The organism is Streptosporangium vulgare, from assembly GCF_042428775.1.
In the GTDB taxonomy this organism is placed as follows: Bacteria; Actinomycetota; Actinomycetes; order Streptosporangiales; family Streptosporangiaceae; genus Streptosporangium; species Streptosporangium vulgare.
Genome location: NZ_JBHMBS010000004.1, coordinates 113752 through 224679, shown reverse-complemented (window position 1 = coordinate 224679; position 110928 = coordinate 113752). Strand labels below are relative to the sequence as shown.

Below are 110928 nucleotides of genomic sequence, written 5' to 3'. Positions count from 1 at the left end.
CTACGAGCTGGCCCTTGAGGCCACCCGCCGTCCCGAGCTGCGCAGGATCTACGACAGGGCCGGTGCGCGCTTCCGTGACCCCGCGGTCGCGATCCTCGCCGCCGCGGGCTCGTCCGACCCGGTACGGCACGGGCGCCAGCTCGTCGCCTTCGGCGAGGGGGCGATCTTCGACGCCGTCGTCGGCGCCGGAGCGGAACCGACCCTGGACGACCTCCGCCTGGGGATCAGGGAACTCCTGCGCGGCATGCTCGGCCGCGAAGGCGCATAGGCCGCGAAGGCGCCAAGTCCGCGGGTCGCGAGGTGGGTGCTTCGGCGAGGCGGTTCAGCGGAGCAGGTGGTTCGGCGAGGCGGGCGGTTCGGCGGAGCAGGTGGTTCGGCGGGGCGGGTGGTTCAGCGGGGCAGGCCGGTGAGGCGGGCGCGGTGGGCGGGCCACTCGTCGTCGAGGATGCTGAAATAGGCGGTGTCGCGCCAGGTGCCGTCGGCGCGTCGGCGCTGGCGGCGCAGGGTGCCCTCGGCGACGCCGCCGATGCGCCTGATCGCCTCCTGCGAGCGGGCGTTCAGGTTGTCGGTCTTGAGCTGGACCCGGTTCACGCCCAGCTTGTCGAAGGCGTGGTCGATCAGCAGGACCTTGCACTCGGTGTTCACCGCGGAGCGCCACACCGACCTGCCGTACCAGGTCCAGCCGATCTCGATGCTGTCGGCGTATCCAGGGGTGTCGATGTAGGTGGTCCAGCCGACCGCGCGGCCCGTCTCCCTCAGGATCACCGCGAACGGCACGTGGTCCGGCGTCTCGACCAGCCGTATCGCGATCTCCGCCAGCTCGGTCTCGGTGCGCGGGGTCGGGGCGGGCATCCAGCGCCACACCTCGTCGTCGCCGCCACCGGCCAGGAACAGGTCGGGGACGTGGCCGCCGGTCAGCGGCTCCAGCCGTACGGTCTCGCCTTCGAGAACGACGGGAGCGGGCATCTTCGCGGTCATGGGGACGAGCCTAGAGCCCGTGGTGGACCTGTCCGAAGGTCCACTCAGGGGGTGTTCCCGGGGACCACTCGGCGCTCGAACTGCGCGAGCCTGCGTTCCGCCGCGGAGTCCTCGATCAGCCGGGTGAGACGCTTCTCCCTCGTCTCGGGGCGTTTCGCGGTGGTCACCCAGTGCAGCGCGGTTCTGCGGTAGCCGGGCGGCTGGCTCTGGAACCACTCCCACGCCGCCGTCTCCGCCCGGAAACGGCGCTCCTGCCCCTCGTCCAGCGCGGCGTCCTCGGCCCGCTCGTGGGAGTAGATCACCGAGTTGTCCTCGGTCCGCTGCTCGAAGGCGAGCAGGCCCGCGGGACGCATCAGGCCGAGCTCGGTCAGTTCGGCGACCTTGGCGATGTTGACCGCGCTCCACGTGCTGCGCGCCTTGCGCGGGGTGAAGCGGACGCTGTAGCTCTCGGCGTCGATGGTCCTGCGGACGCCGTCGATCCAGCCGAAGCACAGGGCCTGCTCGACGGACTGGGGCCAGGTGATGCTCGGGCGGCCGGTGCCCTTCTTGAGGAACCCCACCAGCAGCTCCGTCTCGGTCTCGTGATGCGCCTCCAGCCAGGCGCGGAACTTCTCGGGGGTGGCGAAGAAGACGGGGTCCATGAGGTTGAGCATAGGGGGCGTGTCGACAGGCATACCGTCCGGTCGGTACCCTCACGGGAGACCGTGAGGAGGGCCCATGGATTTCGCGTTCGACGCCGAGACCGAGGAGCTGCGGGAACGGCTGCTCGGCTTCATGGACGAGTGTGTGTACCCGGCGGAGGAGGCTTTCGAGGCCCAGGCCGCCGAGAGCGGGTGGGCCACTCCACCGCTGATGGAGGATCTCAAGGAGGAGGCGCGCAGGCGAGGTCTGTGGAACCTCTTCCTGCCGGGCGAGCACGGCGCGGGCCTGACCAACCTGCGGTACGCGCCGCTGGCCGAGATCATGGGCCGCTCGCCCCGGATCGCCCCGACCGCGACCAACTGCGCCGCCCCCGACACCGGCAACATGGAGGTCCTCTCCATGTTCGGCAGCGAGTGGCAGCGCAAGGAGTGGCTGGAGCCGCTGCTGCGCGGCGAGATCCGGTCGGCGTTCGCGATGACCGAGCCCGACACCGCGTCCTCCGACGCCACGAACATCGCGCTCTCGATCGTCAGGGACGGCTCCGAGTACGTCGTCAACGGCCGCAAGTGGTTCGCCTCCGGCGCGATGAACCCCAACTGCAGGATCTTCATCGTGATGGGCAAGACCGACCCCGAGGCGTCCTCGCACCGGCAGCAGTCGATGATCCTGATACCGCGCGACACGCCCGGCATGCACGTCAAGCGGGGCATGCACGTCTTCGGTTACTCCGACTCCGACCACGGCGGCCACGCCGAGATCGTGTTCGAGGACGTCAGGGTGCCGGTCGACAACCTGATCGGCGAGGAGGGCGGCGGCTTCGCGATCGCCCAGGCCCGCCTCGGGCCCGGCCGCATCCACCACTGCATGCGGCTGATCGGGATGGCCGAGCGGGCCGTCGAGATGATGTGCGTCCGGACCCTGTCGCGGAACGCGTTCGGCAAGCCGATCGCCCAGCAGGGCGTCGTCCAGGACTGGATCGCCGAGTCGCGGGTGAGGATCGAGCAACTTCGCCTGCTCGTGCTGAAGACCGCCTGGCTGATGGACACCGTGGGAAACCGGGGCGCCCACGCCGAGATCCAGGCCATCAAGATCGCCACCCCGCGTGATGTGGAGTGGATCCTGGACAAGGCGATCCAGGCCCACGGCGCCGGAGGCGTCAGCCAGGACTTCCCGCTCGCCGGCCTCTGGGCGGGAGCGCGCTCGCTGCGGCTCGCCGACGGGCCCGACGAGGTCCACAAGCGCTCCCTGGCCTACCGGGAGCTCAAGAAACACATGTGACCCGGCGTCGCTCCCGCCTTCCCGTACACCCGGGGCGGCGGGGTGCCGGGGCGCCCCGAAGGCGAGTCACGGGGCGCGCGAACCGATGACGGCCGGCGAGGGTTGACGAAGGCCGACGAGGGGCGGCGAGAGCCGACACAGGTCGACGAGGGTCGATGGAGATCGACGAAGGGAGCGTTCGTGGCGCTGGACGAGAAGGCGGTCAAGGAGCGCGCTGCGGCGTTCCTGGCCGGGCACGACCCCGCCGGGGACCGGCTGGAGTTCCTGCGGGCCAGGTTCGACGCCGGGCTGGCCTGGGTGCACTTCCCCGAGGGGCTCGGCGGGCTCGGAGCGGCGCGCGAGCTGCAGAACGTCGTGGAGCGCGAGCTGGAGGGGACGCCGCAGATCAATCCCGGGCTGCAGACGATCGGGCTGGGGATGGCGGCGCCCACGATCCTGACGTTCGGCACCGACGAGCAGCGGAAGCGGTTCCTGCGCCCGCTGTGGACGGGCGAGGAGATCTGGTGCCAGCTCTTCAGCGAGCCCGGCGCCGGTTCCGACCTGGCCACGCTCGGCACCCGCGCGGTCAGGGACGGCGACGAGTGGGTGGTGGACGGGCAGAAGGTCTGGACCTCCGGCGCCCACCACTCCCGCTGGGCGATCCTGGTCGCCAGGACCGACGTGGACGTGCCCAAGCACCGGGGGCTCACCTACTTCGTGTGTGACATGCACGCCCCCGGGGTCGAGGTCAGGCCGCTGCGGCAGATCACCGGCGAGGCGGAGTTCAACGAGGTCTTCCTCACCGGCGTACGGCTCGGTGACGACCTGCGGCTGGGGGAGGTCGGCGACGGCTGGCGGGTCGCGCAGACCACGCTCATGAACGAGCGGGTCGCCATCGGCGGCGCGCCGGTCCGGCGGGGCGGCGGCGTGGTCGGCCTGGTCGCCGACACCTGGCGCTCCCGGCCCGAGGCGCGCACCCACGACCTGCACCAGCGCCTGCTGCGCCTGTGGGTGGAGGCGGAGGTGACCCGCCTGGCCGGTACGCGCCTGCGCGAGCAGCTCTCCGCCGGGCAGCCGGGACCGGAGGGTTCCGGCATGAAGCTCGCCTTCGCCGACCTCAACCAGGCCCTGTCGGGGCTGGACGTGGAACTGCGCGGGGAGGAGGGCCTGGTCTACGACGACTGGACCTTCCGCCGCTCCGACAGCGTCGACTTCTTCGGCCGGGGCCCCGGATACCGCTACCTCCGCGCCAAGGGCAACTCCATCGAGGGCGGCACCTCGGAGATCCTGCGCAACATCATCGCCGAGCGCGTGCTCGGCCTCCCCTCGGAACCCCGCGTCGACAAGGACGTGCCCTGGAAGGACCTTCCGCGATGACACGGAGCGAGCCCGACGCAGTGAGCGGAGTGGGTCGCGAGGGACGAGCGGGCCGCGTAGCGAATGAGGAGTGGTGAGCGACCGATGGCGGAGGGCGAGCCCGACGCAGTGAGCGGAGTGGGTCGCGAGGGACGAGCGGGCCGCGTAGCGAATGAGGAGTGGTGAGCGACCGATGACACTGCTTTATACCGAGGTGGAAGAGGAACTGCGTGCTTCCGTGCGGGATCTTCTCGCGGATCGCTGCGGGTCCGCCGCCGTGTTGAGGCGTGCCGAGTCCGAGGCGCCGTACGACATGGACCTGTGGAAGACGTTGTCCCGGGACATCGGGGTGGCGGGTCTGCTGGTGCCGGAGGAGTACGGCGGGGCGGGGGCGTCGGCGCGGGAGGTCGCGGTGGTGCTGGAGGAGCTGGGGCGGGCGGTGGCGCCGCTGCCGTTCCTCACCAGTTCGGTGCTCGCCACCAAGGCCCTGCTGCAGGTCGGTGAGGAGGACCTGATCCAGGAACTCGCCTCGGGGGAGACGACGGCGGCGCTCGTGGTGTCGCTGGCGGCCTCGCCGTACCGGCCGTTGCCGGAGACCGTCACCGTCACGGACGGGGTGCTGAACGGGGAGATCCGGGCGGTGGCCGGCGCGGACGTGGCGGACGTGCTGCTCGTGCCCGTCGGGACGGCGCTCTACCAGGTGGAGGCGGCGGACGTCCGGATCGACGTGGTGCCGTCGCTCGACCTGACGCGGCCGGTCGCCACCGTCACGTTCTCGGACACCCCGGGTGAGGCGATCGGCAGGCTCGACACGCGGAGGGTGCTGAACTTCGGCGCGGGCCTGCTCGCCTCCGAGCAGCTCGGGGTCGCCGAGTGGTGCCTGAGCACGACGCTCTCCTACATCAAGGAGCGCCACCAGTTCGCCCGGCCGGTCGGCTCCTTCCAGGCGATCAAGCACCGGATGGCCGACCTCTGGCTGGACGTGGTGCGGGCCCGTGCCGCCGCGAGGAACGCGGCCGACCTGCTGGCCACGGACCAGGGCGCGTCCGGCGAGGGGGAGGCGACCGGCGATCGGGAGCTGGCGGCGGCGGTGGCCGCGTCGTGGTGCTCGGAGGTGGCGGTGCACGTCGCGGAGGAGAGCGTCCAGCTCCACGGAGGGATCGGGATGACCTGGGAGCACCCAGTGCACCTGTATCTCAAGCGCGCCAAATCCACCGAGATCGCGTTCGGCACCCCCGGCGCCCACCGGGAGGCCGTGGCCGCCCTCGCGGACCTGCCCGCTCCGGCCTGACCACATGGCCGATGGCCGATGGCTGATGGCCGACGGCCGACGCGATGATCCCCGGCTCCGTGCCGGGAGTCGTCGCGTCGGCACGCCGGGGAGCGGGGGACGGTGGTCCGGGCGGGGAGAATACCGGGATCGCCGCGCGCCCGGCCGTGGCCGGAGCTATGTGATTCCCTGGTGGGGCGACTCCGTCTCGACGGCCTGGGCTATGTGATCCCCGGGCCGGGCGGCTCCGTCTCGACCCGGTTCCCGGCCAGGTCGCCGCGTGGGCTCGTCGCCCTGCCGAGGCGGAGGGTCAGGCGGGGGGTGCCGGCCGATCCGGTCGCAGCGAGGTGAGCAGCAGGTCGGCGAAGTGCGCCCCCAGCTCGGGGCCGGAGAGCGCGCCCTCCGCGCTGTACCAGGTGCCCAGGTGGTGGACGGAGCCGAAGAAGAAGTCGACGACGATGTCCGCGGGGACGTCGCTCCTGAAGGTGCCCTCGCGCTGCCCCTCGGTGACCAGGTCGCGGAAGCGCTCGTGGTAGTTGCGCCGCTCGGCGCGGACGACCTTGCGGGTGTCGGGCGCGAGCAGGTGCATCGAGCGGAAGAAGATCTTGGAGTCGTCCAGGTTCTCCACCGTGGTCGTCACGACGTCCGCGGCGGCGGAGTGCAGGCGCGTGGCCACCGGCCCCGGGCCGTCGGCGAAGTGGGTCAGCCGCTCCATCTGCAGCCGCAGCACGCGCCCGTAGATCTCGTGGAGCAGGTCGTCCTTGGAGTCGAAGTAGTGGTACATGGCGCCCTTGGTGACGCCGGCCGCCGAGACGACCTCCTGCACCGACGTGCTCTCGAAGCCTCGCTCGGCGAACAGGCGGGTGGCCTCACTGAGCAGGCGTTGTCGTACCGGCTCCTGGTCCTGAGTCATGCGTCCCCCATGGTGTGGTGAGGGAAAGCATACCGACTGGTCGGTTGCACCGCTGGTGGCTGGCGAATACGTGTTACTTGCGTCACCTTCGCGGCGTGGAGATAGCTGGGGCCCCCGATTGGGTATTTCATAGTCTAAGGATCTTCAGCGTGGCAGGTCCCCCCACCCTTCCTTGCCGACCGTTCTAGCCATGGGGGTTCCGCTATGCCGGGCGGATCTATCTACGTGACGCCAGTCGACCAGGTCCACGGCCTGTCCCCGCAGGTCATGTACGAGCAGTTCTGGATCAAGGAAGTCGCCCAGCGCAGGAAGATGCGCGCGGTCAAGGCGGCGGTCGGCCTGGCCGTGGGTGTCGCGCTCGCCTACCGCTTCGAGCTGTCCCCGCCGATCCTCGGACTGCTGTGCGGCCTGCTCGTCGCCGCCGGGGACGCGTTCCTGACGTGGCGGGAGTACGACGCCACCGCCGTCTGGCGCGGCAGGCGCCGGGGTGAGACCGTCACCGGCAAGCTGCTCCGCCGCAAGCTCCGCAAGGACGGCTACCACATCCTCGAAGGCCGGGCCGTTCCCGGCAAGGCGTCGGTCGACCACCTCGTCATCGGTCCCGGTGGCGTCTGGGTGGTCGACAACGAGGCGTGGGACCCCGACACCGAGATCGCCCGGTACGGCGACCGGTTGTTCCTGGGCGAGAAGTACGGCACGAAGGTGGCCAAGGCGCTCGTCGAGGTCTCCGAGTCGCTGGCCGAGGTGCTCTCCCGCGAGTCGGGCATCCCCGTCACCATCGAGCCCCTGATCGCCGTGCACGGCGGGGAGATCAGGCGGTCGGTCACCGCGGAGGGAATCACCCTTCTCAAGCCCCGCCTGGTCGCGCGCTGGATCCAGAAGGGCCCCCGGGCCGACTTCGACGACGCTCAGGTCGAGGTCCTCGCCAGGACCGCAGCCCGGGTGCTGCGCCGCATGAGCTGACCGCGCCCGCCGCCCGGCCTGGTCCCTCTCCTCAGACGAGTTCCTCGATGAAGGCCGCCAGCTGCGCGGCGTTCCGGCACTCGTACATCGGCACGATCCCGCCGTACGCCGTCGCGAGCGAGTCGCCGCTGTCCCACTGGGCGGTCGGCTCCGGGTTGAGCCAGTAGGCGTGCCGGGCGCCGGCGGCCAGGCGTTTCAGCGTCTCCAGCGCGGGCGGCTGGTAGTTGGAGCGGGCGTCGCCCAGGATGAGCAGGGACGTCTTCGGCCCGATCGCGTCGCCGTACCGCTCGACGAACCCCTCCAGCGCGTGGCCGTAGTCGGTCCGGCCGAAGCGCACCATGTCGGCCTCCTTCGTCAGCCGGGTCATCGCCTCCACCACGTCGGCGCCCGGCACGAAGAACCGGGTGATCTCGTCCACGGTGTCCACGAACCCGAACGCGCGGACCTTGGTGAACTGCTCGCGCAGCGCGTACGTCAGCAGCAGGGTGAAGTGCGCGAAGGAGGCGACCGAGTCGCTGGTGTCGCACAGGATGACCAGCTCGGGCTTGTGCGGGCGGCGCGGCCTGTTGAAGGTGGTGAGCGGCACCCCGCCGCTGGACAGCGAGGCCCGTACGGTCCTGCGGAAGTCGAGGCGGCCACGGTGGCCGAGCCGGTGCTTGACGGTGAGCCGGGCGGCGAGGCGGCGGGCGAGCGGGTGGACCTCCCGGCGGAGCCTGGCCAGGTCGGCCTTGGTGATCCGCAGGAAGTCGAGCTGTTCGAGCGGCGGGCGTACCGAGGAACGGGCGATCCGCTCGATCCCGGAGTCCTCGGCGATCCGGCGGCGCACGTCGCCGGAGACGGCGTCCTCGAAGCGCCTGGTGTTCTCGCCGATCCGCTGCCGGGCGACCTTCTCCGCCAGCCCGCCGCGCTCCCGGCCCGCGAGGACCTCGGCGAGCAGCCGCGCCATGAGCGTCTCGGGGGAGAGCGTCCGCATCACCGGGTAGGAGAACCAGTTCTGCCTGCCGGGGCCCGCGGGCTGGCGGCCGAAGCGCTCCACCATCGCCCGCGCGAACTCGTTCATCCCCTCGGCGCCCAGCAGCAGCTCGGCGAGCCGGTCGCGCAGCTCGGGGACCTCGGCGGTCCGCAGGTCGGGCAGGCCCGGCTCGGCCGGGCGCGGCGCCCCCAGGCCGGTCGTCGAGGCGGGGAACCACAGGTCGAACAGCGTGTCGAAGCCCGGCCGGTGCGAGGGTCGCTTGACCAGCGTCGCGGCGTACGCGGCCCGCAGCGACTCCCGCTCGGTCAGGTCGATCACCGCCAGCGCCCTGACCGCGTCCAGGCCCTCGGCCGGAGAGACCGGCAGCCCGGCCTCGCGCAACGCGTGCACGAACCCCACGTGCCGGTCGAGCAGGCTCACCTCCGGCCTCCCGTCCCGAGACCCGGGCCGTCCGGGACGCCGGTCGCGGTCCTCCCGGGCTCCGGGGGCGTGCGGACGGCGCCGTCTCCGGTGCCGTCCGCGCTGTCGCCCGCGGTGCTGTCCGCGGTGCCGTTCGCGGTGCCGTTCGCGGTGCCCTTCGTCGTGCCGACCAGGGGGCCGGTCACAGGGCGAGTTCCTTGCGGGCCCGCGTCTGGTCGGAGGCGTGCTTGAGGACGACGCCGAGGGTCACTCCGATCGCCTCCTCGTCGAGCTCGGTCCTGCCCAGCGCGAGCAGGGTGTTGGCCCAGTCGATCGTCTCGGCGATCGAGGGCGACTTCTTCAGCTCCAGGCCGCGCAGGGTGGCGACCGTGCGGGCGAGCTGCTCGGCCAGGCTCGCCTCGATCGCGGGCACCTGGGCCAGCACGATGTCGCGCTCGCGCTCCGGCGTCGGATACTCCAGGTGCAGGTAGAGGCAGCGCCGCTTCAGCGCCTCGGAGAGCTCGCGGGTCGCGTTGGAGGTCAGCACCACGTACGGCTTCCGCACGGCGGCGATGGTGCCGAGTTCGGGGATCGTGACCTGGTAGTCGGACAGGATCTCCAGCAGCAGCCCCTCCACCTCGACGTCGGCCTTGTCGATCTCGTCGATCAGCAGGACCACCGGCGTCTCCGACCGGATCGCCGCGAGCAGCGGCCGCTCCAGCAGGAACTCCTCGGTGAAGATGTCGTCATGCGTGGCGTCCCAGTCCTCGCCCTGCCCGGCCTGGATGCGCAGCAACTGCTTCTTGTAGTTCCACTCGTACAGCGCCCTGGCCTCGTCCAGTCCCTCGTAGCACTGCAACCTGACCAGCCGGGCCCCGGTCGTCGCCGCCACGGCCTTGGCGAGCTGGGTCTTGCCCACCCCCGCGGGGCCTTCGGCGAGGAGTGGTTTGCCGAGCGCTCCCGCCAGGAAGACCGAGGTCGAGACGGAGTCGTCGGGGAGGTAGTCGACGGCGTCGAGCCGCTCGCCGGCGTCGCTCGGTGAGGCGAACCACATGTGTGCTCCCAGTACAGGACCGAATGTTGTTCTAGCTTAGCCGGTGATCGTCTCCACCCACGGCCGCCCTCGACCGGTGGTCGCCGCTGAATTCGAGGCGCCGCCCGATGTGCGCTATCCTTCAAGGGCTTCAAGCGCCGCTAGCTCAGTTGGTTAGAGCAGCTGACTCTTAATCAGCGGGTCCGGGGTTCGAGTCCCTGGCGGCGCACAGTGCATCTACCAGCGCATCCCCTGATTACCAGGGGATGCGCTGGTGTCGTTTACGGGGTGCTTCGGCCCCCGCGTCAGCTCGTTGTTCGCTCGGATGTCGTGATCATGTCGGCGGGGTGCGGCGGATGCTGTCGCCGTAGGCGATCATGCTGATGCATCGTGCCTGTCCGGTGGCTGGAGGGCTGCCGCCTGCTCGACAAGGTGCGCCGTCATGAAGTACTTCGAGGAGACTGGTCATATTTGGAGGACCCTCGTCCCCAAGTTCGGCCAGGCCAGCACTGTCCAAGGCGAGTTGCTTTGCGCGGACGAGAAGCTTCGAGACGAGACCACTCGCAACGGCAACATCAACTGGGACGGCGGCCACGAGCGCCTGCCGAGGATGAGTGGCGGCTGACACCGCCATGCGTCAGCTCTGCTGGTAGTGGACTGCGGCTAGGCCGCATGGCGCGTGGACGTAGAGGTAGTAGGCGCCTTCGCCGTCCCACAGGTCGGCACCGTTGACCAGGCCGACGTAGTCCATGGCACGCCGGCATCCTGGGCAGGTCGGGTAGGTCGGATCCTGGATCCAGTCACCCCGTCCGCCGAGGGTCGACCCGCCGGAGTCCCAGGCGCCGGCCATGGCGTCGGTCGCCCGGCGCGCGCCGAGGACCATCCTGTTCTCCGGCGGTGGTTCGGGTTGGCCCACCTGCAGGTAGCTGGGCCGCACGGTGTGCGGCGACCACGCCGATCCGCCGTCGGACGTGACCGTCACATAGATCGTGTCGTAGCAGGTGCACAGGTGGCAGACGGAGATCCGCAGGCGCCCTTTCCAACCGGTGTGTGTGAGCGCTTGCTCCACTGCGGCGTCGGCGGTGTCCACGTCGAGCGCGGCCCAGAGGGAACTGCCGCACCACGGGCAGGTCTCCACAGCCGGTGTGGCACCGGGCTCGGGCACGAGCTGGAACGCCGAGGAGCCGCACAGCTCGCGAACCCCGTGTTCCTCAAGCTCCCAGCCCCCATCGCGCGCGAGGGCGTCCACGCCCCGTTCGTACGGGTCAATGCCTGGCGGCGGAGAGTCCCGCCATCGGATGAACGCGGCTGTCACGACCGGGCCGCGCATCTGAGTGAGCAGGAAGACCAACCTGGCAGGGAAGTCGGTTTCGCCGCTATCGATGCGGCGAATGAGTTCCTGCTGGAACTCCTCGTCGCCGCCGCGATACAAGACCTCGGCCCGCCACCGGGCATCGGCGTCCAGAAGCCGGAGCAGGTACGGGGCCACGCGGCCCGGATCGGCCGCCGCGATATCCGCGACCTGGTCGATCAGATCGTCTTCTCCGGCCTCGATGCGGCGCACCAGGTCTTCGATCATGACGGTGAGGGTACCGGAGTAGCGTGACCACACCTTGGCGGAACTCCACCCGCCGACCTTGCTCAGAACACCGTGTCCAGCGGGTAGGGGGAGAACCGCAGCGCGTCGTTCGCGGGACGGCCGGCGGGTGGCCGTTTCACGGTCGTGTCCTCGCGGGAATGGTCGCCGGGTGGCCGGACGACTCCCGGAACGCCGGCACCCCCGCGTGCCGCCGGGGCGGTGCGGGGGCGAGCGGGGGTCGGTCACCTGTTGCCCGCGCAGGGTGGTGCGGGGGCGGGCGGGGCGGTCACCCGTCGCCTGTACAGGGGTGCGGGGCGGTCACCGTCACTTGCACAGGGCGGTGTCGAGGGCCTTCTCCACGTTCTTGGCGCTCTTCAGGGTGACGGGCAGGGCGGTGACGGCGACGGCCGCGGCCCTGCCGTCCTTGGTCACCGCGTTGCGGGTGGTGTAGCCGGGGGCGTTCCCGCCGTGGGTCCAGGCGAAGCCGCCGCAGCTCAGCTTGAAGGTGGCCAGGCCCAGGCCGTAGCGGCCGCCGCCGACGGTGTCGGAGCCGGGCGCCGCGACGGTCTTCTTCATCTCCGCCAGCTGGGCCGGTTCGAGCAGTTCGCCGTCCAGCAGCGCGAGCAGGAAGCGGTTGAGGTCACCGGGGCTGCCGATCAGCTGGCCGGCGGCCCAGCCGGACGAGGGGTCGAACCTGGTGACGTCGACCCACGGCTCGGAGGGCTTGGCCGCGAAGTAGCCGTGCGGGTGGGGGCCGCGGATGCCCCTGTCGCGGGCCTTGGGCCAGTAGGTGTCGCGCAGCCCGAGGCGCTTGATGATCCGGTCGGTGATCTCGCGGCCGACCGGGCGGCCGGTGACCTTCTCCACGACCATGCCGGCCAGCACATAGTTGGTGTTGCTGTAGCCCCAGCCCTTGCCGGGCTCGAACAGCGCCTTCCGCTTCAGGGCGAGGTCCACCATCTCCCGCGGCTTCCAGTACTTCCGCAGGAAGAGGTCGAAGTCGGCGAAGAGGGCCTCGTCGTAATCGGGCAGACCGCTGGTGTGCTGGAGGAGCTGGCGGACCGTGATCTTACGGCCGTCGCCGGCCTTGCCGCGGACCAGCTTCGGCAGGTACCTCTCGATCGGCGCGTCCAGCTCGATCCTCCCCTCGCCGACGAGCTGCAGCACGACGGTTGCGGTGTACATCTTGGTGTTGCTGGCGATGCGGACCCGCCCGTCGACGGGAACCTCGCTCCTGGTCTTCAGGTCGCCGACGCCCGCGGTGTAGTAGCGCACGTCACCGTCGCTCTCGTGCACCGTCGCGAGCGCGCCGGGGAATCCGTCCTTCTTGACGAGGTCGTTCAGTGCCTTCTGCAGGGGCGGGACGCCGGCGGCGGCAGCGGTGGCGGTGGCGGTCCGGGCGGGGGTCGCGGCGGTCGCCGCCGGAGCGGTCAGGACGCCGGCGAGGGCCAGTCCGCTCAGGGCCGTCAGAGCCGTCAGGGTCTTCAGGGGGGTCGACGGGCGGTGGTGCTCGGTGAACGCGGGCATGGGAGTGCTCCTGGGGAGAGGGGTTCGGGCGGTAGGAGAAGCCGGGAAAGGCAGGGAAGAGGCCGGGGCGAGGGAGGGGCGAGGGAGGGGCGAGGCGGCCGGGGAAGCGCTACTCGGCGCCGCAGAGGATGTCGTCGGTGACCTTGATGGCCTTCAGTGCCCCGGCCTCGCTGCCGGGCAGGGCGGTCACCGCGAGCGCGGTCGCCCGGCCGTCGGTGGTGGCGGCGTTGCGGGTCTCGTAGCCGTCGATGTCGCCGCCGTGGCCCCACGCGGTGTCGCCGCAGCTCAGCTTCATCTTGACCACGCCGAGCCCGTAGCGCCATCCCTCGGGGAACCCGGGGGCCTTGACCGTCTTCTTCATCTCCGCCAGCTGCGCGGGCTTGAGCAGCTTGCCGTCCAAAAGAGCGAGGAAGAAGGTGTTGAGGTCGTTCGGGGTGCCGATGAGCTGGCCGGCCGCGCCGCCCCAGGACGGGTCCATCGTGGTGATGTCGACGAACTCGCCCTTGCGCTTGCCGACCGTGTAACCGCGGGGGTGCGGGCCCTTGATGGTCTGGTCGCCGACGCCCGGCCAGTAGGTGTCACGCAACCCGGCGCGGTCGATGACCCGCCTGGTGACCTCTTCGGCGATCGGCCGGCCGGTGACCTTCTGCACGACCAGGCCGAGCAGCAGGTAGCCGGTGTTGCTGTACTCCCAGCCCTTGCCCGGCCTGAACGACGCCTTGTGGCGCAGCGCCACGTCGATCATGTCCCTGGACTCGACATAGCGATGCTGGATCTTGGAAAAGTCCTCGTGCATGTAGCGGGTGTAGTTGGGCAGGCCGCTGGTGTGCTGGAGAAGCTGGCGGATCGTGATCTCGCGTCCGTCACCGGCCTTGCCACGGACCAGGCCGGGCAGATACTTCTCGACCGGCCCGTCCAGCTCGATCCTTCCCTCGCCGACGAGCTGCAGCACGACGGTGGCGACGAACGTCTTGGTGTTGCTGCCGATGCGCACCCGGCCGTCGGCCGGCACCTCCTCCCGCGTCTCCAGGTCGCCGACGCCCGCCGTGTACGTGGTGACGCGCCCTTCGGTGTCGCGTACCGAGGCGAGCGCGCCGGGGAACTCCTCGCCGATCAGCCCGTCGAGTGACCTCTGCACACCGTCGTCGGAACCGGCGGCCGTGGAAGCGGACGCCGCGGCCGACGCCGTGAGCGGCGCGGCGACGGCGCCGACGGCGATCATCGTGGCGAGCCCGCAGGCGAGGAGGCGGGAGCGGGGAGAGGAGGGCTTGTACACCGGAACTCCTTGTTCGAGGGTCACTTACCGACCCCTGAAGCATGTCGCGGGGGAGATCGTCGCTTCGATCCCGCGAGCTGGAGACTCCTGGTACAGCTGGTACCACCTCCACCCGCTCAGCCGATCGCATACGGCCTGGTCGTACCGCTGTTTTTTCCCGCGTCGCCCTCGCACAGCCACCGTCGGCGACTTCGCCTCTTTTGCACCACGGCGCTCCAAGCCTGTGCGATCTTTGGATCTTCAGGCGGATCGAAGGCCCAGATCCCGAGGTGGCTCCGCGTGGACCTGGGCCGCGCGGTGTCCGCCGGGTGCCTTGTCGAAGCGAAAGGCCGGCCCACGTCACTCCTCGATCCGGTTGACGCACCGTCGATGCTTGCACGGACGACCGCACGTTTGTGTCACCAGACCATCGCCTGGTCCGACCGTTCCCGTTACCCCGTGCCTTTGCATGCAGCGAGGCAGATGGACCTCGACCATCCCCAGTACCGGCGGTCTGCGCCCTCTGAGGAGCAGGAAGACGAAGCCACCGACGAGTAACCGCGAAATGCGCTGACTATGATGCCGGGAGTGGAGGGGATTGACACCGCTACTCTGCATCCTGCATGCGGTCCAGCAGATGTGTGGATGGGCACGAAGACGACGTTGGGGCCGGGACCCGCACGCAGGTCGTTGACTCTTAATAAATGGGTCCAGGGTTCGAGTCCTTGGCGGCGCGTTCTGATGTGAATTGACGATCTGGGCATTCCCGCCGTCGGCGGGAATGCCCAGTCGACCGGCCAGCAGGAGAACTGGCTCTCGCTGACCGCACCCGATTCGCTTCCGGGCCGTCGTCGCCGCTGAAGCAGCACACAGCCCCGGCTGCCGTCGTCCTGCGTTACACGGGACTTGGGTGGACGGGGCTCGGCGCGGAAAGCGTCGGCCTTATCCTCGTTCAAGGAGGGCCAGCCTGGTATGAACAGGCTGGGCCTCCCCTACGCGACAGCGACCCCCTGGCCCTCCTGCGCGGTCTCGATTTTGAGGGTGAGGTCGATGTCGGCCCATACGGTGTGGCCGAGCTGCGGGCTTCCGTGGACGCCGATGGTCAGGGCGAGTTCCTTTACGAGAAGGATCCCGAACCCGCCCTCCACGAGCTTCCCGCCCGCTGCGGAGGTGAGGACGGGTCGTCCGGCTCCGCCGAGATCGGTGACGGCCAGGTACGCGAGGTCGTCCAGGACGACTTCGACGCCGAACCAGCCGTCGTCATGTCCGGAGACGGTGTGGAGTACGGCGTTGTTGCACAACTCCGCCGCGATCGTTCCTGCATCGTCGCTACGCGGGGTTCCGGCGAAGAGCCCTTCGACAAAGTGGCGGGCCTCGGACACCTGCTGAGGGGTGCCGGGGAAGGTGCGTCGCCACACCATCGGTCCCGGCACCCGGAGCCATTCCTCGGGGCTGGCATAGCCCCACTTTCCTCGGTGCATCGCTGATCTATCTCCAGGATGGGTGTTCCGGCCACCGGTTGACGGCCGGTGATCACACGCGCGGTACGTGGCGGTATCGGGCACCAACTCGCCCATCAAGGTCAAGTTCAGTACACGGCTCCACCTCCCCGCGTGTTTGAGGCGTTCGGGCATGTCATACGGCCTTCCGACACGGATGCCGCACTCCGAAAGCGAGGCCGTCACCCCTGTTGATCCGACTTATCAACGCCGCCCCCGCTTGTTGCTCGGGTGGCGAGGAGATCGGACAGCCGCATGCGAAGGCGACGAAGGTCAACCCACCCATGCGCGCTGTAGTCCATCCCCGTTCGAGGTCGGCGATCGCCGTCAGGTAGCGGGGATACTGGGATGCTCGGTGGTCCGCGACAAGCCACCGGCGCACCGCGGCGAGTGCCTGGTCGCGGCTGACCGGTGGTGCGGTCCGCAGGTCCTGCGGGGGACCGGAGGCGTGCCACTGGGTCACGGACGGAAGGAGGGGGGCCATGTCAGCGGCTCCACGTCGGCTGGGCCAGGCATGGATTCCCCATAGCGAACGCCCTTTCCGGCGCGTGCGCGCGAGCGCCATTCTGCGATCTCGTTAAGACCGGTCGCTTTGAGGTCAGCGGCTGTCAGCCCGAGGTAGGGGTTCGGCTGGATCAGGATCGTGAGGACTCCGGTCGTGGTGCGGTCGCCGGCCCAGGTGTGATCGGCGGATGTGAAGTCGTCGTCGATCCAGACGAGCGGCTGGTCGGTGAAGAGCTGGGCGATGGTGTCGCGTTTCCAGAGGTAACCGTTGGGGTGGCTGGTGGTGAGCGGGAGGCGGGGCAGGTCGATGTGGTCCCAGGTGGGCAGGCCGAGAAGGCTGCCGACGAGGGGCGCGGCGTCTGCACGCCAACTGGTGCACCACACAGGGCTGAGGGCGTAGCGGTTGATCAGGTCGAGGACAAGGCGGCCGGTGGCGGGGTTGAGCCAGATCGCGACGGGCTCGCTGTAGCCGGTGGGGGTGACGTGGTGGGTGCGGAAGCCGTCGGGAATCTCTCCAGCGGGGCCGGGGAATGGGATATGGACGCCGTCGATGTCGCACAGAAGGTGCATTGGTCAGCTCCTGGTGTAGATGAGGACCAGGTCCGTGGTGTCGGTCGCGCGCAGGGTGAGGGCGAGTCGTCCGCCGTGGCGAAGGGCGCGGGTGGTCGCGGTCAGGAGCGGGCGTAGGTTGGCGCGTTCGACGAACGAGAAGGCACCGAAGATCGAGAGGCAGAGGTCGATGGACTCGGGTGGGTGGGATCGGAGGTAGGCGGCTGCGTCTGTCCGGATGAAGGCGAGGCGGGGAAGACCTGCGTAGAGGATCCGGGCACGCTGGATTTTGAGAGGGTCGTGGTCGATGCCGACCCCCTCGGCGCGGTGATGGATGGCGAGGTGGGCGAGGTTGTGTCCGCTGCCGCAGCCGAGTTCGACGACCCGCCTGCCTGTGAGATCGCCGAAGACCGTGGGTGGAGGGCCGATTCCTGCGGCTCGGGTCCACTCGAACCGGTCGCGGACGGTCAGGCTCGCAGGAGAAGTGCGGCTTCGGTGAGGTGACGGGAGATCGCGGAGATCCATGTGTCTTCGGCTCCTTCGGCCCACCCGATCGTGAGCTGGTGGGTGAACCAGTCGGCCACCCAGACGCGGTGCCAGCCGAGCGCCCAGCGGGCGGAACTCAACCCGCCCCTTGAGGCTGCCGCCTCCTCGGGGCCGCCGGCGGCGACGTAGGAGGTGATGAGCTCGTTGAGCTTGCCGGTGTCGGGAGCATCGATCGTGCCGTGCCAGGACGCCAGGTCGAGCAGCCCGGGACCGTGGAACGCCCGCGCGAAGTCCAGGAGGTGCGTCTCGGTCTTCGTGAGATGCACGGAGGTCGGATGCCATTCGGAGTGGCACAGCCCGAACGGCGGAAGATCGGTTCCGACGGAGCGGGCATCGGCGACCTTCGCCAGACCGCGAGCGGTCTCGGTGAGTGCGCCGAGGTCACATCCGGGGCCGTCGAGGTGAGCGAGACGCGCACGGATCTGCTCGGGCATCGCGGCCAGGCACCCCCCGTCCATGGTCGGCAGGTCTTTGGTGTCGCAGATGGCATGAACGCGAACAGCCAGAGCGGCACCTTCGGCGTCGGTTGCCTGCCGACCGGCCGGGCCGAGGTCGGTCAGCAGCATTCCGAGCAATCCAGGTGTTCGGTCGACCGCCAGGCGGGCCGGGACCGGCAACCCGCCCTCCTCGGCAACCGCCAAGGCGTGGTCTTCGGCTGCGAAGGGGCCTTCGGCGTACTTGAACACCACCGAGGTGCCGTCAGCCAGGTGAAGGCGTTCCACGCCCGAACGCGCCCAGACGCGGATCTCCTCGCGTTCGACCGGCCCTTGCACGACGTTGTCCAGCAGCCGGACGAGTAGAGCGTTCACCTCGATGGTGTCCAAGGTCTTGGGCCTTCCTTATCGATCGGTCGTCGGGATGCGGCAGGCTTCGACGGACGCGATCCAGCTGTCCTTCATCGTGGCCAGCTCGCTGCGGAACTTCTCCAGCGGAGCGCCGTAAGGGACGACCGCGCCGCCGGTCTGGTTCGGGACGGACTGGCATCCGTGGACGAGACGGCCGCCGAGAGCGGTGTGGGCGCGCACGAGCTCCAGACGGCGGGTCTCGTTGAACCAGCCGCCGTGGTAGACCTCGTCCAGCAGGTCACCCTCGGCGTCGGTGAGGTCGAACACCGCGCGGGTGGTGGAGTTGAAGAACCAGGCAGGCCCGATGTTGGAGATCTCGCCGGTCAGCTCGACCTTGTTGAGCGCCATGAACGTGCCCGCCTGCCGGAGCATCATCAGATGCTTCTCGGTGATCTCCGGCATACCGAGATCGGCCAGATGCTCGGCGCGGAACACGTACCGGTACACCTCCCACCCGATCTGCAGGACGGTCGTTGCGTCGCTGGTCGGCGTGGCGTTGGCGCGGATATAGTCCAGCGCGAGCTGCTCCAACGAGGTGTCCGGGGTCTCGTGGGCGTCGAGCATGTTGCGCCGCACCTGCTGCCAGGGGATGACGAGCCAGGTGTGGTTGGTGAACTTGAAGAAATACTCCTCGGGGTCGAGGGTGACGCGGTGGCCGTCCACTGTGATACCGGGGATACGGTTCCAGCGCGGATCGAACACCTCGGGCAGCTCGATGCTGATCTTGTCGTGGGTGGCAGTGGACACTTCGTTCTCCGTTCGAGAGGACAGGCAGCGGCACCCGTACGGGATCGCAGGAAAGAGGTTTTTTCACGCTCCGCGTTCGGGTTCCTACTAAGAGTGGCTCTCTGGGCGTGAGGCGGCTATGGTCAATGGCGTCGCAGAACGTTTAATCGGTTTATCCGTAGGGAGTTCCGATGGCGAGGTACTCCGGCCAGCGTTCCCCCAACGACCGGCTGCGGGAGATGATCGCGGCTTCGGGCTTGAGCTATGAGGGCGTGGCGCGCGCCGTTGTGCGCGTCGCTGCGGAGAACGGGGAAGTTCTGCGGACGAACAAGTCCGCCATCTCGCATTGGGTTGCGGGCGTTGAACCGAATGAACGGACTGCCTGCTACCTCGTCGAGGCTCTCTCGCGCCGCGCCGGACGTCCGGTGACGAAGCTGCAGCTCGGTTTCCAGACTGACGAGTCGCCGGTGCTGGAAGGCGCGCACCCTGTCGAAACCGCGACCATGCTCAGCCGGGCCGATATCGAGAACAGAAGCTTCCTCGCCACCGCCGTCTACACCACGGACCGGGTGAGTCTGCCTCTCGGCTACGACTCAGAGGCGGTGAGCAGGCTCCTGCGGGCACGGACCGGCAGCGCGCGAGTCGGTGCCAGAGAAGTGGCCGTCGTCCGGCAGATCACCAAAGCGTTCGGTGCGGCCGATGAGCGCCTCGGCGGGGGGCACGGCCTCACTACCGTTGCCGCCTACCTGGCCGACACCGTCGCCCCCATGCTGTCCGGCCGCTTCACCGACGAAGCGACACGTCGCGACGCGTTCGGTGCCACTGCCGAGCTCGCCTGGCTGCTCGGTTGGAAGCATCACGACCTCGGACATGAGGGCGCGGCCCAGCGGTACTACCTCACCGGCTTCCAACTCGCCGTCGAGGCCGACCCGGGCGCCCACGCCGCTTGGATGATGCGCGCGATCGCCCACCAAGCGCTCAGCCTGAAGGAACATCAGCACAGCCGGGACCTCATCGAAGCGGCCCTCAAACGCGCTAAAGGCCGCTGTGACGGTGCCACCGAAGCGCTTCTGCGCATCACGCACGCTCGTTCCCACGCCGCTCTCGGTGAGAAGGCCGGAGCAGCGAGAGCACTCCTCGCGGCCGAGGACGCTCTCTCCCGACCAGGCGATCCGCAACCCTCATACTCGCTCCTCATGGGACCCGCCTCCGGCACCGTCGACTCCCACACCGCCAGGACGCTCACTGAAATGGGCGACCATGTGGGCACCGAGGCCCGGCACCGGGCGGCCTTCACATCCTGGGACCCCGTCGCTTTTCCCCGCGTCCACCTGCTCACCCACATGGACCTCGGGGACTGCCTCGCCGCCCAGGTAAGAGCCGACGAGGCGATCGGAGCCTGGAACCAGGCACTCGACCTCGCCGAAGGAATGGCGTCAGGCCGGAGCAGAACCGCCCTGGCTAGCATCCGACCGACCCTCGCCGTATACAAGCGCAGAGGCGTCCCCGGCGCGGCCCTGCTGGAACAGCGCATCCGGCACGCGGCCACCGCCGCGTGAAAGGATCGTGTCCATGCCCACGCCCGGCACCGCCCTGCCCCCCGCGCTCGAAGCACACACCCTCCTCGTCGCCGCCGTCATCGTCCACGACCAGGCGCGGCAACGAGTCCTCCTCATACAACGAGCGGCCGGAGCGAAGTTCGCCCCCAACCACTGGGACCTTCCCGTCGGCAAGGCGAGCAAGGGCGAAGTGATCACGCAGACCGCGGTCCGCGAGCTGAAAGAGGAGACCGGACTGGTCGTAGACCCCGCCGACCTCCGAGTAGCCGGTCTCATCCACTGCTCCTGGGGTGTCGAGGCACCGAACGGCTTCGTTACCGTTGTCTTCGTCACCGACACCTGGAGCGGCACCCCGATCAACGCCGAACCTCGCAAACACGCACGCGTCGCCTGGCACCCGGCAGACGAGATACCCCAGGCATTCGTGTCCACCACTCGCGCCGCGCTGATCAACTACCTGACAGGCGGCCCCATGGTGACCACCGAGGGATTCTGACCCTGAGACCTGATGGTTGATTGGGTTCCGGTCGTCCTGAGGTCGACGCTGGACATAAACCAATCTAAAAGGTAGGAATAGTATGAAAAATCTCGCGCGTCTTGAGGAGCAGCCATGGCAGCCGAAGTGATCGACGTGGCCGCGTACGTCCAGGAATGGCAGGACTGGCACCACCGGCACGAGAGGGTGCTGGCCGATCCCCACGGGTTCCTCGCCGTCACCAACCTGCACTGGCTGACGTCTGAACCGCAGCGACTGCCGGATGCTCCAGGGGAGTGGTCGACCGGCGGCGAGGGCGTCGTGGTGACCCTCGGCGACGCGGAGGAACTGGTCGTGGACGGCACGCCTGTGCGCGGCCGGTACGTGTTCGGCCACATCCCCGAACGAGGCTCGATCAACACCACCTGGGGTGAAGCGGTGATCGAGGTGGCCAAGCGGGGCGGGCATGACATCGTCAGGCCCAGACACCCGGACCACCCGCTGCGTGTCGCGTTCGCGGGTACTCCGGTCTTCCCGCCGGACCCGCGATGGTCGGTCGTCGGCCGCTACCTGCCGTTCGACGAGCCCCGGCCGACGGAGGTCGGGGCGGCGGTGGAAGGGCTGAGGCACGTTTACGACGCGCCGGGGCGGGTCGAGTTCGAACTCGACGGGCGGACGCTGAGCCTGACGGTGTTCAACGGACACGAGCCGGGCAGCCTGATCGCCCTGTTCACCGACGCGACCTCCGGCGTGACCACCTACGCCGCCAACCGTGTCCTGCAACTCGGGGTGCCCGATGCCGACAACCAGGTGACCGTGGATTTCAACCGGGCCACGAACCTGCCGTGCGCCTACACCGACCTCGCCACCTGCCCGCTGCCGCCGGCGGAGAACCGGCTGCCGGTCGCGATCGAGGCGGGCGAGAAGATCCCCTACGAGCGCGGCTGACGTCCGGACGGGCGCGCCCGTGGCCCCGTGCGTGTCAGCCTCGCGGGCTTCGGGCGCCGCCGGCTCCGTTCCGGCTCCCCCTCCGAGGACGCGATCGTCACGTCGAGGGGGAACCGGCCCAAGACGCTCGCCCGTCCCTCGATGTGCCGCTCTTCCGGGCCGTCAGCCGATGGGAAGGTGGTCGAGGTAGCCCCGGATGTTGCGGCGGGTCTCGGACACCGAGTCCCCGGCGAACTTCTCGGCCACCGCGTCCGCCAGGACGAGCGCGACCATCGCCTCGGCCACGATCCCGGCCGCCGGGACCGCGCACACGTCCGACCGCTGGTGGTGGGCCCGCGCCGGGGCGCCGGTGGTGACGTCCACGGTGGCCAGGGCCCGGGGCACGGTCGCGATCGGCTTCATCGCCGCCCGCACCCGCAGCGGTTCGCCGGTGCTCAGGCCGCCCTCGGTCCCGCCGGAACGCCCCGAGGTCCGCCTGACGCCCTCGCCCGTCGGCACGATCTCGTCGTGCGCCCTCGATCCCGGCGTACGGGCCAGCCCGAAGCCCTCTCCGACCTCGACCCCCTTGATCGCCTGGATGCCCATCAGGGCGCACGCCAGCCGCGCGTCGAGGCGCCTGTCCCAGTGCACGTGGGAGCCGAGCCCCACGGGGACCCCGTAGGCGAGGACCTCGACCACGCCGCCGAGCGTGTCACCGTCCCGGTGGGCCCGGTCGATCTCGGCGACCATCGCCTTGCTCGCGTCCGCGTCCAGACAGCGCACCGGGTCGGCGTCCAGCCTCCCGGTGTCCTCGGGGGTGGGCAGGATCCCCTCGGGAGCCCTGGCCGAGGCCAGTTCCACGACGTGCGAGACGAGCTCGATCCCGGCCGTCTCCCGCAGGTAGGAGCGGGCCACCGCGCCCAGCGCGACCCGCGCCGCCGTCTCCCGCGCGCTGGCCCGCTCCAGGATCGGCCTGGCCTCGTCGAAACCGTACTTCTGCATGCCCGCCAGGTCCGCGTGGCCGGGCCGGGGCCGGGTCAGGGGGGCGTTGCGCGCCAGCCCCTCCAGCACCTCGGGGGCGACCGGGTCGGCCGCCATCACCTGCTCCCACCTGGCCCACTCGGTGTTGCCCACCACGATCGCGACCGGCGAGCCCAGGGTGAGCCCGTGCCGTACGCCGCCGAGGACGGTCACCTCGTCCCGCTCGAACCTCATCCGCGCGCCCCGGCCGTACCCCAGCCGCCGCCTGGCGAGCGCGTCCGCCAGCATCCCGGTGGTGACCGGCACGCCGGCGGGCAGCCCCTCCAGGGTCGCCACCAGGGCGGGCCCGTGGGACTCTCCCGCGGTCAGCCAGCGCAGCCTGCTCATCGGGCCGCCCCCGCGCCGACGCCGAGACCGCGGCTGAAGTCGCGGGCGCCGTGCAGCCAGGCCACCCTGTCGTGCAGGTCGTCCACGGTGAGGGAGGACAGCATCTCGTTCCGCGCCCGTGCCTCGGCGCCCGACGGATGGTAGAGCCGCGTCCCCATCTCGCGGGCCACCAGCTGGGTCCTCGCCGTGCGCTCGCGCCGTTCGGCGTTGTACTTCTCCAGGCGCCGCGGGATCGCGTCCTCGTCCCAGTCGAGCAGCCCGCCGATCACCACCGCGTCCTCAAGGGCCATGCACGCGCCCTGGGCGGCGTACTGCAGCATCGGGTGCGCGGCGTCGCCGAGCAGGGCGACCCGCCCGTCGGTCCAGCGCTCGACCGGGTCGCGGTCGCACAGGACCCAGGTCCTCCACTCCTCGCCCAGTTCCAGCAGGTCACGGGCGGTGTCGCTCAGGCCGGGGAACTCGCCCAGCACGTGGGACCTGTCCGCGGGCTCGCCGGTCACCTCCTCGCGGGCGTCGTCGTCCCGGGTGGCGGCCAGGTTCAGGAACCGGCCGCCGCCGATCGGGTAGTGGACGAAGTGCCATTTCGGGCCCGCCCAGAGGGTGACGGTGTTCCAGCGCAGCTCCTCGGGGACGTTCTCCATGGGGATGACCGAGCGGTAGATGGTGTGCCCGGAGATCCGGGGCCCGCCGTCACCGACGAGCTGCCCGCGGACGGCCGAGCGGATGCCGTCGGCCCCGATGAGGGCGGCGCCGGTGAACCGGTCTCCCGTGTCCGTGACGGCGGTGACACCGGCCGGGCCCTGCTCGTACCGGGTGACCGGCCGGCCGCCGAGCAGCTCGATGTCGCCGGACGCGCGGCAGGCGTCGAGCAGCGGCTGGTACAGGTCGCCCCGGTGGACCACCGCGTACGGGTTGCCGAACCGTCCCCGGTAGGCGCCGGTCAGCGGCATGCTCGCCACCCGCTCGCCCGTCGTGCCGTCCATGAGGCGCAGCTCGTCGATGAAGACCGCCCGGTCGCGTACGGCCTCGCCGACCCCGAGGCAGTCGAGCGCGTGGAAGGCGTTCGGCCCCAGCTGGATGCCCGCGCCCAGTTCGGCGAACGTGGCCTGGCGTTCCAGCACGACCACCCGGTGCCCCCGGCCGGCGATGCTCAGCGCGGCCGCGAGGCCGCCGATGCCGCCACCGGCGATGAGAATCTTCGCCATGTCCTCGTCATCCCTCCAGGGCCAGGCCACGGCCCGCCAGTTCGGCGATGTCGAAGATGCCCTCGGTGGTGGCCTCCACCTCGAAGACGGAGCGCTGGACGGGCGGGAATCCGATCAGTTCGGCGGCCCTGGCCGGCAGCGGGACCGCCGCGGCCTCCGCCGACTCCCAGAGCAACACGGCGCCCCAGCGGTCGCTCCTCCGGTCGGAGATCCAGAACTTCAGGCGCAGCCCGGGAATCGTGGCGAACCGGTCCACCGCCTCGTCGCGCAGGAACGCGCGGAGCGATTCGACGGTCTGGTCCGAATCGCGCAGATCCCACCAGACGACCGCGGCCTGCATACGCTTGACACCTCCGGCGTTCGATTCTTTGTTCCGTCGTCGCCGGTGACGTCGTCTCCGCGAATTCCACGGATTCCGCCTCCGGGTGAACGGCCATTCTTGTGGTTGCCTTCTTTTACGGTAGATCCCTGGTCAGCGCGGGACAACGAGCTGGCGATAAGACATTCTTCTCGGGATGCGAACAAAAAACAGCGACGACTGGAAAGGTGAATACGAGGGCCAATGCGCGGGCCAATGCGCGGGCGCCGGAAAACGGGCGGGCAAAGTGACGGAACCCGACGAAAAGGATCGGCCCCGGTGTAAACCGGGGCCGATCCTTTTCGTCGGACTCGTTTCACAAGAATCGGCGGTCAGCTCCTTCTCGCCTCCGCGACGGTGTGGGCCATCCGCTCGATGCTGGCGTCGTCGAACAGGTCGTCGATGTCGACGTCGACGTCGAAGACCTCGCGGATCCGCTCGGTCAGGCGGGCCGCGCGCAGGGAGTCCCCGCCCAGCTCGAAGAAGTTGTCGAGGATGCCGATGCCCTCGAGTTCCAGCGTCTTCGCCCAGATCCGCTGGAGGGACCGCTCGACGTCGTCGCGCGGCTCCTGGTAGGGGCTGCCGACCTCCGGGCGGGACCGGGGCGGCTCGGGGAGCGCGGTCCGGTCGATCTTGCCGTTCGTCGTCGTCGGGAGACCGCCGATGACGTACGCCGCCGGCACCATGAACGAGGGAAGCGTCTGCCGCAGCGCCGCCCGGACGTCCCGCACCTCGGGGACGGGGCCGGGGCCCGGCTCGATGTAGGCCACCAGCTGGACGTCTCCCTGGCCGTCCTTCTTGGCCAGGACCGCCGCCTGGCCGACGCCCGGCTGGTCGGCCAGGACGGCCTCGATCTCGCCGAGGTGCACCCGGTTGCCGCGGACCTTGATCTGGTTGTCGGTACGGCCGACGATCTCGATGCTCCCGTCGGTCCAGTAGCGCGCCACGTCGCCCGTCCGGTACAGCACCGGGTGACGGACCGGGTCCATCGGGTTGGCGAGCCACTTCTCCGCGGTGGCCTCGGGCCGGCCCAGGTATCCCTCCGACAGACTCTCACCGGCCACGAAGATCTCGCCGACGACTCCCGGCGGGAGGACTTCGAGGTTCTCGCCGAGCACGTACGCCTTGACGTTGGGCGTGGGCCGGCCGATCGGCGGCAGGCGGTGGGCGCGCCCCTCCTCGCCGAGGTCCACGCCGAGCTGGGTGATGTCGCACGTGGCCACCACCGTCGCCTCCGCGGAGCCGTACAGGTTGAACACGTGGAAGGGCAGGTCGGCGGAGGGCCACGACTGCACGCGCTCGCCGCAGATCCTGATGTTGACCAGCTCGGTCTCGGCGGGCCAGTGGAGCGTCCACAGCCGCTCGGCCATGGCCTTCATGAGCAGGGTGTGGGTGATCCGCTCCGAGACGAGCCAGTCGCGCAGCCACTCGGGCGACGTCACGACCGACGGCTCGGGGATGTGGACCGTGGCGCCCGCGGCCAGGACCGAGAAGCACTCGACCTCCACCATGCCGTAGCCGGGCGCCGCCAGCCACGTCCCGCGGGACTTCTCGGTGATGCCGCAGATCACCCGCATGCTGTAGATGAGGTTGCGGGCCGCGCCGTGCGGCACCATGACGGCCTTGGGCACCCCCGTGGAGCCGGACGTGTAGCAGATGTGGATGAGGTCCCCGGCCTCCACCCGCTCGCCGACCGGGGTGGCGGGCTCGTCGCGCCAGTCCGCGTCGTCGAGCGAGAGCACCGGGCAGATCCCGGACACCTTGGGCTCGTGGGCCTTCGTGGTGAGCACCACCACGGCCGAGGCGTCCTCGATCATGAAGCGGACGCGGTCGTCGGGGAACTCGGGGTCGAGCAGGATCGCCGCCGCCCCCGTCTTGAAGCAGGCGAGCTGCGCGATCAGGCTCTCGGCGCCGCGCGGGAAGCAGACCCCGACCCGGTCGCGGGGGCGGACCCCTGTCGAGGCGAGCCGGTGGGCGAGCCGGTTGGCCTGGTCGTCGAGCTCGCGGAAGGTCATCCGGCCACCGGGCCAGGCCACCGCGACCACGTCGGGCGTCCGGCGCGCGATGTCCGCGACGACCTCGTGGAAGAAGAGGTCGGGTACGGGCTCGTCGGTCTGGTTCCAGTCGACCAGGATGCGCCTCGACTCCTCCTCGGTGAGCAGGGGAATGTCCCGCAGCGCGACGGACCGGTCGGCCGCGAGGGCGTCGAGGACCCGCCCCAGGTGCAGCGCGTACTGCGCGGCGGCGTCCGCGTCGAACTCCGCCCGGGACATCACGAGCTCGAAGTCGCCCTCGTCCCGGGTGAGCACGGTCAGCGCGGCACGCGGCCCCGGCTCCCCGCCGTTCGCGGAGACACCGCTTGCGGAGACGCCGTCAGCGGGGGCGGCACTCGCGGGGACGTCTCCCGCGGAGATGCCAGGGACGACAGGGGTGCCGGGGACGCCCGGGACGTCTCCCGTGGAGACGACGGCGTGACAGGTCTCGCCGGTGGACGGCTCGGCCCGTGTGGCGGCGATCCCGGCCAGCAGGTCCGCGGCGGTCGTGTCCCCCGACACCCGCAGCCGGACGGTCTCGGCCGCCCCCTGCCCCGCCCGCCGTCCGATCAGCAGGTCGGTCTCCCCCGTGTAGCGGTGGAGCAGGCCGGCCAGGGCCGCCACCGCGAACGTCTCCCGGTGCTGGACGGCCTTCTCGGGTACGGAAACGGAGTGCCGGTGCGGTGCTCCGGTCCGGTCGTCACCGGCGGGACGGGCGAGGGGAAGCGACGAGTTGGTCGTTTCCATGAGAATCGTTCCTCTCGAAATAGCGTGGGACGGGGGCTCAGGCGAGGGCCGGCAGCGTGGCGGGGAGAGCGGCCTCGGCCAGCAGGGGGGTGTCCTCGGCACCGGCCCGCCGGAGGGAACGCCCGGCCTCGACGGCCTCGGCGAGCTCCTCGATCATCCGGGTGGTCTGCTCCCAGTCCACGCAGGCGTCGGTCACGCTCTGCCCGTACGCGAGGCGCTCCGTCCTTCCCAGGACCAGGTCCTGCCGGCCGGCGGCGAGGAAGCTCTCCAGCATGATCCCGGCGATGCCGATCTCTCCGCCGGCGATCCGCCGCGCGATGTCCGCGGCGACGTGGGGCTGCCGCTCGTGGTCCTTGCCGCTGTTGCCGTGGCTGGCGTCGATGAAGAGGCGCTGCGGCAGTCCCGCGCTCCCCAGCAGTTCGAGGGCGTTCGCCACGTCGGAGGGGCCGTAGTTCGGGGCCGTGCTGCCGCCGCGCAGGACGACGTGGCACTCGGGGTTCCCGCTGGTGGAGACGATCGAGGCGACGCCGTCGTCGTCGATGCCCGGGAACACGTGCCCCTTGGAGGCCGCGACGATGGCGTCGACCGCGTCCTCCACGTGGCCGCTCGTCGCGTTCTTGATGCCGACGGGCATGCTGAGCCCGCTGGTGAGCTGCCGGTGCACCTGGCTCTGGACGGTGCGGGCACCGATCGATCCCCAGGACACGGCGTCGGAGAAGTAGCGGGGGGTCAGCGGGTCGAGGAACTCGCAGCCGATCGGCAGGCCGGTCTCCAGGATGTCCACCATCAGGCTTCTCGCCACGCGCAGCCCGCTGTTGAGGTCGTTCGAGCCGTCGAGGTGGGGATCGCTGATGAGCCCCTTCCAGCCGAGGCGGGTCCTCGGTTTCTCCATGTAGACCCGCATGACGACCACGAGCGAGCCGGACACCCGCCGCGCGAGGTCGGACAGCCGCTCGGCGTAGGTCAGGGCGGCGCAGGGGTCGTGGATGGAGCACGGACCGGCGACCACGACGAGCCGGTCGTTCTGGCCGTTCAGCACCTGGGCGATCTCGTACCGGCCGTTGAGCACGGTCTCCCCGGCGGTGGGCGACATCGGGATCTCCTCCCGCAGCGCGGCGGGCGCGAGGAGCGGCTCGACGGGGGTGACGCGGGAGTCGAGGGAGGGAGTGGGAGACGCGTCGGGACTCTGGGTGACGGTCATGACGGGGTTCCTTCCTGTGGAGTCCTGTGGAGTGGTCAGGCGTCGCGCGCCTCGAGAACGGCCGCGGAGAATGTGAATCCCATGCCGGTGCCGATGAGGAGCACCCGGGCCCCCGGCTCCAGAAGGTCCTCCTTCAACAGGTGGTCCAGGCCGTAGAGCTGGTCGGCGGGGCCGAGATGGCCGATCGTCAGCCCGAGCTCGGCCAGGGTGTTGCCGGGGATGTCGTCCAGGGGCCGTACGAAGCTCTCCTTGAACAGGGCCCGTCCGACGAACGGCGTGACGAGCCAGTCGATCCCGTCCATGGACAGGCCGGCGTCGGACAGCGCCCGGGAGACGACATCGGCGGTCCCGGCCGCCGACCTGGCGCGGACGTCGCGCAGCGACAGCTCGCCGCCGGCCAGGAACTCCCGGGTCCTGCGCCGCATGTCGGGCCGCGGCTCGGGGGCCGTACGGAACGGCTCGTCGCCGCGCGAGAGACCTTCGAGGGCCGTGTCGGTCTCCGAGACGCAGGACAGCAGCCGCAGCCGGCCGCCGCCTCGGGTGACCACCGCCGACGCGGCACCGTCACCGAAGACCATGCCGGGGGAGAGGTACCAGCGGTCGGTGGGCGGGGCGAACCGGTCCGCGACCGTGATGAGGGCGGCGGGGAGCTCGGGGCGTCCCGACAGCATGCTCGCCGCGATCTCCAGGCAGGCCAGGGAGCCGTTCGACGCCGCCGAGACGGTCATCGGCATCCCGGCCATCCGGGTGCCCAGCAGCTCCCCGCCGATCCAGCAGGCCGCGGGCCACATGTCGATGCCCTGGAAGTGGCTGTGGCTGTGCAGGTAGAGCGTGTCGGGGCCGATCTCCGTCCCGAGGGCGGCGGCCTCCTTGAGCGCCTGCCGTCCCGCGGTCACGGCCATCTCCGGGGGAGCGTCGGCGGACTGGGAGACGGAGACCATCCCGGTGCTCTCCGCGACCTCGGCCGAGTACGAGCCGTCCTCGACGGCCCGGCCTATCGGCACCAGGTCGCCGAGCGTGCCGCCCGTGCCGGAGATCCAGATGTCATCGAATCGCATCGCTGAGTGTCCTTTCCGTGCCGGAAATGCCGGAGCTGCCGGGGACGTCGGAGCTGCCGGGGACGCCGTGGACGCCGGTGGCCTCGGGGACGTCCCACAGGTACTCACCGCCCGCGGTGACGTGGATCGGCCCGCAGATCCCGTCGAGGATCCGCCGGACGCTTCGCAGCAGCACCCGTCCGATGGCCGTGTCGATCGCGCCCGCCAGGTGCGGGACGCTCGTGGAGTAGTCCACCTGGTAGGTGACCTCGCAGCCCTCGGCGAGGTCCTCGGTCGTCCAGGAGCCCCTGAAGTCGTGGAAGTCGCCGGTGACCTGCTCGAACTCGATCCGGTAGGGCTGCGCGCCGACCAGGTCGCGGCTGTGCTGGACCCACTCGGCCGTGCCGCCGCGGAAGGCGAGGACCCACTGGCGGAGCCCGCCGCCGATGTCCTCGACGGAGAGGATGTCCGGGGCGCACGCCGGGAACGCCCGGTCGTCGCCGAGCTGCTCGATCAGGTCCTCGGCCGAGCACCACACCGTGGCCTTGAAAGTACGAGATGTCATGTCGTTCACTCCGTATCGGTCGCCGGGCGGACGATGCTGACGCCCTGCAGGTGCGAGGCGCGCAGCATGAGATAGTTCGCCTCCCCGAAGGCGCCGCCGGTCAGGCCGGTCCCGCCGTGGGTGGGCAGGAACGGCAGGAAGCCGGCGTGCGAGTCGTTGATCTTGAGCTGGCCGCCGCCGGTGGCCCCCTCCGCGAACCGGTCGATCACCGAGGGGTCGCCGGCCCAGAAGGAGTCGCGCAGGCCGTACGCGTTGCCGTTCACGAACGCGATGACCCGCTCCAGCAGGTCGTCGTCCGTGGCGCCGGCCTCGGGGACGATGACCGGCAGGAGGGGGAAGAACGTCTCGTCGCGCACCACCCACAGCGACCTGGAGTCGCGGAGCCCGTCGACCCGCAGGATCGTCGGCTCCAGGAAGAACCCGGTCTCCGACGGGGAGCCGTCCACCTCCAGGCGGCGGCCGCCGTGGACGAGCGTCGCGCCCTGCCCGAGCGCCTGGGCGACGCAGGCGTGGAACGCGTCGACCATCAGGACCGGGGTGAGCACGACGCCGCGCTCCTCGGGGTATCCGGGCTGGATCTTCTGCACGGCCACGGTCAGCCGTTCGAGGAGCTCGTCGGCGATCGCGGGGTGGGCGATCACCTGGTTGGGCACGTTGCAGATCTGGCCCGACTGCGTGAAGAACTGGGTGAGGCTCTCCACCGCGACGTCCAGGTCCGCGTCGCGCCAGACCACGAAGCAGTCGTTGCCCGCGAGCTCCAGGATGGGCTTCTTGCCGGCCGCGACGCAGTCGCGCTCCAGGGCCAGGCCCTTCTTGCTGCCGCCGATGTAGACGATGTCGTCGACGTGCTCGCTGGCCAGCCAGGCGTCGAGCATGGGCGGCCCGCAGAGCGCGTTGAGCGTGCCGGGGGGCGCGCCCGCCTCTTCGAGCACCGGCGCCACGATCTCCCGCATCGTGTACATGACCGCGAGCGGGATCCCGCGCGGCGCCCGCACCACCACGGCGTTGCCGGCCAGCAGGGCGGTGATGCCGAACAGGGCGTTGGCGACCGCGGCGTTCTGCGGGGGGTTGACGCAGACGACCCCGTCGGGGACGCGCCGCAGGATCATCTCGCGCTCGCCGTCGTGCCGGTCGAAGCGCATCTGCGCGGCGCACCACCCGAGCGTCTCCCGGCTCCAGCCGGTGAGGGGGATCCCGTCGACCATGCCCTCGGCGAGGGAGCGGGGCTGTCCTTCGGCGACGAGGATCTCGACCAGCTCGTCGCGGTGCTCGGCGAGGCGTTCCGCGATGCGGTACCCGATCTCCATCCGGGTGGCGAGCGGGAAGCGGGCCCATTCGGGGGCGGCCCGGGCCGCCGATTCGAGGGCCAGCTCCACCATCTCCTCGTCGGCGACGGCACACGCTCCCGCGACGACGTCCCCGGCCGATTCGATGTCGACGACGCCCAGGTCGAGGTCGCGCTTGAGCCTCAGGCTGGGGAAGGTGTCCTCCAGGACGGCACGAGTGGTGACCGTGTGGACGTACTTCCCGCTGTCGCCGGTGATGTCCTTGCCGCCGATGTAGGCGGGATAGACCCTGGTGGTCACGTCGCTTCCCTTCGTGCTCCGGATTTCTCTGCCGGTTTTTCTGTTACCAGCAATTACGCTAAGCCGGTAACAAGGGTGGGGCAACGGGGGTGCGATAAGAGCTTCTTCTCGGGATGCGAACGCGGACCGTAGGGTACGTGGTCGGGTACGGGTGCGGCGGGAGCCCTGCCGGGGTGCCGTTTAATCACCGTTGCCGCACTACCGACGAAGTCGCTTCGGTAGTAACATTGTCCGGGTGAAGCGACAACCGGGAGACAGAGCCGTGGCGCCGGGTCCGCTCGCGCTGGTGCAGGCATTCGTCAACAGCGTCAATGTGGAGTTCGGCCCTGACTACTTCGCCACCGCGGAGGGCCTCGCCACCTGGCTGGAACGCAACGGCCTCGGTGGCCCGCGGGTGCGGCCGGACGAGCTGGATCGCCGCGACGCCGTGACCCTGCGGGAGGCGCTCCGCGCGCTCCTGCGGGAGAACAACGGCGGGCCCGCCGACCTCCAGGCCCGCCGTACGGTCGAGCACGTCGCACGCGCCTGCCCGCTCGTCGTGGGATTCGGCGGGGAGGCCGGGAGTCTCGGCCTCCAGCCCGCGCTGACCGACGTGCGCGGGGCCCTGGCCAGGGTGCTGGCGGCCGTCGCCGGTGCCGTCGCCGACGGTTCCTGGCAGCGCCTCAAGGCGTGCGGCGAGCACCGATGTGAGTGGATCTTCTACGACCGGTCGCGAAACCGGGGCAGCAGGTGGTGTTCGATGTCGGTGTGCGGGACGCGCGCCAAGATGCGCGCCTACCGCCAGGCGAAGCGGGCGCACAGCGCGGCCGGGTGAGCCGGGCACGATCGGTGCGATCGGGTGAGCCGGGCGGGCTCGGGTGCGCCGGCCGAAGCGGGCGCGCGACGCGGTCGGCACAACGTGGTCGGCAACATAGTCGGCAATATGGTCGGCACAGCGCGGTCGGGTCGGTCAGGGAGGACCGGGTGAGGCCGGGAGGACCGGCTGGGACCGGGGCCCGGGGGCCGGGAGGACAAGATGAGCCGGGGGGAGACGGTAACCGTCTCCCCCCGGCTCACGTCACCGGTCACATCGTCACGTCACCGAGAACCACTCACCGAGGACCGCTCACTGAGAATCACTCACCGAGGCACCGAGGCACCGAGGCACCGAGGCACCGAGGCACCGAGGCACCGAGGACCGAGGAGCGCGTCGCCGACGATCACGGCGCGTTCTCCCGGCCGAGGAGCTTCCTCGCGACGACGAGCTTGGTGGCCGCCGCGGTGCCGTCCGCGAGCTGGAGCCCGACGACGTCCCTGAGTCGTTGCGCGACCGGCCCGTCCTCCGACCAGCCGAGGTGGCCCATGGTGAGCAGGGACTGGTGCACGGCCTCCATCGCCGCCTTCGGCGCCCACCACTTGGCCATGTTGGAGGGGACCCGCGGGTCCATGCCGTTGTCGGCGCGCCACAGCGCCTCGTACGACACCAGCCGGGCCGCGTGGAGCATGGTCGCGTGCTCGACCAGGGGGAAGGCGACTCCCTGGAACCTGCCGATGGGCCCGCCGAACGCCTCCCTGGCGCCCGCGTGGGCGACGGCCTCGTCGAGGGCGGCCCTGCCGACCCCGAGCGCCATCAGCGAGATGAGCGCCCGCGAGACGCCGAACCCGCGCATGACCGCGGCGAAGCCGAGTCCCGGCTCCCCGACCACGTCCCGGGGGCCGACGCGGACGTCGTCGAAGACGAGCCTGCCGCGCCCGCCGGACCGGCAGCCGAGGTCGGAGAGGACCTCGCGGGTCACCCTGGCCTCGTCGAGCCGGACGTAGAAGGCGGTGATGCCGTGCGCCCCCGCCTCCCCGGTGCGCGCGAAGACCAGGCCGTGCGTGGCGTAGGCGGCGATCATGATGGAGGTCTTCTCGCCGTTCAGCACCCACCCGTCGCCGTCGGGTTCGGCGCGCATCTCGATGCTCGCGGCGTCGGTGCCGTGGCCGGGCTCGGTGAGGCAGAGCGCGACGATCGACTCGCCGGTGGCGATCGGCGGCAGCCAGCCCGCGAGCTGTCCCGGCGTGCCGTTCGCGGCCAGGACACCGCCGATGAGGGCGGCGTTGAGCACGGGGTAGCAGACCGACAGGTCGGCCGCCGCCAGCTCCTCCAGGGCGATGCCCGCGCTCACCGCGTCGAGCCCGCGTCCCCCGTACTCCTCGGGGACCCGCAGCGAGAACAGTCCCTCCTCGCCCATCTCGGCGAGGAGCCCGGCACGGTAGCCGCGCCGCACATCGCTCTCGTGGCGGTACGGGGCCACCCTGTCGGCCGCGAACTCCCGCACCCTCTTGGCGAGTTCCTGCTGTTCACCGGTGAATTCGAAGTTCATGACCTGTCCTGTCCTAAGCCCGGAGCCGGTCGCGCAGGGCGAATTTCTGGATCTTTCCGGAGGGTGTCCTCGGCAGCGACGGCACGATCTCCAGCCGTTCCGGCCAGTACTGCTTGGCCATGCCGAGGCCCGCGAGGTGGCCGCGCATGTCGTCGAGGGTGAGCGGCGGGTCCGCCGAGGAGTCCGCCGCGACGAGGATCGCGCAGGCGCGCTCGCCCAGGCGCGGGTCCGGGTAGCCGACGACCGCCACGTCCTTGACGGCGCGGTGCCGCAGCAGGGCCGCCTCCACCTCCACGACGGGGATGTTCTCGGCGCCCCGCATGATGACGTCCTTGACCCGGCCGGTGATCCGGATGCCGCCGTAGCCGTCCTCCCTGGCCAGGTCGCCGGTGTCGAACCAGCCGTCCTCGGTCAGCGACTCCGCGTACACCTCGGGGCGGCGGAAGTAGCCCAGACACTGGGCGGCGCCGCGGACCTGGAGCAGGCCGGGCTGCCCCGCGGCCACCGGCTCGCCCTCGCGGCCGACGATCCTCACCTCCATCCCCGGTACGGGGGTGCCGTCGCTCTCGGCCGCGCGCATCGCCGGGTCCTCGGGGCGGGTGATCGTCACGCAGCCGTTCTCGCTCATGCCCCACAGGGCGTACACCCGGCAGCCGAGGACCTCCCGCGCGTCCTCCACGAGGAGCGGTGCGATCGGCGCGCTGCCGGTGGCGAACGTCACCAGCGAGGACAGGTCCCTCGGCGAGGCGCGCTGCGCCTCGATGAGGTCGGAGAGGAACGTGGGCGCGCCCATGAAGAACGTGACCTCCCGCTCCTCCAGGATCCGCAGCATCACGTCCGGGTCCCACGCGTCCACCTGAACGGCCGTCGCGCCGAGGATGAGCGGCATGACGAAGTTCCAGGTGTAGCCGGCCTGGTGGGTCGTGGGGGAACCCATCGCCGTCACTTCCCTGATGGTCAGGTGAAGCACGTCGGCCTGCGCCCTGTTCATCGCGTACAGGGTGTTGTGGCTGTGCACGACGCCCTTCGGCTCACCGGTCGTGCCGGAGGTGAACACGACCTGGGCGGGATCGTCGGGTCCGGCCTCGAGCGCGTCGAGGGCCTCGATCTCCTCGGGGGAGGGCTCGGGGCCGAGGAGGTCGCGGTCGAAGTCGAGCGCGCCGTCCGTACCGCCGTGGTCCGCACCGCCGAGCAGCACCCGGTGGCGCAGGCCGGGGACGGCGCGGGCGACCTCGGCGCTCATCTCCGCGTACGAGAAGCCGCGGAACTCGGCCGCCGCGATGTACACGGGGCTGGCGGTGAGCCGGGTCATGAACTCGACCTCGCGCCTGCGCATGATCGGCACGACCGGGCCCGCCACGGCGCCGATCCGCGCGCACGCGAGGATCGACGCGACGAGCTGCCAGGAGTTGGGCAGCTGCAGGGTCACCACGTCGCCGCGGCCCACGCCCAGCCGCACCAGGCTCGCCGCGAGGCGGTCGACGCGGTGGGCGAGCTCGGCGTAGGTCACCGTCTCGGGGACGCCGCCGCGGTAGCAGACGAGCGCCGGCTTGTCCGGGTGGCTGGCGGCGGAACGCCGGAGGTCGTCGAGGACGGTCTCGTCGCGCCACCAGCCGGCGGACCTGAAGTCGTCGTTCATCGGGGGTCCCTCCTCGGTCTGCCGAGGGCCGTCCTGGCCCGCGCGGCGACGGCCTGGGGGGTGATGCCACCCCGCTCCAGGAGATATCTCTGGCCGCCGGACACCGGTACGAACGCGTCGGGCATCGCCACCCGGTGCACCCTGACCGGCAGGATCTCGGAGAGGCTCTCGGCGACGGCGGCTCCGAAGCCCCCGGCGCGCCAGTGCTCCTCCACGGTGACCACGACGCCGGTCGTGCCCGCCGCGGCGGCGAGCGTGTCGGTGTCCAGCGGCTTGACCGTGTGCACGTGGATCACGGACGCCGCGATGCCGTCGCGCTCCAGCAGGTCCGCGGCGTCGAGGGCGGCGAGCACCGGGTACGGGCCGCAGGCGGCGAGCGTGACGTCGCCGCCCTCCCGCAGGGTGCGCGCCTGCCCGAGCCGTACGGGCGGTCCGCCGGGAAGGTCGGGGGTGGCGTTGCGGCCGAGCCGGAAGTAGACGGGGCCCGGCAGGGTGAGGGCCTGGCGGAACAATTCGTCGGTGGTGGCCGCGTCGGCCGGGACCACGACGGTCATGTTCGGCAGGTTCCGCATCACGGCCAGGTCCTCCAGCGAGTGGTGGGTGGGGCCGAGATGGCCGCCCGACACCCCGGAGTGGGTCGCGGCGATGCGGACGGGCAGGTTGTTGAGCGCGATGTCGACCTTGACGGCCTCCAGGGCCCGGGTCGAGGCGAACGCCGCCATCGTGTTCACGACGGGCACGAGTCCCTCCTTGGCGAGCCCGGCGGCGGCGCCCATGAGGGTGTGCTCGGCGATGCCCAGGTTGACGTACCTGTCGCCCGCCGTGCCGAAGTCGACCCCGCTGAACAGGCCGGTGTCGCTGTCCAGGCAGATCAACCGCTCGTCCCGCGGCATGAGTTCCACGAGCACGTCCCGGTAGACCTCACGGGACGAGCGCGTCTTCACCGTGGTCGCGGTCATCGCCGCTCTCCTTCCGAGGTGGCGCGCAGGGCGGAGAGCGCGCGGCGGTGCTGCCGGTCGCCCAGCTTGGCGTAGTGGCTGCGCGCCTGCCCCTCGATGAAGGGCAGCCCCTTGCCCTTGACGGTGTGGGCGATGATCAGGGTGGGCCGTCCCGGCTCCGGCGGCGCGGTGAACGCCGCGGTCAGCGCGGTGACGTCGTGGCCGTCCACCTCGTGGACCTGCCAGCCGAAGGCCCGCCAGCGGTCGGCGAGCGGCTCCAGGTCGCCGACGGACTCCGTCTCGCCGGTGATCTGGAGGCGGTTGCGGTCGATCACCGCGGTCAGGTTGTCCAGCCCGTGGTTCGCGGCCACGCTCGCGGCCTCCCAGACCGAGCCCTCCTGGAGCTCGCCGTCGCCCATGACCACGAAGCACCGGCGCTCGGAGCGGCCGAGCCTGGCCGCGAGCGCGACCCCGACGCCCAGCGCCAGGCCGTGGCCGAGGGAGCCGGACGGCATCTCCACGCCGGGAATCTCGGCGTGGGGGTGGGCCATGAAGGAGCTGCCCGGCAGCGCGTAGTCGGCGAGCCGCTCCTCGGGGAAGAAACCGGCCTCGCAGAGGGTCGCGTAGAGGGCGATGCCCGCGTGTCCCTTGCTCAGCAGCAGTATGTCGCGGTCGGGCGAGCCGGGGTCCCGGGGGTCGACGCGCATGATCTGGAAGTACAGGGTGGCGAGGACCTCGACGAGGGACATGGAGCCCCCCAGGTGCCCGCCCTCGGGACTCGCGCACATGTTCACGATGTGTTCCCTGATCCGGCCGGTCACCGCGGCCGGATCGGCCGTCTCGCCCGCCGGGGTCGCACCCGGCAGGGTGGAGGTGCTGCTCATGTCGGCTCCTTTCGCCTGGGTCGGTTCGGGTGCGGGCCTCACCCCGGTCGGTTCGGGTGCGGGCCGGTGAAGTCGAGACCCCGGTCAGTTCGGGTGCAGGCCGGGGAAGTCGAGCCCGAGGGACTCGGGCAGGCCGAGCCGGATGTTCATGCACTGCACCGCGTTGCCGGCACCGCCCTTGACCAGGTTGTCCAGGGCCGCGATCACCGTCACGCCGTCCGACTCCGGGTCCAGGGCGAAGCCGACGTCGCAGAAGTTGGAACCGGACAGGATCTTCGCGTCCGGGAACCGGTGCAGGCCGCGCCGCTGGGCGACCACGCGGACGAACGGCTCGTCGGCGTACCGCTCCCGGTAGGCCGAGCGGATGTCCCGCTCGCCGGCGCCGTCGGCGAGGCGTGCCCTGCACAGCAGCTGCACCCCTCGTACGGCCTCCACCCCCGTCGCCGTCATGCGGACGGGGAGCCCGGTCGCCTGGGAGATCTCCGCCTCGTGCCGGTGCCGCGTCGGGGCGAAGACCCTGAGCGCGCCACTGCGTTCGGCGTGCAGGTTCTCTGAGCCCGCGGTCGCGCCGGCGCCGCTGGAGCCGGTCCTGGCGTCGACCGTTATCTCGTCCCTGATCAGCCCGGCCTCGGCGAGCGGGGTGAGCGCCAGGATCCCGGCGTTCGCCATGCAGCCGGGCACGCTGACCCGGTCGGCCGTGCGCAGGCGCTCCCGGTGGAACTCCGGCACGCCGGGCACGAAGGTGCCGAGAAGCGCGGTGGCCTCGTGCGGCACCCCGTAGTAGTCCTCGTAGGTGTCGGCGCACCGCAGCCGGAAGTCGCCGGACAGGTCGATGATCGTGTCGGCCCTGCCGAGGAACTCCGGCATCCGGCGCATCGTCTCCCGATGAGGTGTCGCCAGGAACAGCACGTCGTAGTGGTCGAGCCGGTCCTCCGCGCAGAAGGCCAGCCGGGTCCTTCCCCTCAGGTTCGGGTGGACCCCGTCGATCTGGCGGCCCCGCAGGCGCCGCGAGGTGGCGGCGGCCAGCTCGACCTCCGGATGGGTGGTCAGGATGCGCAGGAGCTCGCCGCCGATGTAGCCGGCGGCCCCGACGACCGCGACGCGTGTCATGTCTCTCCTCTCGCGGCGGTTCTCGCGACGGCTCTCGCGACGAGATGGGCCGCGATGGCGTCCGCCACGTCGACCCTGGAACCGTGGGCCTCCTGGAAGCCCCTGAACTCCACCCGGTCGTTGACTTCGAGCACGGTCAGGTGCCCGTCGACGTCCTCGATGAGGTCGACGCCCGCGATGTCGGCGCCGACCGCCTCCGCGGCGGCGACGGCGAGCTTGGCGTGGACGGGGCCGAGCGGGCAGTACTCGCTCACGGCGCCCCGCGCCACGTTGGTGCGCCACTCCTCGCCCCGGCGGTAGGTCGCGCCGAGCGCCTCGCCGCCCACGACGAGCACGCGGAGGTCCCGGTCGGCCTTGGGCACCTGCTCCTGCAGGTAGATCACGTGCGACTGCGGGGAGGGGAGGGCGGCGACGTGTTCGAGCACGGCCGTCGCCACGGCGCGGTCCGTGACCCTGGTCACCAGCCGGCCCCAGGAGCCGACCAGCGGTTTGATCACGGCCGGATAGCCGATGTCGTCCAGGGCCTCCAGCGCCGCTTCGGTCGTCATCGCGAGCGCGGTCCTGGGCGTCGGCAGCCCGCGTTCCAGCAGGGCCGCCGACGTGTGCCACTTGTCGCCGCTGAGATGCGTGGCGGCGGCGCTGTTCAGCACCGTCACCCCCGCCGACTCCAGGGCACTCGCCGCGTAGAGCGCGCGGAAGTGCCCGACCTCGCGATTGAGGACGAGGGCGGGGCCGGTCCAGGCCGAGCCGTCCGCGACGAACAGCGACCTGGGGTCAAGGTGCTCGAACCCGGCGCCGCGTCGTTCGAGGGCGCCCATGATGCTCTTCTCCTCGAACCGCACCCGTGACGCGAGGACGGCGAGGTGAGGTGCTACGGAATCCATGGCACAGCTCCCTCCGCTACTCGCCCCAGTCTTCTTCGACGTCCGGTGCCAGCGTGAGGGTCGGGGGCTGGACGGAGGCGATCTCCAACTCGCTCCGGCAGTCCAGGCACTCGACGATCTCGCTCACCCTGGCGTCTCCGTCGATCGTCACCTCGGCCGCGCACTCAGGGCATTCCGGGCCGTTCACAACCTTCTGCATGAGCTCATCCCTGTTCGTAGTTGTCCGAGATTGTCTTTTAAACCGTAACCCCATTTCCCGTGAAACCGCTAATAAGTGGTTTTACTCAAAATGAATGACGCTGCTTATGAGGTGACCTCATAACATCAGGCTATTACCTCATAAGCAGCGCTTCTTGGGTAGGGGCCGAAAAATGGCATGCCGGATGACTAGGCTCTTCAGTGGTGATTATTTGCTTGTTTGTCGTCATCACCGGAAGTCGCCAGAAGCCCCCGGAGGTCTCCAGAGGATCTCCAGAAGTCTCCAGAAGGAGGGGTAATGCGAGGGATCGCAGAGAGTCCGGCCGTCGACGGCGACGGTACGCACCCGGCTCCGTCTGATCTTGATTTCGATTTCGGAACCGCCGAGCGCACGCCGGGCGAGGAGTTCGCGGCGGCCGTGAACGCGGCTGCGAGCGCGTCCGTGAGCACGTCCGTGAGCACGGCCGGCGAGCGAGCCGGCCTGCGGAACGGTGACCGCGCGGGTGCCGGTGCCGGTGCCGGTGAACGGGGGGATCTGGTGGTGCCCTTCGGCGTGCACCTGCCCGCGGCGTTCCCGCTCTTCGCGTCCCGCCCCCGCTACCCGGTACGCCACCTGCTGAAGACCGCGCCGGTGGCCGACGGCCCGGCGCCCTACGTCCACGAGCCGCCCCGGGGAGAGCTGGGCGGGTCGGGAACCTCCTACGCCGCCACCCCCGAGGCGGCCTTCGCGCCGAGGATCGAGCGGGCCCGGCTCACCGACCTCACCGTCTCGGTGCCGCTGCCCGAGGGGATCCTCGGGGAACCGGCCCTGCTGGCCCCGTACGTCGACTACCGCGTGCTCGTCCGGCTGTCGGTGGCGGAGAACGAGGCGCTGCTGCACGGCACCGGCGACGGGGCGATCACCGGGATGCTCCGGCTGCCCGGCACCCGCGACCGGAAGACCGGCCTCGGTCTCGAGGAGGCGGTCACCGAGGCCGCCGCCGAGGTGGAGGAGACCGGCGGCTCGTGCGACGGCGTCGTCGCCCACCCCGCCGTCTACTGGGAGATGGTCAGGACGGGCATGCTCGGCCGGCTGGCCGTGGCCGGGATCACGGTGTCGAGGACACGCATGATCCCGAAGGACACCCTGCTCATGGGAGACTTCCGCGCCGCGTTCACCCTGCTGCTGCCCGGCACCTCCTCCATCACGCTGCGCCGGGGCGCCGGGGCCGGCGGCGCCGACCTCGTCGAGGCGAGCAGCCGCGTCGGCCTCGCCGTGCACCTGCCGCAGCACCTGATGACGCTGTCGTGGGGTGGTCGCCATGGGTGACCCGCGGATCCTGTACATCACCGGGTGGATGCGCAGCGGCAGCACCCTGCTGGGCAACGTCCTCGGCGAGCTTCCCGGCGTCCTGCACGCCGGCGAGCTGCACTACCTGTGGCGCAACGGCGTGCTGAACGCCGGCACCAACTCCAGCTGCGGCTGCGGCAGGGACCTGACCGCGTGCGACGTCTGGTCCTCGGTCCTGGGAGCCGACGGCACGGCACAGGCCGGGGCCGCGCGCCGGATGGCGATCCTGCAGCGCTTCCTGCTGCGGACCCGCCACACCAGGGCCCGCCTCACGGAGGCGCAGGGCAGGAGGCCGACGGCGCCCGGCGTCGTGGAGGCGGTCGGCCGCACCGCCGCCGTCTACCGGGCGCTGGCCGCGAGCGGCGGCGAGCGCCTGATCGTGGACGGCTCGAAGTATCCCGCCGAGGCGGCCGCGCTGCTGGGGCGTACGGACCTGGACGTCCGGGTGCTGCACATGGTGCGCGACCCCCGCGCGACGGCGTTCTCCTACAAGAACGCCAAGGAGTACATCGACCCGATGAGCCCCGCCCGCAGCAGCGGGTACTGGAGCGCGTTCAACCTCGCGTCGGAGCTCGTCGGAGGGGCCGCCCCCGAACGCTACCTGCGGGTCAGGCACGAGGACCTCTGTGACCGGCCGCGCGAGGTGGTCGAGCGGGTCATGCGGTTCGCCGGGCTGGCGGGAGAGCCGCCGGTCGACGAGACCGGCCTGGTCTCGCTCAGGGAGAACCACACGGTGACCGGCAACCCCGACCGGCTGTCCAAGGGCGACACCCGGATCCGTTCCGACGAGCGCTGGCGCACCGCGCTGTCCGCGCGGGAGATCGCCGCCGCGACCGCCCCGGCCCTGCCGGTGCTCACCCGCTACGGGTATCCGCTCCTGCCGACCAGGTAGGGGACCGACAGGGAGCCCACGTCCCCGCCGACCAGGCAGGGGACCGAGAGGGACACCCCGTTCCCGCCGACCAGGCGGACACGACAGTTAGGGAGCCACATCTCATGGACCTTCGGCTCAAAGGGCGCGTGGCCCTGGTGGCGGCCTCGAGCAGCGGGCTCGGGCTGGCCGTGGCCAAGACCCTCGCGGCGGAGGGGGCGAACGTCTCGATCTGCGGCCGTGATCCCGCCAAGCTCGCCACGGCGCACGTCGAGGTCAACACGATGGGAACGGGCGAGGTGCTCAGCACCCCCGTGGACCTGCGCGACGAGCGGGCCGCCGCCGAATGGGTACGGCGGACCGCGGACACGTTCGGCGGGCTGGACATCGTGGTGACCAACTCCGGCGGGGTCCCCTTCGGGCCCGTCGACAGCTTCCAGGTCGCCGACTACCGCGCGGCCATCGACGGGAACCTCCTGCCGCACGTGAGCGTCACCCTCGCGGCGCTGCCCTTCCTCAAGGAGGGCGGCTGGGGCCGCATGCTGATGATCGCCTCGGAGTCGGTGCGCCAGCCCCACCCGGAGAGCGGCCTGTCGTCGGTGGCCCGGCTGGGCCTGCTCGGCTACATGAAGGGGCTGGTGCACGCGCTCGGCGCGAACGGGGTCACCGTCAACATCCTCGCCCCGGGTTTCCACCGCACCCCCATCCTCGACGAGCAGTTCGGCGCGGACGTGGAGACGGAGATCGCCCGCGTCGCCGAGCGGATCCCTCTCGGCCGGATCGGGGACGTGGAGGATTTCGGCGCGCTGGCCGCCATGCTCGCCAGCGACCAGGCCTCGTACGTCACGGGCACGGTTTTCGTGGCCGACGGAGGCAACACCCGCGGCATCGGCTGAGGGCGCCGGCCCAGGACATCGGCCGGACGGCCGGAAAGCTGAGGAGGAGCGAAAGATGTCCGTACTCGGACACGTCGCCAGCACGCGAAAGGCGGCACTCTACGTAGTCAAGATAGGGAGCGCGAGTCTCGGGCACGACGCGCTCTTCGACGAGGTGGCGCTGCTGCGCCGGCGTGGCGCCCGCGTGCTCCTCGTCGCGGGCGGCGCGGCCGGCATCACCCGGCACTACGCCGACATCGGCCGCAAGGTCAGGACGCTGAGCCTGCGGGGCGACAGCGAGGTGCGCTACTGCCCTCCCGAGGAGATGCCGCACATCGTGGACGCGTACGAGCGGGTGACGCTGCCGCGCGTGCGCGAGGCGCTCACCTCGCGCGGGCTCACCGTCCTCACCTCGGTCGCGCGGGACGGGGCGCTGGTGAGCGCCCAGGCCAACCGGCCGCTGCGGGCCGTGCGGGACGGCAGGACGACGGTGGTCCGCGACCACCGGGCGGGCACCGTGACCGGAGTGGCAGTGGACCGCCTCAAGGTGCTGCTCGACGCGTTCGACGTGGTGTGCCTCTCGCCGCCCGTCGCCGACGGCGCCGGCGGTTCCGCGCTCAACGTCGACGCCGACGTCCTCGCCGCCGAGCTGGCCAACGCCCTCGCCGCCGACCACCTGCGCCTCGTCACCGGCACGCCGGGCCTGCTCGCCGACCCCGAGGATCCCGCGAGCCGGCTGACCGACGTCGTGCGCGGTGAGGGGGAGCGGTTCGCGCGGGGCCGGATGCGGCAGAAGGTACGCGCGGCGGAGATCGCCCTCGACGGGAGCGCCGACGTCGCGATAACCGGGCCGCACATCCTGTCGCCCGCGTCGGGAACGCGCTTCTGGCGCGCCCCGGCGCCGGCGCCCGACCTGTCGCTCCTCGCCCGCGCCGTGGAGATCTCCTCGGTGTCGGCCGACGAGCGGGAGCTCGCCGAGTACCTGGCGGGCTGGTGCACGGAGCGCGGCGTCCACGCGGAGATCGACGCCGCCGGCAACCTCGTGGCCACCCGCGGTTCCGGCGACCGGCGGCTGCTCATGCTCGGGCACCTCGACACCGTGCCGCACCGGTGGCCGGTGCGCTGGGACGGGCTGACGATCACCGGTAGGGGCTGCGTCGACGCCAAGGCCAGCCTCGTCGCCTACCTGGAGACCCTCGCGGACATGGACGTGCCGAGCTGGGCCCAGGTGCGCGTCGTCGGCGCGGTCGAGGAGGAGGTCACCTCGGCGGGGGCCTTCCACGCCAGGGACCACTACCCGGCGGACGCGGTGGTCGTGGGCGAGCCCAGCGGCGAGAAGGCCCTCACCATCGGCTACTACGGCCTGCTCAAGGTGCGGCTGCGCGTCAGCCACAGCGTCGGCCACACGGCCGGGCAGGGGGTCACCACCGCCGCCGACCAGCTGGTGGACGTCCTGGGCAGGCTGCGCGAGGAGATCGGCGAGGCCGACTCCCAGGCGCTGGTGGCCGTGCTCGGCATCCACGCGGTGAACGGCGGGGACGTCCAGCTGGGCGAGGCCGTCATCGACGTGCGGGTTCCCCCCGCCCTGGACCTGGAACACCTCGTCGAGCTCGTCCGCCGGGTCGCGGGACCGGTCGTCGTGGAGGTGCTCCGCGCCACGCCCGGAGTGATCACCTCCCGCACCAGCCCGCTCGTGAAGGCGTTCTCGCGGGCCTTCAGGGAGGAGGGCGTGGCCCCGAGGTTCCTCGCGAAGAAGGGGAGCAGCGACATGAACACCCTCGCCACCACCTGGCGGGGGGTGCCCATGGTCGCCTACGGCGCGGGGGACTCCGCGCTGGACCACACGCCGGACGAGCACCTCGACGCCGAGGAGTTCAGGCGGGCCAGGACCGTGCTGTCCAGGGCGGTCGCGAACTGGGTGGCGCAGGCCCGCCCGCCGGAGGCGCCGGCCACGCCGCCGGACACGGCCGGTGCGGGCGCCGAGAGCACCGGGAGTACCGAGGGCGCCGAGAGCACCGGGGCCGTCGTCGGCGCCCGGCCCGCCAAGGGCGCCGGGGCCGCGAGGACCGCCGAGACCGCCAAGGGCGCCGGGATCACCGAGACCGCCGAGACCGCCGAGACCGCCGGGGCTGTCAAGACCGCCGGAGCCGCCGGGGCTGTCAAGACCGCCGGAGCCGCCGGAGCCGCCGAGACCGCTGGAGCCGCCGAGGCCGACGCGGGAGAGAGGACACCGCTATGACAACGATCGCCGTCGACGAGACCGCCGGCCACGCCTACCAGCTGTCCCACCTGGACGCGCTGGAGGCGGAGGCCGCCCACATCCTCCGGGAGACGGCCGGGGAGTTCGACCGGCCGGTGATCCTCTTCTCCGGGGGCAAGGACTCCATCGTCATGCTCCACCTGGCGCGCAAGGCGTTCGCCCCCGCGCCGGTCCCGTTCCCCCTGCTGCACGTCGACACCGGCCACAACTTCCCCGAGGTCATCGGCTACCGGGACCGCGTCGTCGCCGAGCACGGCCTGCGGCTGGAGGTCGCCTCGGTCCAGGAGCTCATCGACCGGGGCGAGCTGGCCGAGCGGCCCGACGGCTCGCGCAACCCGCTGCAGACGGTGCCGCTGCTCGACGCCATAGAGACGAACGGCTTCGACGCGGTCTTCGGCGGCGGGCGGCGGGACGAGGAGAAGGCCCGCGCCAAGGAGCGGGTGTTCTCCCTGCGCGACGACTTCGGCGGCTGGGACCCGCGACGGCAGCGGCCGGAGCTGTGGAACCTCTACAACGGACGCCACTCGCCCGGCGAACACGTCCGCGTCTTCCCGCTGTCGAACTGGACCGAGCTGGATGTCTGGCAGTACATCCTCAGGGAGGGGATCGAGCTGCCGCCGATCTACTTCGCGCACGAGCGCGAGGTCTTCTCACGCCGGGGCATGTGGCTCGCCCCCGGGGACTGGGGCGGCCCGAGGGAGGACGAGCCCCTGGAGCGGCGCCTCGTCCGGTACCGCACGGTCGGCGACATGTCGTGCACCGGCGCCGTCGACTCCAGCGCGGCGACCCTGGAGGCGGTCATCGAGGAGATCTGCTCCTCCCGGCTGACCGAGCGAGGGGCCACCCGCGCCGACGACAGGCTGAGCGAGGCCGCCATGGAGGACCGCAAACGGGAGGGCTACTTCTGATGACCACCACACTGCTGCGCTTCGCCACCGCCGGGTCCGTGGACGACGGGAAGTCCACCCTCGTCGGCCGGCTGCTGTACGACTCGAAATCGATCCTCGCCGACCAGCTGGAGGCGGTGGAGACGGCCTCGCGGAAACAGGGCCGGGAGACCGCCGACCTCGCGCTGCTCACGGACGGCCTGCGCGCCGAGCGCGAGCAGGGAATCACCATCGACGTCGCGTACCGCTACTTCGCCACCGCGCGCAGGCGCTTCATCCTCGCCGACACGCCCGGCCACGTGCAGTACACCCGCAACATGGTCACCGGCGCCTCGACCGCCGAGCTTGTGCTCATCGTCGTCGACGCCCGCAACGGCGTCGTCTCGCAGACCAGGCGGCACGCCGCCGTCGCCGGGCTCCTCCGCGTCCCCCACGTCGTGCTGGCCGTGAACAAGATGGACCTCGTCGACTGGGACGAGGGGGTGTTCGCGGCGATCGCCGAGGAGTTCACCGAGCACGCGTCCGGCCTCGGGATCGGCGAGGTGACCGCGATCCCGATCTCCGCCCTCACCGGCGACAACATCGTCACCCCCTCGCCGAACATGGACTGGCACACCGGTCCCACGATCCTGGAGCTCCTGGAGACGGTGCCGGTGGGCGTCGACCCCTCCGAGGGGCCCGCGCGGCTCCCCGTCCAGTACGTCATCCGGGCGGACGGCCACCGTTTCTACGCCGGGCAGATCTCCAGCGGCATCCTGCGGGTCGGCGAGCGCGTCACGGTGCTCCCCGGCGGGCGGACCTCCACGGTGGCGGCGATCGACGTGCTCGGCGAGCCCGCCGACACGGCGTGGGCGCCGCAGTCGGTCGCCGTACGCCTCACCGACGACGTCGACGTCTCCAGGGGCTCCCTCATCGTGCCGGAGAACGCGGCGCCCGCCCTCACCCGCGAGCTGCGCACGACCACGTGCCACCTGCACGAGCGTGACCTGCGTGTCGGGGAACGGGTCCTGGTCAAGCACGCCACCAGGACGGTCCAGGCGGTCGTCGAGGACATCGTGCCCTCCGCCGCCCTGGGGGATCTGACCTGCGCGCCGGAGGCGGACGGTCTCGCCGTCAACGAGATCGCGAGTGTCGTGCTGCGTACCACCGACCCTCTCGCGGCCGATCCCTACGCGCGGTCCCGCATGACCGGCTCCTGCCTGCTGATCGACCCGGCGGACGGGAGCACCCGCTCGGCGGGGATCGTCGAGGAGACGCTCGCGGGGTGAGGACACCCGGTGACGTCAGGGCGGCATCGGGGTGGTTCACCCGGCATCCTCAGGGTGAGTCACCCGGCGCCCGCGCTTTCACGGCTTCACGGCGCTTCTCGTCCGCCCGCCCGTTCGGGCGGTGTGCCGGGACGGTGGTGTGCAGAGACGGTGGTGTGCCGAACGGCGGTGTACTGAGACGGCGTCCGCGGCCTCGGGGTGATTCACCCGGCGTCTTCAGGGTGAGTCACCCGGTGGGAACCTTCGGGGTCTTCAGGGCCTTCAGGGGGACCTTCACGGAGAAGGGTCTTCAGGGGGAAGGGCCCGCAGATGGAGGACGACCGGCTCAGCCGGCGAAGGGGTAGCCGCGCAGTGACTGCTGGAAGGCCTTGCGCGCGATCGGGACGTACCCCGAGGTCGCGGCGCCGGTGGAGAGGGCCATGGTCACCGGCAGCGGGCCCGGCGGGGAGGGGAGGGTGAGGCTGGCCGCCTTGGGCAGGCCCCAGAGCTCGTCGCCGTTGGCGACGAGGCAGGCCACGCCCAGGCCGGCCTTGGCGGCCGCGCGCAGCCCGACGAGCTCGGCGCCCTCGTAGCCGACACGCCACGGGACGTCCGACTCGTCGAGCGTGTCCACGATGCGGCCGCGCAGCGTGCACGGTTCGGTGAAGAGTGTGAGCGGGAGCGCGGCGCCCTCTCCGTGGGCCGGACGCCCGAACCAGTCCATGCGCATCCGGCCGAGCTCCTGGCTCGTGGCGCCGGCCCCGTGGGGCTCCGTCTGGAGGAGCAGCGCCAGGTCCAGCTGGCCGGTGTTCACCCGGCCCTCCAGGGATTCGCTCAGCCCCGTCTGGACGCTGACCTGGGCGTGCGGCATGCCCTTGGTGAGCAGCCGCAGGATCTCGGGGAGCGCCTCCGCGAGCTGGTTGACGATCCCGATCGACAGCCGCACGTTCCCGGGCGGGGGGACGAAACGGCCCACCGCCTCGTCGTTGAGTGCCACGAGACGGCGGGCGTACCCGAGGAGTTCCTCGCCCTGCGGGCTGAGTTGCAGCTTCCGGCCGGTCGAGGTGAATATGGGGCCCTTGACGAGGCCGCTCAGCTGGCGAATTTGCTGGCTGATGGCGGGCTGGGTTATGTGCAGGGCCTCCGCGGCCCTCCGGAAACCGCCGACATCGACTACGGTGACCAATGCTCTCAGCCGATTTATTTGCAGGTCGTGGTACATTCTTCCTCTTAAGCTGACCTAGTAGGAAAGTGTCGAGCCATCTGCTGGAGGTGGCTTCTGAACAAATAGGTCGCGGGCTTTTTCCGGATATTCACGCCATGCTCTAGTAAGGCAGCTGGATCCCCTTGGGAGTGCGGGTGTCGAGGGCGTACCGGGTGCCGGTCGAGCGTTTCCTCTTCTGCCGGGGGACCCGGACGAGTCGTTTCCGCGGTCGGCGAATGTGCCTCCGCTCCATGATCTCCTCCAGTCTTCTGGTCCGGATGCGGTCAGCGTAGCTCCGGAGGACCGGGAGCTCCTACACACAGGGCCACGAGTGCGATGTGAAACTCTCATGCCCGCCTGATGACGCGAAAACTATTCTCACCGCCGGATCGGACGGACAATTTACTTATTCGAACTCGTCCAGATCGAGGAGACGGTGATGGTGACCTTGAACGCTTCACGGACCGAGCGGCTGACGGAGCACGACCGGCTCTTCGCCGAGTTCCCGGAGAACTCCTGGGCCGAGCCCGCCGGTGACCCCGTCGCCACGCTCGCGGAGTCCGGCGTCCACCTCCACCGCCGGCAGGAGGCGCCCGGGGCGGATACCGTGCTCGTGAAGTGCGAGGTCCTCGACGACCTCGTCATCGAGGACCTCGACCATCCCGCTCCCGTCGTGGCCGCCTGGACCTACTGCGGATGAAGGATCCCATCGACGACAGGGCGGCCTCACCACTGATCGGATTCAAGCGCCACCTGCGGGCGGTGACGATCCCGGGGGAGGCGGTCTACCTCACCTCGGCCCGGGGGACGGTCGCCCTGTCCGGCGGGCGGATCCAGGTGCTCGCGCCGCTGCTGGACGGCGGCCACACCCTGGCCGAGGTGCGAAGGCGCGTGGCGCCCGAGATCTCGGCCGCGCAGCTCGGGCGGATCCTCGGCAGGCTGGCGGAGGCGAACCTCGTCGGATCCCGCCGCCCCCCGCGGGGCGGCGCCGATGTCGCGTCCGAGGCCTACTGGGACCTCGGGCGGGTGGACGCGGACCGGGCCGCGTCGGCCCTGGCGGAGTCGTCCGTCAGGCTCGTCGCCCTCGGCGGCGTCGACACGGGGCCCGTGACCGAGGCGTTGCGGTCGGCGGGCGTCGCCGTCGAGGAGGACGGCGACCGGCCCGCGGCCCTCACCCTCGTCCTCTGCGACGACTACCTCGACCCGGAGCTGGAGCGGGTCAACGAGCGGCGGCTGGCGGACGGGCGGCCCTGGCTGCTGGCCAAGCCGACCGGCGCCGACCTGTGGGTCGGCCCGTTCTTCCGGCCGGGAGAGGGGCCCTGCTGGTCCTGCCTGACCACGCGGCTGCGCGGGCACCGGCGCGGGGAGGCGCGGCTGCGGAACGTGTCGAAGACGGGCGTCGTCAGCCCGCCCGACGCGTCGCTGCCCCTCACCCGTGCCCTCGGGGCGCAGTTCGCGGCCCTGGAGGCGGCCAAGTGGCTGGCCGGGGCGCGCGACGAGCACCAGGACACGGTGTGGACGCTGGACACCTTCTCGCTGGAGGGTCTGCGGCACCGCGTGGAGAGACGTCCGCAGTGTCCCTCCTGCGGTGACTCCGGGCTGGTGGCGGCGAGCGTCGGCAGGCCCGTCGTCATCGCGTCCAGGAGCAAGGCGGCCGTGGGCGGCAACGGGCACCGCGCGCTCGCCTCCGAGCTGGTGTGGGAACGCTACCGCCATCTGGCCGACCCCCTCACCGGGATCACGGACGAGATCCGGCGCGACCCGCGGAGCCCCTCCTTCCTGCACTGCTACCTCTCCGGGCCGAACCTCGCGCTCACCGACGACAGCCTCTCCGCGATGAGGGCCGGTCTGCGCCAGCAGAGCGGCGGCAAGGGGAGCACCGACATCGAGGCCAGGGTGGGCGCGCTCTGCGAGGCGGTGGAGAGACACTGCGGCTCGCGGCACGGTGACGAGCCGACGGTGCGAGACAGCCTCCGCGGCCTGGGCGAGCGAGCCGTGCGTCCCGACGAGTGCCAGCACTTCCACCGGCGCCAGTTCGAGGACCGCACCCGCTGGAACGCCGAGAGCATGGCCTTCCAGCACGTCCCCGAGCCGTTCGACGACGAGGAGGTCGTCGAGTGGACCCCGGTGTGGTCGCTCACCGCGAAGCGGCACCGCCTGCTCCCCACCGACCTGCTCTACTTCAGCAGGAGCGGCCATCCGTCGGTGCGCGCGACCTCGAACGGGAACGCCGCTGGCTCCAGCGTCGAGGACGCGATCGTCCAGGGCTTCCTGGAACTGGTGGAGCGCGACGCGGTGGCCATCTGGTGGTACAACCGCACGCGCCAGCCCGCCGTGGACCTCGGCTCGTTCGGCGACCCGTGGATCACCGGCCTCCGGGCGCGCTACGAGGACATCGGCCGGGAGTTCTGGCTCCTCGACGTCACCTCCGACCTCGGCATCCCCGTCATGGTGGCGATCTCGCGGCGCGTCGACAAGCCGGCCGAGGACATCATGCTCGGCTTCGGCGCCCACTTCGACCCCCGGATCGCCGCGCGGCGCGCGCTCACCGAACTCGGGCAGCTGCTCCCGGCCGTCGCCGGGGCACGCGCCGACGGGACGGGGTACGGCCCGACCGATCGCCACATCCAGGAGTGGTGGCTCACCGCGACGACCGGGAACCAGCCCTATCTCCGCCCCCACGAGAAGCGGGCCCCGCGGACCCTGCGCGGCTACGCCTACACCCCTCGCGGTGATCTGCGGGAGGACGTCGAGCACATCGTCACGCTGGCCGGGCGGATGGGCCTGGACGTCCTCGTCCTCGACCAGACGCGTCCCGACATCGGCATGCCGGTCGTCAAGGTCGTCGTTCCCGGCCTGCGGCACTTCTGGGCGAGGTTCGGACCCGGCCGGCTGTACGACGTTCCCGTCCTCCTCGGGCGTCTCGACAGGGCGACGGCCTACGAGGACCTCAACCCGATTCCCCTGTTCATGTAGCCGTTCCGCCTCGACAAGGGTGAGGAGACACAGGATGGTCGGTGGCCAAGGCAGCGATACCGATTTGCTCCGGATATTCCCTCAGTGGTCGTTCCGGGAGGACGTGTACATCGAACCAGATCCGCACCGCGGAACCGTGGTGCTCCACAGCCGCTGGGAGGACGTGATCCTGCCGTTCCCCGCGCCCAACGTGCTGGAGGCGATGCGCCGGATGAGCCTGGGGCCCATCTCGCTCGACAACGTCATCCGCGAGGAGGCTGAGAGGCGGGAGCTCGACGCGATCCTCGACGGCCTCCAGCACCTCGTGGTGCGCTCCTTCGGCTTCGATCCCGAGCAGCCGCTGTTGTCGGTGGTCCCGCTCGCCCAGCGGGCCCGGTTCCGGCTGCCGGAGACCCCGCTGGTCCACCCGGTCCGCCTGTCCAGGTTCGCGCTGATCAGGACCGACGGGAACAACTACCACGTCGAGTCGCCGCTGTCGCTGCACCGGGTCATCCTGCACCGGCCCGAGGCGATGGCCGACATAGGGCCGCTGATCCGCCCGGTCGTCCCGTCGGCGATCGAGCGGGACTCCCAGCCCGTGATCGCCTACCTGATGGCGGCGGGGATGGTGGTGCAGGCCGTGGAGGGGGACCCCTTCCAGCCGATGGCGTTCGAGGAGGACACCGACCCCGCCCTCGTCGCCTGGACCCCCCTCGACCTCATGTTCCACACCCGCTCCACCCTGGGCAGGCACGACCACGACTTCGGGGCGACGTACCCGATGGGAGACAAGTGGAGCGTCGAGCCCGTCGTGAAGCCGGGGCCCGAGCGGGTGCTCGTCGATCCGGGGGCGGAGCGGGCTCCCGTCGCGCTGCCCCGGCCGAAGTGGGGCGAGCTGCTCGCGGTGGATCCGCCGCTGACCACGGTCGTCGAGGCGAGCCGGCACACCCGCCACTACGCCGAGAGACAGCTGACGGCCGACGAGCTCGGGGAGCTCCTGTACCGGACGGCGAGGGTCCGGTCCCTGGTCGGCTCCCCGGACGAGAGCTCGACGACCTCGACGAGCGATCGCCCCTACCCGAGCAGCGGCAGCTCCTACGAGCTGGAGCTCTACGCCACGGTGGACAGGTGCGCCGACGTCCCCCGGGGCGTCTACCACTACGACCCCCTGCGGCACCGGCTGGAGCCGATCGAGTCCGCCCCGGCGGACGTGGACGAGCTGCTGGAGACGGGCAAGGTGGCGGCGAACCTGAACGCGACGCCGCCCGTCCTGCTCACCATCACCGCGAGGTTCCGCAGGCTGTCGCGGAAGTACAACGGCCTGAGCTACTCGCTGGTGCTCAAGAACGTCGGGGCGCTGACCCAGACGCTCTCCCTGGTCTGTACGGCCATGGGGCTGGCGGCGTGCAGGCTGGACAGCGGCGACATCGAGGTGACGGGACGTGTCTTCGGCCTCGACTGGCGGGTCGAGTCGAGTGTCGGCGGATTCGTCGTCGGTCACCGTCCTGGCCCCGAGCCGAGTCGCTTTTCCGGGCGATATGCGGTGAATGACGCCGAGTGGGCTCTTCGAGCGAGGGCGGCAATCTCGTAAGGTGATTTCCGCTTTTTCGGCGTTTCCCGGATACGCGGGGATGCGCGGCCGGAGTCGCGCGAACACACCGCGTCCCGCCCGCCGGACGCGCGTGAATCATGCCCCGCGACTATGGCACGCGGTTTTTCCACCGCGTACACCTGTGATTCCCCCAGAGCCACGCAAATGGCCCTATCTAAGCTTATTCGCCTGTTATAGATTGTTTTGGGGCGTCGGGCTGACGGGGAAGGACCACCGGTCGGGCTTTGAAGGAGACGGTCGATGACGGTGAACGCCGGCCCTCCGCAGCGCTGGCGCGAATTCGCCAGGTCGCTGCCCGGGGCACGCCGTAGAACCCGCCACGAAGTGGGCGGGCTGGCGGCCCCCAGAATGGCCCGTGCGATCATCGTCGCCGTTCTGTACGGCTACGTGTTCAACGCACTGATGTTCGTATGGGGAACGGGCCTGCCGGGCTCCGCGCTCCTGGGTTTCGCCGCCTGTCTGTTCGTCGCGCTGGTCCTGCAACTCGCGCATTCCACGCAGGGCGCGCTGAGCTGGATCGCGCCGCTCCGGGTCGTCACCCTCTCGATTCAGGCCGTCGTCACTTTCCTGCCTTTCCTCTGGGTCGGCCCGCAGGCGGGATCCATCGCGGGATTCCTCGCCGGATCCATGTTGCTGGTGGTGACGGGACCGGGACGCTGGGGGCTCTTCTTCGCCGTCGCCGCCGCCGTCGGCGCGCTTCTCGCGCTCAGGGAGGAGAACCTGGTGGTGCTGGACGCCGTCTACAGCGTGTACTTCACCTTGCTGACCGGGCTGATGGTGTACGGGGTCAGCTCGCTGGCGTCCCTGGTGAGGGTGCTCTACGCGGCGCGGGGCGAGTTCGCGCGGATGGCGGTGGCGCGGGAGCGGCTGCGGGTGGCGCGGGACCTGCACGACCTGCTGGGCTACAACGTGTCGGCGATGACCCTGAAGAGCGAGCTGGCGTACCGGCTGCTGCCGGGGGCGGCCGACCGGGCCCGGCAGGAGCTCCGGGACGTCCTGGTGGTCGCCCGCCGCGCGCTCGCGGAGGTACGGGTGGTGGCGGGCGGGTATGTCCCCATGTCGCTGGCGGCGGAGGCGGAGTCGGCGGAGTCGATGCTGTCGGTCGCCGAGATACGGGTGAGCGTGGACGTCTCGGGGAGGGGCCTGCCCGAGGCGTTGGACACGGTGCTGGCGATCGTGCTGCGGGAGGCGGTCACCAACGTGCTGCGGCACAGCAAGGCGCAGCGCTGCGACATCGAGGTGGGTGTGGAGGAGGGGTGGGCGCGGCTGCGGGTGGCCAACGACGGGGTCGAGCCGGAGCTGGGGGCGCGCTCGTTCGGGAGCGGTACGGGACTGGGCAACCTCACGGGACGGCTGGAGGCCGCGGGGGGACGGCTGTCGGTCACGGTCGGCGGCGAGTGGTTCCGGCTGACCGCGGAGGTCCCGCTGGGGGCCCCGGTGGTGGCACCGGCCGCGGATGAGGCCGGTGCCACCACCGGGACCTCCAGCGGGTCCGGGGAGGGTGGGGCGTCCGGCGGACCGGGGACGCCGGAGGAGTCCGGGACGCCGGGCTGGCCCGGGGTCCCCTGGACGGTCGGGGTGTCCAGGGAGTCCGGTATATCCGGTATATCCGGGACGTCCAGGGCGTTCAGGACGCCCGGGACGCCCAGGACGTCCAGTGTGTTCGGGGTGTCCAGGACGTCCGGGGTGTCCGGGGTGTCCGGGGTGTCCGGGGTGTCCGGGACGCCGGAGGAGGAGCACGCGCGACCGGACACCTCGGACGACCTGGCGCCGGACGGGGCCGTGACGCGGACCTGGCATCTGCGGGTGGCGCGTTTCATCGCCGTGGTGGTGCTGTCGGGTTACGGCGTCCTCATCGTGGTCAACGTGCTGGGGGAGCGGCCGCACCCGGCCGGGCTGGCCGGATTCGCCGTGTGCGTCGCCGTGCTGGTCGGCGTGCAGATCGTCCACTCCCTGGGGGAGCCCCAGTCGTGGCCGGCGTGGCTCAGGAGGGTGACCCTGGCGGTGCAGGCGGTCGCCACGGTCCTGCCGCTGCTGTGGATCGGCGCGCCGTGGGGTTCGATGGGCGGCTTCCTCGCGGGGGCGGTCCTGCTGGTGGGGGGCCGCTGGCGGTGGGTGCTGTACGCGGCCGTCGGCACGGGGGTGCTGCTGCTGTCCGTGTTCCAGGGCGCCGTGGCGGAGTGGACCGCGTACCTGGTGATCTCCACGCTCCTGACCGGGCTGGTGGTCTTCGGCATCAGCTCGCTGTCGGACCTGGTGGCGCAGGTGGACGGGACGCGCGGGGAACTGGCGCGGATGGCGGTGACCCAGGAGCGGCTGCGGGTGGCGCGGGAGCTGCACGCGCTGCTGGGGCACGAGCTGTCGGTGATGATCGTCAAGAGCGAGCTGGCGTACCGGCTGCTGCCGAGGTCCGCGGAACGGGCGAAGACCGAGGTGGCGGAGGTGCTGGAGATCGCGCGGCGGGCGGTCGCGGACGTCCGGGCGGTGGCCAGCGGGTACCGGCACATGTCGTTCGGCGCGGAGGTGGACTCGTCGGTCTCCACGCTCGCCGCCGCGGGGATCGACGTCGGGGTGGCCGTTCCCGCGGACCTGGCTCTCGGGGAGCTGGACGCGCTGCTCGCGGTCGTGTTGCGTGAGGCGGCCACGAACGTGCTGCGGCACAGCGACGCGCGGTGGTGCCTGATCGAGGCGGTCCTGGACGCGGGCGGGCTGCGGCTGCGCGTGACCAACGACGGGGTGCCGCCGCAGGGGCTTCCGGCCGTACGTGACGATTCAGGGTTGGGGCATCTGGCGGCACGGCTGCGCGCCGTCGGCGGGCGGCTGACGGCCAAGGCCGTCGACGGGGAGTTCCGGTTGGTCGTCACCGCGCCCGACAGCGCCCTCGTTCCCCGCACGCAGGTGCTGGGGGACATGCCGGGAGGCGTACTGGAAGATATGTCTGGCGATATACCAGGGGGAGCCCAGAGAACGGACGTCCGGGGCGGGTGATTCGGCCGGATCGTTTTTCGGCTGACAAAGGCGAGTAAGTTAATGTCAGAATTCTGCGGCATTGCCAAATTCAATTGACTCGGTACTATTCGGATCAAGATCGGTTGGTCCAGTCGGCTTGATCGAACGGTGGCGAGGCGTATGGGGACGAGAATCGCCTCGCAGAGTCGCTTACGGGGCCACTCGCGGGATCGATTACGGGATCGCCCACGGAGCCGTCCGCGAGGCCGGTCACAGGGGTGCTGCCCGCGAGGTCGGTCGCGGGAGTGCCCGCGGGATCGGGAGACCCCGCCGCCTCCGGTCGTCGTTCCTCGCCCTGGAGCCGACGTCCGGACGGGAGCGCCGCTGTGCTGAAGATCCTCCTCGCCGAGGACGTGCCCATGGTGCGCGGGGCGCTGGCCGCCCTGCTCGACATCGAGCCCGACCTGACGGTGGTGGCCCAGGTCGGCAGCGGGGACAGGATCGTGCCCGTCGCGCTCGAGACGCGCCCCGATGTCGCGATCATCGATGTCGACCTGCCCGTGCTCGACGGCCTCTCCGCGGCGGAGGAGTTGCACGCGAAGCTGCCCACGTGCCGGACGCTGATCCTGACCGGCCTGGGACGGCCCGGCACGCTTCGCCGCGCCCTCTCGGTGTCGGTGTCCGGCTTCCTCCTCAAGGACACGCCCTCGGAACGCCTCGCCCAGGCGGTCCGCGAGGTGGCCGCGGGGCGTCGCATCATCGACCCGCAGCTCGCGCTGACCGCGTGGGACGTCGGGGAGAACCCGCTGTCCGGGCGTGAGGTCCAGGTCCTGCGGCTGGCCGCGGGCGGCGCCGAGCCGCCGGAGATCGCGGCCGTCATGCACGTCTCCGTCGGGACGGTGCGCAACTACCTCACGAAGACGGTCACCAAGCTGAACGCCAGGAACCGGGTCGACGCCATCCGCATCGCCACCGAGGCCGGCTGGATCTGACCGGGCGGGCCCTCGCGGTCCCGGCCTCGGTGGCGCGCGGACCCGGGAGTCTTCTCCCGGGCATCGCGCGTCGGCCGCGCGGGGTCCGGGAAGCTCTTCGCGGTCGGCTTCCCGGGCGATCGCGCGTCGGCCGGGCAGTGGCCGAGCAGTGGCCGAGCAGCGGTCCGTGCCGGTTGAGCGCCGGTCACCTGTCGGCCGCGTGCGGGCCGCGTTTCGGCTGATTAGCGGCTGATTAGCGGCAGAACGCCGGCCGGGTCCGGAGCCCCTCCCTGTCCCGCCTTCCCCGCCCCTCGCTCCCCGTCCGGCCTTCGCATCCTGAGAAGAAGGTCTTATCGCGGGCCCGTTGTCGCGGTTTTGTTACCGGCATACCGTAATTGCTGGTAACCAAAAGCATCGCTCGTGAAACGGGACCGCGAGAGGAGGCGACGTGACGACCACGGTCCATCCCGCGTACGCCGGCGGCGGGGAGACAGTGCCGGCGACCCCCGGCCACCGGCCGGTCACGCCCCCCGCCGCTCCGGCCGGGCCCGTGGCCGCGCGGCCGGTGAGCCGGTCGCCGTTCGTCGTCACGTGTCTCCCACTGCCAGGAAAGGATGCCCGCAGATGAGTTCCAACAGGTGGCTGCACTACTTCGAAACGCAGGTCCCCCTCTCCGAGGAGCCGCCGCGGATCGCGGCCAGGCTCGCCGGCTCCGGCCTGCACGCGGCGTACGTCGTGTACGAGAGCGGGGGGAAGTGGTCCTACGCGGGTGGCGCACGGGCCGAGGTCACGCTGGACCGCACCGGCGCCCGGCTGGTCCAGGAGGACGAGGCCGACGTCGTCCTGCCCTGGAGCGACCGGCCCCTGCACCAGGTGGCCCGGCTGCTCGACACCGTGAAGGTCCCCGCCTGGCGGGCCTACGGCTGGGCGGCCTTCGAGCTCTCCTACGCCAAGGAGGGGAAGCTGGACCACGTCGGCGACGGCCGGCTGCTGCACCTCGTGGTGCCGAGGGCCGAGGTCCGCATCGAGGACGGCCACGCCCACCTCCGCGCCGCCGACCAGGAGACGCTGACCGCGCTGCTGGAGACGATCTCCAGCACCGAGGAGACCTCCGAGGGCGCGCCGAAGCCGCTGGACGTGCGCGAGCTCGGCGAGGACGACTACCGGCTCGCGGTGAAGCTCGCGGTCGAGGAGATCAACCAGGGCGACCTGAACAAGGTCATCCTCTCGCGGGTCGTCGACGTCGACGAGGACATCGACCTGATCGCCACCTACCTGGCCGGGCGCCGGGGCAACAACCCCGCGCGGTCGTTCCTGCTCGACCTCGGTGGCGTGGAGGCGGCCGGGTTCAGCCCGGAGATCGTCGTCAAGGTGTCCGCCGACGGTCACGTGGTCAGCCAGCCGCTGGCCGGGACCAGGGCGCTCACCTCGGACCTGCTGGAGAACGAGAGCCTGCGCGCCGACCTCCTGGGGTCCGCCAAGGAGGTCTACGAGCACGCGATCTCGGTGAAGGTCGGCACCGACGAGCTCGTCGACGTCTGCGTTCCCGGCTCGGTCGAGGTGCCGGAGTTCATGGCGATCCGCGAGCGCGGCAGCGTGCAGCATCTCGCCTCCCGGGTGTCCGGCAGGCTCGCCCCCGGCCTCAGGGCGTGGGACGCCTTCGGCGCGGTCTTCCCCGCGGTGACCGCGTCCGGCGTGCCGAAGGAGGCCGCGTACACCACGATCCGCAGGCACGAGCCCGAGTCGCGCGGCCTGTACAGCGGGGCCGTGCTCACCGTCGACCACACCGGCGAGATGGACGCGGCACTCGTACTGCGCAGCGCCTACCGCAAGGACGGCCGCACCTGGCTGCGCGCCGGGGCCGGCATCGTCGGGCAGTCCACTCCCGAGCGGGAGTTCGAGGAGACCTGCGAGAAGCTCGACAGCGTGGCGCGCTACCTGGTTCCCGCGAGCGAGGGGAGCGCGCGATGAGAGTCGACGACGTCTACCTCGCCGGGGTGGGCACCTACCTGCCCCCCGTGGTGACCACCGAGCACGCGGTCCGGGAGTCCTGGTACGACAGGGCCGACCGCGAGGCCTCCGGGATGGAGGCCGTGATGGTCGCCGGAGAGACACCGGCGCCGGAGATGGCGGCCCGCGCGGCCCTGGTCGCGCTGCACCGGTCGGGACACGAGCCGGACGACTTCGGCGCGCTGCTGCACAGCGACAGCTACCACCAGGGACCGGACGGCTGGTCGGCGCCGCACTACGTGCTGCGCAGGACGCTGGCCAGGCCGATCACCGCCCTTGAGGTCCGGCTGGGCTGCCTCGGCATGATCGCGAGCCTGGAGATGGCCGCGCACCGGCTGATCGCCGATCGCGGGAAGGACGCCGTGCTGCTGACCGCCGGGGACAACTTCTCCGCCCCGCTGGTGGACCGGTGGCGGGCCTCCCGGATGTTCCTGCTCGCGGACGGCGGCGCCGCCGCGGTGGTGTCGCGGCGCGGCGGCTTCGCCCGGGTACTCGCCTTCGGGACGGTGTCCAACCCCGGGATGGAGGAGCTGCACCGCGGCGGGGAGGTGCTCTTCCCGCCCGGCATCACCGTCGGCCGCTCGCTGAACTTCGAGGAGCGCAGCGACTACTGGCGCCGGCAGTGGGCGGAGGGCAACGCGCCCCCGATGGGGCACTTCGGCGAGTGCGTCGCCGAGGCGGCCGAGCGGACGCTGGCCGAGGCGGGGATCTCCATGGAGAAGGTCACCCGCGTCTGCCACACCGGCTTCGCACGGGGCTCCCTGGAGGCGATGTTCCTCGATCCCCTGGAGATCGACGCGGACCGGGGCCTGTGGGACTTCACCCGGGGGGTCGGGCACGCCGGCGCCGCCGACCCGTTCATCGGCCTGGAGCACCTGTGGACGAGCGGGCAGGTCGCCCCCGGCGATCACGTGCTGCTCATCGGCAGCGCGCCGGGCATGGAGGCGGGCTGCGCGGTCGTGGAGATCGTCGCCCCGTACGAGCCCGGGAGCCACGGGCGCGGGAGCCACGAGTCCGAGAGCCACGAGTCCGAGGGGCGCGAGTCCGAGGGGCGCGAACTCAGGAGTCACGAATTCCAGAACGAGAACCACGAGCCCGGGAACCACGAGCCGGAGAACGGAGGCCGGTAGAGATGCTTGACGGATGCACGCCATGGCCGGAGGAGTTCGCCGCCCGTTACCGGCGCGAGGGACTCTGGCGCGGGGAGTGCCTCGGCGACCTCCCGCGGACCTGGGCCCGCGCGTTCGGAGACGGTACGGCACTCGTCGGCGGGGAGCTGCGGCTGTCCTACCGCGACCTGGAGAACCGGGTCGCCCGGATGGCGGCGGGGTTCCACCGGCTCGGGATCGAGCCCGGCGACCGGATCGTCCTGCAGCTGCCCAACGTCCCCGAGTTCGTCGTCGTGGCCTTCGCGCTCTTCAGGGTGGGCGCCAAACCGGTGTTCTCCCTGGCCTCGCACCGGGCCAACGAGATCAGGCACCTGTGCGAGCTGTCCGGCGCGTCCGGATACGTCGTCCCCGGCGTCCATCGCGGGTTCGACCACACCGCGCTCGCCCTGCGGATGGCCGAGGAGGTGCCGAGCCTGCGCCGGATCTTCGTCCTGGACGAGGAGACGGGTGAGGAGACCGGTGAGGGGACGGGTGAGGAGCGCGACACGGTGGTCCCGCTCTCACAGGTGGACGCCGATCCGGTCCCGCTCCCCGCGAGCGACCCGTCGGACGTGGCGTTCTTCCTGCTCTCCGGCGGGACCACCGCGCTGCCCAAGCTGATCCCGCGCACGCACGACGACTACGCCTATCAGACCAGGGCGGTGGCCGAACTCTGCGAGCTCGGCGCGGACGACGTCTACCTGGCGGCGCTTCCGGTGGAGTTCAACTTCACCTGGGGCTGCCCGGGGGTCGTCGGCACGCTCGGCTCCGGCGGCACGGTCGTGCTCGCCGAGAGCCCGGTCGCGGAGGACTGCTTCCACGCGATCGAGCGGGAGCGGGTCACCGTCACCTCGGTCGTCCCCACCGTGGCGCAGCTCTGGCTGGAGGAGGCGGAGTGGGCCGAGGCGGACCTGTCCAGCCTGCGCGTGCTGCAGATCGGCGGGGCGAGGCTCCAGCCGGAGCTGGCCGCGCGGATCGAGCCCGAGCTGGGCTGCCGTCTGCAGCAGGTGTTCGGCATGGCCGAGGGGATGCTCTCCATGTCGAGGAAGGGCGACGATCCCGAGTCCGTCGTGAACACCCAGGGACGGCCGATCTCACCGGCCGACGAGGTGCGGATCGTCGACGAGCGGGACGCCGAGGTGCCCGCGGGCGTCACCGGCGAGCTGCTCACCCGGGGCCCGTACACCCTGCGCGGCTACTACCGCGCCGAGGAGCACAACCGGCGGGCCTTCACCGAGGACGGCTTCTACCGCACCGGTGACCTGGCACGGCTGACCGCCGAGGGGAACCTGGTCATCGAGGGGCGGCTGAAGGACGTGGTGATCCGCGGCGGAGACAAGATCGCGGCCGGGGAGGTGGAGGGCCACCTGCTCACCCATCCCTCGGTCGCCAGGGCGGCGGTCGTGCCGGTCCCCGACGAGTTCCTCGGCGAGCGGATCTACGCGTTCATCGTCCACCGGGACGGGCGAGACGAGCGAGACGGGCGAGATGAGCAGGGCGCACAGGACGAGCGGGACGAGCGGGACGAGCGGAGCGAGAAGCCGGCGCTGGCCGAGCTGAAGCGGGCGCTGCACGAGCGCGGGCTGGCCGAGTTCAAGCTGCCGGACCGCGTGGAGTTCGTCGACGACTTCCCGCTGACCCCGCTCGGCAAGATCGACAAGAAGGTCCTCGCCGCCGCGGCGAAGGACCCGGCCCTGTCCCGCCGGTGGACGTCCGCGGAATCCACTCCCGGACGCCAGGACCCGGCCCTGTCCCGTCATCGGGCGCCCGCGAAATCCACTCCCTGACGCCAGGAAAGGCGAACCAGACATGCGACGCGAAATCTCAGCACCGCCCACGGCCGACGACCTGCGGCAGGCCGTCGCGACGATCATCGGCACCGAGCCCGGTGAGATCACCGGCGACGCCAACCTCGTCTTCCTCGGGCTCGGATCCCTGGAGATGATGCGGCTCGTCACCCGATGGCGCCGGCAGGGCATCGCCGTGGAGTTCGGCGAGCTCGCCGCCGAGCCGACCGTCGAGGCGTGGCAGCGGCACCTGCGCGCGGCCTGGGAGGCCCGCCAGGTGAAATCGGGGGAGGCCGTCGGATGAGCGCGCTGCTGATCCGGGGCGGCTGCCTCTACCCGGCCGACGCCGGGGCGCGGGTCGTCCCCGACGGCTCCGTGCTCGTCGAGGGCGAACGGATCGTCGCCGCCGGGACCACCGAGGAGATCGAGGCCGCCCTGGAGCCCCGGCAGCGCGAGAGCCTGCGCACGATCGACGCCCGAGGCAAGATGATCCTGCCCGGCTTCGTCAACGCGCACTGGCACGACCTGTTCGCCATGCGGTTCCCCTTCAAGGGGGCGCTGCGGCCCGCCGCCGACCGCGACGACAAGCCCGCGTTCATGGCGCTGGGCGGCGACCTCCAGCAGATCTCGGTGGTCTTCGACTCCTTCCACGACCAGATCGACCGGCTCACCCCGGACGAGGCCGAGGCCATCGCCCGCTACTCGATGTGGACCCAGCTGCGCTCCGGCACGACCACCCTCGGGGACGTGGGCTCGTTCAACCGGCCCGAGGCGCTGGTCTCGGCCGCCCGCCACCTCGGCATGCGGTGCGTGGTCAGCACCTGGGCGAGCGACGCGGTCTGCGCCCCCGGCGAGTCGCGGTTCCGCAGGACCCGCGACGCCGACGTGGTGCTGCGGCGGATCGAGGACCTGCTGCGCGACTGCGCGAAAGACCCCGGCGGGCTGGTGCGGGCGCGGCCGACCTCGGTCTACGGGGTCAACATGACCGACGAGCTCGGCGCGGGTTTCGCCGAACTCGTCGCCAGGTACGACGTGCCGTTCGCCACACACGTCGGCGCGCTGCGCAACGAGGCCGAGGTGACGCGCGGCTACTACGGCACGACCCCGGTACGCAGGTTCGCCGAGCTCGGCCTGCTCTCCAGCAGGTTCATGGCGGTGCACTGCGCGTTCGCCGACGACGAGGAGCGCGAGATGCTCGTCGCGGCGAACGCGCACATCAGCCACTCGCCGGCGAAGTACGGCCCGGCCGGGGAGTCCTCGCTGACCGAGACCCGGGCGATACCGGAGTTCCGGCGCGCCGGGCTCGACGTCTCGCTGTCCACCGACGGCGCCGCGCTGCCCATCGGCGGCATGGCCGAGGCGATGCGGGTCACCTGGCAGATCTACAACGAGATGTACGCCGACCCGACCGAGGTGCTGCCGACCGACGCGCTGGCGATGGCCACCCGGCTCCCGGCCCGGGGGCTGGACTGGGCCGGGGAGATCGGCAGCATCGAGGCGGGCAAGCAGGCGGACCTGCTGCTGATCCCCGCCGACGACTGGCGCTACCTGCTCAACCCGCGCCCGCTGGAGAGCTTCCTCGCGCTCGGCGGCTCGACGGACGTGGACACCGTGATCGTCGCGGGCCGGACGCTGGTGGAGGGCGGCAGGGCCACCGGTCTCGACGAGGACGAACTCGAAGCCGACTACATCGAGGCGCTCGGCACCTTCTCGGTGCGCTGCCTCGGTGTCGATCCCGAGCTGGTCGCCACGCTGACCCGTGCGGCACGCCGATGAGGAGGTATCACCGATGCATGACGGAACGGCCCTGGTCACCGGGGCGGCAGGCGGTATCGGCGAGGCGGTGGTGCGGGCGCTGGCCGCCGAGGGCGTCGCCGTCGCGGCCGTGGACGCGAACGCGGAGGCACTGAACCAGCTCGTCAAGGAACTCTCCGAGGCCGGGCACCGCGTCCGGGGATTCGTCGTGGACGTGACCTCCAGCGCCGAGGTGGACCGCGCGGTGGAGCGGGCGGAACGCGAGCTGGGGCCGATCCGCTACCTGGTCAACGCCGCCGGGGTGCTGCGCGTCGGCACGGGAGCCTCGCTCACCGACGCCGACTGGGACACCACGTTCGCGGTCAACGCGACCGGCGTGTTCCACGTCAGCAGGGCGGTGGCCAACCGGATGATCCCCCGCGGATGCGGGGCGATCGTCACGCTGGCCTCCAACGCGGCCAGGACCCCGCGCTGGAACATGGCGGCCTACGCGGCGTCCAAGGCCGCGGCGAGCAGCTTCACCAAGTGCCTGGGGCTGGAGCTCGCCCAGCACGGCATCCGGTGCAACGTGGTCGCCCCCGGCTCCACCGACACGCCGATGCTGACCTCGCTGTGGGAGGGAGGCGACGCGCTGCGGGTCTCCATCGAGGGCGCGCCGGAGACCTTCCGGGTCGGCATCCCGATGGGGCGGCTGGCGCGGCCCGCCGACGTCGCCGACGCGGTGATGTTCCTGCTCTCCGACCGCGCCGCGCACATCACCCTGCAGGACCTCACGGTCGACGGCGGCGCCGCCCTGGGCAACTGAGCACGCCCCGGCCGGGACTGGACGACCGGTCATGAGCGACACCGAAAGCGACACCGAAAGCGACCACGGAAACGACACCAGGACGGGCCGGAACCGGAACCGGGCCCTGCCGAAAGCCCAGAAGCCCAGAAGCCCAGAAGTCCGAAACAGCGGAAGCCCGAGAGCCCGAGAGCGACACCAGGAGCGGCCGAGCGGAAGCCCGGAAGCCCGAGAGCGACACCAGGAGCGGCCGAGCCCCAGAGCCCGGAACTTCACGAAGAGCGGAGGCACACCATGGCGATCCCGGCGATCGATTCCTATCCCATGCCGACCGAAGACGAGCTGCCCGAGAACATCGCGCGCTGGACCATCGATCCCGATCGCGCGGTGCTGCTCGTCCATGACATGCAGAACTACTTCCTGAGCCCGTTCCCGCACGGGGAGGCTCCCACGACCGACCTGGTGGAGAACGTCGCGACCCTGCGGGCCCGCTTCGCCACGCTCGGCGCGCCGGTCGTCTACACCGCCCAGCCCGGCGGGATGACCGACGAGCAGCGCGGCCTGCTCAAGGACTTCTGGGGCGCGGGGATGAGCGCCGCCCCGGAACACCGGATGATCATCGACCGGCTGGCCCCGTTCGGCCCCGACGTCGTGTTCACCAAGTGGCGGCCCAGCGCGTTCTGCCGTACCGGCCTGCTCGACCTGTTGCGCGAGAGGGGGCGCGACCAGCTGGTGATCTGCGGGGTGTACGCCCACGTCGGGATCCTGATGACCGCGCACGAGGGGTTCTCCCAGGACATCCAGACGTTCGTGGTGGCGGACGCGGTGGCCGACTTCTCGCGGGAGTACCACCGGCAGGCGCTGGACTACGCGGCGTCGAGGTGCTCGGTGACCCTGTCCACCCGGTCCGCCCTGGCGATGCTGAACGGGGCGGTCGCGGACAGGGGAGCACCGGACGAGGTGGCCCTGAACACGGAGGTCCCGAACGCGGCGGTCCTGGACGAGGCGGTCCTGGAAGGAGCGAGACGATGACGGCGACGAAGACAGGACCGACGAAGGGACCGACGAGCGGGCCGGTGCATGGACCGGTGACCGACGCGAGCCTGCTCGACCGGATCCTCGGTCCGGAGGCGCCCCCGTTCGCGCTGCTGCACCGTCCGGGCTCGACCGGGGCGGACCGGCTCGACCTGCTCGTCGGGGAGACCACCGAGGTCGGCCGCATCGCGGACATCCCGCTGCCATCCGATGACGACGCCGCCGAGGGGGCCGGTGCCCGGCACGAGGTGCTCGCGCTGCTGCCGTACCGCCAGATCGGCGAGCGCGGGTACGCCTTCCCCGACGACGAGGCCCCGCTGCTCGCGATGACCGTCGTCGACCAGGCCGTACTGCGGATGAGCGAGGTCCTCGACCGGCTCCCCGACGGGCCGATCGAGCTGGGCGAGGGGGCCTTCGACTCCGACGACGAGGAGTACGCGGCCACCGTGCGCCGGGTGCTCTCCGAGGAGATCGGCCGGGGAACGGGCGCGAACTTCGTCATCAAGCGGTCGTTCTCCGCCGAGATCACCAACTGGTCGACCCGTACGGCGCTGGTGTTCTTCCGGCGGCTGCTCGGCAGGGATCCCGGCTGCCACTGGACCTTCGTGATCCACACCGGCGGGCGAACCTTCGTCGGCGCCTCGCCCGAGCGGCACATCAGCCTCGACGCGGGCACCGTGGTGATGAATCCGATCAGCGGCACCTACCGGTACCCGGCGGACGGGCCCGAGGTGTGCGGGGTGCTCGGCTTCCTGTCCGACAGCAAGGAGGCGAACGAGCTCTACATGGTGCTCGACGAGGAACTGAAGATGATGGGCCGGGTGTGCGACCTCGGTGGCCGCACGGTGGGGCCGTACCTCAAGCAGATGGCGCGCCTGGCGCACACCGAGTACCTGATCGAGGGGCGCAGCTCGCTGGACGTGCGCGACATCCTGCGGGAGACCATGTTCGCGCCCACGGTCACCGGCGGCCCGCTGGAGAGCGCGTGCCGGGTGATCAGCCGCTACGAGCCGGAGGGCCGGGACTACTACGCGGGCATGGTCGCGCTGATCGGCCGGGACGAGGAGGGCGGCCGGGCGCTGGACTCCGCGATCGTCATCCGTACCGCCGACATCGACGCGACGGGCCGGATGCGGATCGCCGTCGGCGCCACGCTGGTCCGCGACTCCGACCCCGCCTCCGAGGCGGAGGAGACCCGGACGAAGGCCGCCGGGCTGCTGGAGGCGCTGCGCCACGCGCCGGGAGACGGCGCCGACGCTCCGGCCGAGCCGGAGGACATGGGCACCGACCCGCGGATACGGCGGGCGTTGATCGAGCGGAACGCGCCGCTCGCCGGGTTCTGGTTCGAGGGCCCGGACAGCCGGAGGCACCTCGTGCCCAGGCTGGTCGGCCGCAGGGTGCTGGTGATCGACGCCGAGGACACCTTCACCGCGATGGCCAGGCACCAGCTCGCCGCGCTGGGATGCGAGGTCGGCGTGCGCCGGTTCGACGAGGACTATCGGCTGGAGGAGCACGACCTGGTCATCGTCGGCCCGGGGCCCGGGGACCCGAGGGACCACGACGATTTCAAGATCGCCCATCTCAGGGACGCGACGCGGCGCCTGCTGGAGCTGGGCATTCCCTTCCTCTCGGTCTGCCTCGGCCACCAGGTGCTCAGCACGCTGCTGGGGTTGGAGATCAGCCGTAACCCGTTCCCCAACCAGGGCGTGCAGCGGAAGATCGACTTCTTGGGACGGACGGAGCTGGTCGGCTTCTACAACACCTTCGCCGCCCGCAGCGCCGCCGACCGGTTCCCCTGCCCGCAGCGTGAGGGCATGGTCGAGGTGTTCAGGGAGGCGTCGAGCGGCGAGGTCCACGCGCTGCGCGGCCCCGGTTTCGTCTCGGTGCAGTTCCACCCCGCGTCGGTGCTGACCCGCAACGGTGTGGAGATCCTCGGCGAGGTCCTCAACGACCTGCTGGTACACGCCGACAACCCCGTCCCGTCCGAGGCCGGGCTCTCCCGGTGAGGGGAAACGACGAGACGGGGCACCGTTCGGCGGACGCTCAGGGGCGGGGGAGGGCCTCGATGGTCTCCATGTGGATCTCGCCCCACTCGCCGAGCGGGATGAGCGCGGTGTTGAGCGAGTGGCCGAACTCGGTCAGCGAGTACTCAACCTTCGGCGGGACCTGGTGATAGACCTCGCGGTGCACGAGGCCGTACGACTCCATCTCCCGCAGCTGCTGGATGAGCATCTTCTCGCTGATGCCCGACACCCTCCGGTTCAGCTCCCCGAACCGGAGGGCCCCGTAGTGGAGCGCCCACAGGATCAGCGCCTTCCACTTGCCGCCCACGACGTCGACGGCGGCGTCGAGCCCGCACGAGTAGGTCTGTTTCTTCATCCCGCTCCTCATGCTTACAAAAAGGTTAGTACCTGACAAAATAGTAGGTACTTGAGGAAATTTCAGCGGCACGCCAGCATCGAAACGTCCCAGCCGGGGTCACGAAGGGATCCGGGACTGGGACCTTCTTATGCCGACACCGCATGAAATAGGGGGACAAATGAATACCGACGATCGTCCACCGGTGACAGTCATCGGCCTGGGGGCGATGGGAAAGGCACTGGCCGGGGCGTTCCTGGACAACGGCCATCCCACGACCGTGTGGAACCGTACCGCGGGGAGGGGCGGGGAGCTCACCGCGCGGGGCGCGACCGAGGCGGCCACCGCCGCGGAGGCGATCGCCGCGAGCCCGGTCGTCGTGGTCTGCGTGCTGGACTACGACGCGGTGCGCGAGGTCCTCGGCGCACCCGGCCCCTCGGGCCTTGAGGACGTCCTCGACACGCCCGGGACCCCCGACGACTCCCGCACCCCCGACACCCTCGGGACCTTTGACGGCGGCTCCCGCACCCCCGGCACCCTCGAAGCCCCGGACGGCTCCCGTACTCCCGGCACCCCCGGCCCCCTCGACGGCTCCCGCGCCGTGTCCGGCCTCCTGGCGGGCCGGACCCTGGTGAACCTCACCAACGGCACGCCCCGCCAGGCGCGCGAGCTGGCCCGCTGGGCGTCCGAGCGGGGAGCGGACTATCTGGACGGCGGCATCATGGCGGTCCCCCCGATGATCGGGACCCCCGGATCCCTCGTCCTCTGCAGCGGATCGCCCGAGGCGTTCACCGCTCACGAGGGGACCCTGTCGGCGCTGGGCGCCGTCGACTACCTGGGCGAGGACGCGGGCCGGGCCGCCCTGTACGACATCGCGCTGCTCAGCGCGATGTACGGGATGTTCGGCGGCTTCCTCCAGGCCGTCGCCCTGACCGGTTCCGAGAGGATCCCGGCGACGGAGTTCACGCCGCTGGTGGTCGCGTGGCTCAACGCCATGCTCACCAGTCTTCCCGCGATGGCGAAGGCGTACGACGCGAACGACCACTCCGCCACCGCCTCGAACCTGGGGATGCAGGCGAAGGGCTTCGTCAACCTGCTGGAGACCGGCAGGGACCAGGGCGTCCGCACCGAACTGCTGGAGCCCATGGGGGCGCTGCTCGATCGGGGGGTCGCCGCGAACCGGGGCGGCGACGACCTCTCGGCCCTGATCGACCTGCTCCGCACGAACCCCGCGAGGGGCGCGGACCCCACGAGGGCCACGGACGATCCCACGAGGGCCGTGGATCCCGCGAAAGTCACGGACGCCGCATCGTACGACCTCGGATCGGAGTAGGACATGACCCACGACCACCCCACCCCCGTGACGGTTCTCGGCCTGGGACCGATGGGGCAGGCACTGGCCGGAGCGTTCCTCGCGCAAGGCCATCCCACGACCGTGTGGAACCGGACGGCCGCCAGGGCCGGGGACCTCGTCGCCCGGGGAGCGACCCGCGCGGACACGGTCGCGGACGCGGTCGCGGCGAGCCCGCTCACGATCGCCTGCGTCATCGACTACGACGCCGTGCGGGCGATCGTCGCCCCGGCCGCCGACGCGCTGAAGGGCCGCACCCTGGTCAACCTCACCGCCGACACGCCGGAACGCGCCCGCCTGATGGCCGAGTGGGCAGCCGAACGCGGCATCGACTATCTCGACGGGGCCATCATGACCCCGACGCCGACCATCGGAGGCCCGGCGGCCGTCGTCCTGTACAGCGGACCGGAGGAGATCCACCACGCCCATCGGCGGGCGCTGGCGAGCCTGGGCGGCACCTCCGCCTACCTGGGCGCGGATCCCGGGAGGGCGGCGGCGCACGACGTGGCCCTGCTCGACCTCTTCTGGACGTCCATGAGCGGCCTCGTCCACGCCTTCGCCCTGGCCGCCGCCGAGGACATCGCGGCCAGGGACCTCGCCCCGCTCGCCAAGGGGATCGGTGCCCTGCTCCCCGCCATCATCGACGAGTTCGCGGAGCACTTCGACGGCGGAGACCACCCGGGCGACCAGTCCACCATCCTGTCGGCCGCCGCCGGCATGGAGCACATCATCCACGCGGCCCAGGCCCGGGGCATCGACACCGGCGTGCTGAGCGCCGCCCAGGCCGTCGCCCGGCGGGCGATCGACGCCGGTCAGGGCGGCGACAGCTTCTCACGCCTGGCGGAGGTGCTCGGAAGACCCGTACCGGCACCGTGACCTCGCGGCCCGGGGGAGGACCTCCGGGCCGCCAGCGCCTCGGCGAGCCGGAGCGGCCCGGCGTCCGTGCGCAGCGCCTCCACGGCCAGCCACTCCAGATCCAGGAGGAAGTCCGCAGGACCCTTCGGCCCGAGGAAGCGCCGGTCGGCGCACAGGGTGAGCACCGCGCGCTCGGACAGCTCGTGGACGTACAGGAAGAACGTCGCGCCCTTCTGGTCGGTGTCGTGGGGCGGCTCCACGAGCTCCGTCTCGTCCAGCAGGGCGTCGTACTCCGCCGGGGACAGCCGGCGCCCGGCGGGCGGGGCCGGGGCGTCGAACCTGATGTCGTTGAGGAAGCAGTAGCCGTCCGTGCCGATGCCGCGTTCCCCGGTGACGCGGGCGACGAGCTCCTCAAGCCGGACGGGGTCGTACTCGCAGGTGCCGTAGGCCGCGAGCGCGGCCCTTCCGGCGTGGGCCAGGAACCCGGAGAACGACTCCTGGCGGAGGCGGAGCCGCAGCAGCGCGTTCTGGTTGAAGGCCCCGACGAAGCGCCGCGTCTCCGGCTTGAAGCGGGTGGACACGATGAGCCGCAGGGCGACGTCGTCCTCGCCCTTGTACAGGCCGAGGAGCAGCGCGACGGTGGCCTGGAGCACCGTGCCGGGGGTGACGGACGCGCGCGCGGCCAGCGCGCGGATCGCCCGGGAGAGGGCGCGGGAGCGGATCTCGGACCAGTCCTGCCTCGCCTCGCCGCCCTGCCTGAGGTCCTCCAGCCAGACGCGCGGCAGCTCGCGCACGGCCTCGGCCCAGTAGTCGAAGGCCCGTCGCTCCCGGAGTCCGGCACGTTCCGAGTTCTCGTAGGCGAGGCGCCCCAGGGGCTGCTCCGCCGCGGGTCCGAGGGCGGCGGGGGCCGAGAGGAGCGTCCTCAGGTCCTCGCAGACGATCTTCAGGCTCCACCCGTCGACCGCCATGTGGCTCACGACCAGGACCACCCGGACCGGGACACCTCCCGTGGTCACCACCGCGACCCGCAACGGGAGCTCCCCGCCGATGTCGAACGGCGTGTCACGCAGCCTCGCCCCGGCGTACGCCGCCACGGTGACGGGGTTCCTCGTCCCCGTCTCGTGCACGGCGACCTCCAGCTCGCCCGAGCGCAGGACCACCTGGACGGGCTTCCCTCCGTCCCCGTCGTCCCGGGGGAACAGCGTGTGCAGGGCGTCGTGGCGCTCGACGAGCGCGCGGACGGCGGCGAGCACGTCGTCGACGTCGCGGCCGGGCTCGACCTCGCACACGGCGAGCAGGTTCAGCGAGGCGTCCCCGGGCGGAAGCCAGCGCAGCACCTCCCAGATCGCCGTCTGTCCCCACGTCAGGGCTCCCCGATCCCCGTACGGCGCGCGGAAGGTCACCGAGACCCGGTGAAACGCCCTGACGGGATGGGACGCCTTGACAGGGTGAGACGTGCGCATTGTCCGTCCTTCTTGCCCGTAAAACGTAATTGACGTGTCATTAACTGCGAATGCGCAGCAGAACCCTCGAACGGAAAGCGGTCGCGACGGGTTCCGGCCATTCATGACAGGCGCCCCCGGTCACGCGGTCAGGTTTCCGTGTCATAAAGCCCACGTCGCGCGCCTCCGGTTCCCTTTCCTCGGGCTGGCTGCGATCGTAGGACGCGCGCCCTGGATGCACAATATGCGCTTTAATCTGAAACAACTTGAGAAAAGCCCGCAAGCTCTTTAGGGGCGCCGCGATTTCGTCCGGACCGTCACGTCACCCGCCCGTCGCGGCACTCCAGTGGGTGTGTTCCCGGGGAAGATCCGGGAGGAGGCCGCCGGGCCCGAGCCCTCTGGGTCCAGGCCACGAGAAGGCCGCGATCCCGGGAGGGGCCGGAGGGCAGGGGAAGTGAAACCGCTCCGGGCGCGTCGGGGAGGGCGCTCACGAGGCGTCCCCTGCGGTCTCCGGGTGTCTGGCCGCTCGTCCGCGACGCCCCGCTAGTCTGGTAAATATATTGCGCAGATTACGTCAACTCTTGCAAAATCGTGCTCGGAAGATCCCGTGATCTATGGGTGATTCGACTGATCGTGCCGGAGAGTCGAGGGACCATGGCGGGCGACGACAGCGCGACACCGCTGATCCGGGCGGAGGGGCTCAGGAAGACGTACCCGCCCCGGGACAGGCGGGGCACCGGGTTCCAGGCCGTGGCCGGGATCGACTTCCACGTCGACCGGGGGGAGGCGTTCGGATTCCTCGGCCCCAACGGGGCGGGCAAGTCCTCGACCATGCGCATGCTCGGCTGCGTCTCCCCGGCCACCGCCGGAACCCTGCGCATCCTCGGCATGGACCCCGCCCGCGACGGCCGGAGGATCCGCGCCCGCCTGGGCGTGGTCCCGCAGGACGACGTGCTGGACCCCGACCTCACCGTGCGCGAGAACCTGACGATGTACGGCCTCTACTTCGGGCTGTCCCGCCGCGTGATCAAAGAGCGCGCGGAGCGCCTGCTGGAGTTCGCGCAGCTGGAGGAGAAGGCGGGCGAGACCCTGGGGGCGCTGTCCGGCGGCATGCGGCGGCGGCTCACGATCGCCCGCTCCCTGATCAACGAGCCGGACATCCTCCTGCTCGACGAGCCGACCACCGGGCTCGACCCGCAGGCGCGGCACGTGCTGTGGGACCGGCTGTTCAGGCTGAAGCAGCAGGGGGTGACGCTGCTGCTCACCACCCACTACATGGACGAGGCCGAGCAGCTGTGCGACCGCCTGGTGGTGATGGACAAGGGGCTCATCGCGGATGAGGGATCACCCCAGGAGCTCATCCGCCGGCACTCGACGCGCGAGGTCCTGGAGCTGAGGTTCCGGATCGACGAGCACGAGCAGGCCGCGGAGAAGCTCCACGCCCTGGTCAGCCCCGGCGAGGGGGAACGGGTGGAGGTGCTGCCCGACCGGGTGCTGGTCTACACGCGCGACGGCGAGGCGACGCTGGCCGCGGTCACCGCCGCGCGGATGACCCCGATCACCGCCCTCGTCCGGAGATCGACGCTGGAGGACGTGTTCCTGCGCCTGTCCGGCCGGACCCTGACGGACTGAGGCGGACGACATGTCCACGTTCCCGACCCCGACGGACCGAGGCGGACGACGCATGCCCATGTTCCTGCGCGAGTTCTCCTCGTGGATGCTCCGCTACCGCCGTTCCTGGAAGAGCACCATCGTCATCAGCGTGGCGAACCCGCTGCTCTTCCTGGTGGCCATCGGCGCCGGGCTCGGACAGCTGGTGGACCCCGCGTCGCTGGGCGGCCTGACCTACCTGGAGTTCTTCGCCCCCGGGATGCTCGCCGCCGCGGCGATGCAGAACGCCTACGTCGAGTCGGTGTTCGTGGTCCACAGCTCCCTGCGGCGGGACAAGGGCTACCTGGTGGCCGCCGCGACCCCGCTGGAACCCCGCGACATCATGGCCGGGCACCTGCTGTTCATGGCGTTCAGGATCGGGACGAGCGCGCTGGCGTTCGCCGTGGTGATGGCGGCCTTCGGCGCCACCCGCTCCCCGTGGGCACTGCTCACCGTGCCTGCCGCGCTGCTCACCGGCATGGCCTTCGCGGCCCCGCTGGCGGCGTGGACGGTGACCGTCGACGCGTTCAACACCCTCAACACGGTGTTCCGGTTCGTGCTGATGCCGATGTACCTGTTCTCCGGGACCTTCTTCGCCGTCGAGACGCTCCCCGGCTGGCTGCGCCCGCTGGCGTACGTCACGCCGCTGTGGCACGGCGTCGACCTGTGCCGCACCCTGAGCCTGGGCACCGCCACCCCGCTCACCTCCGCGATCCACGTCGGCTACCTGACCGCGCTCACGGCCGGGGGCGTCGCGGTGGCCCTGGCCACGTACCGGCGCCACATCCACGTCTGAGGAGTCGACATGCCGCAGAACCTGGAGACCAGGGTGCCGGACCCGGAGAAGGACAGGGTGCCGCCCGCCGTGCCCCGCTGGGGTGGCGCGCACTTCCTGGTGTTCCGCAACCTCCGGGTGCACACGGGCGGCAACCCGTGGACCATGGCGATGTACTCGATCTTCGAGCCCATCCTGTACCTGCTCGCCATCGGCGTCGGCATCGGGCGGCTCGTCGGGGACGTCGACGGGGTGAACGTCACCTACGCCGCGTTCGTCGCGCCCGGCCTGCTCGCCACGGCGGTGATGAACAGCGCCCTGTACGAGACGATGGAGGGCGCCTTCGTCAAGTTCACCCACGAGCGGTACTACCGGGCGATCCTGTTCACCCCCGTGTCCCTCACCGGGATCGTCGCCGGTGAGGTGGCGTGGGCGGTGCTGCGCGGGTTCGTCACCGCGATCGGATTCCTCCTCGTGATCACGGTGTTCGGGCTCGTCTCCTGGCCGGACGCCCTGGTCGCGGCGGCCGGGACGCTGCTCGTCGCCTTCGCCTTCGGGAGCGCGGGACTGGCCGTGACGACGCGCATCAGGGCGTGGAGCGACTTCCAGTACGTGCAGCTGGTGCTGCTGCCGATGTTCCTCTTCGCGACGACGTTCTACCCGGTCACCGTCTACCCCCGGGTGATACAGGTCATCGTGGAGCTGCTGCCCCTCTACCACGCCATCCAGCTGCTGCGCGGCTGCGCCCTCGGCCGGATCGACTCCGGCCTGGTCGTGAGCGTGCTCTATCTCCTGGTCATGGGAGCGCTGGGCCTCGTCGTGGCCAGGAGGCGGTGGGCACGCGTCATGCTGCACTAGAGACCGCGCGGAACCGGTGATCCGCTCCCGTGCGCGGTCCGCGCGAGGGGAGACCGCTCGGCGCGCCCTGACCGCTGTCCCGGCCGCTGTCCCGGTCGCGGCCCGGGGGCGGGATCAGGGACGACAGATACGGCCCCCCGCTCCCGCTGCGGATACGACAACCGAGGTAGAATAGGAAAACCGAGGACATCTCGTGCGTTGGCATTCAGGTCGGCGTCGCCCAAGGCGATAGGCAACTCCGGCCCCCAGGGGCCGAGACAGGCCAGGCGATCATGACGCCCAAGCTTCTTCCCCGCAGCGCACCGCCCACCTCCACCTCCGACGCCGTCACCGCGACCGCTCCCTCCGAGGTACGCCTCAGCCTGGACCCCGCCCTCGGCCGCAGGGGCGCCGTGGACGGGGCCTGGTGGCCGTACTCGCTGGACGCCACCGTGGAACTGCCCGGGCTCATCGCCGCCGTCGACGCGCTTCTCGACCGGCACGTCCTGCGGGTGGGCCTGCCCCTGGAGGCGTGGGACGACATCCCGCACCGCGTCGCGGCCCCCGGCCGCCAGGTCAAGGTCGGCTGGTTCCGGCACATGGACCCGCACGTGGTCACCCTGATCCCGGTGGGCATGGAGCCGGTCAATCTGCTGGTGATCCCGCCGGGCACCGGGAGCGGCACCGCCGCGAACGCGCTCAGACTGGCCACCACGCCCGAGGCCGCCACCAGCCCGGCCGGAATCCTCACCGCCGCCTCAGGCGTGGCACCGGCCGCCCAGGCCGCCGGTGACAATGGTGACAACGGGGACGAGGGCCAGGCGTCCTGGGAGGGCGAGGGCGGGCAGGTGACCGAGGGCGACTCCGCCTCCTGATCGCCACTCCCTCACCACAGGGCGATGGACCGGCGCAGAATCCCGGCCGCGTCGTCCTCGTCGACCGGGCGCGGGGCGGTGGCGAGCAACCTCTGCTGCCGCATCGTCCCCTCCGCGAGCGCGGGCACGTCCGCCTCGGTGTACCCGACGCCGCCGATGCCGTTGGGCATCCCGACGTCGCGCATCAGCCTCGCCAGCACGCCGGGCAGGAACTCCGCGAGGTCGTCGGGCCTGGCGGCGGACGGGTCGAGCAGCTCGGCCGCCCGCACGTGCCGTTCCGGCTGCGCCTCGAAGGTGAACCTGAAGGCCTCGGGAGCGGTCAGCGCGACGGCCATCCCGTGCGGCACCATCGGCTCGTCCCCCGGGTAGCCCTCGGGACGGAAGTCCCTCACGCGACCGGCGATCGGGTAGGCGTTGGCGTGCGGGATGTGCACGCCCGCGTTGCCGAACCCCAGCCCGGCGAACGTCGCCGCCAGCGCCATCCGCGCCCGCGCCTCGTTGTCGTCCCCGTCGCGTACGGCGGCGCGGAAGGACCGCGAGAGCAGCTGCAGCGCCCGCTCGGACCACATGTCGGCCACCGGGTTCGACCCGCAGTACGGGACGCGCTCCTCGGGACGCTTGCGCTCGTAGGAGGTGTACGGGCGGGCGGTGTAGCTCTCCAGCGCGTGGCAGAGGATGTCCATCCCGGAGGCGGCGGTGACCCCCGGGGGCTGGGAGATGGTCAGGTCCGGGTCGACGACCGCGAGGACCGGGCGGAGCCGGGCGTGGCTGATCCCCGTCTTGACCCTCAGGTCCAGCACGTCGAGCACGCAGATCGTGGTGCTCTCCGCCCCGGTGCCCGTGGTCGTGGGCACCGCGACCAGCGGCTTGAGCGGCCGTGACGGCGCCAGGCCGCCTCCCACGGGCGCGTTGACGTAGTCCATCAGCTCACCCGGGTTGGTGGTGAGCAGGTTGACCGCCTTCGCGGTGTCGATGCTCGACCCGCCCCCGACGGCGACGAAGGCGTCCCACGGGCCGGAGTCGCGGGCGTGCTCGACGGCCGCGAGCAGGCTCTCGTCCGTCGGCTCGACGCGCACGCCGTCGTACACGCGCGCCTCCATGCCGAAGCCCGCCAGCTGCTCGGCGATCCGCCGCGGCGCGCCGGTCGCGGCCACCCCCGGGTCGGTGACGACGAGGACGCGGCGCACGCCGTACTGCCCGAGATCGAAGCCGATCTCGGCCGAGGCGCCCGGCCCGAACTTCAGTGCGGGGGCGCCGTAGGTGAAGACGGACTCGGGATTGCTCGGAGCGGTGAACACGCCCGGCTCCTCTCTCGCGATTCTTGCCGGTGTCGCCGGACGGGGGCCATCCGCGTCAGCGAGCATACCCAGCGGTATGTCGCCCCTGTCCAGCTGCCCGCCGGGCTTGGACCTGGAACCCTTCGCGGGCAAGGGAGCCGGAGCCTTTCGCGGGCAAGAAACCTGCAAGCCAACGACAACCAGGACTCCATATCGTCGCCGCCATGATGAAAAGAACGATCGCGGTGGCCGCCGTCGCCGGAGCCGCCGTGCTGGGGGCACAACTTCCCGCGTCCGCGAGTTCCTCCACCGCGCTGCTCCGGCTGCGCGCCGGTCTGACCCTGGAGATCCCGAGCTCCTGGCGGGTGTACGGGACCGCGGACCGGGTCCAGGTGGTGACCGGTGCCTGCGCGCGGCCCAACGGCGGCTACTTCAAGCCCAGGTGTGACAGCTTCTGGGTGATGGGGCCGAAGGCCATCAAGATCGGCGCCGAGGGATTCGGGCCCTACAACCCCGACCAGGGCCCGTACTACCCGGCCTCCGACGTGCAGCGCTGCCCGACCAACCCCAAGTACGGCCAGGTCCTCGGCAAGGCGATCGTGGTCGGTTACCGGAACGTCGGGGTGGCGCACAAGGCGCACTACCGGGTCTGGCCCGGCCGGTGTGTGTCGTACAGCGGCGGCGAGCAGAAGTCGACGTTCAACCAGCGCGAGTGGTACCTGCCGAAGTCGAAGATCCTCGTCGTCGACCAGTGGGCCACCCCGGGCCTGTCCACGATCCTGAAGAACGCGACCTGGGGCAGGTGACCGCTTGATCGGACCGCCCTCCTCCGGGACCGGGGGCCTCCCTTGGAACCGGAGGGCGGTCCGTCCGGGTGTGGAAGGTTACGGAGAGCACGCGGATGATCTCATTCTGAGGCTACCCTGAGTCTAGACAGACTAGACAGGGGGCGTCGGTGAGCGGATGGCAGGTCCAGGAGGCGAAACAGCGCTTCAGCGAGGTCGTGCGGCGTGCGGTGAGTGAGGGGCCGCAGGTGGTCACCCGGCACGGGGAGGAGGTGGCCGTCGTCATCGACATCGCCGAATACCGCCGCCTCAAAGGCGACGCCCCGGACTTCGGGCGGTTCCTCCTCGCCGACCCCGACTGGGACGACGACGTGGAGTTCCCACGAAACCGGGATCTTCCCCGGAAGGTCGATCTCGACTGATGGGCATCGGTTATCTCCTCGACACGAACGTGGTCTCCGAAGCACGCAAGCGCAACGGCAGCCTTCGGGTCAAGGACTGGATCGCCGCGGCGCACGGGCCCACTCTCTACCTCAGCAGCCTGACGGTCGGTGAGATTCGCTGCGGGGTCGAGCTCCGCAGACGCCGGGACCCCGACCGGGCGACAGTGCTGGAACGTTGGCTGCACGGTCTTCAGCGGCAGTTCGGTGATCGCGTCATCCCCGTCACCGTGGAGGCCGCCGAGGAGTGGGGCCGCCTGAACGCCATCCGCCCGCTGCCCACGACGGACGGCCTGATCGCCGCGACGGCCCGGGTGAACGGCTGGACGCTGGTCAGCCGGAACACCAAGGACTTCGCCGGCACGGGCGTGTCCGTCGTCGACCCGTTCGACGTGCTGACCTGATCAGGTGAGCCTCGCCCTGTCGGCTTCGGCCTCGACGGTGGCGATCCGGAACCAGACCGATCCGCTCGTTCCGTCGCGGTGTGACCCCCACCGGGCCGCGACCATCTCCACCAGCCACAGCCCCCGCCCGCCGTCGTCGTCGGCCTCCGGCACGCGCACGGCGGGCGCGCTCGCGGCCGATCCGTCGTCGGCGACCTCCACGTGGACCATCGTGCCGGTACGCGCCACGTAGACGGTCACCCGTCCGCCCGCCGTACGCCCGGAGTCGGAGTGGGCCACCGCGTTCGTGGTCAGCTCGCTCAGCAGGAGCAGCACGTCGTCGAGCACCGAGGCCCCGACTCGCCCGGCGAGCAGATCACGCACCCAGGCCCGAGCCTCCGGCACGGACTCCACCCGCCCGGGAAACACCTTCCGCCACGCGCTGTACGGCCCGCCCGCCCACGGCATCGTGTCGTGGCGCCCGGCTTTCTGCCGTGGCATCGTCGAAGTTCCGTCACCGCGATGTCCGGGGCGGTCGTCCTCTTCCCCCGCTGCCTCCCGCTCGGATCTCATGCAGTCACCGCCGACATGATCATGTCGGCCGCGTTGTCGGCCTCCGCCCAGACCCATTCCCCGCGCTGCCACAGCCGTGCCCACCAGGGCCGCCAGACGAACGCCCAACCGCAGTGGCGCCGGACGACCGTGATCCTGACCAGTGTCGTGCCCGTCGGCGTACGGACCTCCAGAATCGGCTGCCCGGCCACCGGAAGGACCAGTGAGGTGCATACTCCGAGGCCGTGCAGATCCCAGCTGAGCCGGGTCAGATGAACGAATCGCGCACGCCGCTCGACCGCCGTCACGCTCCCGTCCTCCGGATGCCCACGACGAACACGACCGAGACGCGAAAGGCCGTCGTTCTGATCGTTCATCACTCGTTATCGCTCCTGATTTAAAGGTATGAGGATGCTTTCTTTTTCGTCCTGTCGAACCGAGAGGGCGTGTGATTAGATTGCCCGCGTGGCGGGTGAATTCATGACTGGATTGACACCCCGGTGGATGCTCTGAAATGCCGGGTGAGGGTTTCCTCATACCAGAGTCTGGAATCGCCGCTACAACTGAAAATCCGTTTTTCTCTATTTCGGGAGGAATGCGATGAGTGACGAGGTCCCCCCGGATCCGGGCTCCCCCCGTGCGCGCTTCGGCGCCGAGATGCGCCGCCTGCGCGAGGCCGCCCAGCTCTCCCAAGCCGCCGTGGGCAGACGCCTCGGTTGCACCCAGACCCAGATAAGCCGCCTGGAAAGCGCCGCTCGCACCCCGTCCAAGTCCGACGCCGAGCGCCTCGACGCCCTCTTCGGTACCAACGGCAGCACGTACTTCACGGACCTGCGCGAACACATCGTCGCCCGCTACGGTGGCCCGGTCTGGTTCATGAGCTGGGCACAGGAGGTCGAGCCGTTCGCCCTCGTCCTGCGCTGGTGGGATCCGCTGCTCATTCCCGGCCTCCTGCAGACCGAGGCGTACGCCCGAACGATCTTCAGGCATGCCCCTCGGATCACCCCGGAGGAGGTAGAAGAGCGGGTTAAGGGGCGGATGTTTCGTAAGAAAATCCTCGAAGGCGACAATCCCCCACTTTTTCTCGCCCTCATCGACGAAAGTGTGCTGCGCCGTAACGTCGGCGGACCCGAAGTAATGCGAGAACAGCTTGGCTACTTACTGGAGGTCGCCCAGCGTCCCTCCATCTCCATCCAACTCGTTGATCGGCTCTGCCTCTCCGGAGTGATGGGCGCTTTCATGATTGCGGAACTTCCGGACGGGCAACCGGACGCGATTTATGCAGACTCTTCAGCGGAAGGGCAGATTTCGGCCGACCCCAGTGTCGTAACCCCGATATGGAACCGCTATGAAGCGATACGTGGATGGGCCTATCCTGAGCACATGTCCCTCAAAATGATCGAGGAAGCGAGGCGGGAATGGATCTGAGTGTCGCGGTGTGGCGGAAGTCATCGCTCTCCGGAGACAACGGTGCTCAGTGTGTCGAGGTCGCCGTCAACCTGCCCGGTGCCATCGCGGTCCGCGACAGCAAGGACCCCCAGGGCCCCAAGCTTCTCTTCACCCCCGCCGGGTGGCGGACCTTTGTCGATGGCGTCAAGATCGGTGAGTTCGACCGGCTGGTCTGACGGGAAACGCGACACGCGGCGTCGTCAAGCACCGGTCCGGCTTCCACAGGACAGACGCGGTGATCGACGAGAGAAAGCAGATCCCCTTGGCGAGACTGCTCGATGACGAGGCGTTGGAGCGCTCGTCGGTGGTGGCGAACCGGGTGATGAACCGGGAGCGGGGGCTGACCGGTTCCAACGGGTACGGCCGGGAGCTGGGCATCGACGTGCTGGAGGTCCTGCGTGAGCGGATGCGGGCCGGGAGACGGGTGCGCTGGCTCGACCTGTGCTGCGGTTCGGCCCGTGCTCTCTTCGAGGCCTCCCGACACCTGGGGGAGGAGGCGGAGATCGTCGGTGTCGACCTGGTCGACTTCTTCGCCGGGCCGTCACGCCCGCCGAGGCTCCGGCTGGTCGCCGCCTCGATCACCGGCTGGGAGCCGGAGGAGCCGTTCGACCTGATCACCTGCGTCCACGGTCTGCACTACGTGGGCGACAAACTCGGTGTCCTGTCCCGGGCCGCCGGTTGGCTCGCCGAGGACGGCCTGCTCGTCGGCAACCTCGACACCCGGAGCGTCCTCGTGGACGACGGCGTACCGGCAGGGCGCCGGTTGGCCTCGGCGCTGCGGGAGGCCGGACTGGACTACGACCCCAGACGTCGCCGGATCACCTGTCGGGGCCGGCGCGTCGTCGAGCTGCCCTACCGCTATCTCGGCTCCGACGACCGCGCCGGGCCCAACTACACCGGCCAGCCCGCGGTCGACTCCTACTACGCCAACGATTCGTGAAACCGGGCTCTGGCGTCATGGCCCGAACGGGTAGCGTCTGATCTTCGAGCAGGCGCCGGCCCGCGGAGGGGACTCACCGTGAAGAAGCTGATCGTCCGGCTCTGGAGGCTGGCCAGTGGCTCACTCCAGTGGCGCGTCAACTGGCTTCGTCACGCCACGTTCATGGTCGGGGTGACCGGGATCGTGCGCGACCAGGACGGCAACGTCCTCCTGCTGAAGCACCGCTTCTGGCCGGAGGGCAGGCAGTGGGGCCTCCCGACCGGTTACGCGAAAAGGTCGGAGACCTTCGAGGACACCGTCTGCCGCGAGGTGCGGGAGGAGACCGGGCTGAAGGTGCACGTCGGAGAGCTGGTCCGCCTGAGGAGCGGCTACCGGCTGCGGCTGGAAGTGGCGTACGAGGCCGAGTTCCTCGGCGGCACGCTCAAGCTCGACGATTTCGAGATCCTGGAGGCGGGGTGGTTCGCCCCGGACGACCTGCCGGCAGAGCTCCAGGAGTCACACCGCGTTCTCATCCGGCGCGAGTACGTCTAGCGTCCCGTGCTGAAAACCTGGCGCCCGTCATTCCGCGATTCGCAAGCACTCCGGGAAGTTCTTGCGAGTCGCCGTTGCAGCCGCTCTTGGTGGCGCCCGTGTCAGAGCCCGAGATCGTCCAGTTCCTTCCGCAGCGCGGTTCTCGGATCCCGGGGTGAAGGGGCCGGGACCGGTCGGCTGCGGTTCCGTTCGCGGAACAGCCAGCCGCCCAGCAGACCGGCGAGGAAGCCGAACAGGTGCGCCTGCCAGCCGATGCCCTCCTTGGGCAGCAGTCCGGTGAACTGGTAGGAGAAGCAGAGGGCAATGACCAGGCCTATCACGATGTCGATCAGATGTCGGTCGAAGGCGCCCCGCACCAGGACGTAGCCGAAGTAGCCGAAGACGACGCCGCTCGCGCCCGCGCCCACGCTCTGCGGGTCGGAGGTGAACCAGGCCCCGAGGCCGCTGACCAGGATGATCAGTCCCGTCACGCCGAGGAACTTGACGACGCCCCGGTAGGCCGACAGGAAACCGAAGACGAACAGCGGTCCCGAATTGGCCTGGATGTGTTCCCAGCTCCAGTGCAGGAACGGCGCCGACGCGATGTCGGGCAGACTCGCGGGATCCCACGGCCGTACGCCGTGCTCCTGGCCTAGCGCGTAGCCCGATGTCCAGTTGGCGATCTGCATCACCCAGATGAAGGCCAGGAACCCGACCATCACCCAGAACGCCTTGCGGGCCTCGGCAATCATGATCTCGGCCGTGCCGCCCTTGGCGTCCACCGTTTTCTCCTCAGCTCTCCGGATCTCGTCCGCAGTTCAGTATCGAGATGAAAGATCACAGATACGACAGCGGGACGTGGCCGCCTTCGGCCTTACTGCTCCTGCGCTCTCTGGAGGTTGACCCACTCAGTTCCGGCAGGGCTGGTCGGAGATGCGCGAAAGGTCCAGAACCGTGTATCGGTTGTCCCGTTCCCTCCAGAACAGGATCGGCGCTTCCGGGCCCGACACTCCCTGGCCGATCGCGTTGGAACCCTCGGTCTCGTGCCTGACGCCGACCCACGCCGATCTGGCGGTGCATCGGTCGTACAGCAGCGCGGATGAGCCCGAATCCTTGACGGAGAAGTTCACCTCGACTCCGTGCACGTACGGCAGGCCGAAGAGCCCGAACCTGTCATGGATCAATGGGCCTTCCCCCGCTGCGGGGAGCGTGGTGCGACCTGAGCCGTTTCTGCGCTGGATTACCACCGTGGACAGTTGGTAGGAATCCGGCATCATTTCGCCCGCGCACCATTCGGCCCCGCAGTTCATGAACCGTACGTCCGGATCGAGCCGTTCCGCGGACGGGCTCGGGGTCGGGGCGATCTTCTGTGGTTTTCCGCCGGAGAGAGAAATCCGGTAGGAGCCGCTCTCGCTCTGCCAGGTGACGTGATCCACGAGGTGTCAGACGCGCAAGGTGCCGTTCGGGTTCCTGGTGCCCGCGTCCGGCTGACGGCCGGGCATATCGCCGGGGCCGGGCGGGCCCGCGCCGGTATGAGCGTTCCGGGCTCCCGGTCGACGGCCCAGAACGACGGGCAGCCGCGACAAGTTTATGTCGACATATGCGTACGGGCCCGCTTTGTTGGGATATTGCTAACTCTGGCCTCGATAATCGGGTTCACATTGCCGTGTCGCCTTTCGGGGAAACCGTATGCCATTTACATTCGAACACGGCGCACCGAATAGCTGGCACGAATAACCGCCAAAATGGTGTATTTGTTGGCGATTCGGGCTCCATGGAGAAAAGCGTGTGGCGCACTGTGGCGGATGAGTGGAGAGTCCACATCGAGTTGGACGGCGGCGTTAACCGGTGCGTGAGAAGTGCGGAAAACGTGAGGCGGGGAGCGGGCGTGCGGGATTTCCCGGACACCGAAAAGCCCCGCCGGAAACTCCGGCAAGTGTGACATGGATTCGAGAGACAGATCAGCAAGGAGATGGAAATGCGCCAGGAAACCGGAACCGAATCGCGTCGGGGAGCCAAGCGTGACACCGTACGGCGGCTGAGCCTCCTCGCGGTGGGGTTCGGCACGGCCCTGCCCCTGATCGCCTCCGCGCAGGCGTCGGTCGGGGCCGTCGCGGCATCCGGGGGACCGGCCCCAGGCCCCGCCAACAACTGTGTCGTCGACGTGACCGGAGGGGCGAACACACCGGTTACGGAGCACTGCTTCTCCACGTTCACCGAGGCGATCCGGTTCGCCACCGACGGCGCGATCACCGACGCCCCGGCCACCGCCGTCGAGGGCGTGGAAGACCCCGCGCTCAACGCGCTGCTCGGGAGCAGCGAGAAGGCCACCGGGACCGAGCCGGCCCCCGCGGCCGACGGCGCTCTGCTGGTGATCGGGATCGAGTACGAGCACATCAACTACGGCGGCGCCTCGTTCACCTTCCGCGGCCCCCGGAGGTGCACCAGCCCGACCACCGACGTCGACTACTCGGTCAATCTCCCGAGGATCTGGTGGGACCGCATCTCCTCTTTCAAGAACTTCGCCAACTGCTACACCAACCACTACGCCTACACGAACTTCATCCCCCCGGCGACCGGTTACCTGAATGACCGGCCAGTCATGCCGATCATCAACGGCCGTAACTTCAACGACGACGCGCGATCGATCAGGTGGAGCTGACCGGCGGCGCCTTACCGGCCCGAGCGGCGACCCGCACCGGCCGCCGCTCGGGTCCGGCCGTGTTCCCGGAAAAGGCCCCACGGGGAACACGGGGAAAAGCCCCCGGGGGCGGGCGGGCGGCTACTCGACGACGATGGAGTCGACCCGGTCGGGATAGAAGGCGACGTGGTCCTTGATCTCGGCGACGGCCGGGTGCGGCGACTCGTAGAACCACACCGCGTCCACCGCCTGCTTCCCGTCCACCGTGACGGTGTAGTAACTCGCGTCACCCTTGAACGGGCAGTAGGTGGCGGTGTCGGTCCGCTCCAGGAGCGAGCGGTCGACGTCGGCGATCGGGACGTACTGCACCGGCGGGTACGACGCCTCCTGCAGTGTCAGCGCGCGCCGCGAGTCGGCGACCACCTTGCCCCCCACCGAGACGACGACCCGGGCCGGGTTCGCCGTGATCGTGATCGGATGGCTGGGTCCGGGCTGCAGGACGGGCTTGTCGGTCATGGCGGGACCCCCTTTCTGTCATGTCCAGTCTGCCGGACCGGTGTGCTCCCGAACCCGGCGCGGTCCCCCTGCCGGTGTCGAGGGCGGGGATCGGCCGGTGACGGGGATCGGGAGCACGGTGCCCGGAGCGTTCAGGGCCGCGTCGTGGGCGTTGTGGGCGTTGTGGATCGTGATGGTGCCGGATCGTCGCCATGCTCCTGGGCGGGTAGTTCTCGCAACGAGCGCAGGGGTGAGGCGTAGGCGATCGCGGTGCCGAGGAGCATCACGCCGCTGCCGATGACGAGGGTGGCTCGGAGGCCGAGCAGCGATCCGAGCAACCCGCCGAGAAGCGCGCCGAGGGGCTGCGTCCCGTAGACGAGGAACCTCCAGGTGGCGTTGACCCGGGAGAGCAGGGCGGGGACGGTCAGCAGCTGCCGGAGGGTCTGCTGGTTGACGCTGTAGAGCGAGGGCCCGGCCCCCCGCAGCACCTGCGCCGCGGCGAGCACGGCGAGCGTGAGCGACAGGGGACTTCCCGCGGCCGCGAGCACCAGGCCGGAGACGGCCGCGAGGAACATCCCCGTGACGAAGGATCGGCCCGGGCCGATGCGCTGGGTGATCGGGGCCACGACCAGGGCGCCGAGGATCCCCGCCACGCCGCCGATCGCGATGACCACGCCGATGGCGGCCGGGGACAGCTTGAGATCTCTGACCAGATAGAGCACCAGGACGACGTTCTGGATCTGGCCGCCGAGCGCGCCGAGGGTGGCCGCCAGCGTCGTGGCGCGAACGACCCGATGGGCGAAGAGCGCGCGTACCCCGTCGAGGATGTCGGCCCGCAGGTGACGCTCGTGCCGTTCGGCGGCGACGGCCGGGCCGGGGGTGCGGATGCGTGCCTTGCACAGTCCGGCGAGCAGGAAGGAGACGGCGTCGACGGCGATGGCGATCGGCGCGGTGAGCAGCGAGACCAGCACGCCGCCCAACGCCGAGCCGGTCGTGGCGACGGTCGTGTTGCTCAGCATGAGCGCGCTGTTGGCCGGCAACAACTGCTCCCGTGGCACCAGCAGGGGGGTGAACGACTGAGCGGTCACGGTCTCGAAGAGGCCGCAGACGCCGGTGAGAACCATCACGACGTACAGATGCCACATCTGCAGCACCCCGAGCACGGCCGCGACCGGGACCGAGCCCAGCAGCAGGGTCTGCGCCAGGTCCGCCAGGACGAGGGTCCGCCGGTAGGGCATGCGGTCCACCCACACCCCGGCGGGCAGCCCCAGGACGAGGTGCGGAAGCAACGCCGCCGCACCGAGAAGTCCCATCTGGGCGGGTGAGGCGTTCAGGTGGACGACCGCTGTCAACGGCAGCGCCACCGTGGTGACGCTCGATCCGAGCAGCGAGGTGGAGTTGCCGACGAAGAGCCGGCGGAAGTCGGGATGCCTCCGCAGAACCGGCCATGGCCGGGACGAAGGACGATGACCGTCATCGGTCTTCTCCGGCGGTGCCGGGGTTTCCCCTTCGTCAGTGGCCATAGCCGGACGCTACCGGGATCTTCGGACGGACGCGTCGATGAGGCGATGACCGGGGCGTGAGCCCGGCCAGGGTCCCGCCCGGTTCGGCATCCGAGTCGCGAGCGGAGGGGTGTGGTCCGCTGTGGAGGGGCGTACGGAGATGTGTGGTCCGCTGTGGAGGGAGTGCGGAGACGTGCGGTCCGCTGTGGGAGCTCGGAGACGCCCGGTCCGCTGTGCGGGGGAGCGGGGATAGGCCATGCGGAGGACGCCCGCGACGCCGTCGCCGCCTAGCGTTCCCGTTCCCCGCCCACCCGGTGCGGGCCGGAACGCAAGGGAAGATCGCATGTCAGTACTCTCCAACCCGCTCGGTTTTCGCAGATCGGTGGCAGGCGCGTGCCTTGTCGTCGCGCCGCTCGTCTACATCGCGGGCATCGTCGCCGACCCGGCGCTCCGGCAGGGCGGTGACACCGTCGGCGTCTACGGGAGGTATCCGGAGCAGGTCTCGGTCAGTGCCTCGCTCCTGCACTGGAGCTGGGTGCTGATGGTCCCGGGGATCATCGGGATGATCCACCTCATCCGGCACCGGGGAGTCGTCTTCGGACACCTCGCCGGCGGTCTCGCGCTGCTCGGTGTCGTGAACTTCTCCGGGCTGATGCTGGGTGACTTCTTCTACTCCCGCCTCGAACGCGCCCTGCCGCCCGCCCAGGGCGCGCGGCTCGCCGACGAGGCGTTCGCCGACCCCGGCGCCACCTTCGGATTCCAGATCCCGGGCTTCCTCGGGCTGCTGGGCCTGTTCCTGCTCGGCCTGGCCCTGGCCTACGCCCGTCGCGGGCCGTGGTGGGCGTGGGCGGCTCCCTTCGCGATGCTCGCGGGCATCCTCTTCGCGCCGGTCTTCCCGATCGGCACGGTCGCGGGTGGCCTGCTCTACCTGGCCGGCTCCGGCGCGATCGGGCTGCGGATGCTGCGGATGAGCGACGCGGAGTGGGCCGGGGAGGAGGCGGTGGCTCAGCGGACTCCCACCGGGGCCTCCAGCGGGAAGCGGGCGACCACCCCGTAACCGCCGCCGGGCACGGAACCGGCGGACAGCTCACCACCGTGCATCGCGGCCCGCTCACGCATCCCGATGAGGCCGTGTCCGTCAGAGCCGTGTCCGTCAGAGCCGTGTCCGTCGAAGCCGTGTCCGTCGGAGCCGGGTCCGTCAGGACCGCCGCCCGTGCCGTCGTCGGTGATCTCCACGTCCAGCCCGGTCCGGCCGTAGGTGATGACGACGTCGGCCCCGGTGGCGTGGGCGTGCTTCAACACGTTCGTCAGAGCCTCCTGGATCACGCGGTAGGCCGACAGCCCGAGCCCCGGAGGCAGGGGCCGAGGCTCGCCGGCGATCCGGAGGCGAACGTCCAGCCCGGCCTCCCTGACGTGCGTGACCAGCTCGTCCAGCTGGTCCAGGCCCGGCTGGAGGGCGCCGGAGCCGGGGGCGCCGGTCCCGCGGAGCACCCCCAGCATGAGCCGGAGCTCCTCGACCGCCTCGCGGCCGGCCTGCTCGACCCCGAGCAGCATGTCGCGCTCACGCGCGTGCTCGTCACCGAGCCGCATCCGCACCCCGCCCGTGTGCAGGGTCATGACGCTCACGTTGTGCGAGACGATGTCGTGGAGTTCCCTGGCGATCCTGGCCCGTTCCTCCGCCACCGCCCGCCGGGCCCGCGCCTCACGCTCCACCTCAAGGCGCGTGGCGCGTTCGGCCAGCCGTAACGTCTGGTCCATCTGTCGGCGCAGCAGGATGCCGCTTCCGTACGCCACGCCCACGAAGACGGCGCCGATCATGAGTTCGGCGACGTCGTTGTGCTGGAACGTCTGCACGAAGGCGTACGCCGCGAGCACGCACGCCAGTCCCGCGAAGCCGCGGCGGCTCCGCGGTTCCGTGGAGCTGGCCACGGTGTGGACGAGGATGAGCGTCGAGTAGAAGTGCCAGGCGGCGTAGTAGCCGCCGCCCGAGACCGCCCGTACGGCCAGGCCCACCGCGATCAGCGCGAGGAGCAGGGTCACGGGGAACCGGCGCCGGAGCAGCAGCATCGTCCCGGCGACGACCGCGCCCGCCGCCATCGGCACCGGGTCGCCGATCTGGCCGGGCTGGGAACCCTGGCGGCCGAAGGACTCGACGAGCCCGGCGGTTCCCACGGCGAGGGAGAGAAGGACGTCCAGCACGGTCGGCCGCCAGTCGCCGAACAGCCTCCTCAGCACGGCCGGTCCCGTTGGCCGGGCCGCACGACCCCGGCCTCGTAGGCGAACACGACGGCCTGGATCCGGTCCCGCACGCCGAGCTTGCGCAGCACCCGGGCGACGTAGGTCCTCGTGGTCACGTCGCTGACATGCAACTCGCCCGAGATCTCGACGTCGGACATGCCCCTGGCCATCAGGCACAGCACCTCCCGCTCGCGCCGGGTGAACGCGGACAGCTCGGGAGGCGAGGACGGGGAGGACGGGGAAGGCGGAGAGGGCGGCACGCCCTGTTCGCGGCGCGCGGCGAACGAGGTGATCACCCGCGGGGTGGCCGCCGGGTCGATGAGCGCGTCGCCGGACGCCACCACCCGTACCGCCTCGATCAGCTGCTCCGGGGGCGAGGTCTTGAGGAGGAAACCGCTCACTCCCGTACGCAGCGAGGCGTGCAGGTTCTCGTCGGTGTCGAAGGTGGTCAGCATGATGATTCTGGGCGGATGCGGATCTTCGAGGAGCCGCCGGGCGGCGCCCAGGCCGTCCATCCGCGGCATCGCGATGTCCATCAGCACCACGTCCGGCCGCAGTCGCCGGGCCACGGAGAGGGCCTGCAGCCCGTCGCCGGCCTCCCCGACGACCTCGATGCCGGGCGCGGCCTCCGCGACGAGCCGCAGCCCGGCGCGGATCATGGCCTGGTCGTCCGCGATGACGAGCCTGATCCTCGCGAGGTCGCGCGTCCTGCCGGGCATGCGCAGCACGTTACCGAGCGCCGTCGCCCGCCGACTCCCCTCAGCGGACGAGACGCGAGCCGGGCCGCCGTCCGCCGCGCGGTGGATTCCGGGTCCGCCACGCGGTGGACGCCCCTACGGCACGCGAGAAGTCCCGCGCGCCCATGGGTGTATCCGGCGCTCCCGATCGGTCGCGGGAAATTCTCCGTCCGGTCTCGATACGGGGATTCGCCGCAGGGGGCGTGCGGGCGAATCCTCCGCGTGTCACCGACGCTGTCGTGGCGTGTCTACCGGCACCCTTGTGCCGCCTGGCGAGTGGGAGAGCGGTCAGGCCGGTCGTACGGGTGCGGAACCCTGAGATGTCCGCATCAGATGGACGGCGAGGGCGCTGACCCAGCAGAAGCCGACCGTGATGGAGATCCGCTGGAACAGGCCGCCGAGTTCGACGAACCCCTCGGTCTGGGCGAACCCCATCCCGGCCAGTACGAACGCGCCGATGAACACCAGGCCGCTGATCCCCGAGTAGACCGCCCAGCCGCGCTCGCCCCAGCCCGCGAAGCGCCGGGCGAACACGAAGCACGCGGCGGTCAGCGCGACGAAGACGAGCAGCGAGAACGGGAAGTCGTGGAGCCGTCCCTGCCAGGTGTGCTCGCCCTGTGCGGGCGTGCCGGGCGGGTAGCCGCTGACCGGGTCGGTCGGGAAGACACCGGCGCCGACCAGCCCGATCGCGTACAGCCCGATCAGCAGCGGCCCCCAGGTCGAGTGCCGTCCCGAGTCGCGCAGACCCCGGCGCAGGCCGACGGCGAAGACGAGCATCAGCAGGCCGGTGACGACGAAGTCGGCGACCTGCGTCCACCCGGACGGGCCGAGCGCCAGCGAGCTGACCGGGTGGCGCATCGGGTCGTAGCCGGGCCGGACGGCTCCCTGGACCAGGAAGGCGACGACGAACAGCGGCCCGCCCACCGCCCCGCACAGGTAGGGGAGAGCGGCTCGCGGTGTCTTCGGGGTGCTTTTCGCCGGGGTACGCATCGATCCTCCTCGGAGGGGACTTGCCGGGTGCCAGGGTGGAGATGCCGCGTCCGCGGGGGACGTAGTATCCAACGGCGGATAACCGGGGCTAGTGCCAGGATGTGACGTGAGCTTTGAACTCGGAGCCTGGTTCGGGACCGAACCGATCACCGCAGGGGAGGCTCTTCACCGCTATCTCGTCTGGGACGCGAGCGGAGCCGCACCCGGTGAGCCGCGTCCTGAGGTGGCGGCCTTCTACGAGGAGCTGACGGCGCTCTTCCCGGACCTGACCGCCGACAACTACGGCGCCTCACCCTGGTCCGAGCCGCTCACCGTGAGTGAGGACTTCGTGCTGATGAACGCGGTCTTCCCCCGCGCCGGAGAGGTGTGCCGCGTGGTGCTGGAGATGGCGCCACGGCACCGGCTCGTGCTCTTCGAGCCGTAGCGGGGTCGTGGCGGATCGGCCGGCGCGTGGCGAAGGAGGCCGGCGATCCGCGACCCCGCGCCAACGGCCGGCGAAGTCCCTCTCTCCGGATTCAACAGTTTCGCCGCCGAGTCCGTCTGGGTTGTGACGGACTCGGAGAGCTGTGACGGACTCGTAAAGGCGAAGGCAATTGGACAACGACTCCCGTTTCGCGGACTTCGTCGCCGAGCGGGCGGATGCGCTGCTGCGTTACGGCTACGTGCTCAGCGGCGACCCTCACGACGCGGCCGACCTCACCCAGGAGGCGCTGATCCGGCTGCACCGGGCGTGGTCCCGGGTGCGCCGCAAGCACGACCCGGAGAGCTACACCAGAATGATCATGGCTCGGCTGCACATCGGTGCCTGGCGGCTGCGCCGTCGCGAGCGGCTCACCTGGAACCTTCCGGAAAGGGCGCATCTGGACGTGCTGCCCTCCGACGTGGAACAGGGACTCTGGCGGGCGCTCGAAGGCCTGCCCCGCAAGCAGCGGGCCGTACTCGTCCTGCGTTACTACGAGCAGCTGACCGACGCGGAGATCGCCGATGTGCTCGGCATCTCCCGAGGGACCGTCCGCAGCCACGCGTCGCTCGGCCTGAACAGGCTTCGCTCCGCCGTACCCCATCCCGCAGCAGCCAACGGGAGCACCCGATGAACGACGACCTGGAAGACAACCTCCGCAGTGCCCTCGGCCACGCCTCCGAGCGCGCGCCGCACGCGCCGAGCGGCCTGTCCGCGCACATCGTGACCCGTTCCCGGCGTCGCGGGACGCGCGCGCGGGCCCTGGCCGCGGCTGTGGCCGTGGCGGTGGTGACGGGCGGGCTCGCGGTGACGGTACGCGGCGCCGCGAACCCCTTGGACCCGACGGCGGACCCGATGGCCGCGTCAAGCGCCGGGAGCGCGAAGCCGTCCCTCCCCGGCGAGGTGTCCGAGATCCCGGACCCTGCCGAGAAGGTCTGGCCGCGGGCGGTCAGGAAGATCCCGGCCGTGCTGCCAGACGGGCGCGAACTCCGGCCGCAGACCTTCATCGACGACCACACGCTGCTCGTCGAGACCTGGTCGAGTTTCGAGAAGTCCGACGCCATCTACGCCTACGACATGGACAACGCCGAGATTCGCAAGATCACTGACGTTCCCACACCGAAGAAGACGGTGACGTTCGCCTCCAACTTCACCATCGGCGCCGGACAGGTGGCCTGGTGGACGGCTCGCAAGAGTGACGACGGGAAGGTGGTCGATCTGTGGGCGGCCCCGCTCGCCGGTGGTGAGGCCCGGCTTGTGGCCTCGTACCGGAACGATGAGGACGTGTCCGGGTTGCTCGACCCGCCGGCCGTGACCGGCGACGGCAGGATCGCCTTCTCCTTCAGGAGAAGCGACGGCGTCTTCTCCGTTCCCCTCGGGGGCGGGACGGTGAAACCCGTCGCGGGCGCTGACAGGTATCACGTCATGGACTGGCCGTGGGTCGGCTCGGGCGGGATATTCGAACACGCCGAACCGACCTTCGCGGAGCTGCTCAACGTGGAGACCGGGGAGAGGCGCACGGCCCTGATCAACCCCGGCGAGCGTGACGTGCGATGCGGGCTGATCGCGTGCGTCGGCAGGAAGGCCGACGGCAAGTCCTTCTACCGGCTGCGCGACGGTTCCCGCGAGCGGGAACCGTCGTTCAGGCTGAACCTGCTGCCCGGCCGGGCCGTGGACCGCTTCCACGGCTCGACCTACCGCAAGGGGGAGAGGCGCGGCAGCATCCTGCACGACATGGTCACCGGCAGGTCCGGTGATCTTGGGATCCATCCCGCCGAGGGCGAGGGTGTGAAGCTGACGGCCCCCATGATGGGCAACGAACGGCTGGTCAGCTACAGGATCGGGGACCAGATCGTGGTCATCGACCTCGGTAAGATCAACTAGGGCACCTTCGTCCCGGGCCCGGCGTCCTCGTCCTCGGTCCCGCTCCCGCTCGGTCCCGCTCCCGCTCGGTTCCGCCCCTGCGAGACGCACGGGGCGGGGCGGTCGCCCACCGGGGGGAGAGAGCCGGCGCCGAGGCGTCCTCCGATGCTCTTCGAGCGGCGGGCCGCCTCCGGGTACGGATCGAGGCCGCCCGGGACGGGCACGGGTCAGCGGCTGACCGCGTCGACGGTGCCGGTGGCGTCGGCCGCGTCGGCCGTGCCGGACGGGCGCAGCAGGTCCAGGTCGGCGCGGCGGGGCAGGCTCTCCCAGTCGCCGTCGGCGGTGACGGCGAAGGCCCCCGCGGCGCAGGCCGTGGCCAGCCGCCGTTCGGGGGCCGCCCCGGCGAGGGTCTCGGCGATCCAGCCCGCGGCGAAGGCGTCCCCGGCGCCCACCGGGTCGAGCTCGACGACCCGGTAGGGCTCCGCGTGCCGCACGGCGCCGTCGGAGAGCTCGATCGCGCCGAGGGCGCCGCGCTTGACGAGGACGTGGCGCGGGCCGAGGGCCGACAGGGCCCCGGCCAAGGTGAGCGGGTCGTCGCCCTCGACGACCAGCCGGGCCTCGCCCTCGGTCGCGAACAGGACGTCCACCGAGGCGACGGTCTCGCGCAGCGCGGCGGACGCCTCGGCGGGCGTCCACAGGGCGCGGCGGTAGTTGACGTCCATCGACACGGTCACGCCCGCGTCGCGGGCCTCGGCGATCGCGGCCCGCACCGCCTCGGCGGCGGACGCCGACAGCGCGAGCGTGATGCCCGTGACGTGCAGCACGCGCGCCGAGCGGATCAGCGAGACGTCCAGGTCGGAGGGGCACAGCCGGGATCCGGCGCTCGCCGAGCGGTAGTAGCGCACGTCGACCATCTCCGCCGTGCGCCTGCTCTTGATCATCAGGCCGGTGGGCGCCCCGGGGTCGACCCGCATCCCCCGCACGTCGACGCCCTCACCGGCCAGCGTCGAGCGCAGCAGCTCGCCGAACTCGTCGGCGCCCACCCTGCCGATCCAGGCCGCGCGCCCGCCGAGGCGGGAGACGCCGATGGCCACGTTCGACTCCGCGCCGCCCACGCCGAGTCCGAAGTCGCGGGCGTGCCTGAGCGGGCCGGTGCGCCGCGCGGTGAACAGGGCCATGCTCTCACCGAGCGTTACCAGGTCAGTCATGGAAAACGGGTCCTTAGGGAGTCGGCGGGCTGACTTCGTCGATCATCGGGTCGAGCCGAGCTTTCTGGAGATGCGCAGGGCCGCCTCGGCCACCAGGGGACCCAGGTCTCGCACCCGTGCGGCGGTGATCCGGGAGGTGAGACCCGAGATGGAGATGGCCGAGGTGGCGACGTCGTTGTGGTTGAAGATCGGCGCCGCGACGCAGCGCACCTCGGGCTCGTTCTCCCGGTCGTCGACCGAGTAGCCCCGCTGCCGGATCCGGCCCAGCTCGGCGCGCAGGCGCGCGGCGTCGGTGATGGTGTACCGGGTGACGTGCGGCATCCCGGCGGCCACGATCTCCTCGACGGCCTCCTCCGGCTGCCAGGCGAGGATCGCCTTGCCCACGGCGGTGCGGTAGACGGGGTTGCGGCTGCCGATGCGCGAGGCCATGCGCACGTTGGTCTCGTTCTCGACCTTGTCGATGTAGACCACGTCGGGCGGGTCGTAGACCACGAGGTGGACGGTCTCCCTGACCTCCGCCATCAGGCGGTGCGACTCCTCGGCGGCGACCGTCCGCAGGTCGAGGGTGGACAGGTACGCCTGCCCGAGGCGCAGGGCGCCGCTGCCCAGCCGGTAGGCGCCGCTCTTGCGGTCGCGTTCCAGGAGCCTGGCCTCGATGAGCGGGGCGGTGAGCCGGAGCACCGTGCTCTTGGACAGGTCGAGCGCCTCGGCGAGCCGGGTGAGCGACAGGCCGTGGCCCGCGCCCGCGTGGTCGCGCACGTGCGCGAGGACGGCGAGGGCGCGGCGGAGCGAGGCCGACTGGTTGCGCTCGGGGGCGGGCCCACCCATCGCGGCCTCCCATGGTGATCCGGCAATCGAATACCTGGTCAAGGTAGGCGAGTACGCCGCCCCGCGGCCACTTTGCAGCACAACGTTCTGCACTGCACAACCGGCCGCGGGCAACCGGACGGGACGGGGACGGGCGGGTACCCACCCGGTTCCGTTCTCCGCGATACCGATAATTTTTGCCTGGACCAGGGCAGAACTGTCCCTCGGGATGGTTGACAGGCCAAAATTGGTCCGTGGCCAGGATCGGATCGGTAGAGATGAGCGATTGCGAGAGTGAGCGACTTCCGCCAGTTCTGGGTCAGCTGTTCGCCGATGGGGCCGACGGGAGCGAGGGCGGCGGCGAGACCGGGGAGGGCGTGGTCAGGAGGCTCTCGGTGGAGCTGCCACCGGGGGACGTGGTGTGGCCCGACCCCGGTTACGCTCAGCTCGCCGTCCGTCGCCGTCCGGCGTTCTGGCTCAGCGAGGTGGCGGTCTCCGGCGAGTACTGGGCCCGGCTGAGGGCCCAGCACGAGCGGTCGGGCCTGTGGCCGGTGCTGCTGGAGGACTCCGTCCAGCCCTGGTCGGCCGGCCAGATCGCCCCGGACACGGCCGGTCAGATCGACAACTACCACGCCGCCGCGTTCATGGCCGAGGTGTGGTCCGACTGGATCGCCAGGGCCAACCTCGACCAGCTCGAACTGCTCGACCCCTTCGGTCCCGAGTGTCCCGGCCCGGCCCCCTCGGGCAGGCTCGCCGCCGACCCCGGCGTGGTCGCCGACTGGTACGCCGGGCTGGTGGCCGAGCGCAGGACCCCGCTCGGGCTCGTCGCGGTCGAGCGCGGGGCCGACGCCCTCGCCGTCATGGGCTGGCAGGGCGCCCTGAACCACAACGAGTGGATGGTCCCGCTCGCGGCCGTCGTGCGGAGCTGGGAGGACAGGTTCGGGGTACGGGTGGTCGGCATGGGCTTCAACACCCTCGACCTCAGCGTCGCCGCGCCCCCGACGACCTCGGAGCACGCCCTGCACGTCGCCGCGGAGCACTGGACGTTCTGCCCCGACAGCATCATCCAGGGGGCCGGGAACCTCATCGACTACGCCGAGCAGATCAAGGGCAGGAACGCCTGGTCGTTCTGGTGGGACTGAGCGGAGCCTCTGGAGCGGGTGCCGGGACGGAGCCGGGAAACGAGGCCGGGAAACGAGGCCGGGAAACGGGGCCGGGGACGGGGTTCCGGAGGCGATTCCCGGCATGGGGGAGACATCCGTGCTGGTAGGACGGGTGTTGGTCTGACGGGGCGATCGATGAGGCTTCCTTGAAGGTTGTAGGTAGATCTTCTGGGGTTTTCATGGTGTTTGCTTTGCTTTGTCCGGTTTTGGTGGGTAGTGTCCAGGGTTATCGGTAGGCGACCTGCCCTTCACAAGAGGGAGCGGCCGGCCGACGTCGAATCCCGAGAGCCCGTACGGGCTCCGGAGCCGGGGAACCACGTTTCCGGGGTGAATCCGCCGCGACCGCGCGGCGGTAGGGCAACTCCACCGCCCGAACCCGTCAGCTAACCCGGTAGACGAGATGGAGAGGAGATCCCCTCATGGATCACCGCGTTACCACGTCGGTGCACCCCGTGTCCGCGCCGACCACCTGACTTTTCCCCCGTCCCCCCCGACCCCCCCGCCGCCCCGACCGCGGCATCCTCCAGATCGTGCTCCGCGTAGCGATTGCCTGAGATTCCGGCTACGCCCCCTTTTCCGACGAGCGCGTTCCCGCCAGTGCACCCCTCCGGTGTGTCGCACATGGCTGCCCCGTTCCCTCGCGAAAGAGCCTTTTCTCCATGCGCCTCTTCTTTGGTATGCACAAGAACGGCCTGAGCAAGTCCACCTGGCAGAACGACAATCCCCGCGGCAAGCGTCTCGCGGCCGCAGCCCTGGTCGGTGCGAGTGTCCTCGCCTCCGCCGGTGTCGCCCTGGCGCTGCCCGCCGCCACCTGCTTCGCCGCCACCGCCGACCCCGAGGTCGGCGTGGCGAAGGCCAGTGCCGAGACCGTTCTCCTCCAGGGCGCGACCACGGCCTCCTACTTCTGGGACGACTCCTCCGGCCGGGCCGGTGACACCGGGCTGCCCGCCAGCGGCAGGCCGATGCAGAAGGGCATGATCGCCAGCCCGAGCTGGCCCCTGCTCACCGAGGGCTACCTCATCTACAAGGGCAAGAAGGCCAAGTTCTTCGTCGGTGACCGTGGTCCGGGCTCGCCCTCGAACCAGGGCATCATGATCGACATCGACGCCAAGACCTTCGCCGACCTGACCGGTGGAAGGTTCAACGCCGGCACGCTCGGCGTGGACGGCAACGGCGGCATGGGCCACATCGACATCAAGTACGTGGTCACCAAGTGGGGCGGCGGTACGGGGATCAAGAACCACCCCGTCGCGTTCTCCACCGGTGCCTGGAACCGCAGGGACACCAGCCCGGCCAAGCCCCCGACGGTCGTCTTCGCCAAGGCCCAGGAGCTGGGGATAGGCGTGCAGACCCAGCTGGCGAGCGCCGCGGTCCGGCCGTGGGCCGGCAAGCCCAAGGTCATGGTCGAGCCCGCCTCCATGCACCTCCCGGCCGGCGTGGCCGCCATCGGTGCCCGCGCCGCCGAGATCGGCGCCGGGAAGAGCTGAGCCGGGGCCTGCGCCCCGCTGGAGCTCCCCCGTTCCGGCTTCCCCGGCGGAGCCCCTGCCCCGCCGGACCGCCCCGGCCGGAGCTCTCCCCGCTGGAGAGTCCGTCCCGTAGAAGCTCCCCCCGGAGCCCCGACCCCCGACCCCCGACCTACGGAGCCCCGACCCGCAGAGCCTCGACCCGCGGAGACCCTCTGCCGGAGACCCCCTGCGGGAGCCCTCCTGCGGGAGACCCCTTGCCGGAGATCCTCCGCCGGAGACCTCACCCCGCCGGTGGCCCGCTTTCCCCCGAATGGCATTCTGTCCCGCGGAACCAGCAAGGACGGTAGGAGCGCCATGACTCTGCGGGCCCCGGCGAACGGTATCGAGATCGCCTACGACACCTTCGGCTCCCCGGGGGCCCGTCCCCTCCTGCTGATCACGGGCCTCGGTTGCCAGCTGATCCAGTGGGACGAGAGGTTCTGCGCGCTGCTCGCCGGCCGCGGGTACCACGTGGTGCGTTTCGACAACCGCGACAGCGGCGAGAGCACCCACCTGGACGGGGCGGGGACGCCCGCCCTGGACGGGAGCGGGGAGGTCCCCTACCTGCTGGACGACATGGCCGACGACGCCGCCGGACTGCTCGACGCGCTCGGCTGGGACACGGCCCACGTGATCGGCCTCTCGATGGGCGGGATGATCGCGCAGTCACTCGCGATCCGCCACCCGCGCCGGGTGCGCAGCCTCACCTCGATCATGTCCACCCCGAGCCCGCGGGCCGCCCTGCTGACCGACCCGGACGTGCTCCTGCCGGCCTTCACGCCCGACCGCGAGAGCGCGGTCCGGCGGGCCCTCGACAACTGCGCGGCCGTCGGCTCGCCCGGCTACCCGTTCGACCGGGAGTGGAACGCCGAGATCGCCGGGCTGGGCTACGACCGGTCGTACGACCCGGCGGGCACGGCCAGGCAGGTGGCCGCGATCATGGCCTCCGGCGACCGTGCGCCCCGGCTCGGGGAGCTCGCGGTTCCGGCTCTCGTGCTGCACGGTGAGGACGACCCGCTCGTTCCGCTGCCCGCCGGGATCGCCACGGCCGACGCGATCCCCGGCGCCCGGCTGATCACCTTCCCCGGCATGGGCCACGACCTGCCCGCCGAGCTCTGGCCCGCCTTCGTCGACGCGATCGACGAGCTCACCGTCTCCGCGGACTCCGGGCGGTGACCCCCGGCACGCCCTGTTTCTCGCGTTCTCCTCGTTCTCCTCGACCAGGCTCCGACGAAGCTCCGGTGGGGCTCCACGAAGGTCCGGCTGCGCTCCCGGGAGGCTCCGTGGCGCTCCCGGAGGGCTCCGGTGCGGCCCGCGCCTCCCGGGGCACGGGCCGCACCGGAGGGATCACACCTCGAGCTTCTCCTCGATGCCGCGCAGGACGTGCCGCGCGAGCGCGAGGTTGGCCCGGTTCCGGTCGAGGGCCAGGTAGAGGAACAGCCCTTTGCCGCTCCGGCCCGAGATCGGGCGGATTATGTGGTACTGCGTGCCGAGCGTGATGAGGATGTCCTCGATGCCGTCCTTGAGGCCGAGCGACTCCATGGTCCGCATCTTGGCCTTCACGACCTCGGTGTTGCCCGCGGCCGCCACCTGGAGGTCGAGGTCCTTGGATCCGCCGAGGGCGCCCAGCGCCATCCCGCTGTTGTAGTCGACGACGACCGAGCCGATGGCACCGTCGATCGTCATCATCTCCTTGAGCGAGATGTCCATGTTGCCCATTGCTGTCTCCTCACTGGGATATCGATATGCGTGAGCTGACGGCGGCCAGCCTGGCCGCCGTCTTGCGGCCCTCCAGCCGGAGCAGCCCGAGGTTCGTCCCCGGGCGCGCCAGGACCGTGAGGACGATCTTGGGTCCGGCGGCGTAGAACGCCGCGTAACCGTTGGTGCCGGAGATCAACGTCTCCTCGAAGGTGCCCTTGCCGGCCATGCTCGTCATCCGGCGGCTGAGGGCCAGCACGGCGGAGGAGAGCGCGCCGGTCTGCTCGGCGTCTCTGTCCAGGTCGCTCGCTATCGTCAGACCGTCGACGCTGCACGCGATGCTCCCGTTCACGTCGGGTATGCGTTCTCGCAGCGCCGCCATCTCGCGCCGTATCTCCTCGCGCAGTTCCACCGGCATCCTCCTTCCGATCAGCTTCAGCGTCCGCAGCCTTATCGGCATGTGACCGGGCTCAAGTCATCGCCTCCAATGCGTTCCTGAGCCGGATGAGCAGGTTGACGTCGGCGGGGTCCCCGTTCGCCCTGGGGAGCCACTCCGGCGTCTCAGGAGAGCCCGTACCGGCCGCCGGGATCTCCGTGGCGCCCCTCGTCCGCCGGGGCAGCGGCTCCGGTGCCCCGAGAGCCCCGGGGGTTACGGGAGCTCCGGGGGCTACGGGAGCCCCGGGAGCCACGACCGGACCGGGCTCCGGGACGCGGAGCAGTCCGGACGCGGCGAGCTGCCGCACGGCGAGCAGCACCGAGTACGCGGGCCGGCCCAGCTTGCGTGCCAGGTCGGCGGGGGTCGCCGTGGAGTCGGCGCCGACCAGCACCTCCCACTGGAGCGAGCTCAGCACCACCCGCTGGGCGCTGATGCGCCCCAGCGGGACGACCGGGAGCGTGTCCAGCTCCGCGGACGGCCAGGTCTGTTCCAACTGCGCCTTCCTCCGCTCGCACTCCCGGAGCAGGCCGGTCGCGTCGAAGTACCACTGCGGTCCGAGCCAGTGCAGCTCTCCCCGCCGGAACCTGGGCCGGTGCCCGGTGGCCTGCAGCAGGAAGTACGCGGCGTCGAGCACCGTGCTCAGCACGCAGAACTCCAGCTCCCCCCTGGTGAGCAGGCCCTGCGCGACCAGCCGCTCGCCCCCCGACGGCCGCGGGTCCGGCCGCCGGCCGCCGGCGGCCTGCCTGGCCTGTCGTACGGCGTGGGCGGATATCCCGCGGCAGGTGCCCAGCAGGTCCTCCAGCCGGGGGGCGGCCGCGCTCTCGGCGTAGGTCACGCGGCCGTCGGTGAGGTAGATGACCCCCGCCTTGCCGAGCCGCAGGGAGCCGGTGGCGTGGTCGCCGGCGAGCCCGCTGAGGATGTTCTCGACGCTCGGCATGGTCTCACGTCGATATCAGGCGGCCGGAAAGGGCCTGGAGACGGTGGCGGGCGAGTGCCAGGTTCGAGCGTTCGGGATCGAGCCTGACGTAAATGACGAGGGGACCGTCGAAAGGCGTTTCCAGCGGCCGCAGTAAATGGTGGCCGCCGTCCGTGGTGACGATCATGTCGTTGATCCGGACCGTGCCGCCGGGCGAGGCGAGGGCGAGCCCGTCGAGCGTCGCGCGCAGGGTCTCGCTCAGCCCCGCGGCCGACCTCTCCACGTCGGCGTGACGGCTCGCACCGCCGGCGGCCACCGCGGTCCCGCTGGTCTGATCGATGAGGATCGCGTCCAGGGCACCGGGGATGGCCATCACCTCGGTCAGGCAGTCTTCGATTCCGAGCACGTACTCTCCCTCGCCGGCGACTTCAAGCGTCGCCCGGTCAGCGTAGGGAAACCGCTCGCGAACCGAACTCCCTGACTAGGGCTTTGATAGGAGAAGGCATACGATTCCCTAACCGAGTAGGAAGTTATACACCCCGGGTGGAAATCAACCCGTTGGCTCGTCGGTGATGAGTGCCTTTTCGTCCGGCTTGAAAACAAGAATGTTCTTCACATAGGAATTCACCGCGGCGGGCAGCCCGACGTCGTTCCCGGCCTCCTCCGACATGTACCAGCGGTGGTCGAGCACCTCGTGGAAGAACTGGGCGGGCTCCAGCTTGCCCCGCAGCTCCTGGGGCACGGCCAGCACCGTGGGCTGGAAGACCTCGGCCAGCCAGCGGTGGGCCACGATCGCCTCGTCCTCGTGACGGAGGCCGTGCGACACACGGAAGGAGTCGAGGTCGTTGAGCAGGCGCCTGGCCTGGTTCTCCTCCACGTCCAGGCCGGTCAGCCGCAGCAGCCTGCGCTGGTGGTGCCCGGCGTCCACGACCTTGGGCCGGACGATCAGCCGCCCGGTGCCCGCCTTGCGGCGGACCATCATCTCCGCGACGTCGAACCCCAGGGAGTTCAGCCGGCGGATCCGCTGGTCGATCATGTGCCAGTCGACCTCGTCGATGATGTCGTCGGAGGTGAGCTCGCTCCAGAGGCGGTGGTAGCGGTGGACGACCGAGTCGGCGGTCTGCTCGGGGTCGATGGAGGGGTGCAGCAGCTCGCCCGCCTCCAGGTCGAGCATCTCGCCGAAGATGTTGGTGTGCGCGACGTCGATGTCGTACAGCCGCTGGCCCTCGCTGAGCATCGGGTGCAGCTCGCCGGTCTCGGCGTCGACCAGGTAGGCGGCGAAGGAACCGGCGTCCCTGCGGAACAGGACGTTCGACAGCGAGCAGTCGCCCCAGTAGAAGCCGCTGATGTGCAGCCGTACGAACAGCACGGCCAGGGCGTCGAGCAGCCGGTTGAGCGTCTCCGGCCGGACCGTCCCCGACATGACCGCGCGGTAGGGCAGGGAGAACTGCAGGTGCTGGGTGATCAGCGCCGAGTCGAGCGGCTCGCCGTTCGCGTCGGTCCGCCCGGTGACCACGGCCACCGGCTCGACGGAGGGGGTGTCCATCCGGCTCAGGTCCCACAGCAGGCGGTACTCGCGCTTGGCGTAGTACTCGCTGATCTCCTTGATCGCGTACACCTTGCCCGACAGGCGGGCGAAACGCACCACGTGCCGGGAGATGCCGCGCGGCAGGGAGACCAGCCGGTGCTCGGGCCACTGCTCCAGCGGGACGTCCCAGGGCAGGCGGATGAGATCCGGATCGCTCGGGGCGCCGGTGAGCTGGAGGGGCATGCGGTCAGTCCTCGCGACGGGGGAAGGTGGGTGGGTCGAAGGCGCGCCGGACCACCGCGGCGAGCTGCTCCTCGGTGAGCACGCGGGGCTCGCCGACGCCCTTGGCCCGTACGTAGACCTCGCAGAGCCACTCCAGCAGCCGGGTCGCCTCGAAGGCCCCGTCCAGGTCGTCGCCGATCGTGACCCCGCCGTGGTTGGCCAGCAGCGCGGCCCGCCGGTCCTTGAGGGCGGCCCTGACGGAGGCGGCGAGCTCGGGGGTGCCGTAGGTGGCGTACTCGGCGACCCTGACGGTCCCGCCGAGCAGCAGGACGTTGTAGTGGATCGGCGGCAGTTCGCTCATGGTCGTGGCGACCACGGTGCCGAAGACGGAGTGGGTGTGCACGACGGCGCCCGCGCCGGTGGTCGTATAGACCGCCAGGTGCATGGGGGTCTCCGAGGAGGGCCGCAGGTCGCCCTCGACGAGGTGGCCCTCGATGTCGACGACCGGGCAGGACTCGGGCTCCAGCCGGTCGAGGGAGACGCCGCTGGGCGTCACGGCGACCAGGTCGCCCGCGCGCACACTGAGATTTCCCGCGGTTCCGACGACCAGCCCGGTCGCGGCGGCCCGGTGGCCGTACTCACACAGCAGTCGGCGCTGTTCGGCCAGCAACATGTTCCCAAAAGTAGGGGGTTGCGGTACCGGGCGGCAAACCCCCATTATCTGGTCTAGACCGGTTGTCGCCCCACGATGATCGGGAAGTACGGTTCCTTTACCCCTCCATCGGCCGGATGTCAACGGTTTGCCGGGAAATATCGGCTACTGTGTGCCGTTCTGTCATTGGATTGCACTTCCCTGGCGTTTGGTTTCTACCGGATATGTCGCGAGGACATCACGGCTCGGTCTAGACCGGATACGAGCTCTTGACGGTGGACTCCGGGGGTACGTACCTTCGGGCAAACGTTTAGGAAACTTTCCTAATTGATCCCCCGTTCAGGAGGGTTACATGTCCAACTCGGCCGGTACGCCCGGAGATATCACCCGGCGGCAGATGCTCCGCCGGATCGGCATGACCGCTCTGATCGCCGGCCCCGGCGCCGGGCTGCTCACCGCCTGCGCCACCGGCGGCGGCGCGACCCCGGCGGCCCCGGCCTCCGCGGCCCCCTCCGCGGGCGGCGCGGTCTCCGCGAAGAACCCGTTCGGTGTCGCCGCCGACGCGCCGCTCGAGGTCGTCATCTTCAAGGGCGGCCTGGGTGACAGCTACGCGACCGAGGTCCACGAGCCCCTGTACAAGAAGGCGTTCCCGCAGGCCCAGGTCAAGCACGTCGCCACCCAGCAGATCGCGCAGACCCTGCAGCCGCGGTTCGCCGGCGGCGACGTCCCCGACATGATCGCCAACTCCGGCACCGACCTGATGGACAACGGCGCCCTGCAGCAGGAGGGCCAGCTCCTGGAGCTCACCGAGCTGTGGGACGCCCCCTCGATCGACGACCCGAGCAAGAAGGTGCGCGACATGGTCGCGCCGGGCACCGTCGAGTCGGGCCTCATCAGCGGCAAGCCGTACCTGATGAACTACGTCTTCTCCGCGTACGGCCTCTGGTACGACTCCGCCCTGTTCGAGAAGAACGGCTGGACCCCGCCGAAGACCTTCGACGAGTTCAAGGCCTTCGCCGAGAAGGCCAAGGCCGCCGGGATCACCCCCTTCGCGTACGCGGGCAAGAACGCCGCCTACTACGCGTACTGGATGATCCTCATCTCCGCCGCGAAGATCGAGGGCAACCAGATCCTGGTCGACGTCGACAACCTCGTCGACGGTGTCTGGCAGCGCGACGCCATGAAGCAGTCCGCCGCCGCCTGGGCCGAGATCGCCAAGTACATGGACAAGTCCTTCGAGGGCCTGATCCACACCGAGGTGCAGCTCCGCCAGAACCAGGGCAAGGTCGCGCTGTACCCGTCGGGCTCCTGGCTGGAGAACGAGCAGAAGGCCCAGACCCCGGAGACCTTCAAGTACGCGCTGACGCCCACCCCCAGCGTCACCGCCGCCGACAAGATGCCGTTCGAGGCCATCCGCGCCGCCGCCGGCGAGGCCTACATCGTCCCCGCCAAGGCGAAGAACCCCAAGGGCGGCCTGGAGTACCTGCGCATCATGCTCTCCAAGGAGGGCGCGAGGGGCTTCACCGAGAAGTCGGGCAACATCACCGTCGTGACCGGTGCCGCCGACGGCCTGGAGCTGTCGCCCGGCAACGCGAGCCTCAGCGCCGCGCAGACCGCCGCCGGCCAGAACATCGTCACCTTCAGCAGCTTCGAGAACTGGTACAAGGAGTTCGAGACCGAGCTGCGCAAGCAGACCAACGCGCTCATGTTCGGCCGCATCTCCGCCGACGAGTTCTGCGAGAAGATGCAGAAGGCCGCCGACAAGACCAAGTCCGACTCGTCCATCACCAAGCAGAACCGGACGGTGTAGCTCCCGATGCGGCAGGGCAAGTATCCGTTCATCGTCGGCTTTCTGGCCGCGCCGGTCCTTCTCTACGTGGTCTTCGTGATCAGCCCGTACATACAGGCTTTCTACATCTCGATGACCAACTGGAAGGGCATCTCGGCGAACCCCCAGTTCATCGGCCTGGAGAACTTCACCAGGCTCTTTGACGACGAGGTCTTCTGGGCCGCGGTGCGGCACCACGGTGTTCTGTTGCTTGTCATGCCGCTGGTCACGATCGTGATCGCCCTGTTCTTCGCCTTCCTGCTCAACCTGAGCGGCGGGCAGCGGGGCGGCCGGATGACCGGGATCTGGGGCTCGAAGGTCTATCGTGTGATCTTCTTCCTGCCCCAGGTCCTGGCCGTGGCCATCGTCGGCGTGCTCTTCCAGGCGATCTACCGCCCGGACGGCACCGGCGTGATCAACGGCCTGCTCGGCAAGGTCGGCATCGACCCGGTCGGCTGGCTCATCGACCCGGACATCGCGCTGCTCTCGATCATCGCGGTGATGGTCTGGCAGGCCGTCGGCTTCTACGTGGTCCTGTTCTCGGCCGGCATGTCCTCCATCCCCAAGGACGTGTTCGAGGCCGCCGCGCTGGACGGCGCGGGCCGGTTCACCCTGTTCTTCAGGATCACGATCCCGCTGCTGTGGGACACCATGCAGGTCGCCTGGGTCTATCTCGGCATCGCCGCCTTCGACGCCTTCGCCCTGGTCCAGGTCCTCTCGGTCGACCGGGGCGGGCCCGACAACTCCACGACGGTGCTGCCGATGGAGATCTGGCGCACGGCGTTCAACTTCTCCAAGTTCGGCTACGCGTCGGCGATGGGCGTGGCGCTGTTCTTCATGACCATCACGTTCGCCGCCCTCACCCTGCGCGTGACCCGGCGCGAGAGGATCGAGTTCTGATGGCCACGGACACGGCGCGCAAGCCCGACGCCACCCGCCCCACCGCCCCCGCGCCCGTCAGGCGCCGCGCGAGGAACCCGCTCGGGATCTTCGGCGCGCTGTCCCACGTCGCGCTGCTGGTCTGGGCGATCCTGATCGTCGGCCCGATCGTCTGGACGTTCCTGTCCTCGTTCAAGACCAACACCGAGATCTTCGGGGACGCCATCACCCTCCCGGCCTCCTTCGGCTGGGACGCCTGGGGCCGGGCCTGGGAGAAGGCCCACATCGGCCAGTACATGCTGAACACCGTCTTCGTGGTGGCGTGCAGCACGGCGGGCACCATGCTCCTGGGCTCGATGGCCGCGTACGTGCTGGCGCGCTACACCTTCCCCGGCAACAGGCTGATCTACTTCCTGTTCGTGTCGGGCATGACCTTCCCGGTCTTCCTCGCGCTGGTCCCGCTGTTCTTCGTGGTGAAGAACCTGGGGCTGATCGACACCCACCTCGGCCTGATCCTGGTCTACATCGCCTACTCGCTGCCGTTCACCGTCTTCTTCCTGTCGGCGTTCTTCAAGACGCTGCCCACCTCGGTGGCCGAGGCGGCGATGATGGACGGCTGCTCGCACACCCGGACGTTCTTCCGGGTGATGATGCCGATGGCCAAGCCGGGCCTGATCAGCATCACGATCTTCAACATCCTGGGGCAGTGGAACCAGTATCTTCTGCCGATCGTGCTGCTCTCCGGCAACGTCGAGAACAAGTGGGTGATCACCCAGGGCGTCGCCAACATCTCCACCAGCGCCGGGTACGAGGCCGACTGGCCGGGGCTGTTCGCCGCGCTGAGCATGGCCATCATCCCCGTGATGATCATTTACATCATCTTCCAGCGCCAGATCCAGTCGGGTCTCACCTCCGGCGCCGTCAAATGACCGGATCCGGTCAGATTGGACGCTCCGGCGAGTAATCCCGGGAGTCTCGTCGGGAGTCGTTCATATTCGGAACGACTCCTGTCCCCTCCCCACGGAGAACCCGACACATGGCCCACCCCGACCACGACTTCCCCTTCCCCTTCTTCGGCGCGGGGGAGGCGAGCTACTACATGTGGGCCGAGGTGCACGTACGCTTCGCCCGCCAGCCCAGCACCTCCCAGCGCGCGGTCATCGTCGACACCGTCCCGGTGCCCCTGCGCGGGGCGCTCGACTGGTGCGAGGGCCGCCAGCTGATGGTGGCCAGCGGGCTGTTCCTGCACGGCACGGTGGTCCGCTCCTACCCGGTCGCCCCCGGCGAGTCCGACCGCATCGGCGACGACGGCTGGCTGTACGCCGCCCCCTCCCGCATCGCCGCGCTCAACGCCGACATCGAGAGATGGCTGCTCCGCATCCACCGGGAGTGCCCGATCCTGGCCGCCTACCGTGCCGAAGACCCCGACAGCGGAGGCACCCGCCTGTCGGACTGGCACGACTGGAGTCTCGCCCGGCTGCCCGGCCTGCTGCCCGAGCTGGAGCCCCTCCTCGACCAGGCCAGCCACGCCACCTCCATGGCCCAGGGCATCATGGCCATGGCCCGGCGCGCCGGAAGCCTGCCCAGGCTTGGCGTCTTCGCCGGAGACGTGATCTCCTGGGGGGATGAACCTGCTTGACGACTCCGCGGTGGACGAGCGGCTGACCGGCCTGCCCGAGTGGCGGCGCGAGGGCGACGAGATCCGCCGCACGATCACCGCCACCGACTTCCCGACCGCGATCCGCGTCGTCGACGAGATCGCGGTCGAGGCCGAGAATCTCGACCACCACCCCGACATCGACATCCGCTGGCGCACCCTCCACCTGGCGCTCAGCACGCACAGCGCGGGGGGCCTGACGGAGCTCGACTTCACCCTGGCCGCCCGCATCGACGAGATAGCCTCGGCCAACGCCTGAACCGTCCCCGGCCGACCGTGACCGATCCGGGACAGGAGGGCCGCCGGAGCTCGACCGGACGCCGCCCTCCCCCCTCGGAACCCGGCCGGACGCGCCCCTCACCCCTCGCGGAGTTCGACGGGACGTGTCCCTCGCCCTTCGCGGAGTTCGACGGGACGTGCCCCTCACCCTTCGCGGAGTTCGACCTGACGCGTCCCTCGCTCTCCGCGGAGCTCGATCCGAGGCCGCCCTCGCCCCTCGTGGAGCTCGACGACCCCCGGCTCGCCCGCGCGGGCGTACGCGTGATCCTGAAGCGCGACGACCTGATCCACCCGCTCCTGCCGGGCAACAAGTGGCGAAAGCTCAAGTACAACCTGGCGCGGGCCGCGGAGCTGGGCCACGAGACCCTGCTGACCTTCGGCGGCGCCTACTCCAACCACGTGCGGGCCGTCGCCGCGGCCGGGGCCCGCTTCGGGTTCCGGACCGTGGGCGTCATCCGGGGTGAGGAGCACCTGCCGCTCAACGACGTCCTGGCCTTCGCCGCGGACTCGGGGATGCGGCTGGTCTACCTGGACCGCACCACCTACCGCGCCAAGGGCACCGCGCCCGTGGTCGAGGCGCTCCGCCGGAGGTTCGGCCGGTTCTACCTGCTGCCCGAGGGCGGCAGCAACGAGCAGGCCGTCCGCGGCTGCGCCGAACTTCCCGGGGAGATCGACGTGCCGTTCGACGTCGTGTGCTGCCCCGTCGGCACCGGGGGCACGCTCGCGGGCATCGCCGCCGGGCTGGCCCCCGGGCGGCGGGCCCTGGGCTTCTCGGTCCTGCGGGGAGCGCGGTTCCTGGCCGACGACGTCGCCAGGCTCCAGGAGGTCACCTACGGAGAGGTGTCGGCCAACTGGACGATCGACCACGACTTCCACGCCGGGGGCTACGCCAGACGCGCTCCCGAGCTGGACGCGTTCGTCGACGACTTCGCCCACCGGCACGGGATGTCGCTCGACCGGATCTACGTGGCGAAGATGATGTGGGGCGTCTTCACCCTCGCGGAACGCGGGGCCCTTCCCGGGAACACCACGATCGTCGCCGTCGTGACGGGGGCGATGGAGGCGGCTTCGTCGTGAGGGGCCGGGCGGGGACGGACCGGCCGGGTCCCCGTAACGGATCTTCGTAACGGATCTCCGGGACGGCGTGGCCGGGAGCGGTCAACACCGAGCGTGGTCATATGATCACTCGATATGGTGGGCGCTGCTCTTCTCCGGCCCGGTCAAGGAGATCGTGGATGCGCATTCTGGGAGTTCTCGCCGCCGTCGCCCTGCTCTGCGCGGGCTGCGGCGAGCAGGTCGCCGCGCCCCATCCGGCCGGGCACAGTCCCAGCGCGGGTCCGAGCGCCAAGGCGATCCGCCTCGCCGGGGGCGGCACGTTCGTCAGTCCCGCGCCGCGCGCCTCCGCCGTCGTCTACGACACCACGCTGGTGCCTCCCGGAGCCTCGGTGCGGGTCACCGTGGAGTCGGGAGCGGTGCTCGCCACCGCCAGGCTCGTCGCCAAGGGCATGCTCCACAGCCGCACGTACGGGGCGCACCTGCACGTCAACCCGTGCGGTTTCAAACCGGAGGACGCCGGGCCGCACTACCAGCACTCCCACACCCAGGCGAACGCGGAGAACGAGGTCTGGCTCGACTTCACCACCGACGTCCGGGGCGACGCCATCGCCACCACCACCCAGGACTGGGCGCTCGTCCCCGGCCGGCTGCCCAGGTCGCTCGTGATCCACGCCAAGCCCACCCAGACCACCGGCGCCGAGGCCGGCAGCGCCGGCCCCCGCGTCGCCTGTGTCACCCTCACCGAACGTTAGGCCCGGCACCGGATCCCGGCACCGGGCCGCGTGCTCCGCGATCAGGCGTGGCCGGCGGGGACGGTGCCGAGACGACCGGCCTGATAGTCCTCGAACGCCTTCGCCAGCTCCGCCTGGGTGTTCATCACGAACGGCCCGTAGTGCGCGACCGGCTCGCCGATCGGGCGGCCGCCGAGCACGATGACCTCCAGGTTGGGGCTGCGGCTCTCCTGGGTGCCGGCCGCCGACAGCGTGATGGTCTCGCCGTCGGTGCCCAGCCCGGGAAGGCTGCCGAAACCGTCGAAGACGGCCAGCTGGCCCGACTCGATCGGCTGCCGGTCCCCGCCGACGGTGCCACGTCCCGACAGGACGTACGCGAGCGCGTTGAAATCCTTGCGCCAGGGGAGCGTCAGCTGGGAACCGGGGCTGAGGGAGGCGTGCAGCAGGGTGATCGGCGTCCGGGTGGAGCCGGGGCCGGTGAACTCGCCGACCTCTCCCGCGATGAGGCGGACCAGCGCTCCGCCGTCGTGGCTGCTGAGCAGGACGACGTTGGTCCTGCCGATGTCCTGATACTTCGGCGCGACCATCTTCTCGCTGCCCGGCAGGTTGACCCAGAGCTGGATCCCGTGGAACAGGCCGCCCTTCTGGACCAGCCACTCCGGGGGAGCCTCCTTGTGCAGGATGCCGCCACCGGCCGTCATCCACTGGGTGTCGCCGTCGGAGATCGTGCCGCCGCCGCCGTGCGAGTCGGCGTGGTCCATCACTCCGTCGATCATGTAGGTGACGGTCTCGAAGCCCCGGTGCGGGTGCCAGGGGGTGCCCTTGGGCTCGCCCGGCGCGTAGTCGACCTCGCCCATCTGGTCCATCATGATGAACGGGTCGAGATACTGGGACTTGATCGTCGCGAGTGCCTTGCGGACCGGGAAGCCCTCTCCCTCGAATCCGCTCGGTGCGGTGGTGACGGCCAGCACCTGGCGCTCGCGGGTCGCGTTCAGCGGCTGCGGCAGGCGGGGCAGGGTCAGCGGGTTCTCTACGGTCACGGCCGGCATTGTGGATTCCTTCCTGCGATGTTCGCCGGTGATAACTCGGTTGATGTTTCAACTATTCCGTGCCGGACGAGGCCGTGCCGAAGAGGCCGGGGCGAAGGCGAAGAGGCCGTGCCGAAGAGGCCGGGGCGAAGGCGAAGAGGCCGTGCCGAAGAGGCCGTGACGAAGAGGTGCCACGGCCTCGACGGTGAGGGCCGCCGCCCGACCCACCCGCCCGTCGGCCCCGGGCGGGGCTACTTGCCGGAGGCCAGCGCGAAGCCGCCCCGGCTCAGGGAGATCAGCTCGGGGACCGTGACCCGCTCGTCCAGCGCCCCGGCCGGGTCACTGGTCAGCGCGGTCACGACGTAGGTCCTCCCCGA

The 110928-nt window shown here is 70.7% G+C and carries 110 protein-coding genes, 1 tRNA gene and 1 riboswitch (2 of these 112 cut by a window edge); of the genes, 59 read left to right on the top strand and 52 right to left on the bottom strand.

Going from position 1 to position 110928, the window contains the following annotated elements:
- Positions 1 to 268, top strand: the final stretch of a protein-coding gene (locus ACFFRH_RS10590) for a TetR/AcrR family transcriptional regulator (protein WP_344745332.1). The gene continues 311 nt to the left of window position 1, outside the view; 268 of the gene's 579 nt are visible here — the last part of the coding sequence; its start codon lies beyond the left edge, outside the window; the stop codon is at positions 266 to 268.
- Positions 269 to 390: 122 nt separating this feature from the next.
- On the opposite strand, the gene ACFFRH_RS10585 is transcribed toward ACFFRH_RS10590, so the two are convergent.
- A complete protein-coding gene (locus ACFFRH_RS10585) occupies positions 391 to 978 on the bottom strand; it encodes a GNAT family N-acetyltransferase (protein ID WP_386155925.1) in 588 nt (195 codons plus the stop codon).
- Between the two features lie 44 nt (positions 979 to 1022).
- Positions 1023 to 1619 (bottom strand): YdeI/OmpD-associated family protein, encoded by a 597-nt coding sequence (locus tag ACFFRH_RS10580; RefSeq protein WP_386155923.1) that lies wholly within the window; start codon positions 1617 to 1619, stop codon positions 1023 to 1025.
- 76 nt (positions 1620 to 1695) lie between these two features.
- On the opposite strand from ACFFRH_RS10580, the gene ACFFRH_RS10575 reads away from it, so the two are divergent.
- The 3 genes from ACFFRH_RS10575 to ACFFRH_RS10565 all read left to right on the top strand — a co-directional run bounded on the left by ACFFRH_RS10575 (position 1696) and on the right by ACFFRH_RS10565 (position 5524).
- A complete protein-coding gene (locus ACFFRH_RS10575) occupies positions 1696 to 2898 on the top strand; it encodes an acyl-CoA dehydrogenase family protein (RefSeq protein WP_386155921.1) in 1203 nt (400 codons plus the stop codon).
- 180 nt (positions 2899 to 3078) lie between these two features.
- Positions 3079 to 4254 carry an acyl-CoA dehydrogenase family protein gene (locus ACFFRH_RS10570; protein ID WP_386155919.1) on the top strand — a complete coding sequence of 392 codons (1176 nt, stop codon included), beginning with the start codon at positions 3079 to 3081 and terminating at the stop codon, positions 4252 to 4254.
- Positions 4255 to 4426: 172 nt separating this feature from the next.
- Entirely contained in the window at positions 4427 to 5524 is a 1098-nt protein-coding gene (locus ACFFRH_RS10565) for an acyl-CoA dehydrogenase family protein (protein WP_344745335.1), read from the top strand.
- Between the two features lie 289 nt (positions 5525 to 5813).
- On the opposite strand, the gene ACFFRH_RS10560 is transcribed toward ACFFRH_RS10565, so the two are convergent.
- Positions 5814 to 6416, bottom strand: coding sequence for a TetR/AcrR family transcriptional regulator (locus tag ACFFRH_RS10560; protein ID WP_344745336.1), 603 nt, complete (start codon positions 6414 to 6416; stop codon positions 5814 to 5816).
- 225 nt (positions 6417 to 6641) lie between these two features.
- Here ACFFRH_RS10560 and ACFFRH_RS10555 point away from each other — a divergent pair, with 225 nt between their 5' ends.
- Positions 6642 to 7379 (top strand): nuclease-related domain-containing protein, encoded by a 738-nt coding sequence (locus ACFFRH_RS10555; protein WP_344745337.1) that lies wholly within the window; start codon positions 6642 to 6644, stop codon positions 7377 to 7379.
- A gap of 31 nt (positions 7380 to 7410) precedes the next feature.
- On the opposite strand, the gene ACFFRH_RS10550 is transcribed toward ACFFRH_RS10555, so the two are convergent.
- The 3 genes from ACFFRH_RS10550 to ACFFRH_RS10540 are packed head-to-tail and all read right to left on the bottom strand — an operon-like array spanning position 7411 to position 9805.
- Positions 7411 to 8772: a vWA domain-containing protein gene (locus ACFFRH_RS10550; protein ID WP_344745339.1), complete on the bottom strand. Its 1362-nt coding sequence runs from the start codon at positions 8770 to 8772 to the stop codon at positions 7411 to 7413.
- Complete coding sequence (locus ACFFRH_RS10545; RefSeq protein ID WP_344745340.1) at positions 8769 to 8957, bottom strand: hypothetical protein; 189 nt, start codon at positions 8955 to 8957, stop codon at positions 8769 to 8771. The genes ACFFRH_RS10550 and ACFFRH_RS10545 overlap by 4 nt, the downstream gene beginning before the upstream one ends.
- Positions 8954 to 9805 carry an AAA family ATPase gene (locus ACFFRH_RS10540; RefSeq protein ID WP_344745341.1) on the bottom strand — a complete coding sequence of 284 codons (852 nt, stop codon included), beginning with the start codon at positions 9803 to 9805 and terminating at the stop codon, positions 8954 to 8956. The genes ACFFRH_RS10545 and ACFFRH_RS10540 overlap by 4 nt, the downstream gene beginning before the upstream one ends.
- Positions 9806 to 9939: 134 nt before the next feature.
- Between ACFFRH_RS10540 and ACFFRH_RS10535 the strand changes: the two genes are divergently transcribed.
- Positions 9940 to 10013, top strand: a tRNA-Lys gene (locus ACFFRH_RS10535).
- A gap of 213 nt (positions 10014 to 10226) precedes the next feature.
- A complete protein-coding gene (locus ACFFRH_RS10530; protein WP_344745342.1) occupies positions 10227 to 10409 on the top strand; it encodes a hypothetical protein in 183 nt (60 codons plus the stop codon).
- Positions 10410 to 10421: 12 nt separating this feature from the next.
- On the opposite strand, the gene ACFFRH_RS10525 is transcribed toward ACFFRH_RS10530, so the two are convergent.
- The 3 genes from ACFFRH_RS10525 to ACFFRH_RS10515 all read right to left on the bottom strand — a co-directional run bounded on the left by ACFFRH_RS10525 (position 10422) and on the right by ACFFRH_RS10515 (position 14166).
- On the bottom strand, positions 10422 to 11363 hold the full coding sequence (locus tag ACFFRH_RS10525; RefSeq protein ID WP_344745343.1) for a hypothetical protein: 942 nt from the start codon (positions 11361 to 11363) through the stop codon (positions 10422 to 10424).
- A 324-nt stretch (positions 11364 to 11687) separates the two neighbouring features.
- Positions 11688 to 12890, bottom strand: coding sequence for a serine hydrolase domain-containing protein (locus ACFFRH_RS10520; protein ID WP_344745344.1), 1203 nt, complete (start codon positions 12888 to 12890; stop codon positions 11688 to 11690).
- A 109-nt stretch (positions 12891 to 12999) separates the two neighbouring features.
- A complete protein-coding gene (locus ACFFRH_RS10515; protein WP_344745345.1) occupies positions 13000 to 14166 on the bottom strand; it encodes a serine hydrolase domain-containing protein in 1167 nt (388 codons plus the stop codon).
- Between the two features lie 279 nt (positions 14167 to 14445).
- Here ACFFRH_RS10515 and ACFFRH_RS10510 point away from each other — a divergent pair, with 279 nt between their 5' ends.
- Positions 14446 to 14703, top strand: coding sequence for an RNaseH domain-containing protein (locus tag ACFFRH_RS10510; RefSeq protein WP_386155913.1), 258 nt, complete (start codon positions 14446 to 14448; stop codon positions 14701 to 14703).
- 434 nt (positions 14704 to 15137) lie between these two features.
- Here ACFFRH_RS10510 and ACFFRH_RS10505 read toward each other — a convergent pair whose 3' ends face one another.
- The 5 genes from ACFFRH_RS10505 to ACFFRH_RS10485 all read right to left on the bottom strand — a co-directional run bounded on the left by ACFFRH_RS10505 (position 15138) and on the right by ACFFRH_RS10485 (position 18835).
- The gene (locus ACFFRH_RS10505; protein WP_386155911.1) at positions 15138 to 15722 is read right to left on the bottom strand and encodes an ATP-binding protein; all 585 of its coding nucleotides are present in this window, start codon (positions 15720 to 15722) and stop codon (positions 15138 to 15140) included.
- A gap of 381 nt (positions 15723 to 16103) precedes the next feature.
- Complete coding sequence (locus ACFFRH_RS10500) at positions 16104 to 16718, bottom strand: hypothetical protein (protein ID WP_344745347.1); 615 nt, start codon at positions 16716 to 16718, stop codon at positions 16104 to 16106.
- Positions 16719 to 16721: 3 nt separating this feature from the next.
- A complete protein-coding gene (locus ACFFRH_RS10495) occupies positions 16722 to 17222 on the bottom strand; it encodes a class I SAM-dependent methyltransferase (protein ID WP_344745348.1) in 501 nt (166 codons plus the stop codon).
- Positions 17165 to 18067, bottom strand: a complete 903-nt coding sequence (locus ACFFRH_RS10490; RefSeq protein WP_344745349.1) for a hypothetical protein — start codon at positions 18065 to 18067, stop codon at positions 17165 to 17167. The genes ACFFRH_RS10495 and ACFFRH_RS10490 overlap by 58 nt, the downstream gene beginning before the upstream one ends.
- A gap of 15 nt (positions 18068 to 18082) precedes the next feature.
- A complete protein-coding gene (locus tag ACFFRH_RS10485) occupies positions 18083 to 18835 on the bottom strand; it encodes a hypothetical protein (RefSeq protein ID WP_344745350.1) in 753 nt (250 codons plus the stop codon).
- Between the two features lie 170 nt (positions 18836 to 19005).
- On the opposite strand from ACFFRH_RS10485, the gene ACFFRH_RS10480 reads away from it, so the two are divergent.
- The 3 genes from ACFFRH_RS10480 to ACFFRH_RS10470 all read left to right on the top strand — a co-directional run bounded on the left by ACFFRH_RS10480 (position 19006) and on the right by ACFFRH_RS10470 (position 21796).
- Positions 19006 to 20373 (top strand): NsdA family TPR-like regulatory protein, encoded by a 1368-nt coding sequence (locus ACFFRH_RS10480; protein WP_344745351.1) that lies wholly within the window; start codon positions 19006 to 19008, stop codon positions 20371 to 20373.
- 13 nt (positions 20374 to 20386) lie between these two features.
- Positions 20387 to 20869, top strand: coding sequence for an NUDIX domain-containing protein (locus ACFFRH_RS10475; RefSeq protein ID WP_386155908.1), 483 nt, complete (start codon positions 20387 to 20389; stop codon positions 20867 to 20869).
- A 114-nt stretch (positions 20870 to 20983) separates the two neighbouring features.
- Complete coding sequence (locus tag ACFFRH_RS10470) at positions 20984 to 21796, top strand: DUF1684 domain-containing protein (protein WP_344745353.1); 813 nt, start codon at positions 20984 to 20986, stop codon at positions 21794 to 21796.
- A gap of 162 nt (positions 21797 to 21958) precedes the next feature.
- Here ACFFRH_RS10470 and aroC read toward each other — a convergent pair whose 3' ends face one another.
- The 8 genes from aroC to ACFFRH_RS10430 all read right to left on the bottom strand — a co-directional run bounded on the left by aroC (position 21959) and on the right by ACFFRH_RS10430 (position 31875).
- A complete protein-coding gene (aroC, locus tag ACFFRH_RS10465) occupies positions 21959 to 23143 on the bottom strand; it encodes a chorismate synthase (protein WP_344745354.1) in 1185 nt (394 codons plus the stop codon).
- Positions 23140 to 24348, bottom strand: coding sequence for a 3-hydroxybenzoate 6-monooxygenase (locus tag ACFFRH_RS10460; RefSeq protein ID WP_344745355.1), 1209 nt, complete (start codon positions 24346 to 24348; stop codon positions 23140 to 23142). Before ACFFRH_RS10460 ends, aroC begins: the two co-directional genes overlap by 4 nt.
- 7 nt (positions 24349 to 24355) lie before the next feature.
- Positions 24356 to 24688: a hypothetical protein gene (locus ACFFRH_RS10455; protein WP_344745356.1), complete on the bottom strand. Its 333-nt coding sequence runs from the start codon at positions 24686 to 24688 to the stop codon at positions 24356 to 24358.
- Between the two features lie 350 nt (positions 24689 to 25038).
- Positions 25039 to 27486, bottom strand: a complete 2448-nt coding sequence (locus tag ACFFRH_RS10450) for a non-ribosomal peptide synthetase (RefSeq protein ID WP_344745357.1) — start codon at positions 27484 to 27486, stop codon at positions 25039 to 25041.
- Between the two features lie 37 nt (positions 27487 to 27523).
- A complete protein-coding gene (locus ACFFRH_RS10445; protein WP_344745359.1) occupies positions 27524 to 28687 on the bottom strand; it encodes a 3-deoxy-7-phosphoheptulonate synthase in 1164 nt (387 codons plus the stop codon).
- 35 nt (positions 28688 to 28722) lie between these two features.
- Positions 28723 to 29745: a ketoacyl-ACP synthase III family protein gene (locus ACFFRH_RS10440; protein WP_344745360.1), complete on the bottom strand. Its 1023-nt coding sequence runs from the start codon at positions 29743 to 29745 to the stop codon at positions 28723 to 28725.
- Complete coding sequence (locus ACFFRH_RS10435) at positions 29732 to 30289, bottom strand: type II toxin-antitoxin system RatA family toxin (RefSeq protein WP_344745361.1); 558 nt, start codon at positions 30287 to 30289, stop codon at positions 29732 to 29734. The genes ACFFRH_RS10440 and ACFFRH_RS10435 overlap by 14 nt, the downstream gene beginning before the upstream one ends.
- A 5-nt stretch (positions 30290 to 30294) precedes the next feature.
- Positions 30295 to 31875, bottom strand: coding sequence for an aldehyde dehydrogenase family protein (locus tag ACFFRH_RS10430; protein ID WP_344745362.1), 1581 nt, complete (start codon positions 31873 to 31875; stop codon positions 30295 to 30297).
- A gap of 235 nt (positions 31876 to 32110) precedes the next feature.
- Between ACFFRH_RS10430 and ACFFRH_RS10425 the strand changes: the two genes are divergently transcribed.
- Positions 32111 to 32689 (top strand): CGNR zinc finger domain-containing protein, encoded by a 579-nt coding sequence (locus tag ACFFRH_RS10425; protein WP_386155903.1) that lies wholly within the window; start codon positions 32111 to 32113, stop codon positions 32687 to 32689.
- A gap of 385 nt (positions 32690 to 33074) precedes the next feature.
- Here ACFFRH_RS10425 and ACFFRH_RS10420 read toward each other — a convergent pair whose 3' ends face one another.
- The 7 genes from ACFFRH_RS10420 to ACFFRH_RS10390 all read right to left on the bottom strand — a co-directional run bounded on the left by ACFFRH_RS10420 (position 33075) and on the right by ACFFRH_RS10390 (position 39874).
- A complete protein-coding gene (locus tag ACFFRH_RS10420; protein ID WP_344745364.1) occupies positions 33075 to 34220 on the bottom strand; it encodes an acyl-CoA dehydrogenase family protein in 1146 nt (381 codons plus the stop codon).
- A 13-nt stretch (positions 34221 to 34233) separates the two neighbouring features.
- Positions 34234 to 35859: an AMP-binding protein gene (locus tag ACFFRH_RS10415; protein ID WP_344745365.1), complete on the bottom strand. Its 1626-nt coding sequence runs from the start codon at positions 35857 to 35859 to the stop codon at positions 34234 to 34236.
- Entirely contained in the window at positions 35856 to 36818 is a 963-nt protein-coding gene (locus ACFFRH_RS10410) for a transketolase family protein (RefSeq protein WP_344745366.1), read from the bottom strand. Before ACFFRH_RS10410 ends, ACFFRH_RS10415 begins: the two co-directional genes overlap by 4 nt.
- Positions 36815 to 37681, bottom strand: coding sequence for a transketolase (locus ACFFRH_RS10405; RefSeq protein ID WP_344745367.1), 867 nt, complete (start codon positions 37679 to 37681; stop codon positions 36815 to 36817). The genes ACFFRH_RS10410 and ACFFRH_RS10405 overlap by 4 nt, the downstream gene beginning before the upstream one ends.
- Positions 37682 to 37765: 84 nt before the next feature.
- Complete coding sequence (argC, locus tag ACFFRH_RS10400; RefSeq protein ID WP_386155899.1) at positions 37766 to 38791, bottom strand: N-acetyl-gamma-glutamyl-phosphate reductase; 1026 nt, start codon at positions 38789 to 38791, stop codon at positions 37766 to 37768.
- Positions 38788 to 39675 (bottom strand): RimK family alpha-L-glutamate ligase, encoded by an 888-nt coding sequence (locus ACFFRH_RS10395; RefSeq protein WP_386155897.1) that lies wholly within the window; start codon positions 39673 to 39675, stop codon positions 38788 to 38790. The genes argC and ACFFRH_RS10395 overlap by 4 nt, the downstream gene beginning before the upstream one ends.
- Before the next feature lie 16 nt (positions 39676 to 39691).
- Positions 39692 to 39874 (bottom strand): lysine biosynthesis protein LysW, encoded by a 183-nt coding sequence (locus ACFFRH_RS10390; protein WP_344745370.1) that lies wholly within the window; start codon positions 39872 to 39874, stop codon positions 39692 to 39694.
- A 297-nt stretch (positions 39875 to 40171) separates the two neighbouring features.
- Between ACFFRH_RS10390 and ACFFRH_RS10385 the strand changes: the two genes are divergently transcribed.
- The 6 genes from ACFFRH_RS10385 to ACFFRH_RS10360 all read left to right on the top strand — a co-directional run bounded on the left by ACFFRH_RS10385 (position 40172) and on the right by ACFFRH_RS10360 (position 47364).
- Entirely contained in the window at positions 40172 to 41182 is a 1011-nt protein-coding gene (locus tag ACFFRH_RS10385) for a family 3 encapsulin nanocompartment shell protein (RefSeq protein ID WP_344745371.1), read from the top strand.
- A complete protein-coding gene (locus ACFFRH_RS10380; RefSeq protein WP_344745372.1) occupies positions 41175 to 42095 on the top strand; it encodes a sulfotransferase in 921 nt (306 codons plus the stop codon). The genes ACFFRH_RS10385 and ACFFRH_RS10380 overlap by 8 nt, the downstream gene beginning before the upstream one ends.
- Before the next feature lie 104 nt (positions 42096 to 42199).
- On the top strand, positions 42200 to 42970 hold the full coding sequence (locus ACFFRH_RS10375; RefSeq protein ID WP_344745374.1) for an SDR family NAD(P)-dependent oxidoreductase: 771 nt from the start codon (positions 42200 to 42202) through the stop codon (positions 42968 to 42970).
- A 55-nt stretch (positions 42971 to 43025) separates the two neighbouring features.
- Positions 43026 to 45188: a M20/M25/M40 family metallo-hydrolase gene (locus tag ACFFRH_RS10370; RefSeq protein WP_344745375.1), complete on the top strand. Its 2163-nt coding sequence runs from the start codon at positions 43026 to 43028 to the stop codon at positions 45186 to 45188.
- Positions 45185 to 46117, top strand: a complete 933-nt coding sequence (gene cysD, locus ACFFRH_RS10365; protein ID WP_344745377.1) for a sulfate adenylyltransferase subunit CysD — start codon at positions 45185 to 45187, stop codon at positions 46115 to 46117. Before ACFFRH_RS10370 ends, cysD begins: the two co-directional genes overlap by 4 nt.
- Positions 46117 to 47364, top strand: a complete 1248-nt coding sequence (locus tag ACFFRH_RS10360) for a sulfate adenylyltransferase subunit 1 (RefSeq protein ID WP_386155893.1) — start codon at positions 46117 to 46119, stop codon at positions 47362 to 47364. The genes cysD and ACFFRH_RS10360 overlap by 1 nt, the downstream gene beginning before the upstream one ends.
- A 325-nt stretch (positions 47365 to 47689) precedes the next feature.
- On the opposite strand, the gene ACFFRH_RS10355 is transcribed toward ACFFRH_RS10360, so the two are convergent.
- Positions 47690 to 48565 carry a LysR substrate-binding domain-containing protein gene (locus tag ACFFRH_RS10355; protein WP_344745378.1) on the bottom strand — a complete coding sequence of 292 codons (876 nt, stop codon included), beginning with the start codon at positions 48563 to 48565 and terminating at the stop codon, positions 47690 to 47692.
- Positions 48566 to 48986: 421 nt separating this feature from the next.
- Between ACFFRH_RS10355 and ACFFRH_RS10350 the strand changes: the two genes are divergently transcribed.
- The 13 genes from ACFFRH_RS10350 to ACFFRH_RS10290 all read left to right on the top strand — a co-directional run bounded on the left by ACFFRH_RS10350 (position 48987) and on the right by ACFFRH_RS10290 (position 67559).
- A complete protein-coding gene (locus ACFFRH_RS10350; RefSeq protein ID WP_344745380.1) occupies positions 48987 to 49247 on the top strand; it encodes a hypothetical protein in 261 nt (86 codons plus the stop codon).
- Positions 49244 to 51523, top strand: coding sequence for a TOMM precursor leader peptide-binding protein (locus ACFFRH_RS10345; RefSeq protein ID WP_386155891.1), 2280 nt, complete (start codon positions 49244 to 49246; stop codon positions 51521 to 51523). Before ACFFRH_RS10350 ends, ACFFRH_RS10345 begins: the two co-directional genes overlap by 4 nt.
- A gap of 103 nt (positions 51524 to 51626) precedes the next feature.
- Positions 51627 to 53093, top strand: coding sequence for a SagB/ThcOx family dehydrogenase (locus tag ACFFRH_RS10340; protein ID WP_344745382.1), 1467 nt, complete (start codon positions 51627 to 51629; stop codon positions 53091 to 53093).
- 261 nt (positions 53094 to 53354) lie between these two features.
- Positions 53355 to 56102: a sensor histidine kinase gene (locus tag ACFFRH_RS10335; protein ID WP_344745383.1), complete on the top strand. Its 2748-nt coding sequence runs from the start codon at positions 53355 to 53357 to the stop codon at positions 56100 to 56102.
- 347 nt (positions 56103 to 56449) lie between these two features.
- Positions 56450 to 57055, top strand: a complete 606-nt coding sequence (locus ACFFRH_RS10330) for a response regulator transcription factor (RefSeq protein WP_344745384.1) — start codon at positions 56450 to 56452, stop codon at positions 57053 to 57055.
- 603 nt (positions 57056 to 57658) lie between these two features.
- On the top strand, positions 57659 to 59005 hold the full coding sequence (locus ACFFRH_RS10325; RefSeq protein ID WP_344745385.1) for a salicylate synthase: 1347 nt from the start codon (positions 57659 to 57661) through the stop codon (positions 59003 to 59005).
- Entirely contained in the window at positions 59002 to 60174 is a 1173-nt protein-coding gene (locus ACFFRH_RS10320) for a ketoacyl-ACP synthase III family protein (RefSeq protein ID WP_386155887.1), read from the top strand. The genes ACFFRH_RS10325 and ACFFRH_RS10320 overlap by 4 nt, the downstream gene beginning before the upstream one ends.
- Positions 60175 to 60176: 2 nt before the next feature.
- Positions 60177 to 61979: a (2,3-dihydroxybenzoyl)adenylate synthase gene (locus tag ACFFRH_RS10315; protein WP_386155885.1), complete on the top strand. Its 1803-nt coding sequence runs from the start codon at positions 60177 to 60179 to the stop codon at positions 61977 to 61979.
- A gap of 22 nt (positions 61980 to 62001) precedes the next feature.
- Positions 62002 to 62283: a phosphopantetheine-binding protein gene (locus ACFFRH_RS10310; RefSeq protein WP_344745389.1), complete on the top strand. Its 282-nt coding sequence runs from the start codon at positions 62002 to 62004 to the stop codon at positions 62281 to 62283.
- Complete coding sequence (locus tag ACFFRH_RS10305; RefSeq protein ID WP_386155883.1) at positions 62280 to 63755, top strand: amidohydrolase family protein; 1476 nt, start codon at positions 62280 to 62282, stop codon at positions 63753 to 63755. The genes ACFFRH_RS10310 and ACFFRH_RS10305 overlap by 4 nt, the downstream gene beginning before the upstream one ends.
- Before the next feature lie 13 nt (positions 63756 to 63768).
- Complete coding sequence (locus tag ACFFRH_RS10300; protein ID WP_344745395.1) at positions 63769 to 64539, top strand: 2,3-dihydro-2,3-dihydroxybenzoate dehydrogenase; 771 nt, start codon at positions 63769 to 63771, stop codon at positions 64537 to 64539.
- 303 nt (positions 64540 to 64842) lie between these two features.
- Positions 64843 to 65550, top strand: coding sequence for an isochorismatase family protein (locus ACFFRH_RS10295; RefSeq protein ID WP_344745396.1), 708 nt, complete (start codon positions 64843 to 64845; stop codon positions 65548 to 65550).
- Positions 65547 to 67559 (top strand): anthranilate synthase family protein, encoded by a 2013-nt coding sequence (locus ACFFRH_RS10290; protein ID WP_386155880.1) that lies wholly within the window; start codon positions 65547 to 65549, stop codon positions 67557 to 67559. The genes ACFFRH_RS10295 and ACFFRH_RS10290 overlap by 4 nt, the downstream gene beginning before the upstream one ends.
- A 37-nt stretch (positions 67560 to 67596) precedes the next feature.
- Here ACFFRH_RS10290 and ACFFRH_RS10285 read toward each other — a convergent pair whose 3' ends face one another.
- Positions 67597 to 67932, bottom strand: a complete 336-nt coding sequence (locus tag ACFFRH_RS10285) for a winged helix-turn-helix transcriptional regulator (protein ID WP_344745397.1) — start codon at positions 67930 to 67932, stop codon at positions 67597 to 67599.
- Positions 67933 to 68116: 184 nt separating this feature from the next.
- Between ACFFRH_RS10285 and ACFFRH_RS10280 the strand changes: the two genes are divergently transcribed.
- Complete coding sequence (locus ACFFRH_RS10280; protein ID WP_344745398.1) at positions 68117 to 69244, top strand: NAD(P)-dependent oxidoreductase; 1128 nt, start codon at positions 68117 to 68119, stop codon at positions 69242 to 69244.
- Positions 69245 to 69247: 3 nt separating this feature from the next.
- On the top strand, positions 69248 to 70138 hold the full coding sequence (locus ACFFRH_RS10275) for an NAD(P)-dependent oxidoreductase (protein WP_344745399.1): 891 nt from the start codon (positions 69248 to 69250) through the stop codon (positions 70136 to 70138).
- Here the strand turns inward: ACFFRH_RS10275 and ACFFRH_RS10270 are convergent.
- Positions 70075 to 71580 (bottom strand): condensation domain-containing protein, encoded by a 1506-nt coding sequence (locus tag ACFFRH_RS10270; protein ID WP_386155876.1) that lies wholly within the window; start codon positions 71578 to 71580, stop codon positions 70075 to 70077. The genes ACFFRH_RS10275 and ACFFRH_RS10270 overlap by 64 nt on opposite strands.
- Positions 71581 to 72177: 597 nt before the next feature.
- On the opposite strand from ACFFRH_RS10270, the gene ACFFRH_RS10265 reads away from it, so the two are divergent.
- The 4 genes from ACFFRH_RS10265 to ACFFRH_RS10250 all read left to right on the top strand — a co-directional run bounded on the left by ACFFRH_RS10265 (position 72178) and on the right by ACFFRH_RS10250 (position 75696).
- Positions 72178 to 73191: an ABC transporter ATP-binding protein gene (locus tag ACFFRH_RS10265; protein ID WP_386155874.1), complete on the top strand. Its 1014-nt coding sequence runs from the start codon at positions 72178 to 72180 to the stop codon at positions 73189 to 73191.
- 52 nt (positions 73192 to 73243) lie between these two features.
- Positions 73244 to 74005 (top strand): ABC transporter permease, encoded by a 762-nt coding sequence (locus ACFFRH_RS10260; RefSeq protein ID WP_386155872.1) that lies wholly within the window; start codon positions 73244 to 73246, stop codon positions 74003 to 74005.
- A gap of 9 nt (positions 74006 to 74014) precedes the next feature.
- Entirely contained in the window at positions 74015 to 74842 is an 828-nt protein-coding gene (locus ACFFRH_RS10255) for an ABC transporter permease (RefSeq protein WP_386155870.1), read from the top strand.
- A gap of 272 nt (positions 74843 to 75114) precedes the next feature.
- A complete protein-coding gene (locus ACFFRH_RS10250; RefSeq protein WP_344745404.1) occupies positions 75115 to 75696 on the top strand; it encodes a DUF5994 family protein in 582 nt (193 codons plus the stop codon).
- Between the two features lie 11 nt (positions 75697 to 75707).
- On the opposite strand, the gene ACFFRH_RS10245 is transcribed toward ACFFRH_RS10250, so the two are convergent.
- Entirely contained in the window at positions 75708 to 76994 is a 1287-nt protein-coding gene (locus ACFFRH_RS10245) for a hydroxyacid-oxoacid transhydrogenase (protein WP_386155867.1), read from the bottom strand.
- A gap of 203 nt (positions 76995 to 77197) precedes the next feature.
- Between ACFFRH_RS10245 and ACFFRH_RS10240 the strand changes: the two genes are divergently transcribed.
- The 3 genes from ACFFRH_RS10240 to ACFFRH_RS10230 all read left to right on the top strand — a co-directional run bounded on the left by ACFFRH_RS10240 (position 77198) and on the right by ACFFRH_RS10230 (position 78602).
- On the top strand, positions 77198 to 77779 hold the full coding sequence (locus ACFFRH_RS10240) for a hypothetical protein (protein WP_344745406.1): 582 nt from the start codon (positions 77198 to 77200) through the stop codon (positions 77777 to 77779).
- 149 nt (positions 77780 to 77928) lie between these two features.
- A complete protein-coding gene (locus tag ACFFRH_RS10235) occupies positions 77929 to 78180 on the top strand; it encodes a type II toxin-antitoxin system Phd/YefM family antitoxin (RefSeq protein WP_344745407.1) in 252 nt (83 codons plus the stop codon).
- On the top strand, positions 78180 to 78602 hold the full coding sequence (locus tag ACFFRH_RS10230) for a type II toxin-antitoxin system VapC family toxin (protein ID WP_386155865.1): 423 nt from the start codon (positions 78180 to 78182) through the stop codon (positions 78600 to 78602). Before ACFFRH_RS10235 ends, ACFFRH_RS10230 begins: the two co-directional genes overlap by 1 nt.
- On the opposite strand, the gene ACFFRH_RS10225 is transcribed toward ACFFRH_RS10230, so the two are convergent.
- Together ACFFRH_RS10225 and ACFFRH_RS10220 are read right to left on the bottom strand one after the other, a co-directional pair.
- Positions 78603 to 79082: an ATP-binding protein gene (locus ACFFRH_RS10225; RefSeq protein WP_344745409.1), complete on the bottom strand. Its 480-nt coding sequence runs from the start codon at positions 79080 to 79082 to the stop codon at positions 78603 to 78605.
- A gap of 68 nt (positions 79083 to 79150) precedes the next feature.
- Positions 79151 to 79441 (bottom strand): hypothetical protein, encoded by a 291-nt coding sequence (locus ACFFRH_RS10220; protein WP_386155862.1) that lies wholly within the window; start codon positions 79439 to 79441, stop codon positions 79151 to 79153.
- A 292-nt stretch (positions 79442 to 79733) separates the two neighbouring features.
- Here ACFFRH_RS10220 and ACFFRH_RS10215 point away from each other — a divergent pair, with 292 nt between their 5' ends.
- The 4 genes from ACFFRH_RS10215 (at position 79734) to ACFFRH_RS10200 (ending at position 82053) form a co-directional block, all read left to right on the top strand.
- A complete protein-coding gene (locus ACFFRH_RS10215; protein WP_344745411.1) occupies positions 79734 to 80561 on the top strand; it encodes a helix-turn-helix domain-containing protein in 828 nt (275 codons plus the stop codon).
- Positions 80552 to 80758 carry a DUF397 domain-containing protein gene (locus ACFFRH_RS10210; RefSeq protein WP_344745412.1) on the top strand — a complete coding sequence of 69 codons (207 nt, stop codon included), beginning with the start codon at positions 80552 to 80554 and terminating at the stop codon, positions 80756 to 80758. The genes ACFFRH_RS10215 and ACFFRH_RS10210 overlap by 10 nt, the downstream gene beginning before the upstream one ends.
- 59 nt (positions 80759 to 80817) lie before the next feature.
- Positions 80818 to 81522, top strand: coding sequence for a class I SAM-dependent methyltransferase (locus ACFFRH_RS10205; RefSeq protein WP_344745413.1), 705 nt, complete (start codon positions 80818 to 80820; stop codon positions 81520 to 81522).
- A gap of 78 nt (positions 81523 to 81600) precedes the next feature.
- Positions 81601 to 82053, top strand: a complete 453-nt coding sequence (locus ACFFRH_RS10200) for an NUDIX domain-containing protein (protein WP_344745414.1) — start codon at positions 81601 to 81603, stop codon at positions 82051 to 82053.
- 101 nt (positions 82054 to 82154) lie between these two features.
- On the opposite strand, the gene ACFFRH_RS10195 is transcribed toward ACFFRH_RS10200, so the two are convergent.
- Entirely contained in the window at positions 82155 to 82814 is a 660-nt protein-coding gene (locus tag ACFFRH_RS10195; protein ID WP_344745415.1) for a rhomboid family intramembrane serine protease, read from the bottom strand.
- Positions 82815 to 82940: 126 nt separating this feature from the next.
- Entirely contained in the window at positions 82941 to 83468 is a 528-nt protein-coding gene (locus tag ACFFRH_RS10190) for a hypothetical protein (protein ID WP_344745416.1), read from the bottom strand.
- 542 nt (positions 83469 to 84010) lie between these two features.
- Between ACFFRH_RS10190 and ACFFRH_RS10185 the strand changes: the two genes are divergently transcribed.
- Positions 84011 to 84694, top strand: a complete 684-nt coding sequence (locus ACFFRH_RS10185) for a hypothetical protein (protein WP_386155859.1) — start codon at positions 84011 to 84013, stop codon at positions 84692 to 84694.
- A gap of 120 nt (positions 84695 to 84814) precedes the next feature.
- On the opposite strand, the gene ACFFRH_RS10180 is transcribed toward ACFFRH_RS10185, so the two are convergent.
- Positions 84815 to 85189 carry a DUF427 domain-containing protein gene (locus ACFFRH_RS10180; RefSeq protein ID WP_386155857.1) on the bottom strand — a complete coding sequence of 125 codons (375 nt, stop codon included), beginning with the start codon at positions 85187 to 85189 and terminating at the stop codon, positions 84815 to 84817.
- A gap of 131 nt (positions 85190 to 85320) precedes the next feature.
- Positions 85321 to 86691, bottom strand: coding sequence for an MFS transporter (locus tag ACFFRH_RS10175; protein ID WP_344745419.1), 1371 nt, complete (start codon positions 86689 to 86691; stop codon positions 85321 to 85323).
- A 322-nt stretch (positions 86692 to 87013) separates the two neighbouring features.
- Here ACFFRH_RS10175 and ACFFRH_RS10170 point away from each other — a divergent pair, with 322 nt between their 5' ends.
- Positions 87014 to 87727 (top strand): hypothetical protein, encoded by a 714-nt coding sequence (locus ACFFRH_RS10170; RefSeq protein WP_344745420.1) that lies wholly within the window; start codon positions 87014 to 87016, stop codon positions 87725 to 87727.
- On the opposite strand, the gene ACFFRH_RS10165 is transcribed toward ACFFRH_RS10170, so the two are convergent.
- The 3 genes from ACFFRH_RS10165 to ACFFRH_RS10155 form a co-directional block, all read right to left on the bottom strand.
- Complete coding sequence (locus tag ACFFRH_RS10165; RefSeq protein WP_344745421.1) at positions 87676 to 88905, bottom strand: sensor histidine kinase; 1230 nt, start codon at positions 88903 to 88905, stop codon at positions 87676 to 87678. The genes ACFFRH_RS10170 and ACFFRH_RS10165 overlap by 52 nt on opposite strands.
- Positions 88899 to 89627 carry a response regulator gene (locus tag ACFFRH_RS10160; RefSeq protein ID WP_344745422.1) on the bottom strand — a complete coding sequence of 243 codons (729 nt, stop codon included), beginning with the start codon at positions 89625 to 89627 and terminating at the stop codon, positions 88899 to 88901. The genes ACFFRH_RS10165 and ACFFRH_RS10160 overlap by 7 nt, the downstream gene beginning before the upstream one ends.
- A gap of 306 nt (positions 89628 to 89933) precedes the next feature.
- A complete protein-coding gene (locus ACFFRH_RS10155; RefSeq protein WP_344745423.1) occupies positions 89934 to 90635 on the bottom strand; it encodes a DUF998 domain-containing protein in 702 nt (233 codons plus the stop codon).
- A gap of 106 nt (positions 90636 to 90741) precedes the next feature.
- On the opposite strand from ACFFRH_RS10155, the gene ACFFRH_RS10150 reads away from it, so the two are divergent.
- The 3 genes from ACFFRH_RS10150 to ACFFRH_RS10140 all read left to right on the top strand — a co-directional run bounded on the left by ACFFRH_RS10150 (position 90742) and on the right by ACFFRH_RS10140 (position 92979).
- Positions 90742 to 91059, top strand: coding sequence for a hypothetical protein (locus ACFFRH_RS10150; RefSeq protein ID WP_344745424.1), 318 nt, complete (start codon positions 90742 to 90744; stop codon positions 91057 to 91059).
- Positions 91060 to 91228: 169 nt separating this feature from the next.
- Positions 91229 to 91729 (top strand): SigE family RNA polymerase sigma factor, encoded by a 501-nt coding sequence (locus ACFFRH_RS10145; protein WP_344745425.1) that lies wholly within the window; start codon positions 91229 to 91231, stop codon positions 91727 to 91729.
- Entirely contained in the window at positions 91726 to 92979 is a 1254-nt protein-coding gene (locus ACFFRH_RS10140; RefSeq protein WP_344745426.1) for a TolB-like translocation protein, read from the top strand. The genes ACFFRH_RS10145 and ACFFRH_RS10140 overlap by 4 nt, the downstream gene beginning before the upstream one ends.
- 206 nt (positions 92980 to 93185) lie before the next feature.
- On the opposite strand, the gene ACFFRH_RS10135 is transcribed toward ACFFRH_RS10140, so the two are convergent.
- Positions 93186 to 94166 carry a sugar kinase gene (locus tag ACFFRH_RS10135; RefSeq protein ID WP_344745427.1) on the bottom strand — a complete coding sequence of 327 codons (981 nt, stop codon included), beginning with the start codon at positions 94164 to 94166 and terminating at the stop codon, positions 93186 to 93188.
- Between the two features lie 42 nt (positions 94167 to 94208).
- Complete coding sequence (locus tag ACFFRH_RS10130) at positions 94209 to 94994, bottom strand: IclR family transcriptional regulator (RefSeq protein WP_344745428.1); 786 nt, start codon at positions 94992 to 94994, stop codon at positions 94209 to 94211.
- A 257-nt stretch (positions 94995 to 95251) separates the two neighbouring features.
- Here ACFFRH_RS10130 and ACFFRH_RS10125 point away from each other — a divergent pair, with 257 nt between their 5' ends.
- The 3 genes from ACFFRH_RS10125 (at position 95252) to ACFFRH_RS10115 (ending at position 98817) form a co-directional block, all read left to right on the top strand.
- Positions 95252 to 96115 (top strand): DUF4253 domain-containing protein, encoded by an 864-nt coding sequence (locus ACFFRH_RS10125; protein ID WP_344745429.1) that lies wholly within the window; start codon positions 95252 to 95254, stop codon positions 96113 to 96115.
- A gap of 283 nt (positions 96116 to 96398) precedes the next feature.
- A riboswitch (cyclic di-AMP (ydaO/yuaA leader) is annotated at positions 96399 to 96549 on the top strand.
- A 246-nt stretch (positions 96550 to 96795) separates the two neighbouring features.
- Positions 96796 to 97623, top strand: a complete 828-nt coding sequence (locus ACFFRH_RS10120; protein ID WP_344745430.1) for a hypothetical protein — start codon at positions 96796 to 96798, stop codon at positions 97621 to 97623.
- A gap of 333 nt (positions 97624 to 97956) precedes the next feature.
- A complete protein-coding gene (locus tag ACFFRH_RS10115) occupies positions 97957 to 98817 on the top strand; it encodes an alpha/beta fold hydrolase (RefSeq protein ID WP_344745431.1) in 861 nt (286 codons plus the stop codon).
- Positions 98818 to 98988: 171 nt separating this feature from the next.
- Here the strand turns inward: ACFFRH_RS10115 and ACFFRH_RS10110 are convergent, their stop codons facing one another.
- The 6 genes from ACFFRH_RS10110 to ACFFRH_RS10085 form a co-directional block, all read right to left on the bottom strand.
- Positions 98989 to 99360: a hypothetical protein gene (locus tag ACFFRH_RS10110; protein WP_344745432.1), complete on the bottom strand. Its 372-nt coding sequence runs from the start codon at positions 99358 to 99360 to the stop codon at positions 98989 to 98991.
- A gap of 10 nt (positions 99361 to 99370) precedes the next feature.
- Complete coding sequence (locus tag ACFFRH_RS10105) at positions 99371 to 99757, bottom strand: roadblock/LC7 domain-containing protein (RefSeq protein WP_386156222.1); 387 nt, start codon at positions 99755 to 99757, stop codon at positions 99371 to 99373.
- Positions 99758 to 99809: 52 nt separating this feature from the next.
- Positions 99810 to 100712, bottom strand: coding sequence for a hypothetical protein (locus tag ACFFRH_RS10100; RefSeq protein ID WP_386155850.1), 903 nt, complete (start codon positions 100710 to 100712; stop codon positions 99810 to 99812).
- A gap of 4 nt (positions 100713 to 100716) precedes the next feature.
- Positions 100717 to 101097 carry a roadblock/LC7 domain-containing protein gene (locus ACFFRH_RS10095; protein WP_344745435.1) on the bottom strand — a complete coding sequence of 127 codons (381 nt, stop codon included), beginning with the start codon at positions 101095 to 101097 and terminating at the stop codon, positions 100717 to 100719.
- A gap of 144 nt (positions 101098 to 101241) precedes the next feature.
- A complete protein-coding gene (locus ACFFRH_RS10090) occupies positions 101242 to 102462 on the bottom strand; it encodes a DUF4032 domain-containing protein (protein WP_386155848.1) in 1221 nt (406 codons plus the stop codon).
- Positions 102463 to 102466: 4 nt separating this feature from the next.
- Positions 102467 to 103114: a class II aldolase/adducin family protein gene (locus tag ACFFRH_RS10085; protein ID WP_386155846.1), complete on the bottom strand. Its 648-nt coding sequence runs from the start codon at positions 103112 to 103114 to the stop codon at positions 102467 to 102469.
- 331 nt (positions 103115 to 103445) lie between these two features.
- Between ACFFRH_RS10085 and ngcE the strand changes: the two genes are divergently transcribed.
- The 7 genes from ngcE (at position 103446) to ACFFRH_RS10050 (ending at position 109544) form a co-directional block, all read left to right on the top strand.
- The gene (ngcE, locus tag ACFFRH_RS10080) at positions 103446 to 104903 is read left to right on the top strand and encodes an N-acetylglucosamine/diacetylchitobiose ABC transporter substrate-binding protein (protein ID WP_386155844.1); all 1458 of its coding nucleotides are present in this window, start codon (positions 103446 to 103448) and stop codon (positions 104901 to 104903) included.
- A 6-nt stretch (positions 104904 to 104909) separates the two neighbouring features.
- The gene (locus tag ACFFRH_RS10075) at positions 104910 to 105821 is read left to right on the top strand and encodes a carbohydrate ABC transporter permease (RefSeq protein ID WP_386155842.1); all 912 of its coding nucleotides are present in this window, start codon (positions 104910 to 104912) and stop codon (positions 105819 to 105821) included.
- Positions 105821 to 106729, top strand: a complete 909-nt coding sequence (locus tag ACFFRH_RS10070) for a carbohydrate ABC transporter permease (RefSeq protein WP_386155840.1) — start codon at positions 105821 to 105823, stop codon at positions 106727 to 106729. Before ACFFRH_RS10075 ends, ACFFRH_RS10070 begins: the two co-directional genes overlap by 1 nt.
- A 107-nt stretch (positions 106730 to 106836) precedes the next feature.
- Positions 106837 to 107439: a hypothetical protein gene (locus ACFFRH_RS10065; protein ID WP_386155838.1), complete on the top strand. Its 603-nt coding sequence runs from the start codon at positions 106837 to 106839 to the stop codon at positions 107437 to 107439.
- Positions 107426 to 107716 (top strand): 4a-hydroxytetrahydrobiopterin dehydratase, encoded by a 291-nt coding sequence (locus ACFFRH_RS10060; protein WP_386155836.1) that lies wholly within the window; start codon positions 107426 to 107428, stop codon positions 107714 to 107716. The genes ACFFRH_RS10065 and ACFFRH_RS10060 overlap by 14 nt, the downstream gene beginning before the upstream one ends.
- Positions 107717 to 107733: 17 nt before the next feature.
- Positions 107734 to 108813 (top strand): 1-aminocyclopropane-1-carboxylate deaminase/D-cysteine desulfhydrase, encoded by a 1080-nt coding sequence (locus tag ACFFRH_RS10055; protein ID WP_386155834.1) that lies wholly within the window; start codon positions 107734 to 107736, stop codon positions 108811 to 108813.
- Between the two features lie 158 nt (positions 108814 to 108971).
- The gene (locus ACFFRH_RS10050; protein WP_386155832.1) at positions 108972 to 109544 is read left to right on the top strand and encodes a superoxide dismutase family protein; all 573 of its coding nucleotides are present in this window, start codon (positions 108972 to 108974) and stop codon (positions 109542 to 109544) included.
- A 41-nt stretch (positions 109545 to 109585) separates the two neighbouring features.
- Here the strand turns inward: ACFFRH_RS10050 and ACFFRH_RS10045 are convergent, their stop codons facing one another.
- Entirely contained in the window at positions 109586 to 110572 is a 987-nt protein-coding gene (locus tag ACFFRH_RS10045; protein ID WP_386155830.1) for a pirin family protein, read from the bottom strand.
- A 230-nt stretch (positions 110573 to 110802) separates the two neighbouring features.
- Positions 110803 to 110928, bottom strand: the final stretch of a protein-coding gene (locus ACFFRH_RS10040) for a serine hydrolase (RefSeq protein WP_386155828.1). 1284 nt of this gene lie beyond the right edge of the window; only the last 126 of its 1410 coding nucleotides appear in the window; its start codon lies beyond the right edge, outside the window — the gene reads right to left on this strand; it ends in the stop codon at positions 110803 to 110805.

Excerpts from the sequence above, each read along its gene's own strand:
- ACFFRH_RS10180 (WP_386155857.1), bottom strand. The coding sequence starts at position 85,189 with ATGACCGACAAGCCCGTCCTGCAGCCCGGACCCAGCCATCCGATCACG.
- ACFFRH_RS10140 (WP_344745426.1), top strand. The coding sequence starts at position 91,726 with ATGAACGACGACCTGGAAGACAACCTCCGCAGTGCCCTCGGCCACGCC.
- ACFFRH_RS10115 (WP_344745431.1), top strand. The coding sequence starts at position 97,957 with ATGACTCTGCGGGCCCCGGCGAACGGTATCGAGATCGCCTACGACACC.
- ACFFRH_RS10120 (WP_344745430.1), top strand. The coding sequence starts at position 96,796 with ATGCGCCTCTTCTTTGGTATGCACAAGAACGGCCTGAGCAAGTCCACC.
- ACFFRH_RS10070 (WP_386155840.1), top strand. The coding sequence starts at position 105,821 with ATGGCCACGGACACGGCGCGCAAGCCCGACGCCACCCGCCCCACCGCC.
- ACFFRH_RS10460 (WP_344745355.1), bottom strand. The coding sequence starts at position 24,348 with ATGGCGAAGATTCTCATCGCCGGTGGCGGCATCGGCGGCCTCGCGGCC.
- ACFFRH_RS10240 (WP_344745406.1), top strand. The coding sequence starts at position 77,198 with ATGATGAAAAGAACGATCGCGGTGGCCGCCGTCGCCGGAGCCGCCGTG.
- ACFFRH_RS10255 (WP_386155870.1), top strand. The coding sequence starts at position 74,015 with ATGCCGCAGAACCTGGAGACCAGGGTGCCGGACCCGGAGAAGGACAGG.
- ACFFRH_RS10110 (WP_344745432.1), bottom strand. The coding sequence starts at position 99,360 with ATGGGCAACATGGACATCTCGCTCAAGGAGATGATGACGATCGACGGT.
- ACFFRH_RS10160 (WP_344745422.1), bottom strand. The coding sequence starts at position 89,627 with ATGCCCGGCAGGACGCGCGACCTCGCGAGGATCAGGCTCGTCATCGCG.
- ngcE (WP_386155844.1), top strand. The coding sequence starts at position 103,446 with ATGTCCAACTCGGCCGGTACGCCCGGAGATATCACCCGGCGGCAGATG.
- ACFFRH_RS10295 (WP_344745396.1), top strand. The coding sequence starts at position 64,843 with ATGCCGACCGAAGACGAGCTGCCCGAGAACATCGCGCGCTGGACCATC.
- ACFFRH_RS10525 (WP_344745343.1), bottom strand. The coding sequence starts at position 11,363 with ATGATCGAAGACCTGGTGCGCCGCATCGAGGCCGGAGAAGACGATCTG.
- ACFFRH_RS10390 (WP_344745370.1), bottom strand. The coding sequence starts at position 39,874 with ATGCAGAAGGTTGTGAACGGCCCGGAATGCCCTGAGTGCGCGGCCGAG.
- ACFFRH_RS10385 (WP_344745371.1), top strand. The coding sequence starts at position 40,172 with ATGCGAGGGATCGCAGAGAGTCCGGCCGTCGACGGCGACGGTACGCAC.
- ACFFRH_RS10345 (WP_386155891.1), top strand. The coding sequence starts at position 49,244 with ATGAAGGATCCCATCGACGACAGGGCGGCCTCACCACTGATCGGATTC.
- ACFFRH_RS10370 (WP_344745375.1), top strand. The coding sequence starts at position 43,026 with ATGTCCGTACTCGGACACGTCGCCAGCACGCGAAAGGCGGCACTCTAC.
- ACFFRH_RS10250 (WP_344745404.1), top strand. The coding sequence starts at position 75,115 with ATGACGCCCAAGCTTCTTCCCCGCAGCGCACCGCCCACCTCCACCTCC.
- ACFFRH_RS10130 (WP_344745428.1), bottom strand. The coding sequence starts at position 94,994 with ATGGGTGGGCCCGCCCCCGAGCGCAACCAGTCGGCCTCGCTCCGCCGC.
- ACFFRH_RS10290 (WP_386155880.1), top strand. The coding sequence starts at position 65,547 with ATGACGGCGACGAAGACAGGACCGACGAAGGGACCGACGAGCGGGCCG.
- ACFFRH_RS10060 (WP_386155836.1), top strand. The coding sequence starts at position 107,426 with ATGAACCTGCTTGACGACTCCGCGGTGGACGAGCGGCTGACCGGCCTG.
- ACFFRH_RS10090 (WP_386155848.1), bottom strand. The coding sequence starts at position 102,462 with ATGCCCCTCCAGCTCACCGGCGCCCCGAGCGATCCGGATCTCATCCGC.
- ACFFRH_RS10305 (WP_386155883.1), top strand. The coding sequence starts at position 62,280 with ATGAGCGCGCTGCTGATCCGGGGCGGCTGCCTCTACCCGGCCGACGCC.
- ACFFRH_RS10210 (WP_344745412.1), top strand. The coding sequence starts at position 80,552 with ATGGATCTGAGTGTCGCGGTGTGGCGGAAGTCATCGCTCTCCGGAGAC.
- ACFFRH_RS10215 (WP_344745411.1), top strand. The coding sequence starts at position 79,734 with ATGAGTGACGAGGTCCCCCCGGATCCGGGCTCCCCCCGTGCGCGCTTC.
- ACFFRH_RS10440 (WP_344745360.1), bottom strand. The coding sequence starts at position 29,745 with ATGCGATTCGATGACATCTGGATCTCCGGCACGGGCGGCACGCTCGGC.
- ACFFRH_RS10100 (WP_386155850.1), bottom strand. The coding sequence starts at position 100,712 with ATGCCGAGCGTCGAGAACATCCTCAGCGGGCTCGCCGGCGACCACGCC.
- ACFFRH_RS10315 (WP_386155885.1), top strand. The coding sequence starts at position 60,177 with ATGCTTGACGGATGCACGCCATGGCCGGAGGAGTTCGCCGCCCGTTAC.
- ACFFRH_RS10310 (WP_344745389.1), top strand. The coding sequence starts at position 62,002 with ATGCGACGCGAAATCTCAGCACCGCCCACGGCCGACGACCTGCGGCAG.
- ACFFRH_RS10475 (WP_386155908.1), top strand. The coding sequence starts at position 20,387 with ATGCCCACGCCCGGCACCGCCCTGCCCCCCGCGCTCGAAGCACACACC.
- ACFFRH_RS10065 (WP_386155838.1), top strand. The coding sequence starts at position 106,837 with ATGGCCCACCCCGACCACGACTTCCCCTTCCCCTTCTTCGGCGCGGGG.
- aroC (WP_344745354.1), bottom strand. The coding sequence starts at position 23,143 with ATGAGCAGGCTGCGCTGGCTGACCGCGGGAGAGTCCCACGGGCCCGCC.
- ACFFRH_RS10270 (WP_386155876.1), bottom strand. The coding sequence starts at position 71,580 with ATGCGCACGTCTCACCCTGTCAAGGCGTCCCATCCCGTCAGGGCGTTT.
- ACFFRH_RS10170 (WP_344745420.1), top strand. The coding sequence starts at position 87,014 with ATGTCAGTACTCTCCAACCCGCTCGGTTTTCGCAGATCGGTGGCAGGC.
- ACFFRH_RS10495 (WP_344745348.1), bottom strand. The coding sequence starts at position 17,222 with ATGGATCTCCGCGATCTCCCGTCACCTCACCGAAGCCGCACTTCTCCT.
- ACFFRH_RS10480 (WP_344745351.1), top strand. The coding sequence starts at position 19,006 with ATGGCGAGGTACTCCGGCCAGCGTTCCCCCAACGACCGGCTGCGGGAG.
- ACFFRH_RS10435 (WP_344745361.1), bottom strand. The coding sequence starts at position 30,289 with ATGACATCTCGTACTTTCAAGGCCACGGTGTGGTGCTCGGCCGAGGAC.
- ACFFRH_RS10300 (WP_344745395.1), top strand. The coding sequence starts at position 63,769 with ATGCATGACGGAACGGCCCTGGTCACCGGGGCGGCAGGCGGTATCGGC.
- ACFFRH_RS10445 (WP_344745359.1), bottom strand. The coding sequence starts at position 28,687 with ATGACCGTCACCCAGAGTCCCGACGCGTCTCCCACTCCCTCCCTCGAC.
- ACFFRH_RS10075 (WP_386155842.1), top strand. The coding sequence starts at position 104,910 with ATGCGGCAGGGCAAGTATCCGTTCATCGTCGGCTTTCTGGCCGCGCCG.
- ACFFRH_RS10450 (WP_344745357.1), bottom strand. The coding sequence starts at position 27,486 with ATGGAAACGACCAACTCGTCGCTTCCCCTCGCCCGTCCCGCCGGTGAC.
- argC (WP_386155899.1), bottom strand. The coding sequence starts at position 38,791 with ATGACACGCGTCGCGGTCGTCGGGGCCGCCGGCTACATCGGCGGCGAG.
- ACFFRH_RS10260 (WP_386155872.1), top strand. The coding sequence starts at position 73,244 with ATGCCCATGTTCCTGCGCGAGTTCTCCTCGTGGATGCTCCGCTACCGC.
- ACFFRH_RS10585 (WP_386155925.1), bottom strand. The coding sequence starts at position 978 with ATGACCGCGAAGATGCCCGCTCCCGTCGTTCTCGAAGGCGAGACCGTA.
- ACFFRH_RS10575 (WP_386155921.1), top strand. The coding sequence starts at position 1,696 with ATGGATTTCGCGTTCGACGCCGAGACCGAGGAGCTGCGGGAACGGCTG.
- ACFFRH_RS10085 (WP_386155846.1), bottom strand. The coding sequence starts at position 103,114 with ATGTTGCTGGCCGAACAGCGCCGACTGCTGTGTGAGTACGGCCACCGG.
- ACFFRH_RS10355 (WP_344745378.1), bottom strand. The coding sequence starts at position 48,565 with ATGTACCACGACCTGCAAATAAATCGGCTGAGAGCATTGGTCACCGTA.
- ACFFRH_RS10285 (WP_344745397.1), bottom strand. The coding sequence starts at position 67,932 with ATGAAGAAACAGACCTACTCGTGCGGGCTCGACGCCGCCGTCGACGTC.
- ACFFRH_RS10415 (WP_344745365.1), bottom strand. The coding sequence starts at position 35,859 with ATGAACGACGACTTCAGGTCCGCCGGCTGGTGGCGCGACGAGACCGTC.
- ACFFRH_RS10050 (WP_386155832.1), top strand. The coding sequence starts at position 108,972 with ATGCGCATTCTGGGAGTTCTCGCCGCCGTCGCCCTGCTCTGCGCGGGC.
- ACFFRH_RS10565 (WP_344745335.1), top strand. The coding sequence starts at position 4,427 with ATGACACTGCTTTATACCGAGGTGGAAGAGGAACTGCGTGCTTCCGTG.
- ACFFRH_RS10225 (WP_344745409.1), bottom strand. The coding sequence starts at position 79,082 with ATGCCACGGCAGAAAGCCGGGCGCCACGACACGATGCCGTGGGCGGGC.
- ACFFRH_RS10520 (WP_344745344.1), bottom strand. The coding sequence starts at position 12,890 with ATGCCCGCGTTCACCGAGCACCACCGCCCGTCGACCCCCCTGAAGACC.
- ACFFRH_RS10420 (WP_344745364.1), bottom strand. The coding sequence starts at position 34,220 with ATGAACTTCGAATTCACCGGTGAACAGCAGGAACTCGCCAAGAGGGTG.
- ACFFRH_RS10335 (WP_344745383.1), top strand. The coding sequence starts at position 53,355 with ATGACGGTGAACGCCGGCCCTCCGCAGCGCTGGCGCGAATTCGCCAGG.
- ACFFRH_RS10360 (WP_386155893.1), top strand. The coding sequence starts at position 46,117 with ATGACCACCACACTGCTGCGCTTCGCCACCGCCGGGTCCGTGGACGAC.
- ACFFRH_RS10405 (WP_344745367.1), bottom strand. The coding sequence starts at position 37,681 with ATGAGCAGCACCTCCACCCTGCCGGGTGCGACCCCGGCGGGCGAGACG.
- ACFFRH_RS10580 (WP_386155923.1), bottom strand. The coding sequence starts at position 1,619 with ATGGACCCCGTCTTCTTCGCCACCCCCGAGAAGTTCCGCGCCTGGCTG.
- ACFFRH_RS10275 (WP_344745399.1), top strand. The coding sequence starts at position 69,248 with ATGACCCACGACCACCCCACCCCCGTGACGGTTCTCGGCCTGGGACCG.
- ACFFRH_RS10560 (WP_344745336.1), bottom strand. The coding sequence starts at position 6,416 with ATGACTCAGGACCAGGAGCCGGTACGACAACGCCTGCTCAGTGAGGCC.
- ACFFRH_RS10505 (WP_386155911.1), bottom strand. The coding sequence starts at position 15,722 with ATGGGCGAGTTGGTGCCCGATACCGCCACGTACCGCGCGTGTGATCAC.
- ACFFRH_RS10320 (WP_386155887.1), top strand. The coding sequence starts at position 59,002 with ATGAGAGTCGACGACGTCTACCTCGCCGGGGTGGGCACCTACCTGCCC.
- ACFFRH_RS10155 (WP_344745423.1), bottom strand. The coding sequence starts at position 90,635 with ATGCGTACCCCGGCGAAAAGCACCCCGAAGACACCGCGAGCCGCTCTC.
- ACFFRH_RS10135 (WP_344745427.1), bottom strand. The coding sequence starts at position 94,166 with ATGACTGACCTGGTAACGCTCGGTGAGAGCATGGCCCTGTTCACCGCG.
- ACFFRH_RS10500 (WP_344745347.1), bottom strand. The coding sequence starts at position 16,718 with ATGCACCTTCTGTGCGACATCGACGGCGTCCATATCCCATTCCCCGGC.
- ACFFRH_RS10380 (WP_344745372.1), top strand. The coding sequence starts at position 41,175 with ATGGGTGACCCGCGGATCCTGTACATCACCGGGTGGATGCGCAGCGGC.
- ACFFRH_RS10185 (WP_386155859.1), top strand. The coding sequence starts at position 84,011 with ATGCGCCAGGAAACCGGAACCGAATCGCGTCGGGGAGCCAAGCGTGAC.
- ACFFRH_RS10395 (WP_386155897.1), bottom strand. The coding sequence starts at position 39,675 with ATGGATTCCGTAGCACCTCACCTCGCCGTCCTCGCGTCACGGGTGCGG.
- ACFFRH_RS10540 (WP_344745341.1), bottom strand. The coding sequence starts at position 9,805 with ATGTGGTTCGCCTCACCGAGCGACGCCGGCGAGCGGCTCGACGCCGTC.
- ACFFRH_RS10455 (WP_344745356.1), bottom strand. The coding sequence starts at position 24,688 with ATGCAGGCCGCGGTCGTCTGGTGGGATCTGCGCGATTCGGACCAGACC.
- ACFFRH_RS10410 (WP_344745366.1), bottom strand. The coding sequence starts at position 36,818 with ATGACCGCGACCACGGTGAAGACGCGCTCGTCCCGTGAGGTCTACCGG.
- ACFFRH_RS10125 (WP_344745429.1), top strand. The coding sequence starts at position 95,252 with ATGAGCGATTGCGAGAGTGAGCGACTTCCGCCAGTTCTGGGTCAGCTG.
- ACFFRH_RS10470 (WP_344745353.1), top strand. The coding sequence starts at position 20,984 with ATGGCAGCCGAAGTGATCGACGTGGCCGCGTACGTCCAGGAATGGCAG.
- ACFFRH_RS10325 (WP_344745385.1), top strand. The coding sequence starts at position 57,659 with ATGAGTTCCAACAGGTGGCTGCACTACTTCGAAACGCAGGTCCCCCTC.
- ACFFRH_RS10175 (WP_344745419.1), bottom strand. The coding sequence starts at position 86,691 with ATGGCCACTGACGAAGGGGAAACCCCGGCACCGCCGGAGAAGACCGAT.
- cysD (WP_344745377.1), top strand. The coding sequence starts at position 45,185 with ATGACAACGATCGCCGTCGACGAGACCGCCGGCCACGCCTACCAGCTG.
- ACFFRH_RS10375 (WP_344745374.1), top strand. The coding sequence starts at position 42,200 with ATGGACCTTCGGCTCAAAGGGCGCGTGGCCCTGGTGGCGGCCTCGAGC.
- ACFFRH_RS10350 (WP_344745380.1), top strand. The coding sequence starts at position 48,987 with ATGGTGACCTTGAACGCTTCACGGACCGAGCGGCTGACGGAGCACGAC.
- ACFFRH_RS10230 (WP_386155865.1), top strand. The coding sequence starts at position 78,180 with ATGGGCATCGGTTATCTCCTCGACACGAACGTGGTCTCCGAAGCACGC.
- ACFFRH_RS10045 (WP_386155830.1), bottom strand. The coding sequence starts at position 110,572 with ATGCCGGCCGTGACCGTAGAGAACCCGCTGACCCTGCCCCGCCTGCCG.
- ACFFRH_RS10530 (WP_344745342.1), top strand. The coding sequence starts at position 10,227 with ATGAAGTACTTCGAGGAGACTGGTCATATTTGGAGGACCCTCGTCCCC.
- ACFFRH_RS10105 (WP_386156222.1), bottom strand. The coding sequence starts at position 99,757 with ATGCCGGTGGAACTGCGCGAGGAGATACGGCGCGAGATGGCGGCGCTG.